The organism is Solimonas variicoloris DSM 15731 (genome assembly GCF_000382285.1).
GTDB classification, from domain to species: domain Bacteria; phylum Pseudomonadota; class Gammaproteobacteria; order Nevskiales; family Nevskiaceae; genus Solimonas; species Solimonas variicoloris.
The window spans coordinates 227,226-339,796 of record NZ_KB907926.1; the positions used below are offsets into that span (position 1 = coordinate 227,226).

The window sequence follows — 112,571 nt, forward strand, 5'->3', positions numbered from 1 at the left end:
ATCACCAGCGTCATCGACAGGATCACGCCCATCAGACCGGGGATGATGTTGTACTGCGTCACGCCCTCCGGGTTGTAGAGGCGGTGCACGCGGATCTCGAACGGCGGCGCGCCCGGCAGCAGCGCCGCCAGCGGCCCGCGCAGATCCTTGCTCGCGACCGAGGCGACGATCCGCTCGACGGCGCCGAGCGCCATGCCGGTCGCGGTCGGATCGGTGGCATCGGCCTCGAGCAGCACGGCCGGCTTCTCGCCGCGCAGCAGGCGCTTGCTGAAATCCGCCGGGATACTGAGCACGAACTGCACGCGGCCCTCGGCCAGCGCTTCGCGGCCGGCGGCCTCGTCCGGCAGTTCCTCGGTGATCGCGAAGTAGCGCGAATTGCGCAGCGCGGCGACCAGGCTGCGGCTGAACTCGCTTTGCTCGGCGCTGATCACCGCCGTCGGCAGGTGGCGCGGATCGGTGTTGATCGCGAAGCCGAACAGCGCCAGCTGCACGATCGGGATGCCGACGATCATCGCGAAGGTGACGCGGTCGCGGCGCAGCTGCAGGAACTCCTTGCGCACCACGCCCCACCAGCGCGCCGCCGAGAAGCCGCGGAAGTTGCCGAGCCAGGCGCTCACGGCCGCTCCCGGTAGTTGTCGGTCGCGCGGCTCATCAGATGGATGAAGACGTCCTCGAGACCGGTCGGCACCGTCTCGATGCGCAGACCGGCGCCGCCGGCGATGCGGCGCACGCTGGCTTCCAGCGTCGCGGCGTCGGCGCCGGTCACGTGCAGGACACTGCCGAAGACCACGGTCTGCTCGACGCCCGGCGCCTCGCGCAGGCGCTGCGACAGCTCGCCCAGGTGCTCGCCATGCACGGCCCAGGTCGTCAGCCGCTGCGCGGCGACGACCTCGGCGGCGGTGCCCTGCACCAGCAGCTGGCCGTAGGCCATGTAGGCGAGCTTGTGGCAGCGCTCGGCCTCGTCCATGTAGTGCGTGCTGACCAGCACCGAAATGCCCTGCGCGGCGAGGCCGTGCAGCTCTTCCCAGAAGTCGCGGCGCGCGGTCGGGTCGACGCCGGCGGTCGGCTCGTCGAGCAGCAGTAGCTGCGGCCGGTGCAGCATGCACGCCGCCAGCGCCAGGCGCTGCTTCCAGCCACCCGACAGCGCACCGGTCAGCTGCTGCGCGCGCGAGGTGAGGCCGAGCCGTTCGAGCGCCTCGTCGACGGCGGCGCGGCGGTTCGGCATTTCGTAAAGGCGCGCGACGAAATCGAGGTTCTCGCGAATCGTCAGGTCTTCCCAGTACGAGAAGCGCTGCGTCATGTAGCCGACCTGGCGCTTGATCGCGTCGGCCTCGCGCAGGATGTCGTGGCCGAGACAGCGGCCGCTGCCGGAATCCGGCGTCAGCAGGCCGCACATCATGCGGATCGACGTGGTCTTGCCGCTGCCGTTCGGGCCGAGAAAGCCGAAAATCTCGCCGCGCCGCACCTGCAGGCTGAGGTCGGCGACCACGTGCTTGTCGCCAAAAAACTTGTTCAGGCCGCGGACGTCGATCGCCAGCGCCTGGGCGCTCACGGCAGCGTCACCGTCAGCGGCTGGCCCGGATGCAGCACGCCGGCGTCGGCCGGCGTCGGCCAGGCCTCGACCATGAACACCAGCTTGTCGCGCGTCTCGTTGCTGTAGATCACCGGCGGCGTGTACTCCGCCTCGCCCGCCACGTAGCGGATCGTCGCCGGCAGCTCGCACGCGCAGCCATCGCACTGCAGGCGCACGCTCTGGCCGGGGTGCAGCCGCCCGACCGTGGTCTCCGGCACGAAGAAGCGGACCTTGACGTTGCCCGGCGGCAGCAGGCGCACGACCGGGCTGCCGGCCGGCACCCACTCGCCGAGGCGATACAGCGTGTCGTAGACCTGCGCGTCCTGCCCGGCCCGCAGCGTCTTCTCGTCGAGCCGCCACTGCGCCTGCGCCAGCTGCGCGCGCGCTGCCTCGACCTGCGCCGCCTGCGCGGCGATCTGCTGCTCGCGCCCCGGCAGCGCGGCGACGGCGAGCTGGTCGCGCAGTTCGCGCACGCGCTCGGCGGCGGCCTCGGCCGCGGCGCGGCTGGCGTCGAGCTGGGCCTGCGACACTGCGCCGCTGCCGGCCAGGGCCTGATCGCGGCGCCACTGCTCGGCAGCGTTGCGATCGGCGGCCATGGCCTGCGCCAGCTGCGCGCGCAGCACCGCGATCTCGGGTGCACGCTTGCCGGTCAGCAGATCCGCGTACTGCGCCTGCGCCGCAGACAGCTGCTGCGCCGCCTGGCGCTGTGCGGCCGCCTCCAGTGTCGCCTCGAGCGCGAACAGTGGCGCGCCGGCGCGGACCGCGTCGCCGCGCCGGACCGTGAGCCGCTCCAGCCGCCCGGCCTGCGAGGCGGCGACGTAGACGAACTCGCCTTCGACGTAGCCCTGGAAACGGTCGACAGCGGGATCCGAACAGGCCGCGAGCCCGGACACGCACAGCAGCACCGCGATCAGAGAGCCTCTAGGCATCGGCGCGCTCCAGGAGCTCGCGCTGCGCGCGCAGCGCGCCCAGCGAAAATTGCGCGATATGGGCGGAAAGGCGCGCAACCGCGCCGTCGTCATAGGTCTGCGGCGCCAGCGTCTGCACCAGCGGCCGCGCGAACAGGTAGAACATGCACTGGCTGACGAGGCTGAACGTGCAGCGCTGGATCGTGGCGGCGTCCGCACGGGGGCCGAGCAGCGCCGTCACGACGGCCGACAGCTGCCGGAACTGCGGCGCGATGACGTCCTGCACCATCGCCGGCAGCGCCGCGCTCGGCGCCAGCAGCTCGCGCATCAGCAGCTTCGGCACGAAGCCGCGCTGGTCGTCGGCGAGCAGGCGGCTCAGCAGCATGGTCAGCGCTGCCTGCAATGCGGCCTCGGGCGTCGCCGATTGGGCCGGGTCGGGCAGCGGATAGCGCTCGATGCGCTCGCTCGCCTGGCGGCGCAGCACCTCCAGATAGAGCGCTTCCTTGCTGCCGAAGTGATAGTTGATCGCGGCGACGTTGGCGCCGGCACGCTCGGCGATGTCGCGCACGCGTGCCTGCTCGTAGCCGGAGGCGACGAAGACCGCCGTCGCCGCCTGCAGCAGCGCGGCGCGCGTCGCCTCGGGCGAGCCGCCGACGGCGGTTTTCTTCGGACTTGCGGGGCGACGGCGGGGAAGCTTCATCGACGGAATCAAACAATTGTTTGAAACAGTCGATTTAATACGCCCGGCGCGGCAGCCGGTCAAGCGCCGGCGCGGTGTGTGCCGGCGCCGTACGCCAAAATGCGGACGACCAAAAGCCACGGCGGACCTTTGAAGGTCCGCCGTGGCGACATCACGGTCGGTGCCGGCCGCGCCGCGGCCGGACGGCGCGTCTTAGCCGAGTTTCTCGGCGATGCGCGCGGCCTTGCCCGACAGATTGCGCAGGTAGTACAGCTTGGCGCGACGGACTTCACCGCGACGCTTCACGCTGATCTCGGCGACCTGCGGGCTGTAGGTCTGGAACACGCGCTCGACACCCTCGCCGTGCGAGGTCTTGCGCACGGTGAACGCCGAGTTCAGGCCGCGGTTGCGCTTGGCGATGACGACGCCTTCGAACGACTGCAGACGCTCGCGATCGCCTTCCTTGACCTTGACCTTGACCTCGACCGTGTCACCCGGATTGAAAGCCGGAACCTGCTTGTTCATCTGTTCCGCTTCAACCGCGGCAATGATCTTGTTCGTACGCATGTCTGATACCTCTGTTGTGCCTACCGCTGCTGCGCGATGAAGTCGCGCAACAGCGCCCTTGAATCCTCGTCCAGCTCCAGCCCGTCGAGCAGCTCGGGCCGCTTCAACCATGTCTGCCCGAGCGACTGCTGACGACGCCAGCGCGCGATTTTCGCATGATCGCCGGACAACAGCACGTCCGGGACCGCGGCATCGCGCCAGACTTCCGGCCGCGTGTAGTGCGGATGGTCCAGAAGCCCCGCGGAGAACGAATCGTTCACCGCCGACTGCTCGTCGCCCAGCACGCCGGGCAACAGGCGGGCAATGGCATCAATCACCACCATCGCCGCCAGTTCGCCGCCGGACAACACGAAGTCGCCCAGCGACAGTTCAAAATCCACTTCGGCCGCGAGCACACGCTCGTCCAGGCCTTCGTACCGACCGCAGAGCAGGATCAAGCCCGGCTCCGCGCTCAGGCGCTCCGCCCATCGCTGATCGAAGCGGCTGCCCTGCGGCGACAGATAGACCACTTTCGTGGGAACCTTCGCCGCTCCGAGCGCCGCTCTGGCGTCGCTCACCGCCGCCGCGAGCGGCTCGGCTTCCATCACCATGCCGGGCCCGCCGCCGTACGGCCGGGCGTCGACCCGGCGCCACTTGTTCGTGCTGTAGTCGCGCGGATTGCGCGTCGACAGCGCGAGCTGGCCCTGCTCGACCGCGATCCGGGGCATCCCGAACCGCGTCACCTGCTCCACGAATTCCGGGAACAGCGTGATGACCTCGACCTTCATCACCAGTCCGGCTGCCACTCGCAGACGATGCGACCGCCGGCCAGATCGACCTCGCGGACGATCTGCGGACTGACGAACGGAATCAGCCGCGTCGTTGCGTCCGCGCCATCGCCGCTGCGATCGGTGATGACCAGCACGTCCTGCGGTCCGTTGCTGGTCATGTCGGTGACCGTGCCCAGCGGCAGCCCTTCGACGTTCTCGACGCGAAGGCCGATCAGCTCGGCCCAGTAGTACTGGCCGTCCGGCAGCTTCGGCATCTCGCTGCGCTCGACCTGGATCTCGGCGCCGATCAGTCCGGCGGCGATCTCGCGATCCTCGATCGGCGCGCCATTGGCGTCGCTGATCTGCGCGACCAGACTGCTACCGTGCACCTGACCGGCGAGCAGCTTGGCTTCGAAGCCTTCGCCGCGGGCGATCCACCAGCGGCGGTACTTCAGAATGTTCTGGGCCGGCCGGGTGTCGGAGTACACCTTGATCCAGCCCTTGACGCCGTAGACGCCGGCGACGCGGCCCAGCGTCACCCGGCGCGTTTCCACAGCTTAGGCGGCGGCCTTCGGCGCCGTCTTGACCAGGAACGCGACGCGATCCGACATCTGCGCGCCATTCTTGGTCCAGTGTTCGACGCGGGCGAGGTCGAGCACGAGCTTCTGCTCCTGACCCTTGGCGTTCGGGTTGTAGTGGCCGAGGCGCTCGATGAAGCGGCCGTCGCGGGCGCTGCTCTTCTCGGTGGCAACCACGTGGTAGAACGGGCGCTTCTTGGCGCCGGCGCGAGCCAGACGAATCGTAACCATGCTTGCAAATTCCTGTTTTCTAGACGACCTAGCAGGCCGCTAAGGCCGCTGAAAGGCCGCGTATTTTAGCGATTTCCACACAGAACTCCAGCGCTTCGGCCAGTCTGGTGGAAATTGCCGCTCAACGCCGCGCCAGCCAGGCCAGCAGTTGCTCGCGCCGCGCGCCGCCGAGCGCCTCGAAACGCTGCCGCGCGCGGGCCGCCTCGCCGTCGTGCCAGAGTACCGCCTGTTCCAGCGAAAGTGCCCTGCCGTCATGCAGATACGTCGGCACGCCGGTGCGCGGCACCAGGCCGACGGCCCACAGCGGTGCGGTCCGCCAGCGGCTCGTGACCACACGCCCGGCGACGTCGCGGTCGGTCAGGCCCGGCCCGAGATCGTGCAGCAGCAAATCGCTGTACGCGGCGATCGTCACGGAGCGGCCGTCGCCGAGACGTACGCTCGCCCGCGGCCGGTGGCACAGCGCGCAGCCGGCCGCTGCGAACAGCGCGGCGCCCGCTCGCTCTTCCTGATCCGAGCGGCGCGGCACGGCCGGCACCGCGAGTTTCTGCTGGAACGCCAGCACCGCCGCGAACAGGGCATCGTCGACTTCCGGAACGCCGCCGTCCGCCAGGCGGCAACGCGTCTGCGCCGGAGTGCAGTCGTCGGCCGGCAGCAGCCGCGTCGTCAGGCCCATCTCGCGCGAGAACGCGCGCGCCGTCTGCTCGGCGAGCGACACCGAGGCGCCCTGCCAGCCGAACCGTCCGGCCCGCTCGCCGCGGATGCCGTCGCGACGCGCTGCCGGATCGGCGGCCCAGCGCCGGCGCTGGGCATCGCTGATGCGCTCGAGCAGGCCAACGCCGTACAAGGCTGGCGCGATGCGCGGCCGCAGGATCGTGTCGGCCGCCAGCGCGCCGTCGCGCAAGGCCTCGACGCGATACGCCGGCACGCGCAGGGTCCAGAGCGCGCCGTCCGGATAGCGGCCGCGCCGCGCCCGGTAGTGCACTGACAGCGCGGCCTCGGCGTCGAGACCGTCGATCGCCGCCACGTTCAGTGTGTGGCCGTAGACCGGGTCCGGCCCGGCGTCGCGCTGCAGTTGCAGCACCAGCGAACCGGGCACCGGGCCGTCGCCTTCCGGACCGCGGCCGCGCGCGCCGTCGTTGTGGCAGCCGTCGCAGCTGCCGACGTTGAACAGCGGGCCGAGCCCGTCGATACGCATCGCGCGCGGCGTGCCGGCGACGACCCACTGTGTGTTGAACACCCGCAGACCGAGTTCGTAGCGGGCGCCCTCGTCGCCCGACAGCGGCGCATACGCCGGCGGCTCGCGCGAATCGGCGAGCGGCTGGCGCCCGAAATCGGCCGCCGCCGCGCTGCCGCAGACCAGCGCGGCGACGAACGCCAGCGCGCGCCTCACGGCGCCGCGGTCACCGACAGGCGCACGGTCTCGCCGGCATGGCCGCTCAGCTGCAGCCAGACCTCGCCGGCCGGCAGCGCGTAGACGACGATCTTGCGCGGCGCGCTGCAGGCCGGATCGCCGCTGAAATCCAGCGACGGCAGCGACTGGCCCGCTGCGAGCACGTCGATCCAGAACGGCACGTCGAGCGCGACGCGATAACGTCCGGCCTGCGCGATCCGCACGCGTGCCAGACCGGCCGAGGCGCCATCGGCGAGCGTCTTCTTGGCCGGCGGCGCGATCAGGCTCACCGCTTCCTGCGGCACCAGCTGCAGCGCGTAGAGCCGGCCGCTTTCGAGCCGCGGCGCGGCGTCGCGTGCGCGGCCCGCCGCCAGCGCCAGCGGCTCGCCGGCGAAGACGGCGCGGACATCGGCGACGTCCCACTTGATGCCCTCGCAGGGCGCCGCCGCCGGGGCGGCCGTGATCCAGGAAACCGCGAGCAGCGGCAGCAAAGCGCGAAGCAGCAGCGTGCGAAGAGCCATGGCGATCAGAAGCGGTAGTTCAGGTTGCTGAAGAAATTGCGCCCGGCCTCGGGAAAGCCCTCGGTGTAGGCGTAATGGCGATCGAACAGATTGTTGGCGCCGGCCTCGACGCTGAGTCCGCGGCCGAGTGCGGCCGACAGCTTGAGGTTGGCGACGGTGTAGCTGGGGACACCGCGCCGGCCGTCCGTCGTGTTCAGGCGATCGGCGTTGTACTCGGCGCTGGCCACCACACTGAGCACGGACGTGGCGTCCCACTGCCCGTAGACGAACAGCTTGTGCCTGGGCACGTCGGTCAGGCGGATTTTGCGAATCTCCGGATCGTCGCTGACATTGCGCCGGTCGAGCCAGGTGTAATTGCCGCCGAGTTCGAGACTCGCGAGCGGACGGCCGCGCAGGCCGAGGTCGGCGCCCTGACTCGATACGTCGCCGACGTTCTGTTTCTGCGTGCAGCTCGAACCGCTGTCGGTGCAACGCGACGGATCGATGGACACGGCCTGAATCAGGTCGCTGATATCGCTGTAGTAGAGCGCCGCATCAATCTGCACGCCGTGCCAGGCCTGCGCGATGCCGAGCTGGTAGTGCGTCGCGTATTCCGCCTTCAGATCGGGATTCGGCACTGACGTGCCGAAACTGTACGAATAGCGGTCCTTGATCGTCGGGAAGCGGCTCTTGCGCGCGATCGTGAAGTAGGCGTTGCCGTCGTCCGCGGACTTGTAGAACAGCCCGAGCTGAGGATTGAACGACGAGGCCTTGCCGAGCTCGAAGTCGGAAATGCCGGCGCTGCCGTAATCTTCGGCGCGCCTGCCGTCGCGGCGGTCGTAGCTGGCGCCGGCGACGACGTCGATGCGCGCGCCGATGCGCTGCGTGTCCTCGACGCCGATCGAGTAGGTCCGATCCTCGAAGTGCTGCACCGGATCGCTGTTGTCGTGTTCGCGATGGAAGTCGGCCTTGTAGTGCGCGGATGCCTTCAGCGTGTTGGCAGCGCCCAGCTGCGTGCCGGCTTCGAGGCTGCCGCCGTAGCTGTAGTCGTCGTACCAGCTCTTGAACGCATAACGCTTGGTCATCGTCGAGTACGTCGCGTCGTCGTAGCTGAACAGTGAATTCCGGAAGGTGTCGTAGTAGGCACGGACCTTGACGTAGGCATCACCGAACGCCGTCTTCGAGATGAAGTACAGGCTGTCCTTGTCCCAGCTCGGCCATTGCCAGTAGCGCACGCTGACGCCGGACGCGCTGCCGGCGTACGGCGGATTGCCCTTCTCGCCGCGCTGCACGACATAGTTCAGCGCGTACTCGTCGGTCGCGTTGGGCGTATACGCCAGCTTCAGGTTGAGCTTCTGGTCGGTGTTGTACGAGTTGCCGCGCACGCCGCCGTTCTCGGCAGCCGTCGGCGTGTAAGCGTCGGACAGCGAGAAATGCCGGCGATCCAGATACGAGCCGCCGAGCTGCGCGTACCACAGGCCCTGGTTGCTGCCGAGGTTGACGCTGGCACGATAGCCCTCGTCGTTCATGTCGCGGTCGTAGTACAGGCCGCCGCCGACATTGCCTTCGAGCTTCGCGCCGGGGCGGCGGCTGATCAGATTGACCGCGCCGCCGAGCGTGTTCGGACCGTACAGCACCGAGCTGAAGCCCTTGGCGACCTGGATCTCGGCGAGATCGAAGGTATTGAAGCGACCCATGTCGGCGTAGCCGTCGTACGAGACATAGACCGGAATGCCGTCGATGAACACCGGCACCTGGCGCAGGTCGAAGCCGCGCACGAAGAAGGCCTGCTCGTTGCGCGCGCCGACACCGCCGGTAACGACGCCCGGCATCAGGCTCAACGCCCGCCCGACCGTCTCGCGATTGAAGCGCTGCAGCTCGGCCTGATCGACCTCGCTGCCGCCCGCCTGCGGTGCGCCCTCGCCCGGCGCCGTGACCACGATCTCGCCGAGCGCGAACGGCGAAATTTCATCCTGCTGCGCTTGCGCCGCCGTCGACAGCGCGCACAGCGCCGCGCCGGCCATGACCATCCGTTTCATGTCGTTGCTCCCAAGGTTTTCGGTTCCGCAAGGACGCCGAGCCCGGGACGAAAAACGCCCGTCGGCCTTGCGCGATTGCGCCGGCGCGTCGTTGGACCGGTCATTATGTAGTCGACTATATAACGAAACGCGCAGGCCCGCGATGAGATGTTCGCCCGCATGTCAGAGCACCCGAACCGAAGGCGCGGCAGCGCAATGCCCGGGCAGCGGCAAGCCGCGCCCGCCCGGCGCGCGCCGCGAAGCATGGGTTCAGGAGGGGCTGTCGCTTAACGCGACGCGCCGAGCAGCGCGAGCACGCGGCTTTCGATGTCGCCGGCGAAACTGTCGCCGAAGCCGTAGTAGATCTGGTCGATCTCGCCGCTTGGCGTGATGATGAAGGTTGCCGGCAGGCGCCACAGATCGAAGAAGCGCGTGGCGATGCCGATCGGATCGACGATCACCGGATAGGAAACCGGATGCAGCTTGATGAAGCGCTGCGCCTTGTCGACTTCCTGGTCGATGCTGACCGACAGCACTTCGAAGCGCTCGCCGTAGCCCTGCTTTCTCAGGCGGCCGTGAAGCGCATCGATCTGCGGCATCGATTCGATGCACGGACCGCACCACGAGGCCCAGAAATCGAGGACCACGACCTTGCCCTTCAGCGCGCTGAGCTTGGTGCCCTGCGGCCCCTGCAGGACCACGCCGGCGGCTTCCGGCGCCTGCTGGCCGACCTTGATCGCATGGGCCGGCGTGCTGGCCAGCATGGCCAGCAGCAGCAGCAGCGCCCCGCCGACGCCCCGGCGCATCGGCTCAGCGCCGCGGAATCATGCCCGGCGGCAAGCGCCCGGCGAGGCCGCGCATCATCTTCGCCATGCCGCCGCTGGCGACCTTCTTCATCATGTCGCGCGTGGTCTCGAACTGACGCAGCAGCTGATTGACCTGCTGCACTTCGAGACCGGCGCCGGCGGCGATGCGGCGCTTGCGCGAGGCCTTGATGAGGTCCGGGAAGCGGCGCTCCTGCGGCGTCATCGAGTTGATGATCGCGATCGTGCGCCGCACCTGCTTCTCGGCGTCGACGTTCTTGAGCTGCGCCTGCAGCTGCGCGCCGCCCGGCAACTTCTCGATCAGCGACTGCATGCTGCCCATGTTCTGCATCTGCAGCATCTGCTCGCGGAAGTCCGCGAGGTCGAAGTTCTTCGACTTCTTCAGTTTTTCGGCGAGCTTCTGCGCCTTCTCGTGGTCGACCTTGCGCGCCGTTTCCTCGATCAGGCTGAGCACGTCGCCCTGGCCGAGGATGCGCGTGGCGATGCGGTCCGGATGGAAGACCTCGAGGCGGTCGGACTTTTCGCCGACGCCGAGGAACTTGATCGGCTTGCCGGTGACCTGGCGGACCGACAGCGCCGCGCCGCCGCGGGCATCGCCGTCGACCTTGGTCAGGATCACGCCGGTCAGCGGCAGCCGATCGGCGAACGCGCGCGCCGTCTGGGCGGCGTCCTGGCCGGTCATGCTGTCGACGACGAACAGCGTCTCGACCGGATCGAGCGCGGCGTGCAGCGCCGCGATCTCCTGCATCATGTCCTCGTCGACCGTGGTGCGGCCGGCGGTGTCGACGATCAGCACGTCGGCGTACTGCTTGCGCGCCTCGGCGAGCGCCGCCTTGGCGATGTCGACCGGATTCTGGCCGACCTGCGACGGGAAGAATTCGACGCCGACGTTGCCGGCGACGATGCGCAGCTGCTCGATGGCGGCCGGGCGGTAGACGTCGCACGAGACGACGACCACCTTCTTCTTCTGTTCCTTCAGCCACAGCGCCAGCTTGCCGGTGCTGGTGGTCTTGCCCGAACCCTGCAGACCGGCCATCAGGATGATCGCCGGCGGCTGCGCGCGCAGGTTCAGCGGCTCGGTAACGCCGCCGAGGGTCGCCGTCAGTTCCTGCTGGACGACGCGCAGGAACTCCTGGCCGGGCGTCAGCGACTGCGTGATCTCGACGCCCAGCGCGCGCGCCTTGACCTTGTCGACGAAGTCCTTGACGACCGGCAGCGCCACGTCGGCCTCGAGCAGCGCCATGCGCAGCTCGCGGCTGGCGGCATTGATCTGCTCTTCGGTCAGGCGGCCCTGGCCGCGGATGGAGTCGAGCACGCGCCCGAGGCGCGTCGTCAGATTTTCGAACATGAAGGGCTACGGATGTCGGATCGGTCTATTGTAGCGGCGCAGCGCCCGCGCCGGCGGCCGGCGCGCTCAGCTCAGCGAAATGCTGTCGCCGCGCTTGAGGTGTACGTATTCCCAGCCGCGCAGGGCGCGCCGGCACTCCTTCTCGATCTGCACCTCGGTCCCCGGCTTGTGATGCGTCAGGTACAGCTTCGGACGATGCACGAGCTTGCGCAGCTCGACGCCGAGCAGCTCCGGCGTGAAATGCTTCGAAGCATGGCTCAGCGCCGCTTCCTGGTCCGGGAACGCGATCTCGATCATCAGCTTGTCGAGTCGCGGCAGGCGGTTCAGGAACACCCACAGCGCGTCGTCGGCGTAGGTGTCGCCAGTGAATGCGAAGGTGCCGCTGCGCGTCTCGATCGCGTAGCCGTTGGCAGGCACCGTATGCAGGACGCGGAACGGAATCACCATGCGCCCGTCGCCGAGATCGATGCGCTCCTCCATCGCCACCTCGCTCCAGCGCAGCAGCGGGGTCGATTCGTCCGGCAGCGTCGAGAAGTCCGGCCAGATCCGCCAGTTGAAGATGTGCTCGCGCAACGCCTGCAGGGTATCGCGGCTGGCGTGCACGACGATCGGCTGCTCGATGCGGTCGAACAGATTGTCGGCCATGAACGCCAGGCCACAGACGTGATCGAGGTGGCAGTGCGTGAGGAACACGCGACGAATACGCTGCTGCTGGGTCAGGGTCAGATCGCCGACCCCGGTGCCGGCATCGATCAGGATTTCCTCGTCGAGCAACAGGCTGGTGGTCCGCAAGCCAGGACCGACGCCGCCACTGCAGCCGAGAATCTTGATACGCATAGCTTTCCGGAAAACCGATCGGACGATGCTAGCACGGCGGGCGCCAATGCTATGCTCGCCCCATGATCCTCACCGTACTCGCCGGCGCGCTCTACGTCGCCACCGCGCTGCTGATCTGGCGATGGCCGCAGCCGGCCCTCGAGCGCGTGCTGCCGCCGCTCGCGCTGCTGCTGCATGGCATCGCGCTGAGCGGCTACGTCTTTCATGGCGGCACCATCACCATCGGCTTCAACGAGGCGCTGTCGATGTTCAGCTGGCAGTCGTCGCTGTTGCTGTGGGCGCTGTGCTTCCGCGAGCCGCTGCGCGTGCTCGGCATGGCGGTCTACCCGCTGACCGCCGCCGCGGCACTGGCCGCGATCATCTGGCCTTCGCCGGTCAGCGATACCGTGGTCAGCGACTGGAAGGCCCGCATCCACATCGTGCTGTCGCTGTTCTCGGCCGGCCTGCTGACACTGGCCGCGGTGCAGTCGATCCTGCTGGCGGCACAGGACCGCCTGCTGCATCGCCGGCAGCTGACGCGGCTGGCGCGCGCGCTGCCGCCGGTGCAGACGATGGAGCGGCTGCTGTTCCAGCTGATCGGCATCGGCTTCGTGCTGCTGTCGCTGACGCTGCTGTCCGGCCTGTGGTTCATCCGCGACTGGCTGGCGCAGCATCTGGCCCACAAGACCATCCTGTCGGTCACCGCGTGGCTGATCTTCGGCGTGCTGCTGTGGGGCCGCGTCCGCCATGGCTGGCGCGGCCGCACGGCGATCCGCTGGGCGCTCGCCGGTTACGCGACCTTGATCCTGGCTTATTTCGGCAGCAAGTTGATTCTTGAAGAAATCCTAGGCCGGCATTGGACTTGAAGCGCTTTTCTCATGCGTGGCCGTTGACAGCGACCGACGCGCTTCGATAACTAGAAGCCGCTGACCCGGCCTCCCTCGACTCAATCCTACTTGGACGACATGCCCCTCGCCGCCCTGCTGGGCCTGCTGATCGCCCTGCTCGCGCTATCGGCGTTCTTCTCCGGCTCCGAAACCGGGCTGATGACGCTCAACCGCTACCGCCTGCGCACGCGTGCCCAGAACGGCGAGCGCGGCGCGCGCTACGCCAAGCGCCTGTTGCGGCGGCCCGACCGCCTGATCGGCACGATCCTGCTCGGCAATACCTTCGTCAACAATCTGGCCGCGGCGCTGGTGGCGATGATCACGGCGCGGCTGTTCTCGCACGATTCGGCGGTCCTGGTCGCCATCGGCGCGATGACCCTGATCATGCTGATCTTCGCCAAGGTCACGCCGAAGACGCTGGCCGCGCTGCACCCCGAGCGCGTCGCACTGCCGGCGGCCTACGTCTACTGGTTCCTGCGCCTGCCCCTGTTCCCGTTCGTCTGGGCGGTCAACCTGGCCAGCAACGGCCTGCTGCGCCTGTTCGGCATCACGCCGGAAGACGCCGCCCAGCACAGCCTCAGCTCCGAGGAACTGCGCACCGTGGTGCTGGAGGCCGGCGCGATGATCCCGCAGCGGCACCAGAAGATGCTGCTGTCGATCATCGACCTCGAGAAGGCGACCGTCGAGGACATCATGGTGCCGCGCAACGAGATCGTCGGCATCGATATCAGCGACTCCCGGGAAAGCATCCGCGACACCGTCATCGGCAGCCAGCACACGCGCCTGCCGGTGTTCGACGGCTCGATCGACAATCTGAAGGGCGTCGTCCACCTGCGCCGCGCCGTGCGCCTGGCCGCCGAGGACAAGCTCGACATCGACAGCCTGCTGGCGCTGGCCTCCGAGCCCTATTACGTGCCGGAAGGCACGCCACTGAACCAGCAGCTGCTGAACTTCCAGAATCAGAAGCGGCGCGTCGGCTTCGTCGTCGACGAGTACGGCGACATCCAGGGTCTGGTCACGCTCGAGGACATCCTCGAGGAAGTCGTCGGCGAATTCACTTCCGACCCGGCGACGCGGCTGAAGAACGTCTACGCCGATGCCGACGGCTCGTATCGCGTCTCCGGCTCGGTGACGGTGCGCAGCCTCAACCGCAACCTCGACTGGCACCTGCCCACGCAAGGGCCGAAGACGATCAACGGCCTGGTGCTCGAACACCTCGAGGCGCTGCCGCAGACCGGCAACCGCGTGGTGGTCGACGGCTACACGCTGGAGATCACCGAGGCGCGCGCCAACGTCATCAAGGCGACGCGCATCTGGCCGCCGAAGAACGGCGGCAACGGCAGTACGACCCGGCCGCGCGCCGCCTGAGCGCCGCGCCTCAGAGCTGCGCCAGCGCCTCGTCGAGGCGCGATACCGCGACCACTTCCAGATCGAGCTTGGTGCCGCGCCGCGGCCGGTTCGCCTCCGGCACGATCGCGCGCCGGAAGCCCTGCTTGGCGGCTTCGATCAGGCGTTCCTCGCCGCCGGCGACCGGGCGCACCTCGCCGGCCAGGCCGATCTCGCCGAAGACGATCCAGTCGCCGGGCACCGGCCGGCTGCGGAAGCTCGACAGCGCCGCCACCAGCAGCGGCAGGTCGGCCGCCGTTTCCTGGATGCGCATGCCGCCGACGACGTTGGCGAACACGTCCTGGTCGCCGAGCGAGATGCCGCCGTGGCGATGCAATACCGCCAGCAGCATGTTGAGACGGTTGCCTTCGAGGCCGAGCGTCACGCGCCGCGGATTGCCGATCGTCGACTGATCGACCAGCGCCTGTACCTCGACCAGCATCGGCCGGCTGCCCTGGCGCGTGACCGTGATGACGCTGCCCGGCACCGGTCCGCCGTGGCGCGACAGGAACAGCGCCGACGGGTTGCTGACCTCCTTGAGGCCACCGTCGGTCATCGCGAACACGCCGAGCTCGTTGACCGCGCCGAAGCGGTTCTTGACGGCGCGAATGATGCGAAAGCGCGAGCCCGGGTCGTGCTCGAAGTAGAGCACCGTGTCGACCATGTGCTCGAGCACGCGCGGGCCGGCGATCGCGCCCTCCTTGGTGACGTGGCCGACCAGCACGACCGCGGTCTGCGCCGACTTCGCGTAGCGCACCAGCTGCGCCGCGCATTCGCGCAGCTGCGACACCGAGCCCGGCGCCGAATCGAGCGTTTCGGTGTACAGGGTCTGGATCGAGTCGATGACGACCAGGCCGGGCCGCAGCGCCTGCAGCTGGGCGATGATCTGCTCGACGCCGGTCTCGGCGAGCACCGGCAGGTCGAGCCGCGTCAGGCCGAGGCGCTGTGCGCGCAGGTGCACCTGCGTCAGCGATTCCTCGCCGGTCACGTAAAGCGTCGGCAGGCGGCCGTGCACCTCGGCGAGCATCTGCAGCAGCAGCGTCGATTTGCCGATGCCCGGATCGCCGCCGATCAGGATCACCGCGCCGGGCACGATGCCGCCGCCGAGCACGCGGTCCATCTCGGCGAGCCCGGTATGCGCGCGCGGCTCTTCCTGCAGCTCGACTTCGTCAAGCTTCTGTACACGACCGCCGGCAAAGCCGGAGATGCCGCCGCCGCGCGCTTTCGGCGCCGCCGTCGCGACCGTCTCCGTCAGGCTGTTCCAGGCCCCACAATCCGGGCATTGCCCGACCCATTTCGGGCTGGTACCACCACAGTTCTGACAGACGTATTGGGTTTTGGCTTTGGCCATGCGAGTGCGACGCGTGTAGCGGACGGCGAAGTCCGGAACCGCTAGTATCGTCGCTCGTGTCGCCGCAGCACACGGGTCGGGGGGCTTGGTGGTGAAAGAAAAACTGTGGACCAGAGACTGGTTCGCGGCGCTCGCATTTGCAGTCGTGTTCGCCGTGCTCGCATACGGCGTGTTCGCCGAAAGCTTTCAGTCGCTCGAGCGTTACACCTATGACCTCGGCGTGCGCTCGCGCGAGCGCGCGCCGTCCGAGCGCATCGCCATCGTCGCCATCGACGACGCCTCGATCCGCAACCTCGGCCGCTGGCCGTGGCCGCGCACGCTGCAGGCCCAGCTGATCGACCGGCTGCGTGCCGGTGGCGCCAAGGTGATCGGCAATACCGCGCTCTATCTCGAAGCCGAGCGCAACGCCGGCAGCGACGGCCTGCAGGCCCTGGCCGACGAGCTGCGGCAGTCGCCGCTGAGCCAGCAGATTCCGGCCGAGATCGAGACCTTCGGCGTGATGCTCGACGACGGCGCACCACGCACCGCGACGCTCGCGGCGATCGCCAAGTCCTACCGCGAGTCGGCGCTGGCCCGCGACTACCGGCAGCTGATCGGCGCCCTCGCCGAGCGTATCGAGACGGCCGCCAGGGCCGGCGGCGGCGGTGACGACGCGCTCGCCGCGGCGCTGTCGGCGCAGGGCCGCACCGTGCTGCCGATGGTGTTCGAACTCGGCCGCCCGCAGGGGCGCCCGGATGCGCTGCTGCCCGACTACGTGCAACGCAATGCGCTGACCCGGATCGAGGACCGCGTCGGCGCGCGCGCCGACGGCGCGCTGCCGCTGCAGGCCCGCGCGCTGCAGGCGCCGATCGCCGAACTCGGTGCCGACGCCAGCGCAATCGGCCACCTGAACGTCACGCCGGACAGCGACGGCGCCGTGCGCTACGAGCCGCTGGTCGTGCAGTACTACGACGCGTTCTACCCCTCGCTGTCGCTGATGCTGGCGGCAACTGCCCTGAACCTGCAGCCGGCGGACATCGTCGTGCGCCTCGGCGAGGGCGTCGAACTCGGCGAGCTGTCGATCGCGACGACCCCGGCGCTGCGCATGTACACGCAGTTCTACGCCGATCGCGACGGCCGGCCGGCGTTTCCGGTCGACTCGGCCTACGATCTGCTGTCCGGCAAGCTGCCGCCGGAGCGCTACCGCGACAAGATCGTGCTGATCGGCACCACCGCCGCCGGTACCGGCGACAGCTTCGCGACACCGGTGGGCGCGGCGATGGCGCCGGTGCTGACGCTCGCGCACAGCGTCTCCAGCGTGCTGCAGCAGGACTTCCTGACGCGCCCGCTCTGGTCGCGCTGGGCCCAGCTCGCGGTCCTGCTGCTGCTCGCCGCCTACCTCGCGTTCGCGTTGCCGCGCCTGCGCGCGACCGCCGCGGCGCTGGCGACGCTGGCGCTGGTCGTCGCGCTGCTCGGCACGCAGCTCGGGCTGATGATCGGCCGTGGCCTCTGGCTGCCGCTGACACTGGCGGCGCTGTTCGTCGCCGTCGGCCATCTGTTCATGACCGTCAAGAAGTTCAACATCACCGAGCGCCTCAAGCAGAGCAGCGACATCGAAAGCGCCGAGTCGAACCGCATGCTCGGCCTCGCCTTCCAGGGCCAGGGCCAGCTCGACATGGCGTTCGAGAAGTTCCGCCGCGTGCAGCCGGTCGACGACAAGCTGCTCGACCTCGTCTACAACCTCGCGCTCGACTTCGAGCGCAAGCGCCAGTTCGGCAAGGCGGAGGTCGCCTACCAGTACATCGCCGGCTTCCAGCGTGAGTTCCGCGACGTGCAGCAGAAGTTGTCGCGCGCCAAGAAGCTGTCCGAGACCGTGATCCTCGGCAGCCATGCGGCGGCGGCGCCCGGCGGCACGCTGGTGCTCGACGCCACCGAGCAGCTCGAAAAACCGATGCTCGGCCGCTATCAGGTCGAACGCGAGCTCGGCAAGGGCGCGATGGGCGTCGTCTACGCCGGCCGCGATCCGAAGATCGGACGGCAGGTGGCGATCAAGACGCTGGCACTGTCGCAGGAGTTCGAGCCCGACGAGCTGGCCGGCGTCAAGGAACGCTTCTTCCGCGAGGCCGAGACCGCCGGGCGTCTCGCGCATCCGCACATCGTGTCTATCTACGACGCCGGCGAGGAACACGATCTCGCCTACATCGCGATGGAGTTCATCCGCGGCCACGACCTGACGCGACACACCAAGCCGAACAATCTGCTGCCGGTCGCCGAGGTGCTGCGCCTCGCCGCCGAGGCCGCCGATGCGCTCGACTACGCACACGCCAACGGCATCGTCCACCGCGACATCAAACCGGCCAACATGATGCTGCTCGAGAGCACACGGGCGCTGAAGCTGATGGACTTCGGCATCGCCCGCATCACCGACGCCAGCAAGACCAAGACCGGCCTGGTGCTCGGCACGCCGAGCTACATGTCGCCCGAACAGCTGTCGGGCAAGAAGGTCGACGGCCGCTCGGACCTTTTCTCTCTCGGCGTGACGCTGTATCAATTGCTGACCGGCGCCCTGCCGTTCCGGGCCGAATCGATGGCGACGCTGATGTTCAAGATCGCGAACGAACCGCATCTGCCGCCGCAGGCACTGCGCCCCGACCTGCCGGCCGAAGTCGATGCCATCCTCGCGCGCCTGCTCGACAAGGATCCGGCGCGCCGCCATGCGCGCGGCGCCGATCTCGCCCGCGAGCTGCGTGCCGCCGCCGGCGGCCTGTCGGGCTGAAGCGCGGATGGCGCTCAAGGACAAGGTCGCGACGGCGCTGCTCAGCGATGCGGGCCGCGTGCGCGGCAACAACGAGGACGCGGTCGCCGAGGACGAGGAGATCGGCCTGCTGGTGCTCGCCGACGGCATGGGCGGCTACAACGCTGGCGAGATCGCCAGCGGCATCGCCGTGACTACCGTGCTCGACGTGGTCAAGCGCAGCTGGCCTGCGCTCAGGCGCGGCGAAGTCGACGCGCAGAGCGGCTACAGCAGCGAAGCCATGCTGCTGAAGAACGCGCTGGAGAACGCGCACGCGACGATCCATCAGGTCGCACAGACCCAGCCGCAATGCGCCGGCATGGGCACGACGATCGTCGTCGCCCTGCTCCACGACGACCGCCTGGCGATCGCCTACGTCGGCGACTCGCGCCTCTACCGCCTGCGCAACGGCACGCTCGAACAGCTCACCCGCGATCATTCGCTGCTCGAGGAACTGGTCTCGCGCGGGCATTATTCGCGCGAGGACGCCACGCGGCTGGTGCGCAAGAACATCGTCACGCGCGCGCTCGGCGTCGAGAACGAGGTGCAGGTCGACCTGATCGAGGACACCGTCGAGGTCGGCGATCTCGTGCTGCTGTGCTCCGATGGCCTGACCGACATGATCGGCGACGAGACCATCCGCTTAACGCTGGAACGCTACACTGCCAACCTCGAAACGCGGCGCGCCGGCTCGTCGAGCTCGCCAACGATGCGGGAGGCAGGGACAATATTTCGGTCGTGCTGGCGAGGGCCGACGCGTCGTTCGCGCGCGGCCGGCGCTGGTACGAGCGCCTGATGGAATGGTTCTGATTTCAAGGCACGAAGGCATATGGGCAAGCTCATCGTCACCGACAGCAGCGGACAGTCGCAGGAATTCGTGCTGGACCGCGAACGCGTCAGCATCGGCCGCCACCCCGACAACGACGTCGCGCTCAACGACAAGGCGGTCTCCGGCCGCCACGCCGTCATCATCACCATCCTCAAGGATTCGTTCCTCGAGGATCTCGAGTCGACCAACGGCACGCTCGTCAACGGTCGCGCCATCAGCAAGCACCCGCTCACGCACGGCGACGAGATCATGATCGGCCGCAACCGCCTGCGTTACGAGGCGGACGACGGTGCCGAAGACGATTTCGAGAAGACCATGATCCTGCGCCCGGGCCAGCTCGGTGCGGCCTTCGAGTCGCAGCTGCAGGCACCAGCCGCCGCTGCACCGGCCGCCGCCAAGCCGCTGCTCGGCAAGCTGCGCGTCGCCAGCGGCCCGAATGCCGGCAAGGAACTGGAGCTGTCGAAGGCGCTCACCACGGTGGGCAAGCCCGGCGTACAGGTGGCGGCGATCACGCGCCGCGCCGACGGCTACTACATCGTCCACGTCGGCGGCGACAGCGGCGGCAAGCGCGCGCTCGTCAATGGCCAGGAAATCAACACGCAGGCGCGCAAGCTGCAGCCCGGCGACACGATCGAGCTGCTCGGCACGCAGATGAGCTTCTTCACCGCCTGATCGCGCCCGGCTGCGGACTCGCCGCGCCCTCGAACGAAGGCCGCGGCGCGGCCTCAGTGCGCAGCGGGCGCCGGCGCGTCCTCGGGCCCGTGCAGATGGCGGAAATGCACGCGCTGCGTGAGCCCGCAGAACAACTCGTACGACAGCGTGTCGGCGTGGGTGGCAACTTCATCGGCCGACAGCGCGGGACCCCAGAGCTGCACGGCGTCGCCGACCCGCGCCTGCGGCGCGGCGCGCAGGTCGACCGTGATCATGTCCATCGATATGCGTCCGGCGAGCGCCACGCGGCGACCGCTGACGATCAGCGGCGTGCCGTTGCGGAACGCGCGATGCAGACCGTCGGCATAGCCGATCGCGACGACGCCGATCGGCATCCGCTCGGGACAGACGTAGCGGCGGCTGTAGCCGATGCTTTCGCCGGCGGCGAAGGTGCGGATCGCGATCAGGCGGCTCTCCAGCGTCATCGCCGGGCGCAGGCCGAGCGTCGCGGCGCTGAGTTCCGGCAGCGGCGAACAACCGTACAGCGCCAGTCCGGGGCGGATCCAGTCGACGCGCGCCTGCGGCCAGGCGATGACGCCGGCCGAATTGGCGATCGAGCGCGGACCGGGCACGCCGGCCAGCGCCGCGCTGAAGCCCTCGATCTGCCGGCGCGTGAATTCGCTGCCCGGCTCGTCGGCACAGGCCAGATGGGTCAGCCAGCCTTCCAGCTTCCAGTTCGGATGGCGGCGCAGGACTTCGCGCAGCTGCGGCACGTCGGCGAGCGGAAAGCCGAGCCGATGCATGCCGCTGTCGAGCTTGAACCACAGCGACAGCTGGGCGCTGTCCGGCAGCGTCTCGAGCAACTGGATCTGCCAATGGTCGTGCACCACGACCTGCAGGCGCTCGTAGACCGCGAGCGCGGCTTCTTCCTGCGAGATCACGCCTTCGAGCAGCGCGATCGGCGCGATGATGTGCGCTTGGCGCAGCTCCATCGCCTCCTCGAGGCAGGCCACCGCCAGGGCATCGACGCCGGCCGTCTCCAGCGCCCGCGCCACCGGCACGGCGCCGTGCCCATAGGCATCCGCCTTGACCGGCGCCATGACGCGCGACTGCGGCGCCAGCGCACGCATGACGCGCAGATTGTGTTGGATCGCCGCGAGGTCGATCGTCGCCGTAACGCGCGGAATCATTCGCCCGGATCGAAGCCGCCGTAGCCGTGTGCCCCGTGCTGGGCCAGGTTCTCGAAGCGCGTGAACTCGCCGAAGAACGCCGTCCGCACCGTGCCGAGCGGGCCGTTACGCTGCTTGGCGATGATGATCTCGGCGGTGCCCTTGTCCGGCGATTCCTTGTTGTAGACCTCGTCGCGGTAGATGAACAGGCACAAGTCGGCGTCCTGTTCGATACCGCCGGATTCGCGCAGGTCGGCCATGCGCGGACGCTTGTTGTCGCGTTGCTCGACGCCGCGGTTGAGCTGCGACAGCGCGACCACCGGCACCTCGAGCTCCTTGCCGAGCGCCTTGAGGCTGCGCGAGATCTCGGAAATCTCGTTGGTGCGGTTTTCCTTGTTGCCGGGAATCTGCATCAGCTGGATGTAGTCGACGACGATCAGGCCGAGCCCGTGGCGCGCCTTGACGCGGCGGGCGCGGGCGCGCACGTCGAGCGGCGACATCGCGCCGGTCTCGTCGATGTACAGCGGCGCTTCGCGCAAAAAGCCGCTCTGCGAGACGAGGCGGTCCATGTCGCGATCATCGAGCTCGCCGCTGCGCAGCTTGCCCATCGGAATGCGCGCGAACGACGACAGCATACGCATGGCCAGCTGCTCGGCCGGCATTTCCATGCTGAATACCAGCGCCGGCTTCTTCTCGTAGAGCACGACGTGCTCGGCGATGTTGAGCGCGAACGTCGTCTTGCCCATCGACGGGCGGCCGGCGACGATGACCAGATCACCCGGATGAAAGCCGGTCGTGCTGCGATCGAGATCGGAAAAGCCGGTCGACAGGCCGGCGAGCTGGCCCTGGTTCGAGCGCAGCATGTCGATCTTCTTCTCGAGCGCGTCGATCAGACCCGGCATCGCGTAGTAGTCGTTCTTCGTGCGATCGGCCTTGGCGCGCAGCTTGAAGACTTTCTGCTCGGCCAGATCGAGCAGCTCCGCATACGAACGCCCGTCCGGGCGGTAGCCGAGCTCGGCGATCTCGCCGCCGGCGCTGGCCAGCGAGCGCAGTACGGCCCGCTCGCGGACGATCTCCGCATAGGCCATGACGTTGGCGGCGCTCGGCGTGTCGTTGGCGAGCGTGCCGAGGTAGGCCAGGCCACCGGCGGCCTCGAGCTGGCCGCGCGCCTTCAGATGCTCGGCGAGCGTGACGAAATCGCAGGGCTTCTGGCTGCCGGCGAGTTCGGCGATCGCGCGGAAGATCAGCTGGTGATCCTCGCGGTAGAAATCCTCGGCGTTGAGCTTGTCGGCGAGATCGTCCCAGTGCCGGTTCTCCAGCATCAGGCCGCCGAGCACGGACTGCTCGGCCTCGACCGAGTACGGCGGCGCCTTCGGCTGCTGCTGGAGTTTCAGAGGGGTGCTCATCGGGCTGAAGATTATGCAGCGAATGCGGCGGCGGCGGGGCCGTCGGGCGACGGAAACGAAACGGCCCGCGCGAGGCGGGCCGTTCCACGAAGCGTGCAGCGGGTCGCTGGCTAGCGGGCCTGCGGCCGGTCTTCGGTGACGACCACGGTCAGCGAGGTCTCGACTTCGGTATGCAGGCGCACCGCGATCTCGTAGCTGCCGATCGCGCGGATCGGGCCGGTGATCATGTCGATCTCGCTCTTCTTGAGGTCGAGGCCGGCAGCCTCGGCGGCTTCGACGATCTCGCCGGGGCCGACCGAGCCGTACAGCTTGCCTTCTTCCGAGGCCAGCACCTTGATCGTCAGCGTCTGGCCGGCCAGCTTCTCGGCGCGCGCCTTGGCGGCGTTGATGCTGTCGCCGGCCTTCTTCACCAGCTCAGCCTTGCGGGCCTCGAACACCTGGCGGTTGGCTTCCGTCGCCGGCAGCGCCTTGCCCTGCGGCAGCAGGTAGTTGCGGCCAAAACCGGGCTTGACCTTCACGGTCTCGCCGAGGTCGCCGAGCTTCTTGATCTTCTCGAGCAGAATGACTTCCATGGGCTCGCTCCCTTACACGTGCTTGTCGGTGTACGGCAGCAGCGCCAGGAAGCGCGCGCGCTTGATCGCCAGCGCCAGCTCGCGCTGGTAGCGCGTGCGCGTACCGGTGATGCGGGCCGGCACGATCTTGCCGTTCTCGCCGATGTAACCCTTGAGCAATGCAAGGTCCTTGTAGTCGATCTTCGGCGCGTTGTCCGAGCTGAACTTGCAGGACTTCTTGCGGCGGTAGAACTGCTGTGCCATGGCTTAGACTCCTTCCTCGGCGTTCGCTTCTTCGGTCGCGCCTTCGGCGTCGGTGCCGCGCGAGCGGAACTCGCCGGGCTTCTTTTCCTCTTCCGGCGCCTTGAACAGCGGCGACTGCTCGGTCGCGGCGGCTTCGGTGCGGATCACCAGCTTGCGGATGACCGCGTCGTTGAAGCGGAACGCGTTCTCCAGCTCGGCCAGGGTGGCGTCGTTGATCTCGACGTTCATCAGCACGTAGTGCGCCTTGTGCGCCTTGGCGATCGGGTACGCGAGCTGACGGCGACCCCAGTCCTCGAGGCGGTGAACCTGACCGCCACCGGTCTGGATCATGTTCTTGTAACGCTCGGTCATGGCCGGAACCTGTTCGCTCTGGTCCGGATGCACCATGACGACAATCTCATAGTGACGCATCGCATCTCCTTGTGGACGCATGCATTTCTGCGTGCGGCTCCCCGTTCCGGCCTTGCGGCGGCGTCACGGTGGAGCAAGTGAAACCTCGCGCCGGAATGGCACGAGGGGCGCGCATATTAGGGGAATCGCGCCGCTGGCGCAATGAAACGAGGCCCCGGCCCGACGCGCCGGCGGCCACGTTCGGGCGCTACTTGCGGCGCCGCGGCGCGGGCGGATGACGCTGGCGGTAAGCCTCGTAGAGGCAAACGGCGGTGGCGACCGAAACGTTGAGGCTCTCGGTCTTGCCCTGCATCGGGATCTTCACGAGCCGGTCGCAGGTCTCGCGCGTCAGGCGCCGCAGGCCCTCGCCTTCGGCGCCCATCACCAGCACGGTCGGGCCGGTCAGGTCGACCTCGTAGAGCGTTTCCGTCGCCTCGCCGGCCAGTCCGGTGGTCCAGTAGCCGAGCTCCTTCAGCCGCTCCAGCGTGCGCGCGAGGTTGGTCACCGCCACCAGCGGCACGCGCTCGGCACTGCCGGCGGCGGCGGCGCGCGCCGCCGCCGTCAGGCTGGCGCTGCGGTCCTTGGGAATGATGACGGCATTGACGCCGACGGCCTCGGCGGTGCGCAGGCAGGCGCCGAGGTTGTGCGGATCCTGGACACCGTCGAGGGCCAGGAACCAGCGGTCCTTCTCGGCCGGCTGATAGAGCGCGTCCTCGGCGTCGAAGGCCTTTTCCGGCACGTAGGCCAGTACGCCCTGATGGCGCAGCTCGGGCGCCTTGAGATCGAGGTCGGCGCGCGGCACCACGCGCAGCCGCACCTCGTGCTGCCGCGCTAGCGCCTGTACGCGGCGGGCGCGATCGTCGTTGCGGGTATCGGCGAGCAGGATCTCGAAGGGTTTGTCGTGCGCGTCTTCGAGCGCCGCCAGAACCGCATGAAAGCCGCCGATCAGAGTCGATTTCGCCACGTGCCGCTCTTCGTGTTGCCGATTGGGGCGGCATTGTCCCAGATTCGCGTGCCACGCTGCGACCGTCCGCCGACGCGCCCGGCGACAACGCCGGCCGCCACGACGAAGAAAGCCCCGCATCCGCGGGGCTTTCTTCACGACGCCGATGCCGGCTCAGCCGCCGAGATACGGCGGCGGCGTCCAGGCCTGCTGCTCCTGCCCCTCGATGACCGGCTTGATGACGATGTCGACGCGGCGGTTGCGCGGCTCGTTGACGTTGTCGGCGGTGCGTACCAGCGGCTCGCGCTCGCCGCGTCCCTCCTGGCGGATGCGCTGGCTCGGCACGCCCTGGCTCGACAGGTAGGTCGCCACCGAGCTCGCGCGGCTCGCCGACAGGCGCATGTTGTAGTCATCGCTGCCGGTCGTGTCGGTATGCCCGACGACGTGGATCACCGTCTTGTCGTAGGACTTCAGGATGTTGGCGATCTTCGCGTAGGTGTCGAGCGCCTCGGGCCGGAGCTGCGCGCTGTTGAGGTCGAAGCTGACGTCGCTGGCGATGCCGACCTTCAGCGAGCCGTCGGACAGCTTGGTGATCTGCAGCTCGTTGTTGCGCTGTTCCTCGGCGAGTTGCTGGTTCAGCTCGGCCTGCTGGCGGTCCATGTAATTGCCGACCGCACCGCCGGCGATCGCGCCGATCACGGCACCGACGATCGGCGCGCCGCGGGCATGGCTGACCTGGTTGCCGAGCACGCCGCCGGCGACCGCGCCGATCACGGCGCCGGTCTTGGCGCGGCGGTTCGGATCATCGGTCGCGCACGCGGCGAGCGTGACGGTCACCGCGGCGAGCACGGCGATACGGACGGTTTTCATCGACGTTTCCTCGGATTGGAATTCGGCTTCGAATGCGACTTCTCCGGCCGCGATTGTCTGGCCTGGGGCTGAAGCGAATCTGAACGCGGCCCGCGCCGGGCGGCCGGCGCCTTCGATATCTGACGGATCAGTTCGAGGTCGATCTTGCGCTCGTCGAGGTTGACCCGCACCAGCTTGACCCGCAGGCGATCACCGAGCCCGTGGCTCATGCCGCTGCGGCTGCCGCTGAGCCGGTGCGCACGATCGTCGAACTCGTAGTAGTCGTTCTTCAGCGTGGCGACGTGCACGAGCCCGTCGACATACAGACCCTCCAGCTCGACGAACAATCCGAACGGCGCGACACCGCTGACGATGCCGTCGAACTCCTCGCCGACACGGTGGCTCATGTATTCGCACTTGAGCCAGGTCACGACCTCGCGCGTCGCCTCGTCGGCGCGGCGTTCGGTCATCGAGCAGTGCGTGCCGAACGCTTCCATCTGCTCGGCGCCGTAGATGAAGTCGGGCTTGCGGCGCAGCAGGCGACGCTTGATCAGCGCGTGCTTGATGGCGCGATGCAGCAGCAAGTCCGGATAACGGCGGATCGGCGAGGTGAAATGCGCGTAGTGGGTCAGCGCCAGGCCGAAGTGCCCGACGTTGGCCGGGCTGTAGCGGGCCTGCATCAGCGTGCGCAGCAGCACGGTCTGGATCAGCGTCAGGTCCGGCCGGGTCTTGGCCTGCTCGAGCACGCGCGCGAAATCGCCGGCCTTCGGCTTGTCGCCGCCGCCGAGGCTCAGGCCCTTGAGGGCCAGGAATTCGCGCAGCGTGCCCACCTTCATCGCATCCGGATCTTCGTGAACGCGATAGAGGTTCGGCAGCTTGTGCTTCTCGACCAGCTTCGCCGACTCGACGTTGGCGGCGACCATGCATTCCTCGATCAGCCGGTGCGCGCGATTGCGCTTGACCGGCACGATACGGTCGATCTTGCGCTCGCCCGAGAACACGATGCGCGTCTCGGTCGACTCGAAGTCGATCGCGCCACGCCGCAACCGCGCCGCGAACAGCGCCGAGAACACTTCGTCGAGCACCTGCAGGTGCGGCACGATCGTCGCGCGCTTCTGCGCAAGCTCGCCGGCCGGCTCATCGAGCATGGCCGCGACGTCTTCGTAGATCAGTCGCGCGTGGCTGCGCATCACCGCTTCGTAGAAGCGCGACTTGGCGACCTCGCCGTCCGGCATCACGCGCATCTCGCAAACCATGCACAGGCGCTCGACCTCGGGGTTCAGCGAGCACAGGCCGTTCGACAGCTTCTCCGGCAGCATCGGAATCACGCGCTGCGGGAAGTAGACGGAATTGCCGCGGCGCAGCGCTTCCTTGTCGAGCGGCGATTCCGGCTTCACATACGCGGAGACGTCGGCGATCGCGACCCACAGCGTCCAGCCGCCGCGACGTTCGCGGCGCGCGTGGACCGCGTCGTCGAAGTCGCGGGCGTCGGCACCGTCGATCGTCATCAGCGGCAGCTGGCGCAGGTCCTCGCGGCCCTCGATCTGCTCCGGCTGCACCGTATCGGGAATCGCCGCGGCCTCGCGCTCGACGGCGTCCGGCCATTCGTTCGGCAGGCTGTGCGCGCGGATCGCCGCTTCGATCTCCATGCCCGGCGCCAGATGCTCGCCGAGGATTTCGATGACCTTGCCGACCGGCAGCGTGCGGTTGCCCGGCGGCTCGACGATCTCGGCGACGACCATCTGGCCGTGCCGTGCGCCGGCCAGATCATCGGCCGGGATCAGCAGGTCCTGCTGCACGCGCGGATTGTCGGGGATGACGTAGGCGACGCCGCGCTCGACGTGCAGGCGCCCGACGACGCTGCGGCTGACGCGCTCGATGACCTCGGCGACGACGCCCTCGGGGCGACCCTTGTAGTCGAGGCCGACGACGCGCACCAGCACGCGGTCGCCGTTCATCAGCGAACGCATCTGCCGCGGCGCCAGGAACACGTCCTTGCCGCCGGCATCCGGGATCAGGAAGCCGAAACCGTCGCGGTGCGCCTGCACCACGCCGGCGATCAGGTTCATCTGCGTCACCGGCCCGTAGGCGCCGCGCCGGTTGGCGACCAGCTGGCCCTCGCGGACCATCGCCACGAGCCGCTTCGACAGCGCCTCCTGCTGCGACAGCTTGCCGAGCCCGAACGCGCCGACCAGTTCGTCGAGGGTCAGCGGGCCCTCGTGCTGGGCGAGCGTTTCGAGAATCAAATTGCGGCTGGGAATGGGATCCGCGTAGCGCGCCTGTTCCTGCGCGTACTCGGCATCTTGTGTCTGCCAGGCAGTGCCGGGCTGGGCGGCGCGGGGCGCCGATTTGGAGTGGTCCTTAGACTTCGTTCTTTTCATTGACAAAGGTAGTTGGCATCGCCACAATGCGCGCCCTTGACGTCATCCGCAAGTCTGTAAACGCGGAGGCGCAGCCGCTCAAATGCCGAGATGGCGGAATTGGTAGACGCACCAGTTTCAGGTACTGGCGGGTAACACCGTGGAGGTTCGAGTCCTCTTCTCGGCACCATTGTAGCGTTCTGGGATGTTTCCGGAACGTACGCAAAGAACCGCGCTCCGGCGCGGTTTTTTGTTGTCCGTCGTTTTTTCGTGTACCCGGTGGCGGCCTCCCGTCCAAGCCCATCGGTGCGGCGCCGCGCAAAGAAAAAGCGGCGGCCCCGTTGCCGGGACCGCCGCTTTCGGCGTCGCTCGCGCGACTTCAGTCGAACGGATTGCGCAGCACCATGGTGTGCTCGCGGTCGGGGCCGGTCGAGATGATCGCGACTTCGGTTTCGGTCACTTCCTCGAGGCGCTTGAGATAGCGGCGCGCCTTCTCCGGCAGGTCCTCGTAGCGCGTCACGCCGTAGGTGTTCTCCTGCCAGCCCGGCATTTCCTCGTAGATCGGCTCGACCTTGGCGAAGCCCTCGGCGCCGATCGGCGGCACTTCGACCGGCTTGCCGTCGACCTTGTAGCCGGTGCAGATGCGGATCACGTCGAGCTCGTCGAGCACGTCGAGCTTGGTGACGCACAGGCCGGTGACGCTGTTGTTGAAGATCGAGCGGCGCGCGGCGACGGCGTCGAACCAGCCGCAGCGGCGCGGACGCTTGGTCACGGTGCCGTACTCGGCGCCCTTGTCGCGGATCTGCTGGCCGATGTCGTCAACCAGCTCGGTCGGGAACGGTCCCGAGCCGACGCGCGTCGCGTAGGCCTTGACGATGCCGAGCACGTAATCGAGCTCGCGCGGGCCGACGCCGGTGCCGGTCGCGGCGCCGCCGGCGGTGGTGTTCGACGAGGTCACGAACGGATAGGTGCCGTGGTCGACGTCGAGCAGCGCACCCTGCGCGCCCTCGAACAGCACGTTGTCGCCGCGGCGCAGATGCAGGCGCAGCAGCTCGGTGACGTCGGCAACCATCGGTCGCACGATATCGGCGTAGCCGAGCAGCGTCTCCAGCGTTTCCTGGAAGTCGACCGGCTCTTCCTTGTAGAAATTCTGCAGCACGAAGTTGTGGTAGCCGAGCAGCTCGCCGAGCTTGGCGGCCAGCAGCTCGCGCGAGAACAGATCTCCGACGCGCACCGCGCGCCGCGCCACCTTGTCCTCATAGGCCGGGCCGATGCCCTTGCCGGTGGTGCCGATCTTGTTCTCGCCGCGCGCGCGCTCGCGCGCCTGATCGAGCTTGACGTGCACCGGCAGCACCAGCGGCGTCGCCTCGGAGATGCGCAGGCGATCGCGCACCGACGCGCCGGTGGCCTCGACCTTCTCGATCTCCTTGACCAGGTCCGGCAGCGACAGCACCACGCCGTTGCCGATCAGGCAGGCGACGCCGGGGCGCATGATGCCGGACGGAATCAGGTTCAGCGCCGTCTTCACGCCATTGATGACGAGCGTGTGGCCGGCATTGTGGCCGCCCTGGAAGCGCACCACCGCCTGCACGCGGTCAGTCAGCAGGTCGACGACCTTGCCCTTGCCTTCGTCACCCCACTGCGCGCCGATCACGACGACTGTCTTACCCATAAAGCACCTTCATCACTCACTTGAACGGCGCGTCCAGCGCGCCAGGGGGGGTCACGCGCCGAGGCGCAGCAAATCGTTGAGGTCGGCCGAGAAGCCGGTCGCCGGCCGCGGCGCGCCGAACTCGTGGCCGACGCCGTCGTAACGGCCGCCGCGCGCGATCTCGCGGCCGTGGCCGGGCACGAACGCGGCGAACACCATGCCGGTCTGGTAGCGGTAGCCGCGCAGTTCGGCGAGATCGAGGTTGATCGGCAGCCGCGGCATCTCGTGGCGCAGTTCGGCGATCGTGTCGCCGAGCAGCGTCAGCGCCGCGACGACGTCGCCGCGCTCGCCCTTGAGCAGTTCGCCGGCGCGCGCCAGCACGTCCTCGGGCGCGCCGTTGAGATCGATCAGCGCGCCCATCGTGCGCGCCACGCGCGGCTTGAGCTGGCGCGCCTGCGCGAACTCGGCGAGGTCGGGATGCGACTTGCGCTGCACGATGTCGAACAGCGCTGCCTCGCTGTCGGCGTCGAGGCCGAGCTTGGCGACCACGGCGCGATAGATGCCGACGTGGCCGAGGTCGAGGTGCACGTTGCGCACGCCGGCCAGCTTCAGCGTCTTGAGCATGACGCGCAGGATCTCGAGATCCGCCGTCATGCCGGGCTCGCCGAAGATCTCGCAGCCGACCTGACGCGGCGAGCGCGGCCCGCCGAGGCTGTCGGGGCGCGAGCGCAGCACGGTGCCGAGATAGCAGAGGCGCACGATCGCTTGGTCGCGATAGTGCCGCGCGGCGATGCGCGCCGCCTGCGGCGTCATGTCGGCGCGCAGGCCGAGCAGCCGGCCGGTCGCCGGATCGGTCAGCTTGAAAGTCTGCTGCTGAAGATCCTGGGCGGTGCCGGTCAGCAGCGCGTCGAGATGCTCGATCAGCGGCGGATGCACCAGCTCGTAGCGGCTCTTGCGGTAGTAATCGAGCAGCTTGCGGCGCAGGTCTTCGAGCTGCCACGACACCGGCGGCAGCGCTTCCTCGACGCCGCTGGGCAGCATCCACTTCTTCATGTCGATTCTTGAAATCCTAGACGAACTGCAGGACGGCGAGGCCCGCGGCCATGCTGGCGAAGCCGATCATGCGCATGCTGCGGTTCTCGAGTTGCGCGATGGTGAACAGCGTGCGGCGCCACTGCGACGGCGCCGCGAACGGCATCAGCCCCTCGATCACCATCACCAGCGCCAGCGCGCGCAGCAGCTCCGTCCACTCGAAATTCACGGCACGCCGTTCTTGAAGTACTTGAAGAACGGGCTGTCCGGCTGCAGGACCATGACGTCGCCCTGCCCGCCGAGGCTGTCGCGATAGACGTTCAGCGTACGGTAGAAGCTGTAGAACTCCGGATCCTGGCCGTAGGCCTTGGCGTAGATCTCCGCGGCGCGCGCATCGCCCAGACCCTTGAGCTGCTCGGCCTGCTTGTAGGCGTTGGCGAGTGTCACCTGCGCTTCCTGATCGGCGGTCGCGCTGATCTTCTCGGCCTCCTCGGCACCCCGCGCGCGCAAGTCGGACGCCACGCGCGCGCGCTCGGCGCGCATGCGGTCGTAGACCGATTCGCTGACCGTCTGCGGCAGGTTGATCGACTTGATGCGCACGTCGATGACGCTGATGCCGAGATCCTTGACCTTGTCGACGACGCTCTCGCGCAGTGCCGAGGTGATCGCATTGCGCTCGTCGGACACCGCCTGCTGGATGGTGCGCGAGCCGAACTCGTCACGCAGGCCGCGGTTGACGATGCCGGCGAGGCGGTCCATCGCCACCAGTTCCTGGCCGCGCGTCGCGCGGTAGTAGGTCGCCGCATCGGAGATGCGCCACTTGACGTAGTAATCGACCTCGACGTTCTTCTTCTCGACCGTCAGGAAGTTCTCCGTCTGGTTGTCGAGCGTCAGCACGCGGCCGTCGAAGGTATCGACGCGCTGCACGAACGGCAGCTTCAGGTGCAGCCCGGGCTTGTAGCTTTCGCCCTTGAGCTCGCCGAACTGGAACAGCAGCGCGCGCTCGCGCTGGTCGACGATGAACACCGAGTTGGACACGGCCCACAGCACGAGGCCGGCGATCAGGATCGTCAGCAGAGTGGAGTTCTTCATTGGCGGCTCCGGTCGCGCGAACGCGAGCTGTCGCTGGAGGCACTGCCGCCATCGCTGCGCGGCACCGCCTGATAGGAACGCTGCGGAACTTCCGGCGCGGCCGCGGCGTTGCCCGGCGCATTCTTGAGGATCTGGTCGAGCGGCAGGTAGATCATCGGGCTGCCCTTGTCGACGTCGAGCAGCACCTTGCTCGAACCGCCGAGCACGCTCTGCATCATGTCGAGATAGAGACGCTCCTTGGTGACCTTCGGCGACTTCCGGTACTCGGCGACGAGCTGGTTGAAGCGCGCCGCATCACCCTCGGCCCTGGCGACCACCTGATCGCGATAGGCGGTGGCCTCGGCGATCTGACGCGCCGCGGCGCCACGTGCCTTCGGCAGGCGATCGTTGGCGTAGGCCTCGGCCTCGTTCTTGACGCGCTGCTGATCTTCGCGCGCCTTGATCGCGTCGGCGAAGGCGGCCTGCACGGGTTCCGGCGGCTGCGCCTGCTGCAGGTTGACTTCGGTCACCACCAGACCGGCCTGGTACGCCTCCAGCCGCTCCTGCAGCAGACGCTTGGTTTCGTCGGCCACTTCCTCGCGGCCCTCGGTCAGGATGAAGTCCATCTCACTCTGGCCAACGACTTCGCGCACCGCGGCCTTGAGCGCCTGCTTGAGCGTCAGGTCGGGTTCCGAGACCTGGAAGACGTAGTCGTCGACATTGGAGATGCGGTACTGCACCGACAGCTCGACGTCGATGATGTTCTCGTCCTTGGTCAGCATCGTCGCTTCCTCGCGCACCGAGCGCACGCCGGTGACGTTGACGATCTCGACGTCCTCGATCGGCCACGGCAGGTGCCAGTGCGGACCCGGCCCGGTCGTACCGACGTGCTGGCCGAAGCGCAGCACCACGGCGCGCTCCTGCTCGTCGACCACATAGATGCCGGAGCCCAGCCACAGCACCGCGATCAGCAGCGCGGCGACGCCGAACAGGCCGGACGGCATGCCCTTGCCGGCGCCCGGCGCGCCGGGGCCACCGCCTTTGCCGCCGAAGCGCTCCTTGAAACGCTTCAGCGCGTCGTCGAGCGGGTTCGGACTTTGGCCGCCGCGCTTCGGCCCCTGGTTCCACGGGTCGCGGCCGGGGCCGGGCTCATTCCAAGCCATTGACTGACTCCTACCTGGTATTCGTGCAGACGTCCGCAATGGATACGGCGGACGGGACTTGTCGGCATGCCCGACGGGATACCCGGCGGCCCTTGCCTGCTTTGCGATTGCGCAGTCTCCTGGCGAGCCGCAAATTTTAGGGAGATAGCTCCCATTCCTCAACGACATGCGGCGACGGCGGCGGCAAAACCCCGGCTGCCGCACACAATCCGCGCAGGCGTTCGTAGGGCATGGCCACGCGCAGATGGAAATTGCCCTGCTCGTCGACCGCCTCGGCGCGGATCGCGTGATGGGTGAACAGCTGCGCCCGCAGCCGCGCCGCCGACGGCGGCAGAACCAGCTCCTGCTCCTGCAGCGCCGGCTGCAGGCGCTCGGCGATCGCCTCGCGCAGCAGCTCGAGACCCAGCCCCTGGCGCGCCGACACGTAGACGCGCGACGGCCGGCCTTCCTCGTCGCGCTCGATGCGCGGTGTTTCGTCCTCGCGCAGGTCGATCTTGTTGAAAACCTGCAGGCGCGGCACCTCGTCGGCGCCGATCTCGCCCAACACTTCCTCGACCTGCCGGATGCGGCTCGTGCGCTCGGGGTCAGCGGCGTCGACCACGTGCAGCAGCAGCGAGGCGTCGCGCGCTTCCTCGAGCGTGGCGCGGAACGCCGCGATCAGATCGTGCGGCAGGTCGCGGATGAAGCCGACGGTGTCGGCGAGCAGCACGGTTTCGCCGGTCTTCACCGCCAGACGCCGCACCGTGGTGTCGAGCGTCGCGAACAGCTGGCTCGACGCAAACGTGGCGTCGCCGGTCAGGGCGTTGAACAGCGTCGACTTGCCGGCATTGGTGTAGCCGACCAGCGATACCGTCGGCACGTCGTTGCGCATGCGCGCGGCGCGGCTCTGCGCGCGGCGCCCGCGCACCGCCTCCAGATGCCGCTTGAGCGTGCCGATGCGCTCGCGGATCAGGCGGCGATCCATTTCGAGCTGGGTTTCGCCGGGGCCGCGCAGGCCGATGCCGCCGCCGCGCTGGCGCTCCAGATGCGTCCAGCCGCGCACGAGGCGCGTGGCAACGTGGTTGAGCTGCGCCAGTTCGACCTGCAGCTTGCCCTCGTGCGAGCGGGCGCGGGTCGCGAAGATATCGAGGATCAGGCCGGCGCGGTCGAGCACGCGGGCCTTGACGATCTTCTCGAGATTGCGCTCCTGGCTCGGCGACAGCGCGTGGTTGAAGATCACCAGCTCGGCGCCGCTCGCGGCGACCGCGTCGGCGATTTCCTGGGCCTTGCCGGAACCGACGAACAGGCCGGGATCGGGATCGCGGCGCGAGCCGCCGATGACGTCGATGATCTCGGCGCCGGCCGAACGCGCCAGCTCGATGAATTCCTGGCGGTCGGACTCGAAGTCGGCACCGGGGAACTCGAGATGCACCAGCAGGGCCTTCTGGCCTGCTTTCGGTCGCTCAAACATGGCGCCGGAATCTCAGTGCGCCAGCGGCGCGGCCGGGCCACGTCCGCTGCGGCGTGGCGCTGTGCGGGCCGGCAAGGGAGCCGTCACGGCATGCACCGTGACGCCGGCGCGACACGCGACCGCCGCCGGACAACCGGCGGCGGCGCTGGGGGAAGCGGAAGGTAATGCGGTCAAGCGGCGGGAGTCTCCGCGGCATCGCCGCCTTCGCCTTCCGCGTCGTAGATGCGCACGGCGCGCGCCGGCACGACGGTCGAGATAGCGTGCTTGTAGACCATCTGGCTGACGCTGTTGCGAAGCAGCACGACGAACGAGTCGAAGGATTCGATCTGGCCCTGCAGCTTGATGCCGTTGACGAGATAAATGGAAACCGGGATGCGTTCTTTGCGCAGGGCGTTCAGAAACGGTTCTTGTAGCGTATGACCTTTCGACATCGGATTTTCCCTATTGTGTACCCGGACTTACGTGGCCCGGCCGTGGTTATCGCAGGCCAGTGTAGCACTGCTCACGAGCCTGCGCTGTCGTCCGTGGCGGCGTGCAGCGCGAGTGCCTTCTCTATGAGGTCGGGTTGCGCCGGATCAAGCCAGACCAGCCCGGATTCGGAGCGCAGCCAGGTCAGCTGGCGCTTGGCGAACTGGCGGGTCGCGGCAATGCCGCGCCGGACCGCCTCGTCGAGCGGATAGTCGCCGGCCAGATGACCCCAGAGCTGCCGGTAACCGACCGCGCGGATCGACGGCAGTTCCGGATGCAGATCGCCGCGCCGGTACAGGGCCGCGACCTCGTCGAGAAAGCCGGCCGCCATCATGTCGTGGAAGCGCCGTTCGATTCGCGCGTGCAGTTCGGCGCGCGCCGGCGGATTCAGCGCCAGCTTGAGCCAGCGCTCGCCGCCGCCGTCCGGTTTGGACTGCGCGTAGAAGGCGCTCGGCGCCATGCCGCTCAGCTCGGCGATCTCCAGCGCCCGCTGGATGCGCTGCTGGTCGTTCGGATGCAAGCGCGCCGCGGTCGGCGGATCGAGCGCCGCCAGGCGCGCGTGCAGCGCCGGCCAGCCGAGCCGGGCCGCTTCGGCTTCGAGCCGGGCGCGCAGCTGCGGATCGGCGGACGGCAGCGCGCTGAGGCCCTGGGTCAGCGCCCGGAAGTAGAGCATCGTGCCGCCGACCAGCAGCGGCACGCGGCCGCGGCCGCGGATCTCGCCGATCAGGCGCCGCGCATCCTCGGCGAAGCGCGCCGCCGAGTACGGCTCGGCCGGGTCAAGAATGTCGATCAGGTGATGCGGCACGTCCGCCCGCATCGCCGCATCGGGCTTGGCCGAGCCGATGTCCAGGCCGCGATAGACGAGCGCCGAGTCGACCGAGACGATCTCGACCGGCAGGCGCTCGGCCAGCGCCAGCGCCAGCGCCGTCTTGCCCGACGCGGTCGGGCCCATCAGCAGGATGACGGGTGCGGAATCGTCGGGAGACGCCATAGGTGCGTAGTGTACGGGCGCGCTGTCCGGCTGCGGCAGCTACGGCTCGGCGCCGCCGCGCCCGGCGCCGCCCGGCGGCAGGCTCTCCAGCGCCCGCGCGCGTTCGAGCAGCGCTGGATGCGAATCGAGCAGCCCGTCGAGCGGATCGTCACCGCCCTGCCCGCGCCGCGCATCGAGCTTGCGCAGCAGCGCGCCGAGCCGCGCCGGCGCGATGCCGTTGCCGCGCATCAGCGCCGCCGCGTAGCGATCGGCTTCGGTCTCGAAGGCGCGCGAATAGCGCGCCTGCATCAGCACGGTCGGCGCCGTCGCCAGCACGGTGCTGACGTCGCCGAACCACCATGCCGCGAGCACGCCGATCGCCGAGTTCTGCGCGATCAGGCGCAGACCGTGGCGATGATGCACGTGCCCGAGCTCGTGCGCGATGACGCCGAGGATCTGTGCGTCGTCATCGGCCAGCGCCACCAGTTCGTCGAGCAGCACGACCGTGCCGTCCGGCAGCGCGAATGCGTTCGGGCCGAGATCGGGGGCGCTGCGAAACTCCAGCCGGTAGACCGGCTGCGAACCGTCGGGCGCGCGCAAGGCCTCGGCGGCGCCGGTCAGATCGGCGGCGCGCGTCGGATCGAGCGTCGATTTGTGCAGCAGATGGCGGTCGAGCAGGTCCAGGCTCTGTTCGGACAGGACCCGCGTCATGCGCTCCGGCATCGTGTCGGCGATCCACTGCGCACCGCGCGGCACGCCCCAGATCAGCGTCGCCGCGGCGACCAGCGCGATCGCGACGACCGCCAGCGCGACGATCTTCCCGTCGGCCTCGGCACGATGCAGCCAGCCGCGCCCCAGCGGCGTGCGCCGCAGCATCGCCTCCAGCGCCGCGTGGTCGCGCAGCTCGCAGGACGCGCCGTCGGCAAACGCGATCGTGCGCGGCGCGCGACCGACGCGCGCCGTCAGGCGCAGCGCGGCAAGCGGCTCGCGGCGCTCGATGCCGTCGCCGGAGACGCACAGGCGGTCGCCGTCGAGCGCGACGCGCACGGCATGGCCGCGCGCGCGGCGTCCGTCGAAGTAGACGGCGTCGAGCATGGCCCTTCAGAGCCCGATGTCGATATCGAAGATCTCGGCGGTTTCCTCGCCGAGCGCAGCAACCTCGGCACCGGCATCGGCGACGATGGCGTCGAGCGAGCCTTCGACCTGCAGGCTCGTGCAGCTCGCGCGATAGCGCGCGACACGCACCGCCGCCCACGGCATGAACAGACCGAGTGTCAGGGCGACGAGCACGACGTTGGTCACCGTGATCCAGAGCAGGCGCCAGCCGGAGACGCGGCTGACGAAACGATGCGGACCAAGCGCCGTGTGATTCCAGATCAGGTTCTGGATCGCCGCCTGAAACAGCGGGCCGAGCACCAGCGCGCCGACCATGAACACGGCGAGAAAGCCGAAGCCGGCGGCCGCCACCGCCTCCGGATCGGGCTTGCCGCCGGCCTTCGCACTGGCCGACAGGCCGATGATCGGCACGAACGCGAGCGCAAACAGCACCGTGAAGCCGACCATGAACGGCAGATAGGTCCGGTAAAAGCGCCCGACGCCGGCGCTGAACGAAAACGCGCTGCCGCCGAAATAGGCATTGCCGTGCTGATAGCGCTTGAGACGCTGGTGGAACAGCGGCGCGGCCAGATAGGCGGTGAAGAACATCAGCGCGCCGTAGCCGAGAAACACGCCGTAGGCGCCGACCAGCGAACCGCGGAAGCTGAAGCGCAGACCGCGATAGCTGCTGTAGTGCGCGCGAAAGCGAAAGGCGTTGCGCAACAGCCAGGGCAGCACCAGCGCGATCAGCCCCAGCGCGACCGCCGTCCACACCGATAGATAGGTGGTCGCGAAGTGATAGATCAATAGCAGGCCGAGCGCGACCAGTCGTCCTTTGAGGATCGACCAGGGTTTGCCGTGGTAGTCGAACGGCGCGCCGGCCAGTTCGGTGTTGCGATAGAAGTACTGCAGGCGCCGGACTTTCGCCCACGGCGAATAAAGCCCCAGCGTGAGCAGCGTCAACAGCAGGTTGACGATCCAGATGCCGAAGTATTCGCCACCGGAACCATTGAAACGGAACGGCTCGGGCTGCACCGGCGGCGCCGGCGTCGGTTCGCTGTCCATATCCCCCCCGGGATCGAAGTCATCGGAGTCGATGAATGCCTGCACGCCCGCGCGGCGCCCACGGCCACTTCGAGGATAAACAAACGGACGCTCAGCGTCCGCGCAGGAACAGCCGATCCAGCTCGGCGACTGTGATCTGCACCCAGGTCGGCCGGCCGTGATTGCACTGACCGGCGAGTTCCGTGCGCTCCATGTCGCGCAGCAGCGCGTCCATCTCGGCCAGCGTCAGGCGGCGGTGCGCCTTGATCGCCGCCTTGCAGGCGACGTCGGCGAGCACGCGGTGCTGCGCGTCGAGCGCCTCGCCGAAATGTGAAGCCGTCTCGCGGCGCGTCTCGTCGCCGGCGAGTTCGCGCAACAGCGCACCGACATCGCTACGTGCCAGCAGCGGCGGTACCGCGCGGACGAGGATACTGCCGGGCCCGCTGCGGTCGAAGTCGATGCCGTAGGTCTGCAGCTGCTCGCGTCGTGCTTCCAGCGCGTCGGCCTCGTCCTCGGCCAGCGTCACGACTTCCGGCACCAGCAGCGCCTGGGCCGGAATGCCGCCGTCGGCGAGCTGGCGCTTGAGGCGTTCGTAGAGCACGCGCTCGTGGCCGGCATGCGCATCGACCAGCACCAGGCCGTGATCGTTCTGCGCGAGGATGTAAATGCCGTGCACCTGCGCGAGCGGCGTGCCGAGCGGCCGATCGTCCACCGGCGCCGGCGCCGGCTCGATGCCGACCGCCGATGCCGCGGCAACCGGCGCGTAGGCCGGCGACGGCGGCTCGCGCAGATCGAGCCGTGCCGGCGGCCGCCAGGCCGGCGGCGACACGGCCTCGCGGGCGACGTAGCCGGGCAGCACGCCGGCAGCCGCCGCACTCGCCGCCGCCGCCGCCGCCGCCGCGGCAGCAGACGCTTCGGACCCGGCAAACGCGACCTGATGATGCCGCTCCGGCTCCGGCCGCAAGCGGCGCAGCAGCTGGTGCACCGCGCCGAACAGCAGGTCGTGCACGCGCGCGGCGTCGCGAAAGCGCACCTCGGTCTTCTGCGGGTGGACGTTGACGTCGACCGCCGCCGGATCGAGTTCGAGATAAACGACGTAGGCCGGATGGTGCGTCGAGTGCATGGCGTCGGCGAACGCGCGCTTGAGGGCGAACGCCATCAGACGGTCGCGCACGAGGCGGCCGTTGACGTAGACGTACTGCAGGTCGGCGCTCGGCCGCGCGAAGCTCGGCAGGCCGACCCAGCCGTGCAGGCGCATGCCGAGCCGTGCCTCGTCGATGGCCACGGAGGCGGCGACGAAATCGTCGCCGCAGATCGCGCGGATGCGCGCCAGCCGGCCTTCCTCGCCCGCGGCCGGCGTCAGGTCGAAGATGCGGCGGTTGTTGTGGCGCAGCGAGAAGCCGACATCGAAGCGCGACAAGGCGATGCGCGACAGCGCCTGCTGGATCTGGCGGAACTCGGTGGCTTCCGACTTCAGGAACTTGCGTCGCGCCGGCGTGTTGAAGAACAGGTCGCGGACTTCGATCGTCGTGCCGAACGGATGTGCGGCCGGCCGCGGCTGCAGGCCGTCGATGTGTCCGGCGCCGGCCAGCTCCCAGGCGTGATCGGCCTCGGCGGTGCGCGAGGCGAGCCGCAGCCGCGACACCGACAGAATGCTCGGCAGCGCCTCGCCGCGGAAGCCCAGCGTCGCCACGCGTTCGAGATCGTCGAAGCTCGCGATCTTGCTGGTCGCGTGCCGCGTCAGCGCCAGCGCCAGTTCGTCGCGGGCGATGCCTTTGCCGTCGTCGCGGATGCGGATCAGCCCCGCCCCGCCCTGCTCGATCTCGACCTCGACTGCGCGCGCGCCGGCATCGAGGCTGTTCTCGACCAGTTCCTTGACGACGGCGGCCGGGCGCTCGACGACTTCGCCGGCCGCGATCTGGTTGACGAGGGTGTCGGGAAGAACGCGGATCATCGCGGCAGTCTATCGTTCGACGTCATGGCGAGGCATGGCGCACCTCGCCATGACGGTCGGCATGCCTTACGGCCGCGCGATGCGCTCGATTCCGCCCATGTACGGCTTCAGCGCCTCGGGAATCGCGATCGAGCCGTCGGCCTGCTGGTAGTTCTCGATGATCGCCACCAGCGTGCGGCCGACCGCGAGGCCGGAACCGTTGAGCGTGTGGACCAGCTCGGTCTTCTTGGTCTCCGGATGGCGGTAGCGCGCCAGCATGCGCCGCGCCTGGAAGTCCTCGCAGTTCGAGCACGAGGAAATCTCGCGATAGCGGTTCTGGCTCGGCAGCCAGACTTCGAGGTCGTAGGTCTTGGCGGCGCCAAAGCCCATGTCGCCGGTGCACAGCGCCAGCACGCGGTAAGGCAGCCCGAGCTTCTTCAGGATCGTCTCGGCGTGGCCGGTCAGCTCTTCGAGCGCGGCGTACGACTGCGACGGCTCGACGACCTGCACCAGCTCGACCTTGTCGAACTGGTGCTGGCGGATCATGCCGCGCGTGTCGCGGCCGGCCGAACCGGCCTCCGAACGGAAACAAGGCGTGTGCGCGACCCATTTCTTCGGCAGCTCGTCGGCGGCGAGGATCTCGTCGCGGACGAGATTGGTCACCGGCACCTCGGCGGTCGGAATCAGGCGCCAGGGCTGCTCGCCCTTGAGCGCGAACAGATCCTCGCCGAACTTCGGCAGCTGGCCGGTGCCGCGCAGCGTGGTGTCGTTGACGATGTACGGCACGTACAGCTCTTCGTAGCCGTGCTCGCGCGTATGCACGTCGAGCATGAACTGCGCGAGCGCGCGATGCAGGCGCGACAGCCCGCCGCGCAGCACGGTGAAGCGCGCGCCGGTGAGCTTGGCGGCCGCGGCGAAATCCATCAGGCCGAGCGCTTCGCCGAGGTCGGCGTGGTCCTTGGCGCCTTCGGCCGGGCGCGGCGTGCCCCAGCGGCGCACTTCGACGTTGTCATTCTCGTCGCGGCCGTCCGGCACCGAGGCGTGCGGCAGGTTCGGCAGGCGCGCGAGGAAATCGTCGAACTCGGCCTGCAGCGCGGCGAGCTGGCTCTCGATCTCGGCGAGGCGCACCTTGATGCGATCCATGTCGGCGAGCACCGGCGAGGCATCCTCGCCCCTGGCCTTGGCCTGGCCGATGCGCTTGGAACCGGCGTTGCGCTCGGCCTGCAGCTGCTCGGTCTCGACCTGCAGCGTCTTGCGGCGCGATTCGAGCTCGTTGAAGCGCGAAAGATCGAAGACGAAGCCGCGGCGCGCGAGCTGCGCGGCGACCTGCTCGGGCTGGGCCCGGAGTGACTTGGGATCGAGCATCGGCAATCGGCGGCAAGGGATGGGGGGCGGCATTGTAGCCGCCCCCCGCTGCCCCGCGCTCAGCTGCGCAGAGCGTTGAAGCTCAGCAGGCCAAGCCAGGTCAGCAGCAGCGAGCCGCCCAGATGCAGGGCGACGACGGTCAAGGCGGCGCCGTACTGCTCGCGCGTGACGAGCGCAATCGTCTCGGCCGAAAACGTCGAAAACGTGGTCAGCCCGCCAAGAAAGCCGGTGGTGACCAGCAGGCGCCACTCCGGGCTCACGCCCTGCGCGTGGGCGATCCAGCCCATCGCCAGCCCCATCAGGTAGCCGCCACCCCAGTTCGCCGCGAGCGTGCCGAGCGGCAGCCACGGAACACGGGGATTGAACGCCAGGCTCAGCAGCCAGCGCAACCAGGCACCCAACGCGGCGCCAACGCCGACTGCCAGAAATCCGGAAAACGTCATGTCCTGCCTCTCCACGCGGTAAGGATGCCGAGGCGAAGCGGTCAGGACGGCCAAGGCCTACCCGCGCGCATCGCGGTGGGTAGGCATCATCAGCCCGGGCGCCAACGGCGGGGGCGGTTCGTGGAGGATGCCATCTCCGTGCGGCAACGATACCGTGCGCCCGCGCGCACCGACAAGGCGCTCAGCGCGTCTTGCGCGCCGCGCGCAACTGCGCGAGCCGTTCGCCGATCTTGATCTCGAGGCCGCGCGGCACCGGCGCGTACAGCTCGGTGCCGAGCAGGCGATCCGGCAGGAACTGCTGGCCCGCCGCCACGGCGCCCGCTTCGTCGTGATCGTAGCGATAGCCCTGGCCGTAGCCGAGGTCCTTCATCAGCCTGGTCGGCGCGTTGCGGATGTGCATCGGCACTTCCAGCGTGCCGGTCTGCTCGACCAGCGCCCGCGCCGCGTTGTAGCCGCTGTAGACCGCGTTGCTCTTCGGCGCGCAAGCGAGGTAGACGACGGCGATCGCCAGCGCCAGCTCGCCTTCCGGACTGCCGAGACGTTCGTAGGTGTCCCAGCCGTCGAGGCACAGGCGCTGCGCGCGCGGATCGGCGAGGCCGATGTCCTCGATCGCCATGCGCGTGATGCGGCGCGCCAGATAGGCGGCGTCGACGCCGCCGTCGAGCATGCGCGCGAACCAGTACAGCGCTGCGTCCGGATCGCTGCCGCGCACGCTCTTGTGCAGCGCCGAGATCTGGTCGTAGAAGTTCTCGCCGCCCTTGTCGAAGCGGCGCAGGCCGCGACCGATCAGCTTGTCGAGCACCTGATCGTCGCGGCCGGCTTCGGCGCGGCCGAGTTCGACCGCGGTTTCGAGCAGCACCAGGCTGCGCCGCGCGTCGCCGTCGGCGGCCTCGGCGATGCGATCGAGCCAGCGCGCCGGCAGCGCGTCGGCCGCCAGGCCCAGGCCGCGTTCGGCATCGCTCAGCGCCCGCACCAGCAGATCGCGGATCGCGGTCTCGTCGAGGCCGCGCAGCACGAACACGCGCAGCCGCGACAGCAAGGCCGCGTTGAGCTCGAACGACGGATTCTCGGTGGTCGCGCCGATCAGCGTGATCGTGCCGTCCTCGACGTACGGCAGCAGCGCGTCCTGCTGGCTCTTGTTGAAACGGTGGATTTCGTCGATGGACAGCACCGTGCGCCGCGGCGCGAGCCCCTGGCGCAGCGCCTGCGCATGGGCGACCGCCTCGCGGATGTCCTTGACGCCGGCGAGCACCGCCGACAGCGTCAGGAACTCGGCATCGCTGTACTGCGCGAGCAGGCGCGCCAGCGTGGTCTTGCCGACGCCCGGCGGCCCCCAGAACACCATCGACGGCACGCTGCCGGCTTCGAGCAGCACGCGCAGCGGGCCGCCGGCGCCGAGCAGATGGTCCTGACCGACGACCTCGTCGAGCGTGCGCGGCCGCATGCGCTCGGCCAGCGGTTGCGCCGGATCGGGCCGGCGTCCGCCGGACGTCGACCCCGGCGAACGCCCGGTCATGGAGGGCTGCGCCGGCGTGCGATCAGCCACGGGCAGCCTCGCCGGCAATGGCGTCGCGAAGGGCCGAAGGGCTTGCTCCGGAGAAGGTGCCAGCGTCGCTCACGGCGCCTTAACGCCCCGCCCCGTCATCGATCACTTCCGTGCCTTTCGGCGGCGTGAAGCGGAACAGCGCGGCATCGAGCTTGACGCCGGTCCTGATGTCGGAAAAGCGGATGTCGGTATTGCCGCCGAGCGCATCGAAGAACTGCATGCGCTGCGGCACGCCGTTCTTCAGCCACAGTTCGATCGACTGGAAGTCGCTGTTGACCTCGCCGCCCCTAGGCTTGAGGCGGACCACGTCGGCGCCTTCCTTCTGCCCGCCGGATTCGACGCTGAATGCGTCGCCGAGCAGCGAGCGCTGCGCCAGCAGCGCCGCCGGCGTGCCCTTGAGCACCTGATCGGCCGGGCGCACCGTCACCTGCGCGAGGTCCGGCTCGTAGTTCCAGATCTTGTTGCCGTCGCAGACCATCAGCTGCTCGTACGGCTGGTCGTAGCGCCAGCGGAAGCGGCCCGGACGCGACAGGTCGAAGCTGCCGCTGCGCTGCGCCAGCACCTCGCCGTGTTCGTCCTTCTGCGTCTGCTCGAAGCGCGCGCTGAGCGTCTGCGCGCCGTCGACGAAGCGCCGCAGCGCATCATCGGCCGGACCGGCATGCGCCTGCGCGCCGCACAGCGCGAGTACCGCGAACAACAGGGTCGACAGCTTCTTCATGGGTAAACCCGGTGAAAGGACGCGCCACTATCGGTGACGGCGCTGAATCGGATCTGACTTCCGCGGAAGATTCCGGACGGCGCGTCAATCGCGCCCGCCCGGGGCGAGAATCTCGCGATTGCCGCCGGGGCCGCTCGGCCCGACGATGCCCGCCGCTTCCATCTGCTCGACCATGCGCGCGGCGCGGTTGTAGCCGATCTTGAGCCGGCGCTGCACCCAGGACACCGAGGCCTTGCGCGTTTCCAGCACCATCGCCACCGCCTGGTCGTACAGCGGATCGGCCTCGGCATCGTCGCCGCCGCCTTCGGCCGGGCCGGACGGCGCCTCGTCGGCGCAGATTTCCTCGATGTAGCGCGGCTCGCCGACCTGCTTCAGATAGGCAACGACCTTGTGCACCTCGTGATCGTCGACGAACGCCCCGTGCACGCGGTCGAGCCGGCTGGCGCCGATCGGCCGGAACAGGCCGTCGCCGTGACCGAGCAGCGTCTCGGCGCCCTGCTCGTCGAGGATGGTGCGCGAATCGATGCGCGAGGCGACCTGGAACGCGAGGCGCGACGGAATGTTGGCCTTGATCAGGCCGGTGATGACGTCGACGCTCGGCCGCTGCGTGGCGACGATCAGGTGGATGCCGGCGGCGCGCGCCTTCTGCGCGATGCGCGCGATCAGCTCTTCGACCTTCTTGCCGACGACCATCATCATGTCGGCCAGCTCGTCGATGACGACGACGATGTGCGGCAGCGGCTGCAGCGGCTCGGCCAGCGGCGCGCCGGCCTCCGGGTCGAACAGGTCCTGGCTGCTGTCCTTCAGCGGATCGCGAATCGGCTCGCCGGCGGCGGCGGCTTCCTCGACCTTGCGGTTGAGGCCGGCGAGATTGCGCACGCCGAGCGCCGACATCAGGCGGTAGCGTCGTTCCATTTCGGCGACGCACCAGCGCAGCGCGTTGGCGGCGTCCTTCATGTCGGTGACGACCGGCGTCAGAAGGTGCGGAATGCCCTCGTAGACCGACAGCTCCAGCATCTTCGGATCGACGAAGATGAAGCGCACCTGATCGGCGGTCGCCTTGAACAGCATCGACAGGATCATGCCGTTGATCGCCACCGACTTGCCGGAGCCGGTGGTGCCGGCAACGAGCAGATGGGGCATCTTGGCGAGATCGCCCGCCATCGGATTGCCGGCGATGTCCTTGCCGAGCGCCAGCGTCAGCGGCGACGACGAATTGCGGTAGGCGGGCGAGTCGATGATCTCGCGCAGCATCACCATTTCGCGCTTCTGGTTCGGGATCTCCAGGCCGACCACCGACTTGCCTTCGATGACCTCGATGACACGCACGCTCGACACCGACAGCGAGCGCGCCAGATCGCGCGACAGATTGGTGATCTGCGAGCCCTTCACGCCGGGCGCCGGCTGGATTTCGAAGCGCGTGATGACCGGACCCGGGGTCGCGGCGACGACCTGCGCCTTAACGCCGAACGATTCGAGATGGCGCTCGACGTCGCGCGACAGGCGCTCGAGTTCCTCGGGCGTGTACTGGCGACCGGACGGACGTGGCGGATCGAGGATGGTCAGCGGCGGCAGCGGATCGCCGTCGAAGGCCGGTACCTCGACCGCCTCGGCCTTGCGCACCGGCGCCGGACGCGGTGCCGGTGCCGGCACCGGCGCAGCGGCAGCGACCGCCACCGTCGGCAGCGCCGGCGGCTCCGGCAGCAGACCGAGCTGCTCCTCCTCAGAGCCGAGCAGCGACGGCGCCTTGCGCTTGCGCTTCTCCTTGGCCGGCGGCGTCTCCTCGAAGACCGGCGCGCCGAACAGCGGCTCGATGCGCGCGGCGGGTTCATCCTTTTCCTTGCGGCGCTTGGCCGGGCGCTGTTCGGACTCGGCGACGATCGGCAGCTCGCCGTCCTCGCCTTCTGCGCCTTCGGCCAGCCGCACCGGCTTCTCGATGCGCCGCGCCGCCAGCGCGAACACCCAGCTGCCGACGCGATCGAGGATATCGAGCCACGAGAAGGTCAGCGCCAGCGGCGCGGCGACGATCACCAGCGTCAGCAGCAGTAGGCTGCTGCCGAAACCGCCGAGCACCGACACCAGGCCGCGCGCCACCGCCTGTCCGGCGATGCCGCCGCTGCCCTGCGGCGCCCAGCTCGCCGAGGCACCGATGTGCTGCGAAGCCAGCGCCGCCAACCCGACCAGCAGCACCGCCCAAGCCGCGACGCGCACGCCACGCGGCATGCGCGCGCCCGGCGGCGCCTCGCTGAAGATGCGGATGCCGATCAGCAGCACCGCCCACGGCAGCAGGAAAGCCACGTAGCCGCACAGCGACAGCAGCACGTCGGCGATCCACGCCCCGACCGGGCCCGCCAGATTGCGGACCGGCTCGCCGCTGCCGGACGAGGACCAGCCCGGATCGTTCGGATTGAAGCTGGCGAGGGTCACCAGCAGGAACAGCGACAGGCCGAGGCAGCCGAGCAGCGCTGCCTCGCGCGGCAGGCGCTCGAGCCAGCCTGGCCCGGCGGCTTCGTCGGTGGCGTGCGGTTTGGCTTTGAACATGCGTGAGATTTCGGGATGCGGCATGGCGCGGAACCCGCGCCGGCGGGCCTGCGGCGATCGCGGCAGTATACCGGTCATGCTCCCCAGCGGCCGAGACTTGAAAGCCGGCGCGAAACCTTCATATTGAAAGCGTGTCCAAAGTTTCACGAGCGCAAGCCGACATCAAAGCCATGAGCCAGATTCGCCATTTCGTCCTGACGCCGGAAGGCGGCATCCGCGAATTCACCGCCGACCAGGCGGCGCTGATCGCCGCCGGTTCCGATCGCCTGCCCGAATTCGCCGGGCGCGACCTGCGCTATCTGCAGCTGACGCTGCAGGACAATCGCAACAGCGGCGAGCTCAAGATCCAGACGGCCGGCGCGCGCATCCATTTCGACGCGGAAGGCCGCATGACCGAAGCCGGTCCGCCGACCGACGCCGAACCGATCACGCATTTCGAACACGACGCAGTCGTGCAGTGGGTGCTCAAGGACGTGCCGGCGGCCGCGCCGACTTTCCACTAGGGCCTGTTAACGCCAATAGCGTCGCTGTGGCCGAGTCCGTTTTGCCGCAGCGCAAGGAACGAGGAGCGCGATGTACTGGCCGTACATGAGCGACGAGAGACGTCGCGATGCGGCAAAACGGGCCGGTCCCTTCGGGATGCCGCCTGGCGAGCCGCCATGCGGCGTTGCGGTCCGCTTCTTGGGAATCACCCAAGTGCGCGGCCCGCGCCTAGCCTGGCGACTCGCCAGGCAGCACCACAGCGACGCTATTGGCGTTAACAGGCCCTAATCCGACCGCGTGCCGGCGCGCATTCCCGCCGGCACGCGGTCTGCGTATGCTAGCGGTGCACCGAAGGAGGCCCGCTTCGCGACGATGGAAAGCCCGATCCGCCTGCATTGGCTGGACCCGCGCAATCCGCACCAGCCGTTCCCGCCCGTGCACCTGGCGATGCGCGATCCGAACGGTTTGCTGGCCATCGGCGGCGATCTTTCGACGACCCGCCTGCTGCGCGCCTACCGGCAGGGCATTTTCCCCTGGTACAACCCCGACGAGCCGATCCTCTGGTGGTGCCCGGACCCGCGCACCGTGCTGCTGCCGTCGGGCCTGCATGTTTCGCGCAGCCTCGGCAAGACCGTACGCCGCGACGATTACGCGCTCAGCTTCGACCGCGCCTTCGGCGAGGTGCTGGCCGCCTGCGGCGGCGAGCGCGCCAAGAGCCGCGGCACCTGGCTCGGCCCGGACATGCGCGCCGCGTACGGCGACCTGTTCCGCAAGGGGCACGCGCACAGCGTCGAGGTCTGGCGCGACGGCCGGCTGATCGGCGGCCTCTACGGCGTCGCGATCGGACGCGTGTTCTTCGGCGAGTCGATGTTCTCGCATGCCACCGATGCTTCGAAGCTGGCCCTGTACTGGCTGTGCCGGCAGCTCGAGCGCTGGGGCTTCGAGCTGATCGATTGCCAGGTCAGCTCCTCGCACCTGCTGAGCCTCGGCGCCCGGGAAGTGCCGCGCGAACAGTTCCTGCGCCAGCTGGCGCAGGCGACCAATGGCGGCACGCTGTCGCCGGTATGGCGCTTCGACGACGCGCCGGCCGACCCGCGCCACGGACCGCCGCCATGACACAGTCCCTGCGCCTGTTCCTCAGCACCGAGCACGCCTGCGGCTACCTGCCCGGCCTGCTCGCGCGCAGCGCCTTCGTCGATCCGGAAGCCGGACTCGGTCCGGCGCACTACCAGCGCCTGCTCGAACTCGGCTTCCGCCGCAGCGGCGATCACACCTACCGTCCGCACTGCCGCGACTGCACACGCTGCGTGCCGGTGCGCATCGACGTGCGCCAGTTCGTCGCCGACCGCGGCCAGCGCCGCTGCTGGCGCGACAACGCCGACCTGCAGCTGACGGTCGAGCGGCGCCTCGGCGACGAGCACTACGAGCTGTATCGCCGCTACCTGCAGGCGCGGCATACCGGCGGCGGCATGGACCCGCTCGACCGCAAGGCTTTCCACGCCTTCCTCGAATGTTCGTGGCTGGACGTGCGCTACTGGTGCTTCCGTGAACGCGGCGAACTGCGCAGCGTCGCCGTCGTCGACCATCTGCCGCACGCCCTGTCGGCCGTCTACACCTTCTTCGCCCCGGAGCTGCGCCAACGCGGTCTCGGCACGCTTGCGGTCCTGGCGCAGATCGAACAGGCGCGCAGTTCGGGCCTGCCGCATGTCTATCTCGGCTACTGGGTCGAGCACAGCCCGAAGATGGATTACAAACGGCGCTTCCGACCGCTGGAGGCCCTGCTCGGCACCCAGTGGCGCGAACTGGCGCCGGCCGGATCGGGCGCCGCGGGTTGCTGTAGCGGGGTGCTTTCCCGATAATGCCGCCCTTCTAAGTAAATCGAAGGGCGTATGGCGAAGGAAGATCACATCGAGATGGCGGGCGTCATCCTGGAGACGCTGCCGAACACGACGTTTCGCGTGAAGCTGGAAAACGGCCACATCGTCGTCGCGCACATCTCGGGTCGCATGCGCAAGAACTACATCCGCATCCTGACCGGCGACAAGGTCAAGGTCGAACTGACCCCGTACGACCTCACCAAGGGTCGCATCACGTTCCGCGACAAGTAGTCGTCCGAACAGCGTGGAGGGCCCCAGCGTCGCTGGGATCCTGGCGTCGAGAGGACGACCGTCGTGCGCAGCACGACGAGACCGAGCGAACCACGCGTCCAACGAAAAGCCCGCCTTCCGGCGGGCTTTTCTCGTTTCAGCTCACCAAGCTCAGACCGGTTCGAGCTGCGTCGGCTTCTCGCGCGCCTCGATCTCGAAGGCGAGCTGGTCGCCCTCGCCGAGCAGCACGTGCACGCGACCGCCATTGACCAGCTTGCCGAACAACAGCTCCTCGGCGAGCGGCCGCTTGAGGTTCTCCTGGATCACGCGGGCCATCGGCCTGGCGCCCATCTTGACGTCGTAGCCGCGGTCGGCGACCCACAGCCGCGCCGACTCGTCGACGTCGAGCTGCACGTTCTTCGCCGCCAGCTGCTCCTCAAGCTGCAGGATGAACTTGTCGACCACGCGCAGGATCTCGCGCCGTTCCAGCGGCGCGAACTGCACGATCGCGTCGAGGCGGTTGCGGAATTCCGGCGTGAACATCCTGCGCATCACCTCCATCGCGTCTGTGGTGTGGTTCTGCTCGGCAAAACCCATCGAGCGACGCGACGATTCCTCGGCGCCGGCGTTGGTCGTCATCACCAGGATGACGTTGCGGAAATCCGCCTTGCGGCCGTTGTTGTCGGTCAGCGTGCCGTGGTCCATGACCTGCAGCAGCAGGTTGAAGACATCCGGATGCGCCTTCTCGATCTCGTCGAGCAGCACGACGCAGTGCGGGTGCTTGATGACCGCTTCGGTCAGCAGGCCGCCCTGGTCGAAGCCGACATAGCCCGGCGGCGCGCCGATCAGGCGCGACACGGTGTGGCGCTCCATGTACTCGGACATGTCGAAGCGGATTAGCTCGATGCCGAGCAGCTGCGCCAGCTGGCGCGTCACCTCGGTCTTGCCGACACCGGTCGGGCCGGCGAGCAGGAAGTTGCCGATCGGCTTGTCCGGATTGCCGAGGCCCGAGCGCGACAGCTTGATGCTGGCGGTCAGCTGCTGGATCGCGGCGTCCTGACCGAAGATCACCAGCTTCAAGTCGCGTTCCAGCGTCGCCAGCCTGTCGCGATCGTTGCTCGATACGCTCTTCGGCGGGATGCGCGCGATCTTGGCGACGGTCTCCTCGATGTCGCGGACCTGCACGGTCTTGCGCTTCTTGCTCTCCGGCAGCAGGCGCAGGCGCGCCGCCGCCTCGTCGATGACGTCGATCGCCTTGTCCGGCAGATGGCGGTCGGTGATGTGGCGGACCGACAGCTCGACCGCCGAGCGCAGCGCGCCGCGCGTGAACTGCACCTGATGGTGCTCCTCGAAGCGGGCACGCAGGCCCTCGAGAATCTTCACGGCGTCATCGACGCTCGGCTCGCCGACGTCGATCTTCTGGAAACGGCGCGCCAGCGCGCGGTCCTTCTCGAAGATGCCGCGGTATTCCTGATAGGTGGTCGAGCCCATGCAGCGCAGCTCGCCGGAGGCCAGCAGCGGCTTGAGCAGGTTCGAGGCATCCATCACGCCGCCGCTGGCAGCGCCGGCGCCGATGATCATGTGGATCTCGTCGATGAAGACGATCGAACCCGGCCGCTTCTGCAGCTCGTTGATGACGGCCTTGAAGCGCTTCTCGAAATCGCCGCGGTACTTGGTACCGGCGATCAGCGCGCCGAGGTCGAGGCTGTAGACGACCGCATTCTTCAGCAGGTCAGGCACCCGGCCCTCGACGACCAGCCAGGCGAGGCCCTCGGCGATCGCGGTCTTGCCGACGCCGGCCTCGCCGACCAGCAGCGGGTTGTTCTTGCGGCGACGGCACAGCGTCTGCATGACGCGCTCGATCTCGAGGTCACGACCGATCAGCGGATCGATGCGACCTTCGGCGGCGCGCTCGTTGAGATTGACGGCGTACTGCTCCAGCGCGCTCTGCGTCTGGCTCTTGTCGCCGCCGTCCTCGCCGTTCTCGGCGTCCGGCGCCTTGTCCGGCTGCGAGGAGCCGTTCTTGGCGATGCCGTGCGAGATGAAGTTGACGATGTCGAGGCGCGACACGCCCTGCTCGCCGAGCAGGTAGACCGCATGCGTGTCCTTCTCCGAGAAGATGGCGACGAGCACATTGAGCGTCGACACCTGCTTCTTGCCGGCCGCCTGGACGTGATAGATCGCCCGCTGCAGCACGCGCTGGAACGACAGCGTCGGCTGCACTTCGTGCTTCTCGACGTCCTTGATCGACTGGATGTGGTTGCGGATATAGTCCTTGAGCGCGACCTCGAGCTTCTCGGTGTCGGCGCCGCTCGAGCTGAGCGCTTCGGCGACGTGCGTGTCCGACAGCAGGGCGAGCAACAGGTGCTCGACCGTCAGCAGCTCATGGCCTTCCATCCGGGCCGAAACGAAAGCCGCATCCAGCGCCTTCTGCAGTTCTTCGCTAAGCATCCGCGACCTCCGCGCGCGAGCGCGATACCACGTTCGTGAAACCAAACATACCCTGACCGGCCAGGCCGCGCACGATCAGGCTCAGGCCTGCTCCATGACAGTCAGCAGCGGATGCTGATTCTTGCGCGCGTAGGCGTTGACCTGCGCCGTCTTCGTCTCAGCGATCTCCGCCGGAAACACCCCGGCGACACCGCGTCCCGCCGTATGAATCTCCAGCATGATCTGTACCGCCTTCTCCCGGGAGTGGCGGAAGAACTGCTGCAAAACCTGGACCACGAATTCCATCGGCGTGTAGTCATCGTTGATCATGATGACCTTGTACTGCGGCGGCGGGGCCAGCCGGGGCTTGGCCTCCTCGATCGCCAGGCCCTGACCGGAATCGCCGCGTTTGACCTCTTTGCTCATGGTGCCAGTTTACCGTCGTCGTCCCATTGTGGGGGCATCGCCAGGCAACTCAAGCAGCCGCCGGAAAGCCGCCGGCGACCGTCCGTCGCGACCGCCAGCGACAGGCGGCGCGGCTACTTGTGGTCGAAGGTGAAAGCGCCGTCCCAGCCTGGCCCCGGCGGGTGCCGGCGCAGCCAGGCGATGCGCTCGCGGAACAGTGCATAGACCGGCTGCGGGCGCTCGCCCTGCGCCAGCAGCGCGAACTCGTGTTCGGCGGCGTCCCACTGCTGGGCGCGGTAGAGCTTGAGCGCACCGCGGTGACGGGCCAGATCCTGGCGCAGCCCCGGATCGAGCGCGTCCTTGGGGCCGAACGGCTCGTAGATCGCGACCGGCTCCTGCTTGCCCTTGACGCGGACGTAGTCGAGTTCGCGGAACGCCCAGTCCCCCGGCGCCGCGTCGCGGGTCGATTGCGTGCAGAGGATCGACACCCCGTAGGCCTTGGTCAGACCCTCGACGCGCGACCCGAGGTTCACGGCGTCGCCCATCACGGTGTAGGCGCGCCGGAATGCCGAACCCATGTTGCCGACGCTCATCTTGCCGCTGTTGAGACCGACGCCGATCTCCAGCCGCGGCCAGCCGCGCGCCGCGAACTCGGCGTCGAGCTCGCGCACCGCGCGCAGCATCTCCAGGCCGGCCTCGAGCGCGTGCAGGCCGTGCCCGGGATCGGCGAGCGGCGCGCCCCAGAACGCCATCACCGCATCGCCCATGTACTTGTCGATGGTGCCGCGATGCTTCTGGATGACGGCGGTCTGCCGGGTCAGGAAGGCGTTCATCAGCGCCGCCAGTTCGCGCGCGTCGAGACGTTCGGAGATGCTGGTGAAGCCGCGCACGTCGGAGAACAGCACCGTCATCTCGCGGCTCTCGCCTTCCATCGAGATCTCGCCGCCGCGCTCGGCCATTTCGGCGACGATCTCCGGCGGCACGTACTCGCCGAAGGTCTTGGAAATGCTGCGCGCGCGGCGCGATTCGATGAAGTAGCCGTACAGCAGATGCGCCATGAACAGCGTCAGCGTGAACAGCACCGGCACGCCGAGCGGCACGATGAAATCGGCGCCCTGCCACAAGGCCAGCGCCAGCGCGATCAGCGCGCCGACCAGGCCGAAGCCGAGCAGCGAGCTCCAGGCCGCGCCCAGATGCGAGAACGCCCAGGCCAGGATCAGCGCCACCGCCAGCAGCAGCACGGCCTCGATGCCGTCGTAGTACGGCGCCTTCTGGCGGATGCCGCCGTTGAGCAGACCGTCGACCAGATTGGCGTGGACCTCGACGCCGGCAAAGACCTTGTTGACCGGCGTGGAGCGCAGGTCGAGGTAGCCGGCGGCGGTCGCGCCCATCAGCACGACGGCGTCGCGCAGCCGGTCCGGCTCGGCGACCGCGCCGCGGATCACGTCGGTCGCCGATACATAGCGAAACGTGCGGTTGTCGCCGCGATACGGCACGTAGGCGGCGGCCTGGGCATCGACCGGCACCGTACGGTCGCCGACGCGCAGTCGCTCCAGATGCAGCGAGGTACGAAGCTCGGGCGGATCGAACTCGAGGCTGACCGGCGCGTCGCCGAGCGCCCGCCGCGCGACCGCCAGCGCCAGCGACGGATAGACCGCCCCCTCGTAGGCCTGCAGCAGCGGCACGCGGCGGTAGACGCCGTCGAAATCGACGCTCGGATTGTCGAAGAAACCGCAGTCCGGCACCGCCTCCTGCAGCACCGGCACGTTGCCGCCGGCGCCGCGCGCGGCGATGAAGCGCACGTCATAGAGCCGCGCACTGGCGGCATCGAGCAGCGGCGCGCACAGGCGCCCGGTCAGCACCGGCTCGCCCGGATCGAGGCGCGGCTTGAAGAAGCTGCCGAGCACCACCGGACGGCCGTGCAGTGCGGCCGCGAAACGGGCGTCGTAATCGAGATCGGCGGCGATCGCCGCGCCGCGCTCGGCCAGCCCCGGCAGGTCGGCCAGCGCGCCGCCGGCCAGTTGCCGCCACAGCCGTTGCGCCTTGTCGTCGGCCTCGGCGAAGACGATGTCGAAACCGAGCACCCGCGCGTGGTAGCGGTCGAACAGCTGCTCGACCAGGATCGCCAGCTTGTCGCGCGTCCACGGCCACTGGCCCTCGGCGGCCAGACTCTTCTCGTCGAGATCGACGATCACGATCTTGGCGTCGGCCCGGTTCGGCATCGTCAGCATGACGCGGGCGTCATAGGTGAACGCCTCGACGACGTCGAGCAGGCGCAGCGGCAGCACGCGCGCGGTATGCAGCAGGAACAGCGCGAACACGACGGCGCTGATGCCGACGCGGATGCGCGTACGTGGCGACATGGTCTTCCCCCGAATCCGGCGCCGGCCGGCGGCGGGCGCGACGCAGGCTACTGAAAGCCGCCCCGGCCCCGCAAATGCGGCTGGCGCCGGGCCGCCCGGAATCGCGGCAACCGTGCAATCCCTTACCGAAATCGGCTATTTCCTTTCACGTGGCGCGGGTATCATCGGCCGTCATGACCCTCAGTCCCTCGCTGCAAACCCTCGGTCGCCTTTACGAACAGCACGGGCGCAAGCTGCCGCCGCTGGCGGTGCTGCTGCTCGTGGTGGCCGTCGCGTACCTGGCGGCGCAGCTGGTCTGGGCCCTGCTGCCGGTCCCCGAGGCGGCCCGCTGGCAGGCGCCGCCGCTGCCGCCGCCGACAGCGGCGGCACGCAGCGAGACCGACGTCCAGGCGCTCGCCGATGCCCACCTGTTCGGGGCCTACCAGCCCCTGCCGAGCGCGCAGAACGCCGCCGACGCGCCCGACACCCGCCTGTCGCTGACCCTGTTCGGCATCCTCTCGGCGACCGCCGAGAACGAGTCGCGCGCGCTGATCGGCAGCTCCGACGGCGACGAAAAACCCTATGCGATCGGCGACGACGTCGTCCGCGGCGTGAGCCTGCAGGCGATCTTCCCCGACCGCGTCGTGCTGTCGCGCAACGGTACGCTGGAGACGCTGCGACTCAGCAAGGACACGCCGAGCACGGCCGAGGCGCCGCCGCCGCCCCACGCCGCCGCGGCCGCCGACACCACGCAGATGCTCGGCCGCATCCGTGACGAGGTGATGAGCGATCCGAGCAAGGCCTCGCAGTACATCCGCGTGCAGCCGGCCAACGTCAACGGCCAGCTCAAGGGCTTCCGCATCTATCCCGGTCGCGACCGCGGCGCGTTCAACCAGCTGGGCCTGCGTCCGGGCGATCTGGTGACCTCGGTCAACGGCGTACAATTGGACGACAGCCAGAAGGCCCTGCAGATGCTGACCGATCTGTCCAAGGCCAACAGCGTATCGCTGACCGTCGAGCGCGGCGGCCAGTCTCAAACCCTCAACGTGACCCTCAATTGAATATGAAGCTCCGCAGACCTCTCGTTTGCGCGATGGCGGCGCTCGTCTGGCTGTCCGCCGGCCCCGCGCATGCGGACATCACCCTCAATCTGAAGGACGCGGACATCAATACGCTGATCGCGACCGTCAGCGACGTCACCGGCAAGAACTTCATCGTCGACAGCCGCGTGCGCGGCAAAGTGACGGTGATCTCGGCCTCGCCGATGAACTCCGACAGCCTCTACGAGACCTTCCTCGCGGTGCTGCAGGTCAACGGCTTCGCCGCGATTCCGTCGGGCGGTGCGATCAAGATCGTGCCCGACGCCAACGTCAAGTGGGAGGGCGGCGCCTACACCTCGGACGGCACGCGCCTGGCCCGCGACGAGGTCGTCACCCACGTCTTCCAGCTGCAGAACGTCAGCGCCTCGCAGCTGGTGCCGATCCTGCGTCCGCTGATGCCGCAGTGGGCGCATCTGGCCGCCTATCAGCCGAACAACACGCTGATCGTCGCCGACCGCGCCGCCAACGTCGCCCGCATCGGCAACCTGATCCGCCAGATGGATCAGGCCGGCGACCGCGACATCGAGAACATCAAGCTGCAGTTCGCCTCGGCCGCCGACGTCGTGCGCACGCTGACGACGATGACGCAGCAGGACAAGCAGGCCGATCCGGCGAGCAAGCCGGCAACCATCATCGCCGACGAGCGCAGCAACAGCATCCTGATCGGCGGCGACAAGGCCGACCGCGCGCGCCTGATCGCGATCGTCCGGCAGCTCGACGTCGAGTTGCCCGAAGGCGGTTCGACGCAAGTCGTCTATCTGCGCTACGCCAGCGCCGAAAACCTCGCGCCGATCCTCGAAGGCTACGCCCAGCAGGTCAAGCAACAGCAGCAGCGCAGCGCCGGCGCCACCGCCACGGCAGCGCCGGCGGCCACCAGCAGCGCATCCGGCGGCGGCAACGGCGACGCCCGCGTGCTCGCCGACAAGGACACCAACGCGCTGATCATCACCGCCCCACCGAAGGCGATGCGGCAGATCCGCGACGTCATCGCCCAGCTCGACATCCGTCGCGCGCAGGTCCTCGTCGAAGGCATCGTCGCCGAGGTCAGCGCCAACAAGCAGAAGGAGATCGGCGTCGACTGGGTGGCTTACGACCCGAATCACGTCGCTGCGGCCGGCATCCTCAACAGCAGCACGCAGAGCGCGCTGTCGCGTCTGAGCAGTGTGACGACCTCGACCAGCACCAGCACCGCCTCCTACGCGGCCGCGGCCGCGTCGCTGATCGGCTCCGGCGGCACCATGGTGGTCGGCGCCACGACCGGCTCCGGCGGCATCTACGGCGCGCTGATCCGCGCCCTGAAGAGCGACGGCGACACCAACGTGCTGTCGACGCCGTCGCTGGTCACGCTCGACAACGAGGAAGCGAAGTTCTCGGTCGGCCAGGAAGTGCCGTTCCTGTCTGGCAGCTATGCGAACACCGGCACCTCGTCGGTGTCCGGCGCGGTCAACCCGTTCCAGACGATCGACCGCAAGGACGTCGGCCTGACGCTGTCGGTGACGCCGCAGATCAGCGAGGGTGACACCGTCAAGCTGAAGATCAATCTGGAGATTTCGGGCATCGCCAGCGGCGCCGCCGGCTCGTCGAACCTGATCACCAACAAGCGCACGCTGAGCAATGTCGTCAGCGTCGAGGACGGCCAGATCCTCGTCATCGGCGGCCTGATCGACGATCAGATCCAGGCGTCGAAGAGCTCGGTCCCGCTGCTCGGCGATATCCCGCTGCTCGGCGGCCTGTTCCGCAGCAACTCGATCAAGAAGAGCAAGCAGAACCTGATGCTGTTCATCCGGCCGTCGATCCTGCGCCAGGACACGCAGATCGAGTACTACTCGCGCAAGAAGTACGACAACGTCCGGCAGTCGCTGATCGACGCCGCCAGCGGCACCGACTATCCGCTGCTGCGCAGCTTCGACACCTGGCGCGGCGACCGCCCGCCGCAGACCGCGCCGTCGGCGCCGGCGCCGGAATCGCCCGCCGCGAGCCCGACGATGCCGCCGATCGAAATCGCGCCGCCGGCGACGCCGGGCGCCGCCGCGCCGGCACCCGCCCCGCAGCAGGCGCCCGCCCAGGCGCCGGGCGCGATCCCGGCACCGACGACCGAGCCGTCGCCGACCCCATGATGGACACGCTGCGGCGCCCGCCGTTCACGTTCGCCAAGCGGCACGGCCTGATCGTCACCGAAGACCTTGGCGACCACGTCGTCGCCGTCGCGCGCCCCGGCGTCGCGCTCGACGCGGTGCAGGAAACACGCCGCTTCGTCGGCCGCCCGCTCAAGCTGCAGTCGGTGTCGGCCCAGGAGTTCGACGCGCTGCTGTCGCGCACCTACGAAGGCCAGACCGCGGCGACCGCGAGTCTGATGGACAGCCTGCAGGACGACGAGGCCGATCTCGACGCGCTCGCCCAGGCGCTGCAGGACAACCAGGATCTGCTCGAATCCGACGACGACGCGCCGGTCATCAAGTTCATCAACGGCCTGCTCGTCGAGGCGATCCGCGAGAACGCTTCCGACATCCACATCGAGAGCTTCGAGAGCCGCCTGCAGATCCGCTTCCGCGTCGACGGCGTGCTGCGCGAGGTGATGGCGCCGCCGCGCCAGCTCGCACCGCGTCTGGTCTCGCGCATCAAGGTCATGGCCAAGCTCGACATCGCCGAGAAGCGCCTGCCGCAGGACGGCCGCATCTCGCGCGCGTTCGGCGGCCGCAAGGTCGACGTGCGCGTGTCGACGATCCCGACCGGCGTCAATCAGGAACGCGTGGTGATGCGTATCCTCGACAAGCAGGCCGAGAAGCTCGACCTCGAACAGCTCGGCCTCGACGCGCATTCGATCGCCGCGCTCAAGCGCATCATCCACCACCCCTACGGCATCCTGCTGGTGACCGGTCCGACCGGCTCGGGCAAGACCACGACGCTGTATTCCGCGCTGTCGGTGCTCAACGACCGCTCGCGCAACATCATGACGGTCGAGGATCCGATCGAGTACTACATCGACGGCGTCGGCCAGACCCAGGTCAACACCAAGGTCGAGATGACCTTCGCGCGCGGCCTGCGCGCGATCCTGCGCCAGGACCCGGACGTGGTGATGATCGGCGAAATCCGCGACCTCGAAACCGCCGAGATCGCGGTGCAGGCCTCGCAGACCGGCCACCTCGTGCTGTCGACGCTGCACACCAACACCGCGGTCGGCGCCGTCACGCGCCTGCGCGACATGGGCGTCGAACCGTATCAGCTGTCGAGCTCGCTGATCGGGCTGATGGCGCAGCGTCTGGTGCGCCAGCTGTGCCGGCACTGCAAGGAACCGTACGAGGCCAGCGCCGCCGAGAAGGAGCAGCTCGACCGCGACCCGGCGCAGCCGCTGACGCTGTTCAAGCCGGTCGGCTGCCCGGCCTGCCGCCATACCGGCTACCTCGGCCGCACTGGCGTGCACGAAGTCATCGAGGTCGACCGCAAGCTCGAGGCGATGATTCACGACAACGCCTCGGAGCAGCAGCTCGAAGCCTACGCGCGCTCGCAGGGCCCCGGCATCCTGCAGTCGGGCCGCGACAAGGTGGTCGCCGGCCAGACCACGCTGCGCGAAGTCCTGCGCGTGACGATCGAGGATTGAAGATGCCTGCGTCGCCGCCTCGTCCCGATGCCGGCCGCACCGTCGCGTCGGCGCCCGCCACGATCGGGCGCGGCTGACGCATGGCCGCGTACGAATACAGCGCCCTCGACGCACAGGGCCGCCAGAAGAAGGGCCTGATCGAAGGCGATACGCCGCGCCACGCCCGCCAGCTGCTGCGCGAGCGGGGCCTGACGCCACTCGACGTCACCCAGGTTTCCGAACGCCGGGCCAGCGGCAGTGCGCCGTTCAGCCGCGGCGGTGGCAGCATCGGCAGCGCCGAGCTCGCCCTGTTCACGCGCCAACTGGCGATCCTCGTGCGCTCGGGCCTGCCGCTCGACGAAGCGCTGACCGCGGTGTCCGAGCAAAGCGAGAGCAAGCGCGTCAAGCGCGTCGCGCTCGGCGTGCGCGCCGGCGTCGTCGAAGGCAACTCCCTCGCCCATTCGCTGAACCAGTTCCCGAACGCCTTCCCGCCGCTGTTCCGTGCCACCGTCGAGGCCGGCGAGCAGTCGGGCAAGCTCGACTACATCCTCGAGCGCCTCGCCGACTACGTCGAGCGCCGCCAGGTGCTGAAGTCGCGCGTCAGCCTCGCGCTGATCTACCCGGTGATCCTGACGGTGGTCGCGATCGGCGTGGTCGTGGCGCTGCTGACCTACGTGGTGCCGCAGGTCGTCGGCGTGTTCGACAGCATCGGCGCGCAGCTGCCGCTGCTGACGCGCGCGCTGATCGCCGTTTCGAACTTCCTGCGCGAATGGGGCATCTACCTGCTGATCCTGATCGCCGCCGGCGCGTTCATGTTCGCGCGCATGATGCAGGCTGCGCCGTTCAAGCGGCGCGTGCACAACTTCCTGCTGCGGGTGCCACTGATCGGGCGCCTCACGCGCGGCGCCAACACTGGCCGTTTCACGCGCACGCTCGGCATCCTGTTCGGCTCCGGCGTACCGATCCTCGACGCCATGCGCATCGGCACGCAGGTCGTCACCAATCTGCCGATGCGCGAAGCGATCGACGAAGCGACGATCAAGGTCCGCGAGGGTGCTTCGCTGAGCCGTTCGCTGGCAGCCAGCAAGCTGTTCCCGCCGATCACCGTGCACCTGATCGCCTCTGGCGAGTCGTCCGGCCGTCTCGACGAGATGCTCGATCGCTCCGCCGAGAACCAGGAGCGCGAAGTCGAGATGCTGGTGCAGACCACGGTCAGCGTGTTCGAGCCGGCACTGATCGTCGTGATGGGCGGCATCGTGCTGCTGATCGTGCTCGCGATCCTCGTGCCGATCTTCGATCTGAACCAGCTGGTCAAGTAGAGCCGGGCGCCATCCCTGCGGCCGGCGCGCGCGGCGCACGCTCCGTTGCGGAGCGCCGCCCCGCCCCCGTCAGCCGCCGCGCCGTTCGTGCAGGCCCAGCGCGCAGGCAGCGGAGCCGAGCAGGCCGACGTGCGGATGCGTGATCGCCAGCGTCGGCACCCGTTGCAGCAGTGGCTCGAAGCGCCCCTTGCGTTCGAAGCGCGTACGGAACGCGCCCTGCTCCAGCCAGTGCACCAGTTTCTGCGTGATGCCGCCGGCGAGGTAAACGCCGTCCCAGGCGCCGTGCGCGAGCACGGTGTCGCCGGTGAAACTGCCGAACAGCCCGCAGAACAGCGCCACGGTGCGTCCGGCCAGACTGTCCGGATCGGCCTCCGCCTGCCCGGTGATCTGCGCCGGCGTCTCGGCGCCGGCGGCGACCCCTTCGATCTCGGCGACCACGCGATACAGATTCAGCAGGCCCGAACCGGACAGCAGACGTTCGGCCGACACGCGCGGATAGTGCCGCAGCATCAGCTCGAGAATCTTCAGCTCGTAGCCGTCCGCCGGCGCGAAGCCGACGTGCCCGCCCTCGGTCTCGATGACGATGGTCTCGCCCTTGCGCAACAGCAGACGGCCGACGCCGAGGCCGGTGCCGGGGCCCAGCACCGAGTAGTGGCCGTCGCTGTGATCACGCGCGAGGCGTTCGGGCATCGAGCCGATCGCGCGCACGTCGGCATGGCCGAGGTGCGGCACCGCATGGCCGACCGCCGCGAAGTCGTTGATCAGCTGCAGCGCCCGCAGGCCCAGCTCGGCGCGCAGCGCCTGTACCGAGAACGCCCAGGGATTGTTGGTGATCTTGATGTGGTCGCCGGTGACCGGCGAGGCGACGGCGAACACCGCGGTCTCGACCTGCGTCCCGCAAAGATCGAGATAGTGCCGGGCCGCCGCGCCGAGCGTCGGATAGTCGGCGGCCCTCAGCTCGCGAATCGCCGACAGCACCGGCCGCTGTTCGGCGTCGCCCGAAGCCAGCGCGAAGCGCGCATTGGTGCCGCCGATGTCGGCGACGAGGAACGGCAGTTCGGACGTGGCAGGCATGGTGCGGATCGGCTCCGGAGCTTGAGCCGATCATTCTAGGGGCGCGCGCCGGCGCCTGGCGAGGCGTCAGTGGCCGCCGCGCCAGCGGCGCACAGCCTTCTGGAAGAACATGCTGTTCGGGATCTGCACCTGGGCGCCGCCGCCTTCGCTGAGCGTGGTGTAGAGCAGGTTGATCGCGACCACGCGCCCCTTCAGGCCGGGCTTGTCGGCGGCATCGACCAGTTCGACCTCATCACCGAGCCGGAACGCGCCGACGGTGAAGATCAGGATCGCGCACAGCAGGTTCGACAGCACGCTCCAGATCGCGAAGAAAGCGATCGCGGCAACCGCCACGAAGCCGGATACGGCCGTCCACAGCACCGTCGCCGACACGCCGATCCGGCCGAGCACGGCGATCAGCGCCGCGATCCAGATCAGCGCGCGCAGACTGCCGCGCAGAACGAGCGCGAGCTCGGGCGCAAACAGATAGCGACGCGCAATACGCTTGAGCGCGCGCGCCACCAGGCGCTGCACGATCCAGGCGCCGAGCAGAATGACGACGACCTGCAGGGCAAGCAGCGCTGGCGCGCTCCACTGCTTCAGGGTTGCGTAGAGCGGATTCATGACGACGAGGCGCGACGGGCGGCGCGCCGGCGTCAGGCTTCGCCGGACGCGGCCTTCGGCAGCTGCGGCAGCGCAACCGCAAGCAGCCGCGAGATGCGCGCCGGCACGTCGTGCTGGACTTCGCGCACGGCGACGCGGATCGCCGAAGCGAAGGCCAGCGCGTCGGCGCTGCCATGCGACTTGATGACGATGCCGTTGAGGCCGACCAGGCTGGCGCCGTTGTAGTTGCGCGGATCCATGCGCTTGCCGAGCGCCTTGAGCGCCGGCATCGCCGCGAGTGCGGCGAGCTTGGTGAACGTCGAGCGCGTGAATTCCTGCTTGATGTAGTGGTAGATCAGCTTGGCGACGCCTTCGCCGGTCTTCAGCGCGATGTTGCCGGTGAAGCCGTCGCAGACGACGACGTCGATGTCGCGCAGGAATACACCGTCGCCTTCGACGAAGCCGATGTAATTCAGCTGCGAGGCCTGCAGCAGATGCGCGGTCTGCTTGATGACCTCGTTGCCCTTGATCTCTTCCTCGCCGATGTTGAGCAGCGCCACCCGCGGCCGGTCGATGCCGTAGATCGCCGTGACCAGCGCAGACCCCATGACGGCGAACTGGAACAGCTGCTCGGCACTGCATTCGGCGTTGGCGCCGAGATCGAGCATGTGCACGTGGCCGCTCATCGACGGAATCGGCGAGATGATGGCCGGCCGGTCGATGCCCGGCAGCGTCTTCAGCACGAACTTGGCGGTCGCCATCAGCGCGCCGGTGTTGCCGGCCGACACCACGGCCTGCGCACGGCCGTCGCGCACGAGGTTGATCGCCACGCGCAGCGACGAATCCTTCTTGTTGCGCAGCGCCTTGGACGGCGCCTCATCCATGCCGACCACTTCCGCGGCGTGCTGCACGGCGATACGCGCGCGCAGCGGCGCCGCCGGCTTGCGCGCCTTCAGCGCGGCTTCGACCAGCGACTCGTCGCCGACCAGGACCAGTTGCAGCCCCTCGTGCTCGGCCAACGCCAAAAGAGCGGCGTCCACGGTCGTTTGCAGACCGTGATCGCCGCCCATGGCGTCGATCGATAAAACGACGGGAGCCGTAGCGGGCATGCCCGACGGCACCGGCGCTTACTCGCCGGCGTCGGCCGCCGGAGCCGTGTCCACGACCTTCTTGCCGCGGTAGTAACCGTCGGCAGTCACGTGGTGACGGCGGTGCGTCTCGCCCGAGGTCGGGTCGGTCGACAGGGCCGGAGCCTGCACCTTGTTCTTCCAGTGCGCGTGGCGGTGGCCGCGTTTCGCACGGGACTTCTTGGAATCCTGAACTGCCATGTCTCTAACTCCGTCGGGCGGATGCCCTACTGCTGTTTACCTAAACGCTCTTTCAGCGCCGCGAATGGGTTCTGTTCCCGGCGGACCTCCCCGCTTTCGTCCGCAGGTGCGGCCGGCGAGGCTTGGATCGCATTTTCGCACGATTCACAACGCGGCAGCATCGGCAGTGCCAGCAGGAGTTCGTCTTCGACGATCTCGCGCAGCGGCAGGCTGTCGTCCTGCACCAGATACGGATCCGCCTCGTGCAAGACGGACTGCTCTTCCTCTTCGGTGTCGACCAGACGCAGGTCGACCTCGACGTGCATCGGCCAGGCGTACGGCTTTTCGCAGCGCTGGCAGCGCAGCGTCAGCGCTCCATCCAGCGTGCCGCGCAGCCGCGCTTGGCCCTGCGACTTCGACGCCTGCAGGCCGATCTGCACCTCGCCAGCGTCGTCGGCCAGCAAGGGACGCAGACGCTCGAAGCTGCGCACCGGCAATTCGCCGCGGTACGCTTGGCTCTGCGCGACGGCGGTCGATGCCCGGACGCTCTGCGGAATCGGCATGCTCGCTCCGGCCCCGAAAAAGGGCGCGAATCATAGTCACGCCCCCTTCAAAAGTCAAAGAATTCCAATGCTTAATATCGCTTCTCCGGCCCGCATCAGCGCCGACCGGCCGCTCGTCCTCGCATCCGGCTCGCGCTACCGGGCGGAACTGCTGGCGCGCCTGCGTCTGCCGTTCGTGGCAAAGGCCTCCGCGGTCGACGAAACACCGGCGCCCGGCGAAGCGGCCGAAGCGCTGGCGCAACGGCTGGCGCGCGCCAAGGCTGCAGCGCTCGCCAGCAGCCACCCGGGCCAGTGGATCCTCGGCTCGGATCAGGTCGCAAGCCTCGACGACGCGATCCTCGGCAAGCCCGGCAGCCTCGAACGCGCCCGCGCGCAGCTGTCGCGCTGCAGCGGTCGCGAAGTGCGCTTTCTGACGGCGGTCGCACTGACCGACGGCGAGCGCACGCTCGAAGCCCTGGATCTGACCGTCGTGCGCTTTCGCGCGCTGCACGCCGACGAGATCGAGCGCTACCTCGACGCCGAGCCGGCGCTCGACTGCGCCGGCAGCTTCAAGTGCGAGGCTTACGGCATCACGCTGTTCGAGGCGATCGAGAGCCGCGATCCGACCGCACTGATCGGCCTGCCGCTGATCGCCGTGCGGCGCCTGCTGTCCGAAGCCGGTGCGCCGCTGCCCTAGCGACTCGCGGTACGCGCCTGCGCGAGCCAGCCCGGCAGGTCGCCGACCCGTTCGAGCAGCGCACGCGCGCCGGCGCCGAGCAGGCGCTGCGGCGCGTGCACGCCGCAGGTCACGCCGATCGCCGGCATGCCGATCGCGCCCGCCATCGCCACGTCGAACTCGGTGTCGCCGACCATCAGCGCCTGTTCCGGCTGCAGCCCCTCGTCGATCAGCAATTCCCTCAGCATCAGGGGGTCGGGCTTCGAGGCTGTTTCGTCGGCCGTGCGCGAATTGACGATCAGCTCGCGAACGTCGACGTGGTGCGCCAGCGAACGATCGAGGCCGCGGCGGCTCTTGCCGGTCGCGATCGCCAGGCGCAAACCCTCGCCATGCAAGGCCCGCAGGGCATCAAGCCCCTGTGCGAACAGCGGCGCCTCGCCGCCGCCGTCGGCCAGCCAGTGCGCGCGGTAGCGGTCGAGCAGCTGGCGCAGATAGTCGACGTCCGCGTCCGGATACAGCCGCTGCAAGGCGTCGACCAGGCCGAGCCCGATCAGCTCGCGAATCGATTCGTCGGAGCGCGGCGGCAGCTCGAGCGCGGCGATCGCCCGCTGCATCGCACCGACGATCTGCGCGGCGGAATCGGCGAGCGTGCCGTCCCAGTCGAAAATGACAAGCCGGATGCGATCCATCGTGCAGCGCCCTCTTCAGCGCGCGCGCGGCAGGCGGTCGAGCACGTCGCGCAGTTCGTCCGGCAGCGCCGCGTTGAGGATCAGCTTCGGGAAGTCGCCCTCCGGCGCCAGCTTCAGGAAGTGCGAATGCAGGAACATGCGCTTGAGGCCCAGCTCGCGCAGCGGCTTGTTGTCCTCGCGCTCGCCGTACTTGGTATCGCCGGCGACCGGATGGCCGAGCGCCAGCGCGTGCACGCGAATCTGGTGCGTGCGGCCGGAGAAGATCTGCACCTCGCAGAGCGTCGCATCGCGATAGCGGCTCTTCGGCGAGAAGCGGGATTTCGACGGTTTGCCGTCGTCCTCGTCGATCTTCACGCGGCGCTCGCCCGACTGCAGACGACTCTTGACCAGCGCGGCGTCGACATCGCGATCCTCGCCGCGCCACTTGCCGATCAGCAGCGCGAAATAGCGCTTCTCCGCCTCGCCGTGCTTGAGCGCGCGCTGCGCGCGCAGCAGCGCCGGCCGCGACTTGGCCAGCAGCAGCACGCCGCTGGTATCGCGATCGAGACGGTGCGCGAGCTCGATGAAATCGTATTTGTTCCAGGCCCGGACGGCTTCGATGACGCCATACGGCACGCCGCTGCCGGCGTGCGCAGCCAGCCCCGCCGGCTTGGAGATCGCCAGGTAATGCTCGTCCTCGTGCACGATCGCCGCGCGCAGGCGGTTGAGGACCGCGTCCGGCGGACGCGCCACCTGTGCCTTGTCGGCGGCGCGGACCGGCGGAATGCGCACCTCGTCGCCGGACGACAGCTTTCTTTCTGCCTTGACGCGCCCGCCGTTGACCCGCACCTGGCCCGAGCGCAGGAGCTGGTAGACGTGCGACTTCGGCACGCCAGGCAATTGTTTCAGAAGGAAATTGTCGATCCGCTGCCCCTCATCTCGGGCACCGGCCGACACATATCTGACTTGTGGACGATCTTGTGTCAAAATAGGAATGTCCGTCGATTCAGGTCGAAATTCCGTTCCCGAATCGACGGTTACGGAAGAAAAATGAGATGCAGGGCTCGTTGCTATTGTATCAGCCCGACATCCGCTCCGAATTCCAGTCGCCGCGCCGCAACCGCTGCAGGTGGCTACAGGTTTAAATCAGAACGCGCGTGCACCGCGCCGGGGAGACTCCATGACGATTCGCGAAAACCGCGGAATCCGGGACGAGTCCACCGACGCCGGTCGCTGCGCCTTACAGGACTTTTCACATGAAGCGCATCTTGATCAATGCCACGCAGCGCGAGGAGCTGCGCGTGGCGATCGTCGACGGTCAGAAGCTGCAAGATCTCGACATTGAAACCGCTGCCCGCGAACAGAAGAAGGGCAACGTCTACAAAGGCCGCATCACCCGCGTCGAACCCTCGCTCGAAGCCTGCTTCATCGACTACGGCGCCGAGCGCCACGGCTTCCTGCCGGTCAAGGAAATTGCCAAGTCCTACTTCAAGGAAGGCAAGTCCGGCGGCAACCTGCGCGAGCAGCTCCAGGAAGGCCAGGAGATCATCGTCCAGGTCGAAAAGGAGGAGCGCGGCAACAAGGGCGCGGCGCTGACCACCTTCGTCTCGCTGGCCGGCCGCTACTTGGTGCTGATGCCGAACAACCCGAAGGCCGGCGGCGTGTCGCGCCGCGCCGAGGGCGACGAGCGCGAGGAAGCCAAGGAAGCGCTCGAAAAACTGCAGATCCCGGACGGCATGGGCGTCATCATCCGCAGCAACGGCGTCGGCCGCACGGTCGACGAGCTGCAGTGGGATGCCAACTACCTCGCCGAGATCTGGACCGCGATCGAAAAGGCCGCGGCCGAGCGTCAGGGCGCGTTCCTGATCTACCAGGAAAACAACATCATCCTGCGTGCGCTGCGCGACTACCTGCGCTCCGACATCGGTGAAGTCGTGATCGACAACACCGAGATCTTCGAGCAGGCGAAGACGCACATGGAGCATGTGATGCCGCAGAACCTGCCGCGTCTCAAGCTCTACAAGGACGAAATTCCGCTGTTCTCGCGCTTCCAGATCGAATCGCAGATCGAATCGGCGCATGAGCGCACCGTGCGCCTGCCGTCGGGCGGCTCGATCGTCATCGATCCGTCGGAAGCGCTGACCGCCATCGACATCAACTCGGCGAAGGCGACCGGCGGCGGCAGCATCGAGGACACGGCGTTCAACACCAACCTCGAAGCGGCCGACGAAATCGCCCGCCAGCTGCGCCTGCGCGACCTCGGCGGCCTGATCGTCATCGACTTCATCGACATGAACTCGACGAAGAACCAGCGCGAAGTCGAAAAGCGCCTGGAGCAGGCCGTCGAGATGGACCGCGCGCGCATCCAGCTCGGCAAGATCTCGCGCTTCGGCCTGCTCGAGCTGTCGCGCCAGCGCCTGCGCCCGAGCCTCGGCGAGCACACGCAGATCCCCTGCCCGCGCTGCTCGGGCCGTGGCCACATCCGCAGTGTCGAATCACTGGCGCTGTCGATCCTGCGCCTGATCGAAGAGGAATCGATGAAGGACCGCACCGGCCGCGTCATCGCGCAGGTGCCGGTCGACGTCGGCACCTTCCTGCTCAACGAAAAGCGCCTCGCCGTGCGCGAGATCGAGGCGCGCTACCGCACCTACATCACGCTGGTGCCGAACCCGACGCTGCATACGCCGAACTACGAGATCAAGCGCGTCCGCGCCGATCATCTGCAGCAGGACAACAACGACAGCACCAGCTATCAGCTCGTACAGGACTTCGACGCCAAGGCGCAGGAGGATCTCGGCAAGGGCGCGACCGTGCAGAAGACCCTGCCCGAACCCGCCGTCAAGCAGATCCTGCCGTCGACGCCGGCACCGACGCCGGTGGTCGTGCAGCAGCCGGCGCCGGTCGTCATGCAGCCGGTCGTCGCCACCTCCGGCGACGGCCTCTGGACGCGCCTGATGCGGCTGCTTGGTTTCGGTCCGCGTGCGGCCAAGCCGATCGCCGCGCCGGTGCCGCCGCCACGCCGCGAAGGTGGCCGTCGCGACGAGCGCCGTGATGAGCGTCGGGACGAGCGCCGCGGTGGCCCGCGCGACGCGCAGCGCCGCGATCGTGGCCGTGGTGACGGCCGCGGCCAGCCGCGCGACGGCCAGCCGCAGCGCGGCCAGCAGCAGCCGCAGCGCAATCCGCAACAGCAGCAGCCGCAGCGTCAGCCGCAGCCCCCGCGCCAGCCGCAGCCGCAGCAGGCCCAGCCGCAGCGCACCAGTCAGGGTGCGAGCCCGGCGCCGCAAGCGCCGCGCCCGAACCTGAACCCGGTCCCGGCCGCCCGCGCCGAAGCCGCGCCGGCACCGGCACCGGCCGAGCTGGAAACGGCCGCCATCCCGGTCGAGATCGGTGCCGAAGCCGGCGCCACCCCGAACACAGCACCGCGCACGGGTGAAGAGCGCAGCGCCGGTGGCGGACGCCGCCGCCGCCGCGGCGGTCGCGATCGCCGCGAGCGCGAGGCCGCGCGCACGCTTGAGGCCGGCGCCGCGGCCGAGGCTGTCGATGCAACGCTGAACGAGGCCGAAGCGCTCGCCTCCGAAGAAACGACGTCGCAGGCCGCCGAAACCGGCACCACCGTCGCCGCGAGCACGCCGGCGACCGTCGAACCCGCCCGGACGCCGGACGCCGAAGCGCCAGTCGCCGAAGCCGCGGCGAGCGCGCCGGCGCGGACCGAGCGTGTCGAGACGCAGCTGCCGCTGTTGCGCGAAGTGACACGGGATGAGGAGCCGATGGCGGCAGCGGTCGTCGCCGCCGAGCCGGCGCCCGAAGTGCAGGCCGCCGCGGAGCCGGCGCCAGTCGAGGCGCCCGTCGCCAGCGCCGCGAGCGAAGCGCCGGCGGCTGCACAAGCCGCGCCGGAGGCGATCGAAGCCGAAGCGCCGCAGGCACCCGCGGTCGTCGCCGGCGTCGAGCCGCAGGCCGCCGAGCCGGCAGCCGAAGAGCCGGCACCGCAGATCGCCGCGGCCCCGGTCGTGAGCGAGACGGTGGCCGACGCCGCCCCGCCGGCCGTCGCCGCCGCCGCGTCCGCGGAGACGACGACGGCCGCGACGCCGGAATCGGCGGCCAGTGGCGGCGCGCCGCAGTTCCGCGCGACGGCGCCCGCCGCCGACTACTTCAAGCTGTTCGAGAGCGCGACGCGTACGGCGCAGAACGCCGCGCCCGACGCCGACCAGGACAAGCCGGAAGACCAGAAGCCGGCCTGAAGACCCGAGCGGCAACGAAAAAGGCGACCCTCGGGTCGCCTTTTTCATGCCGGCTTCATGCCCGCGGCCGCACAGCCGCCCGAGCCTCTGCCCGCGCCGCGAATTCAGCCGGCCGCCGCCGACAGCAGGCGCTCGACCGCGCGCAGATCGTCCTCGGTATCGACGCCGCGCGGCGGCGGCGCGTCGGTGATGCCCATGCGGATGCGCAGGCCATGCGTCAGCGCGCGCAGCTGCTCGAGCGCCTCGCAATCCTCGAGCGGCGCCGGCGACAGACCGCTGAACTCGACCAGCGCCGCGACGCGATAGGCGTACAGGCCGATATGGCGGAAGGCGAGTCCGTTCGGCAGGCGCGGCGCCTCGCGCGTCGAGCCTTCGCGCCGCCAGGGAATCGGCGCGCGCGAGAAATACAGCGCGTAACCGCGGCGATCCATGACCAGCTTCACGACGTTCGGATTGAGCCACTCCTCCAGCGTGTGCAGCGGGTGGCACAGCGACGCGATGTGCGCCTGCGGATCGTCGGCCAGCAGATCGGCGGCCTGGCGCACCAGCGCCGGCGGCATCAGCGGCTCGTCGCCCTGCAGGTTGACGACGATCGTCGAGGCATCCCAGCCGGCCTGGCGCGCGATCTCGTTGGCGCGGTCGGTCCCGGAATTGTGAGTCGGCGCCGTCATCCGCACGTCGGCGCCGAACGCGGCACAGATCTTGAAGACCTCGTCGGAGTCGGTCGCGACGATGACTTCGTCGGCGCCGGCCTTGCGGGCGGCCTCCCAGACGTACTGCACGATCGGCTTGCCGGCGATCTCGCGCAGCACCTTGCGCGGCAGGCGCGTCGAACCGAGGCGCGCCGGGATGACGACTTTGAAACCCGGGCGCGTGGCGTCGGCGCTCATGCGCGCAGTTCCTCGTCGCTGAGCGTGCGCGCTTCGTCCTCGAGCATCACCGGCACGTCGTCGCGGACCGGGTACGCCAGCCGCGACGCACGGCACCACAGTTCCTGCACGTCGGGGTGCCATTCGAGCGGCGCCTTGGTGACCGGGCAGACCAGAATCTCGAGCAATCGCTTATCCATCATTCCTCCGGGCCTGCGCCGCGCGCAGGCGTTCGACGCATTGTCGCACACGCGCCGTGGCCGCTTCGTCGAGCTGCGCGTCGACCGGCACCGCCCACAGGCGCGCGTCGGCGAAGGCGCGGCACTTCACGGCATCCTTCTCGGTCATGACGACCGGCCAGTCGTCGCCGAACGCAAGATCGGCCGCCGCGAACGCGTGATGATCGGCGAACGAATGCTCGCGCAGCCGCAGTCCGGCCGCGGCCAGGCTCGCGAAGAAGCGCGACGGATCGCCGATGCCGGCCACGGCATGGACCGTCGCGCCGCGAAAATCGGCGAGCGCGCGCCGCTCTCCGTCGACGAGACGCCGCAGCGCGCCGGCACGCAGCTGCATGCGCAGCGCGCCAGCCGCCTGCCAGCCGTCGCCGTTGACGACGAGCAGGTCGATGTCAGCGAGCCGCGCCGCCGGCTCGCGCAGCGGGCCGGCCGGCAGCAGCGCACCGTTGCCGAGGCCGCGGCGGCCATCGACGAGGCAGATCTCGAGATCGCGACCGAGACGGTAGTGTTGCAGGCCGTCGTCGCTGACGATGATGTCGACCGCCCCGTCGGCGAGCAGCGCGCGCGCCGCCGCCACGCGATCCGGATCGACGACGACCGGACAGGCGCAGCGCTGCGCGATCAGCAGCGGCTCGTCGCCGCTGTGCCGCGGATCGCCGTCCGGCGCCACGCGATGCGGATAGCGCGGCGCATGACCGCCATAGCCGCGGCTGACGACGCCGGGTCGCCAGCCCCATTCGCGCAGGCGCTCGACCAGCCAGATCGTGAACGGCGTCTTGCCGGTGCCGCCGACGCTGATATTGCCGACCACGATCACCGGCACCGCAATGCGCACCGCCGCGGCGCGCAGGCGTCGCGCGCGTGCCGCGGCCAGTGCACCGTACAGCGCCGCGAACGGACGCAGCGGCAGCGGCGGCGGCAGCGGCGCGTACCAGCGGCGTTCGAGCCAGGCCTTCAAGCGCCGCTTTCCCCTTCGTCGAACTGCATGCGGTACAGCGCGGCGTAATAGCCGTCGGCCGCGAGCAGTGTCTCGTGCGTGCCGGTCTCGACGATGCGGCCATCCTGCATCACGGCGATCAGGTCGGCGCGCTGGATGGTCGACAGACGGTGCGCGATCACCAGCGTCGTGCGCCCCTCGACGAGCTTGTCGAGTGCCGCCTGGATCATGCGCTCGGACTCGGTATCGAGCGCCGAGGTCGCCTCGTCGAGGATCAGCAGCGGCGCGTTCTTCAGCAGCGCGCGTGCGATCGCCAGGCGCTGGCGCTGGCCGCCCGAGAGCTTGGCGCCGTTCTGGCCGATCGGCGTCTGCAGGCCCTGCGGCAGCTTTTCGATGAACTCCCAGGCATGGGCCAGCCGCGCCGCTTCGGCGATCGCGGCCTCGTCCGGCATGGTGCGCAGCCCGTAGGCGATGTTCTCGGCGACGCTGGTGTTGAACAGGCGCACCTGCTGGTCGACGATCGAGATCTGCTCACGCAGATCGTGCAGGCGGTATTCGCGCAGATCGCGCCCGTCGAGCAGGACCTGACCGCTGTCGCAGTCGTAGAAGCGCGGCAGCAGGGCGAGCAGCGTCGACTTGCCGCTGCCCGACTTGCCGACGAACGCCACGGTCTGTCCCGGCGCGATGCGCAGATTGATGCCGCGCAGCGCTTCCTGCTGCTGCGCGTCGTAGCGGAAGTGCACGTCGCGGAACTCGATCGCCCCGCTGGCGCGCGCCAGCGGCCGCGTCCCATCGGCCGGTTCGGCCGGCTCGTCGAGCAGCTTGAACAGCTCCGAACCGGCGGCGATGCCGCGCTGCAGTTTCTCGTTGACGCCGCCCATGCTCTTCAGCGGCTGGGTCAGCGACAGCATCGCCAGCATGAACGCCGCGAAGGTGCCGGGCGTCATCTGCTGCAGCATGTGCGGCTGAGTCGCGAAATAGACGATCGCCGCGACCGCCCAGGCCGCGATGAACTGGATCAAGGCCGAGCTGCCCGCCTTGGTGGCGACGATCTTCATGCTCAGCCAACGGTTGTTCTCGTTGACCTTGGCGAAGTACGTGCGCTCGAACTCCTGCGCATTGTGGATCTTGACGATGCGCTGGCCGAGCACCGCCTCGTCGACCGCCTCGGTGACGTTGGTGATGCTGTCCTGGATGCGCACGCTGATGCGGCGGAAGCGCTTGGTCACGTAACTGATGATCAGCGCGATGAACGGCAGCACGACGAACGCGAACAGGGTCAGACGCCAGTTCAGATAGAACATGTAGCCGATGTAGAACGTCACCGTCAGGCTGTCCTTCAGCGTGCTCGTCAGCACCGTCGTCGTCGCCTCGGCGATCTGGTCGACGAAGTACGTCAGGCGCGACACAAGCTGCGCCGAGTTGACGCGGTCGTAGAAGCGCGAGGGCAGCTGCAGCAGCTTGTTGAACACGCGCTCGCGCATGTCCTTGACGACGCGCCGCGCGACCCACGCCATGCCGTAGGTCGACGCGAACGACGACAGGCCGCGCAGCAGGAACAGGCCGATGATGTAGAACGGGATCAGGCGGATGTAATCCTGGTTCTGCTCGACGAACGCGCGATCGAGCAGCGGCTTGATCAGGGCCGCGAACGCGGTGTCGACACCGGCGAGCGCCGCCGTCGCCAGCGCGGCGAGCGCCATGATGCGCCAATGCGGCAGCGAGTAGCCGAGCAGTCTGCGGTAGGTCTTCCAGGCGTTCTTGTCGAGGGGGTCTTTTGCCATTTCGGTCGCTTTTATGGGCGGCGATATGCTATCAAGTCGGCCCCCACCGTACCCGTGCCGGACGTCGCCCATGAGCAAGACGCTGTTCGAGAAGATCTGCGACCGCGAGATTCCTGCCGAGATCGTCTACGAGGACGAGCTCTGCGTCGCGTTCAAGGACATCCATCCGCAGGCGCCGGTGCACATCCAGCTGGTGCCGCGCAAGCCGATCACCATGCTCAGCAACGCCGAGCCGTCCGATCAGTCCCTGCTCGGCCATCTGCTGCTGACCGCGCCGAAGATCGCCGCCGCGCAGGGCTATCCGGATGCCTTCCGTCTCGCCGTCAACAACGGTGCGGCGGTCGGACAGTCGGTGTTCCATCTGCATGTGCACATTCTCGCCGGCCGCCCGTTCAAGTGGCCGCCGGGCTAAGAGCGTCACCCGCCCGCCAGAATGTGCACGGCGTGCATCGCTTGAGGCGATCGCCTGCGCGATCGCGGCGGGCCGGCCGCCCGTTCAAGTGGCCGCCGGGCTGTCAGTACACGTCGCGCCGGTATCGTCCGCTCTCGACGAAGGCATCGTAGGCGTCGTCGCCGAGCGTCTCGCGCAGCACCGCGTCGACCGCCGGCGCCATGCCGTCAAGACTGCCGCAGACCAGCACCTCGGCGCCGTCGGCAAGCCATGCGCGCAGCCGCGGCTGCTGCTCGCGCAGGCGCTGCTGCACGTAGAGGCGCGCGTCCTGATCGCGCGAGAACGCGAGATCGAGATGCGCTAGCCGGCCGGCCTGCAGCCAGCCCTCGAGCTCCGCGCCGAAGAAGAAATCGCGTGCCCGCTGCCGTTCGCCGAACAGCAGCCAGTTCCGGTGCTGGCCGGCGGCCAGGCGCGCCTTCAGATGCGCGCGCAGCCCGGCGATGCCGGTGCCGTTGCCGATCAGGATCAGGGGCCGCGCCGAGACCGCGAGCCGGAAGCCCGGATTGGCGCGGATGCGCAGCGCGATCTCGCCGCCGAGCGGCGCGAACTCGGTCAGCCAGCCCGAGCCGTGGCCGAGGCGCCCCGACGCGTCGCGCATCTGCCGCACCAGCAGTTCGAGCTTGCCGTCCTGCGGCAGCGAGGCAATCGAGTATTCGCGATGCGGTAACGGCGGCAGCCGCGCGGCGAGCGCGTCGGCGTCGAGCCCGCGCAGCGCGCCGATTTCCTCCGGCGTCTGCGGCAGGCGCCGGTCAGCGAGGCGCGCCGCCAGCGACGGCGGATCGCCGCTGCAGCCGAGCGCGCCGAGCAGCTGCAGCACCGCCGCCGGCGCGTTGCGCGGCCCGATCTCGGCGATGTCGCCGGCCTGCCACGAGGCTTCGTCGTCGAGCGCCTGCAGCGCCAGGCGGAAGACCGCGCCACCGACGCTTTCCGGGTTGAGCCGTTCGCGTTCGACGAGTCGCCAGCGCGCGTATTGCGGCGGCTGCCAGTCGTCGAGTTCGGCATGCCCGGTGAGCGGACCCAGTTGCTGCTGCCAGTGCCGCAGCGCGCCCGGATCGCCGTCGTCGACCTCGACGAGATCGAACATCGCCTGCGCGCCGGCGCGGCGCAGCCAGTGGTCGAGCGCGTGGCCGAACGCGCAGAAGCTCGCGTAGCGGCGGTCGCCGAGCGCGAGCACGCCGTAGCGCAAGCCGCCGAGCGACGCGCCCGACCCGATGGCGCGGCGCACGAAGGCGTAGGCGCTGTCCGGCGCGTCGCCCTCGCCGGTGGTGCTGACGACGAACAGCGCCCGGCCGCCGGCCAGCACCGTCGGCTCGAGCTGGCCGAGCGGCAGCAGGCGCACGCCGCGTCCGGCAGCGCGCAGCGCGGCGGCCGTCTGCTGCGCGAGGCGCTCGGCCGTGCCGGTCTGGCTGGCGTGGACGACGAGGATCGCGTCGTCGTCCGTCGATAGCACCGGCGCCGGACGACGCGCGCGCAGCGCGCGCGCGGTCCAGGCCGCGTAGACGGACAGCGCCAGCGCCGCCAGCGCGAGCCGCGCCGGCGTCGGCCAGACCCAGAGCTGCGCGCCGGTCTGCCAGACGAGCGAAACCGCAGCCAGCGCCAGCGCGGCGACGCCGATCAGCACGCCGGCGATCCGCGGCGCACGCGAGCTCCTTGCTTCGCCGCTCATTCGAGCAGCGCCGCCAGCGCCGGACTGAGGCGTTCGCGCGCGTCGCCCGATGCCGTGCGTTCGACGAAGGCGGCGGCAATACCATGCTGTACCGCGAACGCGTATCCGGCCTGCGGCCCGAGCACCATCAGCGCCGTCGCCAGCGCGTCGGCCTGCAGGCAGCGCGAATGCACGACGCTGACGGCGGCGAGCCCGTGCGCGACCGGCCAGCCGCTGCGCGGGTCGATCGTGTGGCCGTAATGCCGTCCCGCGTGCGCGAAAGCGCGGCGGTAGTCGCCGGAGGTCGCCACGGCGAGCCCGTGCAGCGCGATCAGCGCGACCGGCAGCGCACCGGCCGGCGGCGGGCGCTCGAACTCGACCCACCACGGCGTGCCGTCCGGCTTGCAGCCCTGCCCGCGCAACTCGCCGCCGACTTCGACGAGGTGATGCACGAAGCCGGCCGCCTGCAGCGCGGCGCTGACGAGATCGACGCCGTGGCCTTTGGCGATCGACGACAGATCGAGGCGCACGCCGCCGGCCTGCCAGGCGCTGCGCGTCGCTGCGTCGAGGCGCACGCGCGCCCAGCCGGCGGCGGCCCGCGCGCGATCGATCTCGCCCGCATCCGGCGGCGTATCGCGGCGCGGCGCCGGGCCGAAGCCCCACAGATCGACCAGCGCGCCGCAGGCCGGATCGTAGGCGCCACCGGTGGCGGCGGCGAGCGCGAGGCCCGCCTGCAGCACGGTGAAGAAGTCGTCGGGCAGGCGCTGCCAGTTGCCGCCAGCGGCATTGAAGCGGCACAGATCGGAACCGGCTTTCCAGGTACTCATCTGCGCATCGACGCGATCCAGCTCGCGCTGCGCGAGCGCACGCACGGCATCGTCGTGGCGCGGCGACGACGCGACGTAGGCGACGCTCCAGCGCGTGCCCATCGTCTGTCCGTCGAGGCGGCGCACCGTGGCGCCGAGACCGGCCGGCTCCGGCAGCGAGGCCAGATCGAGCGGGATGAAGACCTGCCGCGCGGTGACCGGCGGCAGGTCCGGCAACGTTGCGCTTACGGCAGCACCTCGAGCGTTGCCGTGTACGAAGCGCGGCGCGGCAGCGGTTCGTCGCCGCCCTTCTTCTTCGCCTTCGGCGCCTTGGCGGCCGGCGGCGCGTCCTCGCCGGGTTCGCCGCCCGGACCACCCATGCGGCCGCCGCCGATCGCGGCGTTGAGCCAGTACATGCCGGCCTGCGGCCAGGTGATCGCGAACGCGCCGTCGGCGCCGGTCGTCACCGTGATCTCGTCCTGCTGGTCGCGATAGCGCGTGCCGCCGGGCACCACGCTGACCTTGAGACCGGCGGCCGGCTGGCCGTCGAGCAGCAGCTTGAAGCTCGCGGTCTCGCCGGCGACCAGATCGTTCGGATGCGTGACCGGCACGAGTTCCAGACCGCTGCCGGTCGGCGCCAGCACTTCGCTGCTCGGCTTGCCGACCGTGACGAAGGTTTCGAGCCGGTTATCGGCGAGCGTGACCTGCAGATCCCTGGCCTTGGCCGGGACTTCCTTCTTGAACGCTTCGGCGCTGCCGCGCCAACGCTTGGTCTGCCGGCTGTCGTCCTTCCAGCTCGCGAACATGCCGCTGCTGGCGTTGACGATCTTGTAGGTGCCGACCTGCGGCAGCGGCACGTCGAAGGTGCTGCGATAGTGGCCGGTGGCGACGTTCTCCGGCGTCAGGCGGCTGCCGTCGGGGGCGATGATCGCCAGGCTGTCGAGACGCACCGGATTGTGGTCGAAGTAGAACAGGTCGTTCGACACGGCGGCGTCGACCGTCACGTAATGGCCGACCTCCGAAAGCACCGTCGACGACGGCAGGAACCAGGACTTGTGCGCCTGCGCCGACAGCGGCAGGCCGAGGGCGAGCAGCAGGCTCAACGGCTTGAGGAGAGATTTCATGCGTACGGCTCCGGTTCGACGGTTGGGCGTGACGGGTCTTCTGGGTTTCAGGGCTTGAGCGCGAGCGTGACGCGGCCGAGCTCGGCCGAGCCCTGCGCACTGAGCTGCTCGGCCTTGGCGATCGGCCACTGGAACGGGATCTTCAGCAGCTCGCGGCCGCCGACTTCGCGCGCCGCCTCGACCATCAGCTGATACTGGCCCGGCGCCAGTTCCGGCAGCGGCGCCTTGCCGGCGCTGAAGTGCAGCGTGTGCTCGCCGACCACACGCGTCGCGCCGCTGACGCCGTCGACCGGCATCTGCAGCTCGCGACCGCTGCGCCGCCACCACTGGCGCAGATCCTTGAGCCACTTGGTGCCCTCGCCGTCCTTCTTCTTCAGCTCGTACCAGACCGCGAGGTTGGCGGCGACGCGCTGGTCGGCGCCCTCGATCCAGACGGCGACGTAGGGACGGTGATACTCGGCGACGTCGAGCTGCGGAATCTGCAGCGTGACGTCGAGTTCGGCAGCGGCGGCCGGCGCCGAGACGGCGCCGCAGAGCAGGACGGACAGCGAAGTGCGCATGCGCATGACCTTCAATGCAGGAACAGGAGGATGAACAGCAGCGGGATCAGCACGCCGAGCCCGACCATCGGCCAGGTCGCCGGGCGGCGGCCGGCATGCAGCTGCAGCAGGCACAGCCCGGTGACGCAGAACAGCACGCAGGCGACCGCGAACAGGTCGATGAACCAGGTCCACATCGCGCCGGTGTTGCGCCCCTTGTGCAGATCGTTGAGCCAGGCGATCCAGCCGCGGTCGGTGCGCTCGTACTGCCACGCGCCGTCCGGCAGCGCGATCGTCAGCCAGGCGTCTCCACCCGGCCGCGGCAGCGACAGATACAGCTCGTCGGCCGACCATTCACCTTCTTCGGCATGCACGCCCAGCTCGCGCGCCAGCCAGTCGCGCAGCGCCTCGGGCAAGGGCGCCCGGCCGTCGCGCGCGGCGGCGTCGAGTCCGGCGCGCAGATCATGCGGCACCTGACCGTCACGTTTCGTCACGATCGGTTTCGTCTTGATCTGCGCGGCGTGGTTCAGCGTGATGCCGGTGACCGCGAACAGCAGCATCGCGACCAGACAGACCGCCGAGCTGATCCAGTGCCACTGGCGCAGCGTCTTCAGCCACCAGGCGCGGCGCTGCACGGCGGCCAGGGCGGGTTCGGCGGCGGTCACGGGCGCTGCCGGCTCAGGGCGCCGCCGGCGCAGCCGGCGGGTCGGTGACGAAACCGATTTTGCTCAGGCCCGCCTTGCCGGCTTCGCTCATCACGTCGGCGATCACTTCGTAGCGCGTGTTGCGATCGGCGTGCAGATGCAGCTCCGGCGTCGGCGACTTGGCGGCCGCGTCATGGAAGCGCTGCAGCATCGCGGCGCGGTCGAGCGCCTCGCCGTTCCAGAACAGCTTGCCGTCGGCGTCGATCGCCAGCTGGATCACCTCGGCCTTGCTCACGTTCTGCTCGCTCGACGCCTTCGGCAGATCGATCTTCACCGCGTTCGTCAGCAGCGGCGCGGTGATGATGAAGATGACGAGCAGCACCAGCATGATGTCGACCAGCGGGATCACGTTGATCTCCGCCATCGGCGCGGCGCTGCGATTGCCGCTGAAGCTTCCGAAAGCCATCGCTTACGTCCTCGCGGCGCTCTTCAGCGGCGTGATGTGCCCCGCGGCCTGCGGCTCGATCTTGGCGCCGGTGGCGAGGAAGGTGAACAGGTCGTGCGCGAAGGCATCGAGCTGCGCCAGCGTCACGCGATTGGCGCGCACGATGAAGTTGTAGCCGAGCACCGCCGGGATCGCGACGGCCAGACCGATCGCGGTCATGATCAGCGCCTCGCCGACCGGACCGGCGACCTTGTCGAGCGTGCCGGCACCGGACAGGCCGATCGCCATCAGTGCGTGGTAGATGCCCCAGACCGTGCCGAACAGCCCCAGGAACGGCGCCGTCGAACCGACCGACGCCAGGATCGTCAGCCCGGATTCCATCTTCGCGGTTTCCTCGTCGATGGTCTTGCGCAGCGTGCGCGTGACGAAGTCGCTGGAGCTGCCGGCCTCGTTGAGCCGGTTGACGCCGTGCCGTTCGTGATGACGGCTGGCAGCGATGCCGTGATAGGCCAGATGCGAGAACGGCTCATCCGGATGCTCGTGTTCGAGGTGCGCCGCGACCTTGTCGAGCGAAGGCGCGTTCCAGAAGAAATCGAGGAAGCGCTCGCTGCGCCGGCGCGTGCGCGCGTTGGCGATCGCCTTGGTGATGATCAGGTACCAGCTCGTGATCGAGGCGAGCAGCATGATGACGAGAATGGTCTTGGCGACGATGTCGGCCTGACCGAGGAAGTGGCCGAAGCCGAGACCTTGCGTTGCGTCCATGTTCAGTGCTTCTTGCTGAGTTCGAATGTGACGGGAACCTTCACCCAGGCCGACACCGGCTGGCCGCCCTGCTTGGCCGGCACGAAGCGCCAGCGCTTGCGCACGACGTCGGCCGCGGCTTCGTCGAGCCGCGCGTAGCCGCTGCTCTTGTCGACCGTGACCTTGTCGGCGCGGCCGTCGGCATTCACCAGCACCAGCAGCAGCACGGTGCCCTGCTCGCGCAGGCGGATCGACGTCGACGGATAACTCGGCCCCGGATTGTTCAGATAAGCCGCGACGAAATCCGGCGGCACCACTTCGGGCGCCGCTGGCGCGGCGGCGGCCGGCGGCGCGGGCGGCGACGGCGGCGCTTCGTCGACCGGCTCGGCGTCGGCCGGCGCTTCGTCGAGCGGCGGCGCCTGCAGCGGCGACGGCGTCGGCTTGGGCGTCGCCACCATCTTCGGCTGCGGCTTGGGCGGCACCGGCTTGGGCGGCGGCGGAGTCGGCGCCGCCGGCGGCGGCGTCTCCTGGATGAAGCTCACCATCAGCGCCTGCGGCGCCGGCGGCGGCGGCAGCGGCGCGTCGCGCACGACGAACAGGGCGGCGACGGCGGCGCCGTGCAGGACCGCAATCAGCGCCAGAACCGCGAGCCGGTGCGGCTGCCAGCGCCGACGAGGGCGCCAGGAGAGCGGCGGCAGGGTCGCAGTCGCGGTCATGCTCAGACCTCGGCCCAGCGCCGCAGCAGATTGTGGTAGACGCCGGTCAGCTGCAGCACCGAAGGATGATCCGGCGCCTCGCCGGCGAGGCGCTGGATCGCCTGATCGAGCTCGAACAGCAGGGTGCGCTCGCCGTCGTCGCGCACCATGCTCTGGATCCAGAAGAACGACGCCAGACGCGCGCCGCGCGTCACCGGCGTGACGCGGTGCAGGCTGCTCGATGGGTACAGCACCAGATGTCCGGCCGGCAGCTTGACGCTGTGCGCGCCATAGGTGTCCTCGACGATGAGCTCGCCGCCGTCGTACTCGTCCGGCGCGGCGAGGAACAGCGTCGCGGAAAGATCGGTGCGCACGCGCAGTCCGCTGTTGCGATGCTGGCGCACGGCGTTGTCGACGTGCAGGCCGAAGGTCTGGCCGACGCCGTAGCGGTTGAACAGCGGCGGAAACACGTGCTGCGGCAAGGCGCCGGCGATGAAGCGCGGGTCGCGCGACAGCGCCTGCAGGATCATCGCGCCCATCTCGCGGGCGGCCGGATGCTCCTCGGGAATCTGCTCGTTGCTCTTGGCGCGCGCCGACTGGTGTCCGGACGTGACATTGCCGTCGACCCACTCGGCCGCGTCGAGCAGCTGGCGGCAGCGCGCCACTTGTTCAGGTGTCAGGACATCGGGAATGCGCAGCAGCATGGAATGTTCTTTTGCGGCCGGTCCCGCCCGTCGCCGGGCGGGACAGCCAGCAACAAGCCTCAGAAGCTCATGTTGACGGACAGCAGGTACTGCCGGCCTGGGCCCAGCGCCGCGTAGTGATTCGCGTAGGCCTTCGTGTAGTAGACCTCGTCGGTGAGGTTCTGCACGTTGAGCTGCACGGAGACGCCGGGGTTGATCTGGTACGAAGCGTTTGCGTCGAAGCGCCAGTAGTCCGGAACGAAGCGAACCTTGGCCGGCGTCGAGGTGGTCGTCGTTCCCCAGCTGCCGTAGACCTTGTCGACGTAGTACGCGCCGCCGCCGATCTTGAGCTTCGGTAGCAGCTCGTAGGTCGTGAACAGGCTGAAGCTGCTCTCCGGCGTGTTCGGCAGTTCCTTGCCGACGCCGAGGCTGTTGTAGGCGCCCTTCACCAGCTCGCTGTCGAGATAGGAGTAGCCGCCGAACACCTGCCAGGCGTCGGTGATGTTGCCGGTGAAGCTGAACTCGGCGCCGCGCACGCGCGTCTTGCCGACCTTTTCGTAGGTGCTGGCATCGACGAGCAGGTAAGCATCCTTGCGCTCGGTATCGAACAGCGCCAGCGTCAGCAGCAGGCGGTCGTCGAAGAACTCCCACTTGGTGCCGATTTCGACCGTCGCCGAACGTTCCGGATCCCAATCGAGGTTGGTCGACGAAACCGCATCCTCGTCGGCCGCACCGAGCGGCGCCGGCGTGGTCGCCGTCGCGTACGACACATAGACGCTGCCGGACTCGACCGGCTTGTAGACGACGCCGGCCTGGTAGTTGATGAAGTCGTCCTGCTGCGAGGCCGAAATCGCCGCCATCGTATCGCCGTAGTCGGTCGTGCCGGCGCTGCGCTTGGCCTGCGTGTCGTAGCTGTCCCAGCGCAGGCCCAGATTGAGCTGCCACTGCTCGGACAGCGCCAGCGTGTCGAAAGCGTAGACGCCGATGCTCGTCGTTTCATACTGGGTCGGCGTGTGATTGCGCATCACCTTGCCGCCCCAGGCGTCGTCCGGATTCGGGTGATAAAGGTCCGTGCACTCGAATGCAGTTTCGTAAGCATCCGTGCAGGTCGTCGCCGCAACCTTGGTACCGTCGGCGCGCACGACGGTATAGCCGTCCTGCTCGCGCTTTTCGCGGCTGAACTCGGCGCCGATATTGAAGCGATGCTCGATGAAGGCCGTCTCGAACTTGCCGCTCAGGTCGGTGGTATTGGCCAGCGTATCGGTCTGCGCCCAGCGATTCTTCGTCGAACGATAGACGAGGCCGCTCGGCACATTGTTGCGGCTGTCGTCCGGATTAGTGACCACGTAGTCGTTCAGCGAGCGGCCGAGACGCGTGGTGTTGCGCAGCGTCATGCCGCCGTCGAGATCGCGCTCGACCTTGACGGTGCCGATGTCGGCATCGCTGTTGCGGAAATCGCGATCGGCGAGACCGTAGAAATTCTCGCTGTCGACGCCCATCGTCTCGGTCACCGGCTGACCGGTCGCCGGATCGTACGGAATGCTGTAGTCCGGCATGCCGTCATCGGTGAGATGGTAGTAGTCGAGCAGCACGCGCGTCGGCGTGCCGAGGCCGAAGGCCAGCGCGCCGGCGACGCCCCACTTGTCGTAATCGACGGCGTCGTCGCGGCCCGGCACGTTGCCGCTGTTGCCCATGACGTTGAGGCGCAGCGCGCTCGAGTCGCCAAGCTTCCAGTTCTTGTCGACGCTGCCGCGGATCGTGCTCGAAGTGCCGAGCATCAGCGTCGCGTTGGCGAAGTCCTCGGCGCGGGCCTGCTTGGTGACGAGATTGACGCTGCCACCACCCGAAGCGCGGCCGCCGTACGCTGAATCGGCGCCCTTGATGACCTCGATCGATTCGAGCGCGAACACGTCGCGCGTCTGCGTGCCGATGTCGCGCACGCCGTCGACGTACATGTCGGCCGACGAATTCAGGCCGCGGATCACCGGACGGTCGGAAATCGCCTGGCCGCCCTCGCCGGCGAGGAAGGTGATGCCGGGCACCGTGCGCAGCGCGTCCTGCAGCGAGGTCGCGGCATTGTCCTGCAGCAGCTGCGAGGGAATCACCGTCACCGACTTCGGCGTGTCGCGCAGCGGCGCCGTGAACTTCGGCGACGAGGCCTCGTCGGTCTTGTACTCGCTCGGCGCTTCGGCCTGGACTTTCACTTCGCGCAGCTGCGTCGCCTTTTCGGCCGGCGGCTCCGCGGCCGGCGGGGTCGCCGTCTGGGCGGCGGCGGGCCAGGCATGGGCCGCGAACACGGCGGCGGCGACGGGACTCAAGCGGAACTTCATTGCGTCTGTTCTCCCTGAAACTGGTCTCGAGCAAAGCGGCTTGCGCCGCGTGTCGTCTCCGCACGCGTCCACCTGGCGTGCGCGTGGGTCTGGACGGACAACTACTGGAGACAATGCGATTCTATCTGAGAATCATTTTCAACAGAAGTCCTGTTGAATCTTTTTACAGAAAGAATTTCGCGTCAGGCAACAGGAGAACGGGCGCGAAACGTCGGCCACCGATCGCTGGGCGACGGGCAGCGAGCAACGAACAGCAGGCAACGGGCGGCGGCCAGCGGCCAGCGGCCAGCGGCCAGCGGCCAGCGGCCAGCGGCCAGCGAGACTGGCACAAGCGACGGGGGACGCAACCGGGCTTCGACCCGGCCGGTCATGGCAAGCGGCTACGGCGCCGGCTGCGGCACCGGGGCCGAGACCGGCATCGCCGGCGCGAGCTTCTGCGCGTCGATGCGCGCGTCGTACCAGTTCATGCGCCAGTCCAGATGCGGCCCGGTGGCACGGCCGGTCATGCCCGACAGCGCGATGACCTCGCCCTGCCGGACACGCTGGCCGTCCTCGACCAGCAGCTTCGACAGGTGCAGGAACGCGGACTGCAGGCCGTAGCCGTGATCGACGATCAGCGTGCCGCCGGTGAAATACATGTCCGGATGGGCCAGCACCACGGTGCCGTCGGCCGGCGCCCGCACCTCGGTGCCGGTCGGCACCGCGACGTCGACGCCGTAGTGCGGCTGCTTCGGCTCGCCGTTGAGGATGCGCTGGCTGCCGAACACGCCGGAGATGCGGCCGGTGCACGGCCATTCGAAAGGCTGCAGAAAGCCGAGGCCGCCGCTGTCGCGCTGGCGCGCGGCCGCGACCTGGCGCTGGTCGTCCTTGATGCGCGCCAGCACTTCCGGCGGCGGCGTCACCATCTTCGGCGGCAGACCGTCGATGCGCTGGATCGCGTACTCGCGCTTGGCAACCGGATAGCGATAGGTGCGCGCCGCTTCGCCGGCAAGCTGCACTTTCAGCTCGGCCTCGGCCGGCGCGTCGCGGTCGAGGCCGAGCACGAAGTCACCGGCCGGCGTCTGCTTCAGCGCGCGGCCGTTGAACCACAGCTTCGTGCCCGCCGGCGCGTGGCCGAACAGCACCGCGCCCTGCTCCCACTCGCCGCGCAGTTCGACGCCGGGCACCGTCGCCGGCGCGCCGGCGCGGGCCGGCAGGCCGGCGATCAGGATCAGGACGGCCAGCAGGCGGCGATAGCGACGCATCGGAAGCACTCCGTGAAGACGGCCGGGCGGATTCGTTCAGCGCAGCGCGCGCAGGCGCTGCACGGCTTCGTCGAGGCTCAGGGTTTCCTGCTGCTCCTCGCCGCGGAAGCGCAGCGTCAGCTTGCGCTCCTCGGCTTCCTTGCGGCCGACGACGACGATGACCGGGATCTTCTGCAGCGCGTGCTCGCGGATCTTGTAGTTGATCTTCTCGTTGCGCAGGTCGGTCTCGGCGCGCAGGCCGGCGTCCTTGAGCAGTTCGCCGATTTCGCGCGCGTAGCCGTCGACGTCGGAGACGATCGGCGCGACCACGACCTGCACCGGCGACAGCCAGAACGGCAGGCTGCCGGCGTGGTGCTCGAGCAGGATGCCGATGAAGCGCTCCATCGAACCGACGATCGCGCGATGCAGCATGATCGGTCGCTGGCGCTGCGAGTTCTCGTCGATATACGAGGCGTCGAGGCGCTCCGGCATCATCGGATCGAACTGCATCGTGCCGACCTGCCAGGCACGGCCGATCGAGTCCTTGAGGTGGTATTCGATCTTCGGGCCGTAGAACGCACCCTCGCCCGGCAGCTCGGTCCACTCGACACCGGCCGCGCGCAGCGCCGCGCGCAGCGCGTTCTCGGCGCGATCCCAGGCCTCGTCGGTGCCCAGACGCTTGTCCGGACGCAGCGCGAGCTTGACGTCGATCTTGTCGAAGCCGAAGTCGGCATAGACCGCCATGGCCTGCTGGTGGAAGGCGGTGACTTCGCCTTCGACCTGCTCGGGCGTGCAGAAGATGTGGCCGTCGTCCTGCGTGAACGCACGCACGCGCATGATGCCGTGCAACGCGCCGCTCGGCTCGTTGCGATGGCAGCCGCCGAACTCGGCGTAGCGGATCGGCAGGTCGCGGTACGAATGCAGGCCGGCGTTGAAGATCTGCACGTGGCCCGGGCAGTTCATCGGCTTCACCGCGTAGGTCCGCTTCTCGGACTCGGTGAAGAACATGTTCTCGTGGTAGTTGTCCCAGTGGCCGGAACGCTTCCACAGGCTGACGTCCATGATCTGCGGACCGCGCACTTCCCGGTAGCCGCTCTTCTTGTAGACGCCGCGCACGTACTGCTCGACCGCCTGCCAGATCGCCCAGCCCTTCGGATGCCAGAACACCATGCCCGGCGCTTCTTCCTGCTGGTGGAAGAGGTCGAGCTGCTTGGCGAGCTTGCGATGATCGCGCTTCTCCGCTTCCTCGACCTGCTTCAGGTACGCCTTGAGCTCGTCGTCGGTCGCGAAGGCGACGCCGTAGACGCGCTGCAGCTGGGCGTTGTTGGCATCGCCGCGCCAGTAGACGCCGCCGACGCGCGTCAGCTTGAACGCGCTGCCGAGCTTGCCGGTCGACGGCAGATGCGGACCCAGGCACATGTCGAGCCAGTCCGGGCCCTGCCTGTAGATGGTGATTTCCTCGTCCACCGCGATGCCTTCCTTGACCCACTCGGACTTGAAGGCCTCGCCGTGCTCGTCGAAGTAGGCGATGACCTGCTCACGCGGCCAGACCTCGCGCGTGATCGGCAGATCGCGCTTGACGATCTCGCGCATCTTCGCCTCGATCGTTTCGAGATCGGCATCGGTGAACGGCACTTCGCGCGCGAAGTCGTAATAGAAGCCGGTCTCGGTCGCCGGACCGAAGGTGATCTGCGTGCCCGGAAACAGCTCCTGCACCGCCTGCGCCAGTATGTGCGCGGCATCGTGGCGGATGACTTCGAGCGCTTCCGGCTTGTCGCGGGTGACGATGCTGATCTTCGCGTCGCGGTCGATCGGCCGCGTCAGGTCCCACAGCTCGCCGTTGACGGCGATGACCGCCGCCTTCTTGGCGAGGCCCGGCGAGATGCCTTGCGCAATGGCCAGGCCGGTGACCGGCGCGTCGAACGACTTGACGTTGCCGTCCGGAAAAGTGATCTGAATGGACATGGGTTCTGCTCGGAAATAAGGATCAGGATTTGCTGTGAACGTAGCGCACGGCGGCCTTCAGCCGCGCGAGCGTTCGCTCCCGTCCGAGCAGGAACAGCGTCTGGTCGATCGGCGGCGACACCGCCATGCCGCAGCAGGCGACGCGCAGCGGCTGCGCGACCTTGCCCAGACCGAGGCCACGGCCTTCGGCGAAGCCGTTGACCGCGACGTGCAACGCCTCGGCCGTCCAGTCCGGCAGCGCCTCCAGCAGCGCGGCGAGCGCGTCGAGCAGCGCAGCACCGTCCGCGTTCAGATGCTTGGCGGCGTCCTTTTCGTTGTAGCCGTCGAGCTCGGCGTAGAAGAACTTCGACTTCTCGGCCATCTCGACCAGTGAGCGGCAACGCTCGCGCTGCTGCTCGATCACCCGCTTCAGATCCGGACCGTTCGCCGGATCGACGCCGAGGCGGCGCAGATGCCAGTCGAACTCCGGCGCGACGATGGCCGGGTCGGCGATCTTCAGGTACTGGTGGTTGACCCACCAGGCCTTTTCCATGTCGAAACGCGCCGGGCTCGCCGAGACATGATCGAAGTCGAACTTCTCGATCATCTCCTCGCGCGTGAACAGTTCCTGGTCGCCGTGGCTCCAGCCGAGGCGCACGAGGTAGTTCAGCAGCGCTTCCGGCATGAAGCCCATCGCGCGGTATTCCGTCACCGACAAGGCGCCATGGCGCTTCGACAGCTTGGCGCCGTCGCTGCCGAGGATCATCGACACGTGCGCGTACGCCGGCGGCGTCGCGCCGAGGGCCTTGAGGATGTTGATCTGGCGCGGCGTGTTGTTGACGTGGTCGTCGCCGCGGATCACGTGCGTGATGCCCATGTCCCAGTCATCGACGACGACGCAGAAGTTGTACGTCGGCACGCCGTCGGCGCGGGCGATGATGAGATCGTCGAGTTCCTTGTTGTCGAACACGATCTCGCCCTTGATCAGGTCCTTGATGACGACCTGACCGTCGAGCGGATTCCTGAAACGCACGACCGGCTGCACGCCTTCCGGCGGGTTCGGCAGGACCTTGCCCGGTTCCGGGCGCCAGCGGCCGTCGTAGCGCGGCTTCTCCTTGCGCGCCATCTGCTCGGCGCGCATCGCGTCAAGCTCTTCCTTCGACGCGTAGCAGTAATAAGCCGTGCCGGCCGCCAGCATTTGCTGCACGACTTGCCGGTAGCGATCGAAGCGCTGGGTCTGGTAGATCTCGGCGAAGTCCGACTTGAGATTCAGCCAGGCCATGCCTTCGAAGATCGCGTCGACGGCTTCCTGCGTCGAGCGCTCGCGGTCGGTGTCCTCGATGCGCAGCAGGAACTTGCCGCCGTGGCGCTTGGCGTACAGGTACGAGAACAGCGCGGTGCGCGCGCCGCCGATGTGCAAATAGCCGGTCGGGCTGGGGGCGAAACGGGTAACGACGGTCATGTCGGGAGAAGCCGGTGGATAAGCCACGGAAAGCCCGAGATTTTAAACCACGCGCCCGCCCGCGTCCCGCGCCACGCGCGCCGGCGCGATTGACGGGGCGCCGGCGATGTGTACCCTGCCGCCGCCGTACACTGATCCGCCGCCGGCTTCCCGCCATGTCCTGCCTCTTCGTCGAACAGCTGACCGTCATCGACTGCGCCTACCTGGACGCGGTGCGCGGCCTCGTCGGCGAAAGCTGGATCGTCGACGTCGAACTCGACGGCGCGCTCGACGGCCAGTCGATGGTGCTCGACTTCGGCGAGGTCAAGAAGCGGCTCAAGCGCGCGATCGACGCCAGCCTCGACCACAGCCTGCTGGTGCCGCGCCGCGCGCCGGGCCTGCAGCTGAACGCGGACGGCGAGCGCCTGAGGCTGCGCTTCGAAGCGGCGCCCGGTCTCTACGAGCACGTCTCGCCGACCGCCGCCGTCAGCCTGGTCGACGCTGCGGCGATCACGCCCGACGCCGTCGCCGCCCACCTGCGGCCGATACTCGCCGCGCATCTGCCCGCCAACGTCGCCCGGCTCGGGCTGCACCTGCGCAGCGAGCACATCGACGGGGCGTACTACCACTACGTGCACGGCCTCAAGAAGCACGCGGGCCTGTGCCAGCGCATCGCCCATGGCCACCGCTCGCGCATCGAGGTGCGCGTCGACGGCGCGCGCGATGGGGCGCTGGAGCGCGACGTCGCCGAGCGCTGGCGCGACATCTATCTCGGCACGCGCGAGGATATCGTCGCCCGCGGCGACGGCCGCATCCGCTTCGCCTACACCGCGCGCGAGGGGCGTTACGAGCTGGCGCTGCCGGAAGCCCGCTGCGACCTGCTCGACACCGACAGCACCGTCGAACAGATCGCCGCGCATCTGGCCGCCCGTCTGGCACCGTCGCGGCCCGGCCGCGCGCTCGCGGTGCGCGCCTACGAAGGCGTGATGAAAGGCGCGATCGCGCGGACCGGCGGTCATCCCGAGCCGCAGTCCGGGCCGCGGGATTAATTCCGGATTCAGACCGCGGCGCTACAGTAGCGGCCATGAGCAAACGTCCGTCCGCATTCCGCATCGCCGCGCTGGCCCTCGCCGCCGCCGGCTCCCTGGCCCTCGGCGGCTGCGTCGTCGACGCGCCGGCGCGACCGGGCGTGTCGTACGGCTACGTCGTCGGCAGCGTCGGCAGCGCGCCGCCGCCGGCCTACGTCGACGACGACCCGTACGACTACGGCAACGCGTATTACGGCGGGACCTATTACGGTCCGTCCTACTACGGCCCAGCCTATCCGCCGTACTACTACGGCGGATCGAGCGCGACCTACGTCTACACCCGCGATCGCTATTACCCGGTCTATCGCGACCCGCCGCGCGGTCACGACCACGATCATGACGACGACCACCACCACGGCGGCGACGATCACGGTCACGGCGGCGGCCACGGCCAGCCGCCACCGCCGAGTGCTTCGGATCGCGGCGGGCGCGCGCCGTGACAGAACGCCTGGACCCGGGACCGCAGCGCCGGCCCGCAACAGGCCGCCGCCGACCGGCCAGCGCGTCCGCCGCAGCAGGCGCCGGCGCGGCCGGATGGCGGCGGCTTCGGTTCGCGCCCGGTGCGCGACGCGCCCCGGGCCGAAGGCCGCGCGCCGTTCTCGCGCCCGACGCCGAACGCGGCACCGGCACCGCGCAACGAGCGGCCGGGGCGTCTGCAGGCGCCGGAGCCGGTTCGCAACCGCCGCGCCACCGTGCAGTAAGCGCCGGCGCGACGCCGCACCGGCGACCCCGGCCGGTTGTGATATAAAGGCCGCCCTTCACGGGCGGCCTGTCGCAAGGCCGTACGCATTCCGCCACGATTTGCCGAGCATCATGGGTACCGACATTCACTTCTTTCCGCGCGTCACCGTCGAACAGGTCGAAGAGGGCAAGGAACTCGCGCCCAAGTTCGACGAGCACGGCCTGCTGCCCTGCGTGACGACGGCCGCCGCCAGCGGCGAAGTGCTGATGCTCGGCTACATGAATGCCGAAGCGCTGAAGCAGACGATTCTCACCGGCGAGGCGCACTACTACTCGCGCTCGCGCAAGACCATCTGGCACAAGGGCGCGACCTCGGGCCTGATCCAGAAGGTCGTTGACCTGCGCATCGACGACGACCAGGACGCCGTCTGGCTGAAGGTCGAGGTCGTCGGCGAGGCCAGCTGCCACGTCGGCTACCGCTCCTGCTTCTACCGCTCCGTGCCGACCGGCGAAGGCCCCGAAGTGCGCGAGCTGCACTATCAGGAATCCGAAAAAGCCTTCGATCCGAAGGCCGTCTACGGCGACGCGCCGAACCCGACGCAGCTGTAGGCCGGCGCCGCACGCCGCGCGACAGGACCCCTGCCCCGGCAGGGGTCTTTTGCGTTGCGCGCCCGTACTGCGGAGCGTCCTCCTGATACACGCCCCCGTCCTGCGGTGCGTCTTTTGCGCGCCCGCCTCAGCCGCCGCAGGGCTGCGCCGGCAGCGCCTCGCCGGCCGCTCGCCAGTAGGGCTGCGCCACCGGCGGCGCGTTCCAGTAGTGCGCCGCGCGCTCGCGCCAGCGCTCGACGCGCAGCGTATCGCCGGCGCGGAAGATCGTGATCGCCCCCGCCTCGCCGCTCATCGACAGGCGCGCGCCGCAGTCGAGGTAGCGGCGCACGACCTCCGCGCGCGGATGGCCGAAGCGGTTGTGCCAGCCGCTCGCGAAGATCACCTCGCGCGCACCGACGGCGGCGACGAAGGCCGGACTCGAGGAGCTGCGGCTGCCGTGATGCGGCGCCAGCAGCACGTCGGCGCGCAGCGCCGCCGGATGGGCGTCGAGCAGCCGCGCCTCGGCGCGCCGCTCGATGTCGCCTGGCAGCAGCAGCGAGAACGGCCCGTCGATCTTCAACACGCAGGAGCGGTCATTGTCGGCGCGCGCGTCGTCCGCGCCGGCCGCGGCCGGCGGATGCAGCAGCGCGAAGCGCACGCCGTCCCACTCCCAGCGCTCGCCGTCGCGGCACGGTTCGCCGCCTTCGGTGCCGATCTCGCGCATCGGTCGCAGCAGGCGCCGCAGCGCCGGCACGCCGCCGGCGTGATCGCGATCGCCGTGCGACAGCACCAGCAGATCGACGCCGCGCAGTCCGCGCGTCAGCACGTACGGCGCGACCACCGCGGCACCGGCGTCGAAGCCGTCTTCGTAGGCGGGCCCTGCATCGAACAGCAGGCTGTGGCGCGCGGTGCGCACCAGCACCGAAAGCCCCTGCCCGACGTCGAGCACCTGCAGCTCCAGACCACCGCGCACCGGCTGCTGCGGCGGCCACAGCAGCGGCAGCAGGCACAGGACGCCGAGCGGCCGCAGCGGCAGTCCGGCCGGCGCAAACAGCAGCAGGCTGCCGAGCAGCGCCAGGGCCAGCGCCGCCAGCGGCGGCGCCGACGGCAGCCAGGCCAGCGGCCAGTGCGCGGCGAGCGCCTGCAGCGCCGCGAGCACCCATTCGAGCAGCGTCGCCGTCGGCGGCAGCCATGCGCCGGCCAGCGCCGGCGACAGCGAAGCGGCCAGCGCGACCAGCAGCAGCGCCGGCGTCAGCAGCGCGAACAGCGGCACCGCGAGCAGGTTGACGAACGGCGCCGCCCAGGCCAGGCCGTGAAAATAGAACAGCGTCAACGGCGCCAGCACGAAGCTCAGGAACAGCTGCACGCGCACCGCGGCGCGCCAGGCCGGCTGCGGCCGCCAGCGACCGACGACCAGATAGAAGATCGCGCCGACGGCGGCGAACGACAGCCACAGGCCCGGCGCCAGCACGGCGCAAGGATCGGCGGCGACGATCGCCAGCCAGGCCAGCGCCAGCGCCCGGCTCGGTTGCGTGAAGCGGTACAGCGCCGCCGCAGCGACCAGCACCAGCAGCATGAACAGGGCGCGGGCAACCGGCGGTTCGAAGCCGGCGAGCAGCGCGTAGACGGTGGCGACGCCGGCCGAACCGAACAGCGCGGCGCGCTGCGCCGGCAGGCGCAGGCACAGCCACGCCGACAGCGACCAGGCCCAGCGCAGCACGAAGTACGCGAAACCCGACACCAGCGCCAGATTGAAGCCGGAGATCGCGATCAGGTGCGTGGTGCCGGTCAGCCGGAAGGCGTCCCAGTCGGCGTCGCCCAGTTCGGCAGTGGCGCCGATCGTCAGCGCCTTGAGCAGTGCGGCGCCCGGGCGCGCGCCGAGCGTGGCGTCGACGCGATCGCTCCAGGCCTGGCGCAGGCGCAGCACCGGCCAGGCGCCGGCCGCCGCGCAAGACTCCGCCTCGCGCACCGTTGCCGTCGCGCCGAGATGCTGACGGAACAGCCAGGCCTCGTAGTCGAAGCCGCCGGGATTCAGCGAACCGTGCGGCGCGCGCAGGCGCAGTTTCAGGCGCCAGCACTGGCCGCCGGCCGGTGCCGCGTCGGTGCGGTACCACGACACGCGGATGCGCGACGGCAGGTCCGCGCCCGGTTCCGGCACGAAGGTGAAGCGCCAGGTGCGGCGCGGGGCGCCGTCCTCGCCGGCCGGCTCGTCGGCGCGTTCCGGCAGCGAGGCGATCGTGCCGCGCACCCAGCGTTCCTCGTTGTAGCGCGCGTCGAGCCAGCGCGCGTCCAGCTGGCGCTGCGCGTGCCAGCCCGTCAGCAGCGCGCCGAGCAGCGCCGCGAGCAGCAGCGCGCGACCGCGCCACGGCCACAGCGCCGGCGGCAGCAGCGCGGCGTACCAGTACGGCGACAACAGGGACGGCAGGGCGTGCACGAACAGCACGCCCGCCGTGAAGGCGATCGCTACGGCACGGAGGTCTGCACCAGGCGCCCGCTGTCGAGCGTCCATATGCGGTCCATGCGGGCAGCCAGATGCAGGTCGTGGGTGACGACGACCAGGCTGGTGCCGAGTTCGCGGTTGAGCTCCAGCATCAGATCGAACACGCGTTCGGCGGTCTTGGTGTCGAGATTGCCGGTCGGCTCGTCGGCGAGCACGCAGGCCGGCCGCGTCACCAGCGCCCGCGCGACCGCCGCGCGCTGGCGCTCGCCGCCGGACAGCTCGCCCGGCTTGTGCTGCTGGCGCGCGCCGAGGCCGACGCGTTCGAGCAGTTCACCCGCACGCTTGAAGGCTTCGCGATCCGGCGTGCGCCGGATCAGCAGCGGCATCGCCACGTTCTCGAGCGCCGTGAACTCCGGCAGCAGATGATGGAATTGGTAGACGAAGCCGAGCGCGCGATTGCGCAGCCGCCCGCGCGCCGCGTCCGACAGCGCCGACATGTTCTCGCCATCGACCCAGACTTCGCCGGACGTCGGCGCGTCGAGGCCGCCGAGGCAGTGCAGCAGCGTCGACTTGCCGCTGCCGCTGGCGCCGACGATCGCGACACGCTCGCCGCGGCCGATCGCCAGATCGATGCCCTGGAGCACGTCGAGATGCAGACGGCCGTCGTCGAAAGTCTTGCCGAGGTTCTTGGCCTCGATGATGGTCGGGTTCATGCCTGCAACAACACTCTCTCGCGACGCCAGATCCCCGCGCTCCGCGTGGGTCCCCGCCATGCCGTTCGTGCCTTTACTCATAGCGCAGCGCCTCCGCCGGCTGCACGCGCGACGCGCGCCAGGCGGGATAGAGCGTCGACAGCAGGCCGAGCGCGAGCGACAGCGAGCCGATGCGGACGACGTCGGACAGCTTCAGCTCCGACGGCAGATCGCTGATGTAGTAGACATCCGGCGCCAGGAACTGGTGATTGGTGAGCCGCTCGAGCAGCGGCACCAGCGTCTCGACGTTGAGCGCCAGCAGCACGCCGCCGGCCACGCCGAGCGCGGTGCCGACGAAGCCGATGATCGAGCCCTGCACCATGAAGATCGCCATGATCGAACGCGGCGTCGCGCCGAGCGTGCGCAGGATGGCGATGTCGGCCTGCTTGTCCTGCACGACCATCACCAGCGTCGAGACGATGTTGAAAGCGGCGACGCCGACGATCAGCGACAGAATGATGAACATCACCATCTTCTCGGTCGCCACGGCGCGGAAGAAGTTGGCGTGGCTGCGCGTCCAGTCGGAGATGTAGTAGATGCCCGGCAGCTGGTTGGCGAGATCGCGCGCGACGCGCGGCGCCGCGAACAGATCGTGCAGCTTCAGGCGCACGCCGGTGACGGTGTCGTCCATGCGCAGCAGCGCCTGCGCGTCCTGCAGATTGATCAGCACCAGACCGCGGTCGAACTCGTACATGCCGACGCGGAAGATGCCGCTGACCGTGAAGCGGCGGAAGCGCGGCAGCACGCCGGCCGGCGTCACCGAGGCCTGCGGGATCATCAGGTCGACCTTGTCGCCGATCGTCGCGCCGAGCGATTCGGCCAGTTCCGAGCCGAGCACGATGTTGTAGGAGCCGGGCGTCAGCGACTCGAAGGTGCCGGCCTTGATGTGCTGGCCGATTTCGGAGACCCGGTTCTCCTCGGCCGGAATCACGCCGCGCAGCATCGTGCCGGACAGGTCGGAGCCGACCTTGACCATGCCCTCGCCCTCGACGTAAGGCGCGACGGCGGCGATGTCCTGGTTCTGCGCGGCCATCTTGGCGACGCCCTGCCAGTCCTCGAGCCCGCCGCGGTAGGCCGCGATCGTCGCGTGCGAGGCCATGCCGAGGATGCGCGTGCGCAGTTCGCGCTCGAAGCCGTTCATCACCGACAGCACCGTGATCAGCGCCGTGACGCCGATCGCGATGCCGAGCATCGAGGCCAGCGAGATGAACGAGATGAAGTGATTGCGCCGTTTCGCCCGCGTGTAGCGCAGGCCGGCAAACAGCTCATATGGATTACGCATAAGCGACGGATTGGAGCACACGGCCGCCGGCGCGCGCCACTCGCCCGCCGGCGGCAATGCTGACGGTCGACTGTCACATAGCGGTCACAGCATCGCAACCATGCTCGGCTAGGGTTCGCGCGTCTCGACCGGCAGGCCACCGCCCGCCACAGGCAGCAATCCCCAACTTGCGACCCAGGGAGTCATCCATGCAGCACTCGCCCTCGCGCCGTCACGGCGCCGGCATCGCCACCGCTTGCGCCATCGTCGGCGCCTTCGCGCTCGCCGCTTGCAGCAACGACGACAACAAGCGTCCGAAAGCCGAACTCAGCGCCGCCAGCCTGAGCTTCCCGGCCACCCTCGCCGGCAAGACCAGCGCCGCGCAGACCCTGACCCTGAGCAACCAGGGTGACGGCGAACTGACGATCGCCGGCATCACGGCTGACGACGGCTTTACGCAGACCAATGACTGCGGCGCGAGCCTGGCCGCCCACGCGAGCTGCGAGATCAGCGTCGCCTTCGCGCCGACCGCCGCCGGCGCCGTCACCGGCAAGCTCAGCGTCGCCGCCAACAGCGAAACCAGTGCCTCGCTGTCGGGCACCGGCCTCGACACCACCGCCGCGTTCGCGCCGATCGACGCCGCCGCCAGCGATGCCGCCAAGCGCCAGGTCATCGCTTCCGACTACGCGACGATCGACGGCACGACGCGCGAGACCGGCTTCGTGACGATCCTGCGCTCGGGCGAGCAGCGTGGCAGCAGCAGCGAGCTGAACGTCTACGGCCAGATCGTCGACAACGCCCGCAAGCCGATCCTCAAGGCCGACGGCTCGACCACGATCGCCGATTCGAACGACTTCTCGTCGATCCTCAAGGTCGGCGGCAAGCTCTACACCGTCTCGCAGTTCGAGAGCCAGCCGGGCGCGATGTATCTGACCGAGCTGTCGCAGGACGGCGAGACCGGCAAGCTGTCGGCGCTCGGCACCACCGCGCTCGACCTGTCGGGCATCAACGGCATCTGGAACCCGTGCGCGGGCTCGGTGACGCCGTGGAACACGCACCTGAGCTCGGAAGAGTACGAACCGGACGCCAAGAAGGGTACGGCCAGCGCCAAGGCGATGGCCGGCTTCTTCGGCGGCGGCTCGACGGTCGGCGGCGACGCCAGCAAGGTCAATCCGTACTTCTGGGGCTATCCGGTCGAAGTCGCGGTCGGCGACACCGGCGCCGCGACAGTCGCCAAGCACTACTCGATGGGCCGCTTCGCGCACGAGCTGTCGTACGTGATGCCGGACAAGAAGACGGTCTACCAGACCGACGACGGCACCAACGTCGGCTTCTTCCGCTATGTGGCGACCGCCGCCGGCGACCTCAGCGAAGGCACGCTGTACGCGATGAAGTGGTCGCAGACCAGCGCCGCCGGCGCCTCGGAACTCGGCACCGCCGACATCTCGTGGGTCGAGCTGGGCACCGCCAAGGACACCGACGTCAAGGCCCTGATCGATGCCGGCAAGACCTTCGCCGACATCTTCGACACGGCGAGCCCCGCCGGCGGCGTCTGCCCGGACGGCTACAAGTCGATCAACGCCAATGGCGTCGGCCAGGAATGCCTGAAGCTGAAGGCCGGACAGGAGAAGGCCGCGGCCTTCCTCGAAACGCGCCGCTACGCCGCCTATCTCGGCGCCACCACCGAGCTGCGCAAGGAAGAAGGCGTGACCTTCGACCCGAAGGCCATGAAGCTCTATGTCGCCTACAGCGAAATCAACAACGGCATGGAGGACAACAAGAAGGCCGGCGTCGCCAACACGGCGAGCGACATCGGTGGTCCGAACCACATCAAGCTGATGTACAACCAGTGCGGCGCGATCTACGCCTATGACGTCGATGCCAGCTACACGGCGACCAAGGTGACCGGCATCCTGACCGGCCGCATGACGACCAAGCGCGATCCGAACAAGCTCAATCCGACGACGATCGACGCGTATGCGGCCGAAAGCCCGTTCGTCAACAACAGCTGCGACGTCAACGCAATCGCCAATCCGGACAACATCAGCTTCATGGCCGACCAGGACACGCTGCTGATCGGCGAGGACTCGGGCGACGAGCACCAGAACGACGCGGTCTGGGCCTACAACGTCAAGTCGAAGGAGCTGACCCGCATCGGCTCGACCCCGTACGGCGCCGAGACGACCTCGCTGTACTACTACCCGGACGTCAACGACTTCGGCTACATCATGTTCGTGGTCCAGCACCCGTACGGCGAAAGCGACGGCGACAAGGTGGCCAGCAACAGCGCCGAACGTCGTTCGTACCTCGGCTATGTCGGCTCGCTGCCGGCGCACAAGTAAGCAGCCCTTGCGGCACCACGGTTCCGGCGCGTTCCACGCGCCGGAACCTTTTTCTTTGTCGACGGATTTTTCTTCATGCTGAAAAGAACGCTCCTGTGCACCGGCCTCGGCCTCGCCGCACTGCTGCTCGGCGCCTGCGCACAGCGCGACGACGGCGGCACCGATCTGCGCCGCCCGGTTCGCAACGACATCGCCAACATTCCGCCGCAGTGCTTCACGCGCACCCGCGACGCCGACGGCCGCGTGCAGAATCCCTGCTACGTCTGCCACGCCGACGCCGACGAGCCGAACTACCAGAGCCAGCCGGAAAGCCAGCTGTCGTACGCCTTCCCGTTGCTGCGCTCGGCGGACAAGGTCCGCAACGACTGGACCAACCTCTTCGTCGACCGCCGCGATGCCGTCGCGGCCGTTCATGACGACGAGATCCTGCGCTATGTGCGCACCGACAACTATCGCGCCGCCGACGGCGGCATCCTGCTCGCCCGCCGCCTGGCGCGGCTGCCGGCGCGCTGGGACGTCGACGGCGACGGCCGCTGGGGCGGCTATGTGCCGGACGCCGCATTCCGCTTCGACGCCGAAGGCTTCGACCGCGACGGCGACGGACGCCCGACCGGCTGGCGCGCGTTCGCGTACTTCCCGTTCCCGGGCAGCTTCATGCCGACCAACGGCGCGTTCGACGACGTGCTGATCCGCCTGCCAGACGCCTTCCGCACTGCCGAGAACGGCCACGCCGACGACATCGTCTACAAGACCAACCTCGCCATCGTCGAGGCGCTGGTGCGCCGCGCCGACGTCGCCATCGAGCCCACCGCCGAGCGCGCGCTCGGCGTCGACCTCGACCACGACGGCCAGCTCGGCAGCGCCTCCCGCGTCGTCTACGACTGGGCGCCGACGCAGGGCCGCACGATGTCCTACGTCGGCCGCGCGCGCCTCGATCAGCAGGCCGGCCGCGTGCATGCGGCCGCCGGGCTGTTCCCCGAAGGCACCGAGTTTTTGCACAGCGTGCGCTACCTCGACGTCGCCGCCGACGGCCGCGTGCAGCCGGCGCCGCGCATGAAGGAGCTGCGCTACAGCCGCAAGCGCCTGTGGCTCAACTACTCGGATCTGCGTCAGCAGGCGGTGCTCGAGGACAAGGAGGCGACGCTGTCGCCCGATCGTCCGGAGCAGTACCTCGGCGATCCCGAGCAGGGACTCGAAAGCAAGCTTGGCTGGATCTACCAGGGCTTCATCGAGGACGCGCGCGGCAACCTGCGTCCGCAGACGCGCGAGGAGTCGCAGTTCTGCGTCGGCTGCCATGGCGGCCTGTCGGCGACCGACGACGGCATCTTCTCGTTCTCGCGCAAGCTCGCCTCGGGCCCCGCGCACGGCTGGTATCACTGGGGCGATCGCCCGTTCGAGGGCTTGCCCGATCCGCTGCGCCGCGACGGCCAGCCGGAGTTCGCGACCTATCTGATGAACAACGCCGCCGGCGACGAATACCGCGCCAACGACGAAGTGCGCGCGCGCTTCTTCACCGCCGACGGCAAGCCCAAGCCGGAAGCCTTCGCGCGGCTGCGCGGCGATCTGTCGGTTCTGATGCTGCCGACGCCGGCGCGCGCACTGACGCTCGACAAGGCCTACCGCCTGCTGGTGCGCGAGCAGTCGTTCGAACACGGTCGCGACGCCGTGCTGGCGCCGGCGACCCACGTCTGGCCGGCGATCGAGCAGGACGCGCCGACCGGCATCGAGACGCCGCTGCCGGCGCCGCGTCTCGCCGTCCCCTAGGAAGGAACGCCCGGAAAATTGCGCGCCTCGCGCCGGGGAATGTCCCGCAGCCTTGGGTGAATTCCCGAATGGCTGCCCCCCGGCACGCAGCGGAGAATCGGTCGCCGACAGCGCACGTCACCCGGGCCCCGCGCGGGCCCGGGTGATTCAGGGAGACGACGTGCGGACAACGACAACGATTCAGGACCGCGCGTGATCCATTCCGATCCTGCGGCGACGCGCGTCGCCCGCTTCCAGGTCTTCCTCACGCAGTTTCTCGATGCGGAAGGACAGGTGCGGGCGCCGCTGCCGGACTTCGCGCGCCAGCCGGATACCTTGCGCGCGTTCTACCGGGCGATGGTCGAGGCGCGCAGCTTCGACAAGAAGGCCGTCGCCCTGCAGCGCGCCGGGCTGCTGCGCCACGATCGGAACGGACTCGGCCGCGAGGCGATCGGCACCGCCATCGGCCACGCGCTGCGCGCCGACGACATGCTCGTGCCGCCGCACCGCGAATGCGCGGCGCTGCTGATCCGCGGCATGGCGATGCCCGCGCTGCTGCGCCGCTGGGCCAGCGCCACCGACGACGACGCTGCGGCGCTGCCGCAAGCGTTCGCCGCGGCGCGCGCCGCTCGCGACGAACGCAGCGCCCGCATCGTGCTGCTGTCCTGCGACGACGCGGTCGTCGACGCGCCCTTCATCGCCGCCGCGACCGCCGCGACGCAGGCCAATCTGCCGATCGTGCTCGTGGTCACCAGCCCGCAATGGCCGGTGCCGGCGGCCAGCGCGACGCTCGCGCACCGCGCCCTCGCCGCCGGCGTGCATGCCGAGCTGGTCGACGGCAACGACATCGTCGCCACGCATTTCACCTTCGTCCGCGCCGTCGAGCGCGCGCGCCGCGGCGGCGGCCCGACGCTGATCGAGGCCTTGAGCCCGCGCCTGCGCGACGGACACGGCGACGACGCCGCACGCCGGCGCTCGGCCGACGAGCTGCGCGCCGCCTGGGAGCGCTGTCCGATCCGGCGCCTGAAGCGCTACATCGAGAGCCAGAACCTGTGGTCGATCGAACAGGAAGAAGCGCTGCTGATCGACGCCGGCGAGAAGGTCGAAGCCGCGGCGCGCGCCTTCATCGCGCAGACGGACGTCGCCGGCACCGGCTAGGGCCCGGCACGACGCCCCGTCCGGGCTTCGAAAACGACGCCGGCCGATGCTATAGTCCGCTCAAGCTTTGGGGGCCAAGTCTTTTTATGCGCAAGACTTTTTGTGGGGCGCTCGCATTCGCCGCGAGCCTGGCGGCTGGTTTGGCCGCACCGCTCGCCGGCGCCGGACAGCTGGACCTGCCGGCCGCCGAGACGGCGCCGGAAAGCAAGCCGATCGTGCTGCCGCAGCGCGGCCAGGCCCAGGCCAGCGTGCTGCGCGAATTCGGCGAGCCGCGTGCGCGCCATGCGCCGGCCGGCGGCGGCAGCGCGCAGCATCCGCCGATCACGCGCTGGGACTACGACGGCTACTCGGTGTTCTTCGAGCGCACGACGGTGATCGACGTGGTCACCAAGGGCGACCCGCCGCCGCTGTCGCATGTCGACGAACTCGCGCCGGCGCAATAGCGAGCGGACGTCGTCGCACGGTAAAATCGGTTTCGCATGATCCGGGGCGCGCAAGCGCCCCGGATCGTTTTGCGCGCCATCCTCCCCTCGCCCCGACCGCTCCGCGCCGATGACCGCCCCGTCCCCGATCGTCACCGCCACCGTCCTGCCCGCCGAATGGGCCCCGCAACGCGCCGTGCAGCTGACCTGGCCGCGTCCCGAGGGCGACTTCGCGCGCCACTTCGATACCGTCGAGGACACCTTCCTGTCGATCGCCGTGGCGATCACCTACTTCGAAGACCTCATCATCGCCGCCGGCCCCGATCTGGAGACGCTGCGCAGGCGTCTGGTCGAAGGCGGCGCCAAGGCCGAGCGCCTGCATCTGTACACGGTGCCGGCCAACGACGTCTGGGCGCGCGACCACGGTCCGATCACGGTGTTCCGCAACGGCCGGCCGGTGCATCTCGATTTCGTCTTCAACGGCTGGGGCGGCAAGTTCGACGCCACGCTCGACAACCTCGTCACGCGCGAACTCGCGGCACAGCAGGTCTGGCAGGCGCCGGTCGAATCGCTCGACTTCGTGCTCGAAGGCGGCGGCATCGAATCGGACGGCGCTGGCACGCTGCTGACCACCGAGCGCTGCCTGCTGGCCGAGACGCGCAACCCGCAATTCGACCGCGCGCAGATCGAGGAGCGGCTGCAGCAGTGGTTCGGCGTCGAGCGCGTGCTGTGGCTCAAGCACGGCGACCTGATCGGCGACGACACCGACGGCCACATCGACACCATCGCGCGCTTCTGCGACGCGCGCACGATCGCCTACCAGGCTTGCGACGACGAACAGGACGCGCACTACGAAGACCTCAAGGCGATGGAGGCGGAGCTGCGGGCGCTGCGCACGCGCGACGGCGAGCCCTACCGGCTGGTGCCGCTGCCCCTGCCGCTGCCGGTCTTCGACGAGGATGGCCGGCGCCTGCCGGCCGGCTATCCGAACTTCCTGATCCTGAACGGCGCCGTGCTGGTGCCGACCTACGGCGATCCGAACGACGCGGTCGCGCTCGAGCGCTTGCGCCCCTGCTTCCCCGGGCGCAAGGTGATCGGCATCGATTGCCGCGCGCTGATCCAGCAGTACGGCAGCCTGCACTGCGTCACCATGCAGATTCCCAGCGTCTCCGCCAGCGAGTAGTGAAGCGATGAGCCAGAACAAGACCCTGCGCGTCGGCATCGTGCAGCAGCCGTGCACGCCGGAGCGCGAGATCAATCTGAAGATGTCGGAAGAAGGCATCCGCGCGGCGGCGGCCGGCGGCGCCAAGCTCGTGCTGCTGCAGGAGCTGCACACCTCGCTGTACTTCTGCCAGCACGAGTCGACCGAGCTGTTCGACCTCGCCGAAGCGATCCCGGGACCGTCCACCGCATGGCTCGGCGATCTCGCCAAGGAGCTGGGCGTCGTCATCGTCGGCTCGCTGTTCGAGCGCCGCGCGCCGGGCCTCTACCACAACACCGCGGTGGTGCTCGAAAGCGACGGCCGCCTCGCCGGCATCTACCGCAAGATGCACATCCCGGACGATCCGGGCTACTACGAGAAGTTCTATTTCACGCCCGGCGACCTCGGCTTCACGCCGATCGACACCAGCGTCGGCCGCCTCGGCGTGCTGGTCTGCTGGGACCAGTGGTATCCGGAAGGCGCGCGCCTGATGGCGCTGGCCGGCGCCGACCTGCTGCTGTACCCGACCGCGATCGGCTGGAACCCGCAGGACGACGACGCCGAGAAGGCGCGCCAGCGCGACGCCTGGGTGACGATCCAGCGCGCGCACGCCGTCGCCAACGGCCTGCCGGTGCTGGTCGCCAACCGCGTCGGTTTCGAGCCCGATCCGACCGGCCAGTGGCCGGGCGCACAGTTCTGGGGGCACAGCTTCGTCGCCGGACCGCAGGGCGAGTTCATCGCCAAGGCCGGCGAGAAAGCCGACGTCCTGCTCGCCGACATCGATCTGCAGCGCAGCGAGAACGTGCGCCGCTGGTGGCCGTTCCTGCGCGACCGCCGCATCGACGCCTACGGCGAACTGACGCAGCGCTTCCGCCGCTGAACCCGCGCATGACGATGCCGGCTGGCCTGCGCAGCGCCGCCGCGATGCCCGCGGTGGCGGCTGCGCACGGCCGCCTCGCCGCAGAGCGATGGGCTCGATAGAAGTCGCCCTGTTCATGCTGCTCGCCGTGCTGGCGAGCGGCTATGTGGTGCGCGTGCTGCCGTTCTCGCTGCCGCTGCCGCTGGTGCAGATCGGGCTCGGCGCGATCATCGCCGGCAGCTTCAACCGCGGCGTCGGCCTCGATCCGGACATCTTCTTCCTGTTGTTCCTGCCGCCGCTGCTGTTCCTCGACGGCTGGCGCATTCCCAAGGACGGTCTGTTCCGCGATCTGCCGGTCGTGCTCGAACTGGCGCTCGGCCTGGTGCTGTTCACCGTGGTCGGCGCCGGCTTTCTGATCCACTGGCTGATTCCGGCGATCCCGCTGCCGGTCGCCTTCGCGCTCGCCGCGATCCTCTCGCCGACCGACCCGATCGCGGTCTCGTCGATCGCCGCGCGCGCGCCGATCCCGAAGCGGCTGATGCACATCCTCGAAGGCGAATCGCTGCTCAACGACGCGTCCGGCCTGGTCTGTTTCCGCTTCGCCGTCGCCGCGGCGATGACCGGCGGCTTCTCGCTGGCCTCGGCTTCGCTGACCTTCCTGTGGCTGGCGGCGGCCGGCATCGCCGTCGGCTTCGGCTTCACGCTCGGCGCGACGCGCGCCCAGCAATGGCTGTCGCGGCACTTCGGCGAGGAGAGCGGCGCGTCGATCCTGCTGAGCCTGCTGATTCCGTTCGGCGCCTACCTGATCGCCGAGCACATCGGCGCGTCCGGCATCCTCGCTGCGGTCGCCGCCGGCATCACGATGAGCTACGTCGAGCTCAGCGGCACCGCGCTGGCCACCACGCGCGTGCAGCGCACGGCGGTATGGGACACCGTGCAGTTCGCGCTCAACGGCATCATGTTCGTGCTGCTCGGCGAGCAGCTGCCGCGCATCCTGCGTGACGCCGTGACCTCGGTCGAACAGAGCGGCCACGTCAATCCGTGGTGGCTGGCGGTCTACGTGCTGGCCATTACCTTCGGCCTGTTCGCGCTGCGCCTGCTGTGGGTCTGGGGCTCGCTGCGCGTCAGCCTGTTCAAGACGCGGCACCGGCCGCGCACCGAGCGGCGTCCGCACTGGCGGCTGATCGTCGCGACCTCGCTGGCCGGCGTGCGCGGCGCCGTGACCCTGGCCGGCGTGCTGACGCTGCCGCTGGCCCTGCCCGACGGCAGCGCCTTCCCGGCCCGCGACCTGGCGATCTTCCTCGCCACCTCGGTGATTCTGGTATCGCTGCTGCTGGCCAGCGTCGGCCTGCCGCGCCTGCTGACCGGCCTCGAACTGCCGGCCGAGCCGGAAACGCATCGCGAGGAAGACCACGCTCGGCGCAGCGCTGCGCGCGCCGCGGTCGCCGCCATCCGCCAGGCGCAGAGCGCGCATGCGCGCTCGCCGACCGACGTCGAGCTCTACACCAGTGCCGCCGCGCGCGTCATCGCGCTCTACCAGCGCCGCCTCGGCGAAAGCTCGTCGGCCGGCGTCGCCGCCGGCCAGCTGCGTCGCGCCGACGAAGCCGAACGCGAGCTGCGTCTGGCCGGCCTCTCCGCCGAACGCGAGGCGATCTTCGCGCTGGCCCGCCACGGCCGCATCTCCGACGAGGTGTCGCGCAAGCTGGTGCGCGAGATCGACCTGATCGAGGCGCGCTACCGCTAGCCGCGGCCTCGGCGCGGCGCGGCCGTCCGCTGCCGGTGCGCTCCCGTATCATGCGCGCACCCACTTTCCGGAGATTGACCTTGAACAACGAACTGGAGCTGTTCCGCGACACGGTGAAGCGCTTCTTCGCCGATCACGTCGAGCCGCACTACGAGCAGTGGGAGAAGGCCGGCATCTTCCCGAAGGAACTCTATCTGCAGATGGGCGCGGCCGGCCTGCTCTGCGTCGACCAGCCCGAGGAATACGGCGGCATCGGCGCGCCGTTCGAGTTCTCCTGCGTGGTCGTCGAGGAGGCGGCGCGCATGGGTTTCCTGGCGCTGGCCTCGAACCTGACGGTGCACTCCGACATCGTCGCGCCGTACATCCTGCATCTCGGCAGCGAGGCGCAGAAGCAGAAGTATCTGCCGAAGATGGCGAGCGGCGAGTGCATCGGCGCGGTCGGCATGACCGAGCCGGGCGCCGGCTCCGATCTGCAGGGCATGAAGACCAGCGCCCTGCCCGACGGCGACGATTACATCATCAACGGCTCGAAGACCTTCATCACCAACGGCCAGCATGCCGGCGTCGTCGTGCTGGCGACCAAGACCGATCCGAAGGCCGGCGCCAAGGGCACCACGCTGTTCACCGTCGACACCTCGCTGCCCGGCTTCAAGCGCGGCCGCAACCTCGACAAGATCGGCCTGCACTCGGCGGACACCTCGGAACTGTTCTTCGACAACCTGCGTGTGTCCAAGGACGACGTGCTCGGCCGCCTCGGCGGCGGCTTCGGCCACCTGATCGATGAGCTGCCGCGCGAGCGCCTGGTGCTCGCCGTCTCGGCCGTCGCCCACGCCCAGGGCGCACTCGAGAAGACCATCGAATACGTGACCACGCGCAAGGCCTTCGGCCAGCCGATCGCCGCGTTCCAGAACACGCGCTTCGAGCTGGCCAAGATCAAGACCGACATCGAAGTGCACCGCGCCTACATGGAGAAGTGCACGGCGCTGTACGCCGAAGGCAAGATGGACGTGCCGACCGCGGCGATGATCAAGCTGGCGACGACCGAGATGGAAGGCCGCGTCACCGACGCCTGCCTGCAGCTGTTCGGCGGCTACGGCTACATGACCGAGTATCCGATCTCGCGCTACTTCGTCGACGCGCGCATCCAGCGCATCTACGGCGGCACCAGCGAAATCATGAAAGAGGTCATCGCCCGCTCGCTCGTCGGCCGCTGAAGTCCGCTGCGCCGCTGCGCGTGGCCTTGCGGCCGCGCGCAGCGGCGACGGCGGCGCCATGCCCGTCCGAGCGTCGGCGCCCGTCCACGACGGACGCCGGCCGCACGACGCCAGGGGTGTGCTCCGGCCGCACGCGCGCACGCTGCCCGGCGGGATCGCCCGCCGCGCGACCGACCACAGGCCGCCATCGCCGCCGGCCCTGCTACTGCGATCCGGGGATGCCGCGCGACCCGTTCTGCGCGAAAATCGGCGGCGCACGCCCCTTTCTCCCCTTTCCTCTTTCCATCTACCTGCCATGACTGCCGCCGAACCGCTTGCCGCCGAACTCTCCGACTGGCGCGACACCGTCCGCCGCTTCCTCGCCGACGAGGTCGAGCCGCATTACGAGAAGTGGGAAAAGGACGGCATCGTGCCGAAGTCGCTGTACCTCAAGCTCGGCGCCGCCGGCCTGCTCTGCGTCGACATGCCAGACGAGTACGGCGGCAGCGGCGCACCGCTGGAATTCGCCTTCGCGATCCACGAGGAGGCGGCGCGGCTCGGCTACATGTCGCTGTGCTCGAACATGATGATGCACTCCGACATCGTCGCGCCGTACATCCTGCACCTCGGCAGCGAGGCACAGAAGCAGAAATACCTGCCGAAGATGGCCAGCGGCGAATGCTTCGGCGCGCTGGCGATGACCGAGCCGGGCGCCGGCTCCGACCTGCAGGCGATCAAGACCTCGGCGACGCCGCACGGTGACGGCTGGCGCCTCAACGGCTCGAAGACCTTCATCACCAACGGCCAGCACGCCGGCGTCGTCATCGTCGCCGCCAAGACCGATCCGAAGGCCGGCGCCAAGGGCACCACGCTGTTCCTCGTCGATACCGATCTGCCGGGCTTCCGCCGCGGCCGCAACCTCGACAAGATCGGCATGCACGCGGCCGACACCTCGGAGCTGTTCTTCGACGACGTGCCGCTCGGCCCCGACGCCGTGCTCGGCCGCGTCGGCAACGGCTTCGGCCACCTGATCGACGAGCTGCCGCGCGAGCGCCTGATGCTCGCGGTCGCCGCCGTCGCTCACGCCGAGGGCGCGCTGGAGCGCACGATCGCCTACGTGCGCGAGCGCAAGGCCTTCGGCCAGCCGGTGTCGAGCTTCCAGAACACGCGCTTCGAGCTGGCCAAGATCAAGACCGACGTCGAAGTGCACCGCGCCTACTACGAGAAGTGCCGCCGGCTCTACGCGGAAGGCCGGCTCGATGTGCCGACCGCGGCGATGATCAAGCTCGCGACCAGCGAGATGGAAGGCCGCGTCGTCGACGCCTGTCTGCAGCTGTTCGGCGGCTACGGCTACATGACCGAGTATCCGATCTCGCGCTACTGGACCGATGCGCGCATCCAGCGCATCTACGGCGGCACCAACGAGATCATGAAGGAAGTCATCGCGCGCGCGCTGGTCGGGCGCTGACGGCACCGGCTGCCGGCCGGGACCGCGTGCGCCTCACGCGTCCCGGCCGCCCGGCCCTTCGTTCACCATGCAGCGACCGGTTTTCTGCAGCCAGTAGACCGTATTGCCGACCACCACGACCGATCCCGACACCACGGCCGAGAGCGGCAGCATCAGATAGGCAGCGATGATGCGAGTCCGGCACGAATACTCGGAAGTGCAGCCGCCGATCAGCGAGATCTGCTCCGCGGTGAGCGTCATCTTCTTGAACTGGATCTCGCACTCGGCATCGTAGAACAGCTCGGTCTTCGGCTTGATGACGTACGCGCAGCCGCTCGTCACACACACCGCCAGGCACAGCAGCAAGGCTTTCATCGGTCTCATCACTCCTGACTGCGACACTCGAATCGCCGGTTCGCGCCGCATCCTGGCGCCGCCTGGCATGTCGAGACGTGACGCCGCGCGCCTTGCGGCCGGCGCGCGAGACGGCACGGCGAGCTGTCCGGCACCACCCTCGGCGCGCACCGCTCAGCGCACCGGCCGCAGCAGCGCCGGCGTCAGGCGGTTCGCGCAATCGCGACCCTGCTCGACGTCGTCGATGTTGGCGAGCGTGGTCGCGGCGATCGCGGCGAGCGCCTCGCGCGTGAAGAAGGCCTGGTGGCCGGTGATGACGACGTTCGGGAAGGTCAGCAGGCGCTGGAACACGTCGTCGGCGACGACCGTCGACGACAGATCCTCGAAGAACAGATCGCCTTCCTGCTCGTAGACGTCGAGGCCCAGCGCGCCGAGCTGGCCGCTCTTCAGCGCGCGAATCACCGCCTCGGTGTCGAGCAGGCCGCCGCGGCTGGTGTTGATCAGCATCGCGCCGCGCTTCATGCGCGCCAGCGCGGCCTCGTCGATCAGATGATGCGAATCCGGCGTCAGCGGGCAATGCAGCGAGACCATGTCGGACTCGCGCAGCAGCTCGGCCAGCTCGACGTAGCGCACGCCCGCGTCGAGCAGCGCCGGCGCCGGATCCGGATCGCTGGCGAGGATGCGGCAGCCGAAGCCGCGCAGGATGTGCGCGAAGACGCGGCCGATGCGGCCGGTGCCGACCACGCCGACCGTCTTGCCGTGCATGTCGAAGCCTTCGAGACCGTCGAGCAGGAAGTTGTTCTCGCGCACGCGGTTGTAGGCGCGGTGGAACTTGCGGTTGAGCGTCAGGATCAGGCCGACGGCGTGCTCGGCGACCGCATGCGGCGAGTATTCGGGCACGCGCACGAGGGTCAGTCCGCAATCCTCGGCGGCGCGCAGATCGACCTGATTGAAGCCGGCGCAGCGCAGCGCGATCAGCCGCACGCCGCGTCGCGCCAGCTCGCGCAGCGCCCGCGCGTCGAGCGCGTCGTTGACGAAGGTGCACAGCGCCGGAAAGCCGTCGGCCAGCGCCCAGGTCTCCGGCGCCAGCCGCGCCTCGACGAAGCGCAGCTCGTGGCGGCCGCCGTTGGCGGCCTCGAAGGCCCGGCGGTCATATTCGCGGGCGCTGAAGAACAGGATGCGCATGCCTGGATGAGCAGAGATCGGGAAAGCGGGATCGGCGGCGCCACCGTGCCGTGCGCGCCGCGCGCGGTCAAGGCGGCGCCGATTGGACAGCTGCGCGACCTCGGCGTACGGTGCGCGCCGCCTTTGCCTGGAGCCTGTTCCGGATGGACCGCCGTCGCGTCGCCGTCTGTCTGTGCGGTGCCGCCGCCTTCGTGCCGCTGTACGCGCCGCAGTCGCTGCTGCCGCTGCTGCGGCACTTCGTCGGCCAGAACGCGGCGATGGCCGGCGCCATCGTCTCGGCCGGCACCGCCGGCGTCGCCCTCGCCGCGCCGTTCATGGGCCAGCTCGCCGATCGCCTCGGCCGCCGCCGCGTGATCGTGCTCGCCGCCTTCCTCGCGGTGATCCCGAGCCTGCTGTCGGCGCTGGCGCCGACGCCGGCGCTGCTGGTCGCCGCGCGCCTGCTCGAAGGCCTGGCGCTGCCCGGCATCTTCGCGGTGACGGTCGCCTACACCGCCGACGAGTGGCCGCCGCTGGAAGCGCGGCCGATCACTGCGCTGTACGTCGCCGGCACGATCGGCGGCGGCTTCAGCGGGCGCCTGCTGTCGGGACTGGTCGCCGAATTCGCCGGCTGGCGCTGGGGCTTCGTCGCGCTGGCCGTGCTGCAGCTGGCGCTGGCCGCGCTGATCTACGCCTGGCTCACGCCGGAGCGCGCGCGGCCACGTGTCGGCCGGGAAACGCGGCCGCGGCTCACCGAGCTGCTCGCGACGCCGGCGCTGCGCAGCGTCTACGCCGCCGGCTTCGCGCTGCTGTTCGCGCTAGTCGCCGGCTTCACCTACGTCTCGCTGCGCCTCGCCGAGCCGCCGTTCGGACTCGGCCCGGGCGGACTGTCGGCGATCTTCACGGTCTATCTGGTCGGCATGCTGACGACGCCGTGGTCCGGGCGCCTGCTGAACCGCTACGGCCACGCCACCGTGCTGGCCTGGGCCTGGGCGACGGCGATCGCCGGCCTGTGCGTGACGCTGCTGCCGTCGCTGGCGGCGGTGATCGCCGGGCTGATCCTGTTCTCGGCCGGGCTGTTCTTCGCGCAGACGGCGGCGACGACTTTCGTCGGCGAGGCGATGCCAGCGGCGCGCGGCGCCGCCGTCGGCCTGTACGTGACCAGCTATTACCTCGGCGGCAGCGTCGGCGGCGTGCTGCCGGCGCCGCTGTGGAGCGCCGCCGGCTGGCCCGGCGTGGTCGCGCTGATCGCCGCCGCGGGCCTGCTGTCGGTCATGCTCGGCCGCCGCGGCTTTCGTCGTCACGCGGCGGCGGCACGCTAGCGTCCGCCGCAGCGTCCGGCGCGGCCGCCGGCGCCGCGTCGTCGGCGGCGCGGCGCGGCGCGCTCGGGCGCAGATGGGCGGTGGCGATCGACTTCAGCTCAGGCGGCAGCATCCACTCCGAAATCTCGTAGCCGGCCTGGTTCATCGCCCGCACCAGCGCTTCGACGTACTTGCCGTGGCCGCGCGTGCTGACCATGCTGCCCGGCCGCGACACCAGCGTGCCGATCTGCTCGAACAGGCGGCCGCGGTCGCTGACCATGTTGCCGGTCGCCGGTTTCGCCGCGGCCCATTTCTGCGCCTGATGGAACTCCTGCGTGAAGGTCACGAAGGCGCCGCCGCCGTCGATGACGACCTGCACGATGTCGCCCTGGCGGATGACGCGGGCGCGGCTGACGGCGGATTCGAACAGGCTGAGCGTACGTTTCATTCGGGCATCCAGGCGCAAGCGGCGCGCCGCGGGCGGTGCGCCTCGCCGACAGCGTAGCGCAGCCGCCGTGCCGGCTCCCCTGCCCGTCGTCAACGCGCTACTCGAACTCCATGCCGCCGGCGCCCTTGCGCACCGAGAAGCCGGCGCCGGCGAGATCGTCGAAGATCTGCCGCGCGTGCGCCTCGTCCTGAGCCTCGACCATCACCTCGAGCGTGGCGTCCTTGGCATGGCCGCGGTGCAGGCGCTCGTGGTGGACCTGGATGATGTTGCCGCCCGACTCGCCGATGCGGCCGGCGACGCGGGCGAGAAAGCCCGGCCGGTCCTCGATGACGATCGACAGCGAGATCAGCCGCGACTCGTTGACGAGCTGGCGCAGCAACACCGACGCGAGCAGGCGCGTGTCGACATTGCCGCCGGAGACGACGAGGCCGACGTGGCGGCCGGCGAAGCGCGCCGGATCGGTCAACAGCGCGGCCAGGCCGACGGCGCCGGCGCCTTCGGCGATGACCTTCTCGATCGAGGCGAGCAGGCCGATCGCGCGCTCGATCGCCTGCTCATCGACGCGCATCAGCTCGGCGACGTGCTCGCGGATGATCGCCAGCGTCAGGTGGCCGATGTTCTTGACGGCGATGCCCTCGGCGATCGTCTGGCCGCCCTTGACCAGCGACAGGTCGCCCTGCAGCGCCGCGTACGCGGAAGGATAGGCCGCCGACTCGACGCCGACGACGCGGATCGCCGGATCGATGCCGTGCGCGGCGATCGCCATGCCGGAGATCAGGCCACCGCCGCCGACCGGCACGATCAGCGTGTCCAGTTCCGGCGCCTGCTCGAGCATTTCCAGCGCGACCGTGCCCTGGCCGGCGATCACGTACGGATCGTCGTAAGGGTGGACCAGCGTCATGCCGCGCTTGCCGATCAGCTCGGTCTCGAGGAAAGCCTGGGCATCGGCCAGGGTCTCGCCGTGCAGGATCACTTCGCCGCCGAGTTCGCGCGTATTGCGGACCTTGGTGAACGGCGTGTTGCCCGGCATGACGATGACGCTTTTGATGCCGAGCCGCGTGGCGTGGTAGGCGACGCCCTGCGCGTGATTGCCGGCCGACATCGCAGCGACCCCGGCGGCGCGCTCGGCTTCGCTGAGACTGGCCAGCTTGTTGAGCGCACCGCGTTCCTTGAACGAGGCGGTGAACTGGAAGTTCTCGAACTTGATCCAGACCTCGGCGCCGGTGATCTTCGACAGCACGCGCGAGCGCGTGCACGGCGTGCGCACGATCTGGCCGGCGATCACCTGCGCGGCGCGGCGCACATCGTCAAAGCTCACGGGGGACTGCGAAGCGTTCATTTTCTGCGTGTTTCCTCATTTCCTGCGGCTGCGGCGCACGTCGCTGACGACGCCGTCGCGCAGCGTCACCGTCACCCGGCCGGCGCCGCTGTCGGCATAGCTCCAGCGCTCGCGCAGACCCCGGGCGTCGCGATCGCTGTCGATCTTCGTCGGCGTGCCGAGCAGACGGCGCACGTCGGCGGCGCTCATGCCGCGCACCACCTCGCCGCGGACGCGGGCGGCGCGCAGGCGCTCGGCTTCGGCCGTGCGCGCCTCGTGATCCTGGCGCCAGGCGGCGTCTTCGGCGTCGCGCGCCTCGCGCCCGGCCTGCACACGGCGGTCGTGCTGCTCGGCGAGCGGCGCCGCGGCGCGGTCGGCCGGCATGACGTTGGCCTGCGGCACCGCCAGCGGCGCGTCGCCGGCCTGGCAGGGCCGGTCGCTGAACTGCGTGACGCCGCCGACAACGCAGCGGTACACCTCGGCCGGCGCCGGCGGCGCCGCGGCAGCGGCGAACACCGCCAGCAGCACCCGCAAAACGCCGGATCCGGCTTTCATGTCGCGATTATGGTCTTGCATGGTCTTGTCCGCCTGAGGGGCTGCCCCCATATCGATCCGCTACAATCCCCACCCTTTTTCGCACTCCTTCCCCGAGATATCCGCGCCTTATGTCCCAGTACGTCTACACGATGAATCGCGTCGGCAAGATCGTGCCGCCGAAGAAAGAAATCCTGCGCGATATCTCGCTGTCGTTCTTCCCGGGCGCCAAGATCGGCGTGCTCGGCTACAACGGCGCCGGCAAGTCGACGCTGCTGCGCATCATGGCCGGCGTCGACAAGGACTACGTCGGCGAGGCGCGGCCGATGCCGGGCCTGAAGGTCGGCTACCTGCCGCAGGAGCCCAAGCTCGACCCGAACAAGACCGTGCGCGGCAACGTCGAGGAAGCACTCGGCGAGGTGCTGAAGCTCAAGGAGGAACTCGACGCGGTCTACGCCGCCTACGCCGAGGAAGGCGCCGACTTCGACAAGCTCGCCGCCAAGCAGGCCGACCTCGAAGCCAAGATCGCCGCCGCCGACGCCGAGAACATCGACGTCATCCTCGACAAGGCCGCCGAGGCGCTGAACCTGCCGCCGTGGGACGCCGACGTCACCAAGCTGTCCGGCGGCGAACGCCGTCGCGTCGCGCTGTGCCGGCTGCTGCTGAGCAAGCCGGACATGATCCTGCTC

Annotated in this window: 104 protein-coding genes, 1 tRNA gene and 1 riboswitch (2 of these 106 cut by a window edge); of the genes, 31 read left to right on the top strand and 74 right to left on the bottom strand. The window is 69.1% G+C overall.

The features are described 5' to 3' along the window. The 14 genes from H149_RS0103605 to H149_RS0103670 all read right to left on the bottom strand — a co-directional run. Positions 1-617, bottom strand: the 5' portion of a protein-coding gene (locus tag H149_RS0103605) for an ABC transporter permease (protein WP_020648371.1). The gene continues 538 nt to the left of window position 1, outside the view; the window shows 617 of its 1,155 coding nt (coding positions 1-617); it begins with the start codon at positions 615-617; its stop codon lies off the left edge, out of view. Further along, on the bottom strand, positions 614-1,552 hold the full coding sequence (locus H149_RS0103610) for an ABC transporter ATP-binding protein (RefSeq protein ID WP_020648372.1): 939 nt from the start codon (positions 1,550-1,552) through the stop codon (positions 614-616). Before H149_RS0103610 ends, H149_RS0103605 begins: the two co-directional genes overlap by 4 nt. Then, the gene (locus H149_RS0103615; protein WP_083930791.1) at positions 1,549-2,502 is read right to left on the bottom strand and encodes an HlyD family secretion protein; all 954 of its coding nucleotides are present in this window, start codon (positions 2,500-2,502) and stop codon (positions 1,549-1,551) included. The genes H149_RS0103610 and H149_RS0103615 overlap by 4 nt, the downstream gene beginning before the upstream one ends. Next, complete coding sequence (locus H149_RS19565) at positions 2,495-3,181, bottom strand: CerR family C-terminal domain-containing protein (protein WP_020648374.1); 687 nt, start codon at positions 3,179-3,181, stop codon at positions 2,495-2,497. Before H149_RS19565 ends, H149_RS0103615 begins: the two co-directional genes overlap by 8 nt. A gap of 192 nt (positions 3,182-3,373) precedes the next feature. Further along, positions 3,374-3,727 carry a 50S ribosomal protein L19 gene (rplS, locus tag H149_RS0103625; RefSeq protein ID WP_020648375.1) on the bottom strand — a complete coding sequence of 118 codons (354 nt, stop codon included), beginning with the start codon at positions 3,725-3,727 and terminating at the stop codon, positions 3,374-3,376. Between the two features lie 20 nt (positions 3,728-3,747). Beyond that, positions 3,748-4,494: a tRNA (guanosine(37)-N1)-methyltransferase TrmD gene (trmD, locus tag H149_RS0103630; RefSeq protein ID WP_020648376.1), complete on the bottom strand. Its 747-nt coding sequence runs from the start codon at positions 4,492-4,494 to the stop codon at positions 3,748-3,750. Next, a complete protein-coding gene (rimM, locus tag H149_RS0103635; RefSeq protein ID WP_169518303.1) occupies positions 4,494-5,015 on the bottom strand; it encodes a ribosome maturation factor RimM in 522 nt (173 codons plus the stop codon). The genes trmD and rimM overlap by 1 nt, the downstream gene beginning before the upstream one ends. A gap of 18 nt (positions 5,016-5,033) precedes the next feature. Further along, positions 5,034-5,285 carry a 30S ribosomal protein S16 gene (rpsP, locus tag H149_RS0103640; protein ID WP_020648378.1) on the bottom strand — a complete coding sequence of 84 codons (252 nt, stop codon included), beginning with the start codon at positions 5,283-5,285 and terminating at the stop codon, positions 5,034-5,036. A 121-nt stretch (positions 5,286-5,406) separates the two neighbouring features. Next, entirely contained in the window at positions 5,407-6,675 is a 1,269-nt protein-coding gene (locus tag H149_RS0103645) for a di-heme oxidoredictase family protein (RefSeq protein WP_020648379.1), read from the bottom strand. After that, positions 6,672-7,196, bottom strand: a complete 525-nt coding sequence (locus tag H149_RS0103650; protein ID WP_020648380.1) for a hypothetical protein — start codon at positions 7,194-7,196, stop codon at positions 6,672-6,674. The genes H149_RS0103645 and H149_RS0103650 overlap by 4 nt, the downstream gene beginning before the upstream one ends. Before the next feature lie 5 nt (positions 7,197-7,201). Next, entirely contained in the window at positions 7,202-9,214 is a 2,013-nt protein-coding gene (locus H149_RS0103655) for a TonB-dependent receptor plug domain-containing protein (protein ID WP_039747857.1), read from the bottom strand. Between the two features lie 266 nt (positions 9,215-9,480). Then, positions 9,481-9,999 carry a TlpA family protein disulfide reductase gene (locus H149_RS0103660; RefSeq protein WP_020648382.1) on the bottom strand — a complete coding sequence of 173 codons (519 nt, stop codon included), beginning with the start codon at positions 9,997-9,999 and terminating at the stop codon, positions 9,481-9,483. 4 nt (positions 10,000-10,003) lie between these two features. Beyond that, positions 10,004-11,365, bottom strand: coding sequence for a signal recognition particle protein (gene ffh, locus H149_RS0103665; RefSeq protein ID WP_020648383.1), 1,362 nt, complete (start codon positions 11,363-11,365; stop codon positions 10,004-10,006). 66 nt (positions 11,366-11,431) lie between these two features. Beyond that, entirely contained in the window at positions 11,432-12,202 is a 771-nt protein-coding gene (locus H149_RS0103670) for a 3',5'-cyclic-nucleotide phosphodiesterase (protein WP_020648384.1), read from the bottom strand. 62 nt (positions 12,203-12,264) lie between these two features. Here H149_RS0103670 and H149_RS0103675 point away from each other — a divergent pair, with 62 nt between their 5' ends. Beyond that, on the top strand, positions 12,265-13,047 hold the full coding sequence (locus tag H149_RS0103675) for a cytochrome C assembly family protein (RefSeq protein ID WP_020648385.1): 783 nt from the start codon (positions 12,265-12,267) through the stop codon (positions 13,045-13,047). A 99-nt stretch (positions 13,048-13,146) separates the two neighbouring features. Then, a complete protein-coding gene (locus H149_RS19570) occupies positions 13,147-14,436 on the top strand; it encodes an HlyC/CorC family transporter (protein WP_020648386.1) in 1,290 nt (429 codons plus the stop codon). A 10-nt stretch (positions 14,437-14,446) separates the two neighbouring features. On the opposite strand, the gene radA is transcribed toward H149_RS19570, so the two are convergent. After that, entirely contained in the window at positions 14,447-15,805 is a 1,359-nt protein-coding gene (gene radA, locus H149_RS0103685; protein WP_020648387.1) for a DNA repair protein RadA, read from the bottom strand. Positions 15,806-15,896: 91 nt separating this feature from the next. On the opposite strand from radA, the gene H149_RS0103690 reads away from it, so the two are divergent. From H149_RS0103690 to H149_RS0103700, 3 genes are read left to right on the top strand one after another with little or no spacing between them, the layout of a single operon-like run. Further along, positions 15,897-18,560 carry a CHASE2 domain-containing serine/threonine-protein kinase gene (locus H149_RS0103690; RefSeq protein ID WP_026352821.1) on the top strand — a complete coding sequence of 888 codons (2,664 nt, stop codon included), beginning with the start codon at positions 15,897-15,899 and terminating at the stop codon, positions 18,558-18,560. 7 nt (positions 18,561-18,567) lie between these two features. Beyond that, positions 18,568-19,374, top strand: a complete 807-nt coding sequence (locus H149_RS19575; protein ID WP_211213528.1) for a PP2C family protein-serine/threonine phosphatase — start codon at positions 18,568-18,570, stop codon at positions 19,372-19,374. A gap of 33 nt (positions 19,375-19,407) precedes the next feature. Further along, on the top strand, positions 19,408-20,079 hold the full coding sequence (locus H149_RS0103700; RefSeq protein ID WP_020648389.1) for an FHA domain-containing protein: 672 nt from the start codon (positions 19,408-19,410) through the stop codon (positions 20,077-20,079). 53 nt (positions 20,080-20,132) lie between these two features. Here H149_RS0103700 and alr read toward each other — a convergent pair whose 3' ends face one another. The 8 genes from alr to rnr form a co-directional block, all read right to left on the bottom strand. Further along, a complete protein-coding gene (alr, locus tag H149_RS0103705) occupies positions 20,133-21,248 on the bottom strand; it encodes an alanine racemase (RefSeq protein ID WP_020648390.1) in 1,116 nt (371 codons plus the stop codon). Then, complete coding sequence (gene dnaB / locus H149_RS0103710; protein WP_020648391.1) at positions 21,245-22,633, bottom strand: replicative DNA helicase; 1,389 nt, start codon at positions 22,631-22,633, stop codon at positions 21,245-21,247. Before dnaB ends, alr begins: the two co-directional genes overlap by 4 nt. A gap of 110 nt (positions 22,634-22,743) precedes the next feature. Continuing rightward, a complete protein-coding gene (rplI, locus tag H149_RS0103715; RefSeq protein WP_020648392.1) occupies positions 22,744-23,205 on the bottom strand; it encodes a 50S ribosomal protein L9 in 462 nt (153 codons plus the stop codon). A 12-nt stretch (positions 23,206-23,217) separates the two neighbouring features. Beyond that, positions 23,218-23,448, bottom strand: coding sequence for a 30S ribosomal protein S18 (gene rpsR / locus H149_RS0103720; RefSeq protein WP_020648393.1), 231 nt, complete (start codon positions 23,446-23,448; stop codon positions 23,218-23,220). A 3-nt stretch (positions 23,449-23,451) separates the two neighbouring features. After that, a complete protein-coding gene (rpsF, locus tag H149_RS0103725) occupies positions 23,452-23,859 on the bottom strand; it encodes a 30S ribosomal protein S6 (protein WP_020648394.1) in 408 nt (135 codons plus the stop codon). A gap of 187 nt (positions 23,860-24,046) precedes the next feature. After that, a complete protein-coding gene (rlmB, locus tag H149_RS0103730) occupies positions 24,047-24,802 on the bottom strand; it encodes a 23S rRNA (guanosine(2251)-2'-O)-methyltransferase RlmB (RefSeq protein WP_020648395.1) in 756 nt (251 codons plus the stop codon). Positions 24,803-24,955: 153 nt separating this feature from the next. After that, positions 24,956-25,651, bottom strand: coding sequence for a YiaD family glycine zipper/OmpA-like lipoprotein (locus H149_RS0103735; protein WP_020648396.1), 696 nt, complete (start codon positions 25,649-25,651; stop codon positions 24,956-24,958). Then, complete coding sequence (gene rnr, locus H149_RS19580) at positions 25,648-28,011, bottom strand: ribonuclease R (RefSeq protein WP_051101784.1); 2,364 nt, start codon at positions 28,009-28,011, stop codon at positions 25,648-25,650. The genes H149_RS0103735 and rnr overlap by 4 nt, the downstream gene beginning before the upstream one ends. An 84-nt stretch (positions 28,012-28,095) precedes the next feature. Here rnr and H149_RS0103745 point away from each other — a divergent pair. Beyond that, positions 28,096-28,180 (top strand) — tRNA-Leu (locus H149_RS0103745). Between the two features lie 189 nt (positions 28,181-28,369). On the opposite strand, the gene H149_RS0103750 is transcribed toward H149_RS0103745, so the two are convergent. From H149_RS0103750 to H149_RS0103825, 16 genes are all read right to left on the bottom strand, one after another. After that, positions 28,370-29,662 (bottom strand): adenylosuccinate synthase, encoded by a 1,293-nt coding sequence (locus H149_RS0103750; RefSeq protein WP_020648398.1) that lies wholly within the window; start codon positions 29,660-29,662, stop codon positions 28,370-28,372. A gap of 51 nt (positions 29,663-29,713) precedes the next feature. Beyond that, positions 29,714-30,694, bottom strand: a complete 981-nt coding sequence (locus H149_RS0103755; RefSeq protein ID WP_020648399.1) for an ATP phosphoribosyltransferase regulatory subunit — start codon at positions 30,692-30,694, stop codon at positions 29,714-29,716. A 16-nt stretch (positions 30,695-30,710) separates the two neighbouring features. Then, positions 30,711-30,902 (bottom strand): DUF2065 domain-containing protein, encoded by a 192-nt coding sequence (locus tag H149_RS0103760; protein ID WP_020648400.1) that lies wholly within the window; start codon positions 30,900-30,902, stop codon positions 30,711-30,713. Then, positions 30,899-31,765, bottom strand: a complete 867-nt coding sequence (gene hflC / locus H149_RS0103765) for a protease modulator HflC (protein WP_020648401.1) — start codon at positions 31,763-31,765, stop codon at positions 30,899-30,901. Before hflC ends, H149_RS0103760 begins: the two co-directional genes overlap by 4 nt. Next, positions 31,762-32,907 (bottom strand): FtsH protease activity modulator HflK, encoded by a 1,146-nt coding sequence (hflK, locus tag H149_RS0103770; protein WP_020648402.1) that lies wholly within the window; start codon positions 32,905-32,907, stop codon positions 31,762-31,764. The genes hflC and hflK overlap by 4 nt, the downstream gene beginning before the upstream one ends. A gap of 136 nt (positions 32,908-33,043) precedes the next feature. Further along, positions 33,044-34,357 (bottom strand): ribosome rescue GTPase HflX, encoded by a 1,314-nt coding sequence (hflX, locus tag H149_RS0103775; RefSeq protein ID WP_020648403.1) that lies wholly within the window; start codon positions 34,355-34,357, stop codon positions 33,044-33,046. Positions 34,358-34,527: 170 nt separating this feature from the next. After that, the gene (gene hfq / locus H149_RS0103780) at positions 34,528-34,788 is read right to left on the bottom strand and encodes an RNA chaperone Hfq (protein WP_020648404.1); all 261 of its coding nucleotides are present in this window, start codon (positions 34,786-34,788) and stop codon (positions 34,528-34,530) included. A gap of 71 nt (positions 34,789-34,859) precedes the next feature. Continuing rightward, positions 34,860-35,816, bottom strand: coding sequence for a tRNA (adenosine(37)-N6)-dimethylallyltransferase MiaA (gene miaA, locus H149_RS0103785; protein ID WP_026352823.1), 957 nt, complete (start codon positions 35,814-35,816; stop codon positions 34,860-34,862). 39 nt (positions 35,817-35,855) lie between these two features. After that, the gene (locus tag H149_RS19585) at positions 35,856-36,890 is read right to left on the bottom strand and encodes a M48 family metallopeptidase (protein WP_020648406.1); all 1,035 of its coding nucleotides are present in this window, start codon (positions 36,888-36,890) and stop codon (positions 35,856-35,858) included. Positions 36,891-36,896: 6 nt separating this feature from the next. Next, positions 36,897-37,955: a YjgN family protein gene (locus H149_RS0103795; protein ID WP_020648407.1), complete on the bottom strand. Its 1,059-nt coding sequence runs from the start codon at positions 37,953-37,955 to the stop codon at positions 36,897-36,899. 91 nt (positions 37,956-38,046) lie between these two features. After that, complete coding sequence (gene mutL, locus H149_RS0103800) at positions 38,047-39,888, bottom strand: DNA mismatch repair endonuclease MutL (RefSeq protein WP_020648408.1); 1,842 nt, start codon at positions 39,886-39,888, stop codon at positions 38,047-38,049. Positions 39,889-39,954: 66 nt separating this feature from the next. Next, complete coding sequence (gene serS / locus H149_RS0103805; protein WP_020648409.1) at positions 39,955-41,232, bottom strand: serine--tRNA ligase; 1,278 nt, start codon at positions 41,230-41,232, stop codon at positions 39,955-39,957. A gap of 59 nt (positions 41,233-41,291) precedes the next feature. Then, on the bottom strand, positions 41,292-41,675 hold the full coding sequence (gene crcB / locus H149_RS0103810; protein WP_026352824.1) for a fluoride efflux transporter CrcB: 384 nt from the start codon (positions 41,673-41,675) through the stop codon (positions 41,292-41,294). Between the two features lie 73 nt (positions 41,676-41,748). Continuing rightward, a riboswitch (Fluoride riboswitch) is annotated at positions 41,749-41,822 on the bottom strand. A 34-nt stretch (positions 41,823-41,856) separates the two neighbouring features. Next, positions 41,857-43,191 carry a replication-associated recombination protein A gene (locus H149_RS0103815; protein WP_020648411.1) on the bottom strand — a complete coding sequence of 445 codons (1,335 nt, stop codon included), beginning with the start codon at positions 43,189-43,191 and terminating at the stop codon, positions 41,857-41,859. A 109-nt stretch (positions 43,192-43,300) separates the two neighbouring features. Beyond that, entirely contained in the window at positions 43,301-43,939 is a 639-nt protein-coding gene (gene lolA, locus H149_RS0103820; RefSeq protein ID WP_020648412.1) for an outer membrane lipoprotein periplasmic chaperone LolA, read from the bottom strand. Positions 43,940-44,023: 84 nt separating this feature from the next. After that, entirely contained in the window at positions 44,024-46,480 is a 2,457-nt protein-coding gene (locus tag H149_RS0103825) for a DNA translocase FtsK (RefSeq protein WP_039747994.1), read from the bottom strand. 170 nt (positions 46,481-46,650) lie between these two features. Between H149_RS0103825 and H149_RS0103830 the strand changes: the two genes are divergently transcribed. The 4 genes from H149_RS0103830 to infA all read left to right on the top strand — a co-directional run bounded on the left by H149_RS0103830 (position 46,651) and on the right by infA (position 49,071). Next, positions 46,651-46,983 (top strand): hypothetical protein, encoded by a 333-nt coding sequence (locus tag H149_RS0103830; protein ID WP_020648414.1) that lies wholly within the window; start codon positions 46,651-46,653, stop codon positions 46,981-46,983. 352 nt (positions 46,984-47,335) lie between these two features. Next, positions 47,336-48,079: a leucyl/phenylalanyl-tRNA--protein transferase gene (gene aat, locus H149_RS0103835; RefSeq protein ID WP_020648415.1), complete on the top strand. Its 744-nt coding sequence runs from the start codon at positions 47,336-47,338 to the stop codon at positions 48,077-48,079. Next, positions 48,076-48,822 (top strand): arginyltransferase, encoded by a 747-nt coding sequence (locus H149_RS0103840; RefSeq protein WP_020648416.1) that lies wholly within the window; start codon positions 48,076-48,078, stop codon positions 48,820-48,822. The genes aat and H149_RS0103840 overlap by 4 nt, the downstream gene beginning before the upstream one ends. A gap of 30 nt (positions 48,823-48,852) precedes the next feature. Beyond that, entirely contained in the window at positions 48,853-49,071 is a 219-nt protein-coding gene (gene infA / locus H149_RS0103845) for a translation initiation factor IF-1 (RefSeq protein ID WP_020648417.1), read from the top strand. A 150-nt stretch (positions 49,072-49,221) separates the two neighbouring features. Here the strand turns inward: infA and clpA are convergent, their stop codons facing one another. The 3 genes from clpA to H149_RS0103860 form a co-directional block, all read right to left on the bottom strand. After that, positions 49,222-51,501, bottom strand: coding sequence for an ATP-dependent Clp protease ATP-binding subunit ClpA (clpA, locus tag H149_RS0103850; protein ID WP_026352826.1), 2,280 nt, complete (start codon positions 51,499-51,501; stop codon positions 49,222-49,224). Between the two features lie 81 nt (positions 51,502-51,582). Then, positions 51,583-51,906: an ATP-dependent Clp protease adapter ClpS gene (gene clpS, locus H149_RS0103855; RefSeq protein WP_020648419.1), complete on the bottom strand. Its 324-nt coding sequence runs from the start codon at positions 51,904-51,906 to the stop codon at positions 51,583-51,585. A gap of 113 nt (positions 51,907-52,019) precedes the next feature. Continuing rightward, complete coding sequence (locus tag H149_RS0103860) at positions 52,020-54,248, bottom strand: CHASE2 domain-containing protein (protein ID WP_020648420.1); 2,229 nt, start codon at positions 54,246-54,248, stop codon at positions 52,020-52,022. 173 nt (positions 54,249-54,421) lie between these two features. Here H149_RS0103860 and gspC point away from each other — a divergent pair, with 173 nt between their 5' ends. The 4 genes from gspC to gspF all read left to right on the top strand — a co-directional run bounded on the left by gspC (position 54,422) and on the right by gspF (position 60,223). After that, on the top strand, positions 54,422-55,288 hold the full coding sequence (gene gspC / locus H149_RS21935; protein WP_020648421.1) for a type II secretion system protein GspC: 867 nt from the start codon (positions 54,422-54,424) through the stop codon (positions 55,286-55,288). Between the two features lie 32 nt (positions 55,289-55,320). Beyond that, positions 55,321-57,444 (top strand): type II secretion system secretin GspD, encoded by a 2,124-nt coding sequence (gene gspD, locus H149_RS19595; protein WP_020648422.1) that lies wholly within the window; start codon positions 55,321-55,323, stop codon positions 57,442-57,444. Beyond that, the gene (gene gspE, locus H149_RS0103875) at positions 57,444-58,925 is read left to right on the top strand and encodes a type II secretion system ATPase GspE (RefSeq protein ID WP_020648423.1); all 1,482 of its coding nucleotides are present in this window, start codon (positions 57,444-57,446) and stop codon (positions 58,923-58,925) included. Before gspD ends, gspE begins: the two co-directional genes overlap by 1 nt. Positions 58,926-59,005: 80 nt before the next feature. Further along, positions 59,006-60,223, top strand: coding sequence for a type II secretion system inner membrane protein GspF (gspF, locus tag H149_RS0103880; protein ID WP_020648424.1), 1,218 nt, complete (start codon positions 59,006-59,008; stop codon positions 60,221-60,223). Positions 60,224-60,292: 69 nt separating this feature from the next. Here the strand turns inward: gspF and glk are convergent, their stop codons facing one another. From glk to H149_RS0103905, 5 genes are all read right to left on the bottom strand, one after another. After that, positions 60,293-61,297, bottom strand: coding sequence for a glucokinase (gene glk / locus H149_RS0103885; protein WP_020648425.1), 1,005 nt, complete (start codon positions 61,295-61,297; stop codon positions 60,293-60,295). 66 nt (positions 61,298-61,363) lie between these two features. Then, on the bottom strand, positions 61,364-61,900 hold the full coding sequence (locus H149_RS0103890; RefSeq protein WP_020648426.1) for a mechanosensitive ion channel family protein: 537 nt from the start codon (positions 61,898-61,900) through the stop codon (positions 61,364-61,366). 32 nt (positions 61,901-61,932) lie between these two features. Beyond that, the gene (plsX, locus tag H149_RS0103895) at positions 61,933-62,988 is read right to left on the bottom strand and encodes a phosphate acyltransferase PlsX (RefSeq protein ID WP_039747867.1); all 1,056 of its coding nucleotides are present in this window, start codon (positions 62,986-62,988) and stop codon (positions 61,933-61,935) included. 18 nt (positions 62,989-63,006) lie between these two features. Continuing rightward, positions 63,007-63,207: a 50S ribosomal protein L32 gene (gene rpmF / locus H149_RS0103900; protein ID WP_020648428.1), complete on the bottom strand. Its 201-nt coding sequence runs from the start codon at positions 63,205-63,207 to the stop codon at positions 63,007-63,009. A 26-nt stretch (positions 63,208-63,233) separates the two neighbouring features. Further along, complete coding sequence (locus tag H149_RS0103905) at positions 63,234-63,749, bottom strand: YceD family protein (RefSeq protein ID WP_020648429.1); 516 nt, start codon at positions 63,747-63,749, stop codon at positions 63,234-63,236. 67 nt (positions 63,750-63,816) lie between these two features. Between H149_RS0103905 and H149_RS0103910 the strand changes: the two genes are divergently transcribed. After that, complete coding sequence (locus H149_RS0103910) at positions 63,817-64,425, top strand: Maf family protein (RefSeq protein WP_020648430.1); 609 nt, start codon at positions 63,817-63,819, stop codon at positions 64,423-64,425. On the opposite strand, the gene H149_RS0103915 is transcribed toward H149_RS0103910, so the two are convergent. Both H149_RS0103915 and H149_RS0103920 read right to left on the bottom strand, forming a co-directional pair. After that, a complete protein-coding gene (locus H149_RS0103915) occupies positions 64,422-65,093 on the bottom strand; it encodes an HAD family hydrolase (RefSeq protein ID WP_020648431.1) in 672 nt (223 codons plus the stop codon). The two genes, H149_RS0103910 and H149_RS0103915, sit on opposite strands and share 4 nt — an antisense overlap. 15 nt (positions 65,094-65,108) lie before the next feature. After that, positions 65,109-66,029 (bottom strand): RluA family pseudouridine synthase, encoded by a 921-nt coding sequence (locus H149_RS0103920; RefSeq protein WP_026352828.1) that lies wholly within the window; start codon positions 66,027-66,029, stop codon positions 65,109-65,111. A gap of 299 nt (positions 66,030-66,328) precedes the next feature. On the opposite strand from H149_RS0103920, the gene H149_RS0103925 reads away from it, so the two are divergent. Further along, a complete protein-coding gene (locus tag H149_RS0103925; RefSeq protein WP_020648433.1) occupies positions 66,329-69,310 on the top strand; it encodes an Rne/Rng family ribonuclease in 2,982 nt (993 codons plus the stop codon). 104 nt (positions 69,311-69,414) lie between these two features. Here the strand turns inward: H149_RS0103925 and kdsB are convergent, their stop codons facing one another. From kdsB to msbA, 4 genes are read right to left on the bottom strand one after another with little or no spacing between them, the layout of a single operon-like run. Then, positions 69,415-70,200: a 3-deoxy-manno-octulosonate cytidylyltransferase gene (gene kdsB / locus H149_RS0103930; protein WP_020648434.1), complete on the bottom strand. Its 786-nt coding sequence runs from the start codon at positions 70,198-70,200 to the stop codon at positions 69,415-69,417. Next, entirely contained in the window at positions 70,197-70,379 is a 183-nt protein-coding gene (locus H149_RS0103935; protein ID WP_026352829.1) for a Trm112 family protein, read from the bottom strand. The genes kdsB and H149_RS0103935 overlap by 4 nt, the downstream gene beginning before the upstream one ends. Next, positions 70,372-71,373, bottom strand: a complete 1,002-nt coding sequence (lpxK, locus tag H149_RS0103940) for a tetraacyldisaccharide 4'-kinase (RefSeq protein ID WP_020648436.1) — start codon at positions 71,371-71,373, stop codon at positions 70,372-70,374. The genes H149_RS0103935 and lpxK overlap by 8 nt, the downstream gene beginning before the upstream one ends. Further along, a complete protein-coding gene (msbA, locus tag H149_RS0103945) occupies positions 71,370-73,136 on the bottom strand; it encodes a lipid A export permease/ATP-binding protein MsbA (RefSeq protein ID WP_020648437.1) in 1,767 nt (588 codons plus the stop codon). Before msbA ends, lpxK begins: the two co-directional genes overlap by 4 nt. 70 nt (positions 73,137-73,206) lie before the next feature. Here msbA and H149_RS0103950 point away from each other — a divergent pair, with 70 nt between their 5' ends. Further along, positions 73,207-73,548, top strand: a complete 342-nt coding sequence (locus H149_RS0103950; protein WP_020648438.1) for a histidine triad nucleotide-binding protein — start codon at positions 73,207-73,209, stop codon at positions 73,546-73,548. A 103-nt stretch (positions 73,549-73,651) separates the two neighbouring features. Here H149_RS0103950 and H149_RS0103955 read toward each other — a convergent pair whose 3' ends face one another. The 13 genes from H149_RS0103955 to gltX all read right to left on the bottom strand — a co-directional run bounded on the left by H149_RS0103955 (position 73,652) and on the right by gltX (position 87,868). Further along, positions 73,652-75,253, bottom strand: coding sequence for a sulfite reductase subunit alpha (locus H149_RS0103955; protein ID WP_020648439.1), 1,602 nt, complete (start codon positions 75,251-75,253; stop codon positions 73,652-73,654). Continuing rightward, a complete protein-coding gene (locus tag H149_RS0103960; RefSeq protein WP_020648440.1) occupies positions 75,250-76,275 on the bottom strand; it encodes an FAD:protein FMN transferase in 1,026 nt (341 codons plus the stop codon). Before H149_RS0103960 ends, H149_RS0103955 begins: the two co-directional genes overlap by 4 nt. Before the next feature lie 8 nt (positions 76,276-76,283). Next, entirely contained in the window at positions 76,284-77,162 is an 879-nt protein-coding gene (locus H149_RS0103965) for a DUF4198 domain-containing protein (RefSeq protein ID WP_026352830.1), read from the bottom strand. 47 nt (positions 77,163-77,209) lie between these two features. Further along, complete coding sequence (locus H149_RS0103970) at positions 77,210-77,722, bottom strand: DUF2271 domain-containing protein (protein WP_245540455.1); 513 nt, start codon at positions 77,720-77,722, stop codon at positions 77,210-77,212. An 11-nt stretch (positions 77,723-77,733) separates the two neighbouring features. Next, positions 77,734-78,366 (bottom strand): PepSY-associated TM helix domain-containing protein, encoded by a 633-nt coding sequence (locus tag H149_RS0103975; protein ID WP_020648443.1) that lies wholly within the window; start codon positions 78,364-78,366, stop codon positions 77,734-77,736. A gap of 13 nt (positions 78,367-78,379) precedes the next feature. Continuing rightward, positions 78,380-78,811, bottom strand: a complete 432-nt coding sequence (locus H149_RS0103980; protein ID WP_020648444.1) for an ExbD/TolR family protein — start codon at positions 78,809-78,811, stop codon at positions 78,380-78,382. 3 nt (positions 78,812-78,814) lie between these two features. After that, entirely contained in the window at positions 78,815-79,552 is a 738-nt protein-coding gene (locus H149_RS0103985) for a MotA/TolQ/ExbB proton channel family protein (protein WP_020648445.1), read from the bottom strand. A gap of 2 nt (positions 79,553-79,554) precedes the next feature. Next, positions 79,555-80,247: an energy transducer TonB gene (locus H149_RS19600; RefSeq protein WP_020648446.1), complete on the bottom strand. Its 693-nt coding sequence runs from the start codon at positions 80,245-80,247 to the stop codon at positions 79,555-79,557. 2 nt (positions 80,248-80,249) lie between these two features. Then, entirely contained in the window at positions 80,250-80,930 is a 681-nt protein-coding gene (locus tag H149_RS0103995; RefSeq protein WP_026352832.1) for a Fe2+-dependent dioxygenase, read from the bottom strand. A gap of 59 nt (positions 80,931-80,989) precedes the next feature. After that, positions 80,990-83,239 carry a TonB-dependent receptor gene (locus H149_RS0104000; RefSeq protein ID WP_020648448.1) on the bottom strand — a complete coding sequence of 750 codons (2,250 nt, stop codon included), beginning with the start codon at positions 83,237-83,239 and terminating at the stop codon, positions 80,990-80,992. Between the two features lie 380 nt (positions 83,240-83,619). Continuing rightward, positions 83,620-84,483 carry a M23 family metallopeptidase gene (locus tag H149_RS0104005; protein ID WP_020648449.1) on the bottom strand — a complete coding sequence of 288 codons (864 nt, stop codon included), beginning with the start codon at positions 84,481-84,483 and terminating at the stop codon, positions 83,620-83,622. Between the two features lie 36 nt (positions 84,484-84,519). Further along, a complete protein-coding gene (gene thrS, locus H149_RS0104010) occupies positions 84,520-86,427 on the bottom strand; it encodes a threonine--tRNA ligase (protein WP_020648450.1) in 1,908 nt (635 codons plus the stop codon). A 22-nt stretch (positions 86,428-86,449) separates the two neighbouring features. Then, positions 86,450-87,868 carry a glutamate--tRNA ligase gene (gltX, locus tag H149_RS0104015; RefSeq protein ID WP_026352833.1) on the bottom strand — a complete coding sequence of 473 codons (1,419 nt, stop codon included), beginning with the start codon at positions 87,866-87,868 and terminating at the stop codon, positions 86,450-86,452. A 155-nt stretch (positions 87,869-88,023) separates the two neighbouring features. Here gltX and H149_RS19605 point away from each other — a divergent pair, with 155 nt between their 5' ends. The 3 genes from H149_RS19605 to hisI all read left to right on the top strand — a co-directional run bounded on the left by H149_RS19605 (position 88,024) and on the right by hisI (position 90,225). Further along, a complete protein-coding gene (locus tag H149_RS19605) occupies positions 88,024-88,896 on the top strand; it encodes a 6-carboxytetrahydropterin synthase (RefSeq protein WP_020648452.1) in 873 nt (290 codons plus the stop codon). A gap of 35 nt (positions 88,897-88,931) precedes the next feature. After that, positions 88,932-89,375, top strand: coding sequence for a hypothetical protein (locus H149_RS23745; RefSeq protein ID WP_020648453.1), 444 nt, complete (start codon positions 88,932-88,934; stop codon positions 89,373-89,375). A gap of 373 nt (positions 89,376-89,748) precedes the next feature. Further along, positions 89,749-90,225, top strand: a complete 477-nt coding sequence (gene hisI, locus H149_RS0104035; protein ID WP_020648455.1) for a phosphoribosyl-AMP cyclohydrolase — start codon at positions 89,749-89,751, stop codon at positions 90,223-90,225. A 127-nt stretch (positions 90,226-90,352) separates the two neighbouring features. Here the strand turns inward: hisI and H149_RS19615 are convergent, their stop codons facing one another. From H149_RS19615 to H149_RS0104050, 3 genes are all read right to left on the bottom strand, one after another. Next, a complete protein-coding gene (locus H149_RS19615; protein WP_169518304.1) occupies positions 90,353-92,638 on the bottom strand; it encodes a DNA internalization-related competence protein ComEC/Rec2 in 2,286 nt (761 codons plus the stop codon). Between the two features lie 29 nt (positions 92,639-92,667). Then, the gene (gene lolD, locus H149_RS0104045; RefSeq protein ID WP_020648457.1) at positions 92,668-93,357 is read right to left on the bottom strand and encodes a lipoprotein-releasing ABC transporter ATP-binding protein LolD; all 690 of its coding nucleotides are present in this window, start codon (positions 93,355-93,357) and stop codon (positions 92,668-92,670) included. 73 nt (positions 93,358-93,430) lie between these two features. Further along, entirely contained in the window at positions 93,431-94,678 is a 1,248-nt protein-coding gene (locus tag H149_RS0104050; RefSeq protein ID WP_020648458.1) for a lipoprotein-releasing ABC transporter permease subunit, read from the bottom strand. A 188-nt stretch (positions 94,679-94,866) separates the two neighbouring features. Between H149_RS0104050 and H149_RS19620 the strand changes: the two genes are divergently transcribed. The 9 genes from H149_RS19620 (at position 94,867) to H149_RS0104095 (ending at position 106,787) form a co-directional block, all read left to right on the top strand. Next, positions 94,867-96,999, top strand: a complete 2,133-nt coding sequence (locus H149_RS19620) for an alkaline phosphatase PhoX (protein WP_020648459.1) — start codon at positions 94,867-94,869, stop codon at positions 96,997-96,999. A 75-nt stretch (positions 97,000-97,074) separates the two neighbouring features. Then, positions 97,075-98,763 (top strand): Aq_1262 family (lipo)protein, encoded by a 1,689-nt coding sequence (locus H149_RS19625; protein WP_020648460.1) that lies wholly within the window; start codon positions 97,075-97,077, stop codon positions 98,761-98,763. 192 nt (positions 98,764-98,955) lie between these two features. Then, a complete protein-coding gene (locus H149_RS19630; RefSeq protein WP_020648461.1) occupies positions 98,956-99,900 on the top strand; it encodes a thiamine pyrophosphate-dependent enzyme in 945 nt (314 codons plus the stop codon). A 140-nt stretch (positions 99,901-100,040) separates the two neighbouring features. Then, on the top strand, positions 100,041-100,343 hold the full coding sequence (locus H149_RS21940) for a hypothetical protein (RefSeq protein ID WP_020648462.1): 303 nt from the start codon (positions 100,041-100,043) through the stop codon (positions 100,341-100,343). Between the two features lie 109 nt (positions 100,344-100,452). Next, positions 100,453-101,505 carry an agmatine deiminase family protein gene (locus tag H149_RS0104075; protein WP_020648463.1) on the top strand — a complete coding sequence of 351 codons (1,053 nt, stop codon included), beginning with the start codon at positions 100,453-100,455 and terminating at the stop codon, positions 101,503-101,505. 7 nt (positions 101,506-101,512) lie between these two features. Beyond that, complete coding sequence (locus H149_RS0104080; RefSeq protein WP_020648464.1) at positions 101,513-102,403, top strand: carbon-nitrogen hydrolase; 891 nt, start codon at positions 101,513-101,515, stop codon at positions 102,401-102,403. Between the two features lie 88 nt (positions 102,404-102,491). Beyond that, entirely contained in the window at positions 102,492-104,126 is a 1,635-nt protein-coding gene (locus H149_RS0104085) for a Na+/H+ antiporter (RefSeq protein ID WP_020648465.1), read from the top strand. Between the two features lie 50 nt (positions 104,127-104,176). Next, positions 104,177-105,340, top strand: a complete 1,164-nt coding sequence (locus H149_RS0104090) for an acyl-CoA dehydrogenase family protein (RefSeq protein ID WP_051101785.1) — start codon at positions 104,177-104,179, stop codon at positions 105,338-105,340. A gap of 295 nt (positions 105,341-105,635) precedes the next feature. Continuing rightward, positions 105,636-106,787, top strand: a complete 1,152-nt coding sequence (locus tag H149_RS0104095; RefSeq protein ID WP_020648467.1) for an acyl-CoA dehydrogenase family protein — start codon at positions 105,636-105,638, stop codon at positions 106,785-106,787. A gap of 33 nt (positions 106,788-106,820) precedes the next feature. Here H149_RS0104095 and H149_RS0104100 read toward each other — a convergent pair whose 3' ends face one another. Beyond that, positions 106,821-107,141: a hypothetical protein gene (locus H149_RS0104100; RefSeq protein ID WP_020648468.1), complete on the bottom strand. Its 321-nt coding sequence runs from the start codon at positions 107,139-107,141 to the stop codon at positions 106,821-106,823. Between the two features lie 153 nt (positions 107,142-107,294). Continuing rightward, complete coding sequence (locus H149_RS0104105) at positions 107,295-108,305, bottom strand: 2-hydroxyacid dehydrogenase (protein ID WP_020648469.1); 1,011 nt, start codon at positions 108,303-108,305, stop codon at positions 107,295-107,297. 143 nt (positions 108,306-108,448) lie between these two features. On the opposite strand from H149_RS0104105, the gene H149_RS0104110 reads away from it, so the two are divergent. Next, positions 108,449-109,603, top strand: coding sequence for an MFS transporter (locus H149_RS0104110; RefSeq protein WP_020648470.1), 1,155 nt, complete (start codon positions 108,449-108,451; stop codon positions 109,601-109,603). On the opposite strand, the gene H149_RS0104115 is transcribed toward H149_RS0104110, so the two are convergent. The 3 genes from H149_RS0104115 to H149_RS0104125 all read right to left on the bottom strand — a co-directional run bounded on the left by H149_RS0104115 (position 109,554) and on the right by H149_RS0104125 (position 111,903). Next, positions 109,554-110,030: a hypothetical protein gene (locus H149_RS0104115; RefSeq protein WP_020648471.1), complete on the bottom strand. Its 477-nt coding sequence runs from the start codon at positions 110,028-110,030 to the stop codon at positions 109,554-109,556. The two genes, H149_RS0104110 and H149_RS0104115, sit on opposite strands and share 50 nt — an antisense overlap. Positions 110,031-110,127: 97 nt before the next feature. Further along, the gene (locus tag H149_RS0104120; protein WP_026352837.1) at positions 110,128-111,369 is read right to left on the bottom strand and encodes a threonine ammonia-lyase; all 1,242 of its coding nucleotides are present in this window, start codon (positions 111,367-111,369) and stop codon (positions 110,128-110,130) included. A gap of 15 nt (positions 111,370-111,384) precedes the next feature. After that, the gene (locus tag H149_RS0104125; protein WP_169518305.1) at positions 111,385-111,903 is read right to left on the bottom strand and encodes a DUF4124 domain-containing protein; all 519 of its coding nucleotides are present in this window, start codon (positions 111,901-111,903) and stop codon (positions 111,385-111,387) included. 110 nt (positions 111,904-112,013) lie between these two features. Here H149_RS0104125 and ettA point away from each other — a divergent pair, with 110 nt between their 5' ends. Continuing rightward, positions 112,014-112,571, top strand: partial view of an energy-dependent translational throttle protein EttA gene (gene ettA, locus H149_RS0104130; RefSeq protein ID WP_020648473.1) — the beginning only. 1,107 nt of this gene lie beyond the right edge of the window; only the first 558 of its 1,665 coding nucleotides appear in the window; its start codon is at positions 112,014-112,016; the stop codon falls past the right edge of the window.

What these genes read in the sequence shown, in the direction of transcription:
- gltX (WP_026352833.1), bottom strand. Translation starts at nt 87,868, where the DNA reads ATGACCGTCGTTACCCGTTTCGCCCCCAGCCCGACCGGCTATTTGCAC.
- H149_RS0103970 (WP_245540455.1), bottom strand. Translation starts at nt 77,722, where the DNA reads ATGCGCACTTCGCTGTCCGTCCTGCTCTGCGGCGCCGTCTCGGCGCCG.
- thrS (WP_020648450.1), bottom strand. Translation starts at nt 86,427, where the DNA reads ATGTCCATTCAGATCACTTTTCCGGACGGCAACGTCAAGTCGTTCGAC.
- H149_RS0103700 (WP_020648389.1), top strand. Translation starts at nt 19,408, where the DNA reads ATGGGCAAGCTCATCGTCACCGACAGCAGCGGACAGTCGCAGGAATTC.
- H149_RS19565 (WP_020648374.1), bottom strand. Translation starts at nt 3,181, where the DNA reads ATGAAGCTTCCCCGCCGTCGCCCCGCAAGTCCGAAGAAAACCGCCGTC.
- H149_RS0103660 (WP_020648382.1), bottom strand. Translation starts at nt 9,999, where the DNA reads ATGCGCCGGGGCGTCGGCGGGGCGCTGCTGCTGCTGCTGGCCATGCTG.
- H149_RS0103670 (WP_020648384.1), bottom strand. Translation starts at nt 12,202, where the DNA reads ATGCGTATCAAGATTCTCGGCTGCAGTGGCGGCGTCGGTCCTGGCTTG.
- H149_RS19585 (WP_020648406.1), bottom strand. Translation starts at nt 36,890, where the DNA reads ATGCTCGACGCCGTCTACTTCGACGGACGCCGCGCGCGCGGCCATGCC.
- H149_RS19575 (WP_211213528.1), top strand. Translation starts at nt 18,568, where the DNA reads ATGGCGCTCAAGGACAAGGTCGCGACGGCGCTGCTCAGCGATGCGGGC.
- hflC (WP_020648401.1), bottom strand. Translation starts at nt 31,765, where the DNA reads ATGAAGAACTCCACTCTGCTGACGATCCTGATCGCCGGCCTCGTGCTG.
- hflK (WP_020648402.1), bottom strand. Translation starts at nt 32,907, where the DNA reads ATGGCTTGGAATGAGCCCGGCCCCGGCCGCGACCCGTGGAACCAGGGG.
- H149_RS0103910 (WP_020648430.1), top strand. Translation starts at nt 63,817, where the DNA reads ATGCTTAATATCGCTTCTCCGGCCCGCATCAGCGCCGACCGGCCGCTC.
- rpsF (WP_020648394.1), bottom strand. Translation starts at nt 23,859, where the DNA reads ATGCGTCACTATGAGATTGTCGTCATGGTGCATCCGGACCAGAGCGAA.
- H149_RS0104000 (WP_020648448.1), bottom strand. Translation starts at nt 83,239, where the DNA reads ATGAAGTTCCGCTTGAGTCCCGTCGCCGCCGCCGTGTTCGCGGCCCAT.
- H149_RS0103955 (WP_020648439.1), bottom strand. Translation starts at nt 75,253, where the DNA reads ATGAGCGGCGAAGCAAGGAGCTCGCGTGCGCCGCGGATCGCCGGCGTG.
- H149_RS0103860 (WP_020648420.1), bottom strand. Translation starts at nt 54,248, where the DNA reads ATGTCGCCACGTACGCGCATCCGCGTCGGCATCAGCGCCGTCGTGTTC.
- gspE (WP_020648423.1), top strand. Translation starts at nt 57,444, where the DNA reads ATGGACACGCTGCGGCGCCCGCCGTTCACGTTCGCCAAGCGGCACGGC.
- rpsP (WP_020648378.1), bottom strand. Translation starts at nt 5,285, where the DNA reads ATGGTTACGATTCGTCTGGCTCGCGCCGGCGCCAAGAAGCGCCCGTTC.
- H149_RS0104080 (WP_020648464.1), top strand. Translation starts at nt 101,513, where the DNA reads ATGAGCCAGAACAAGACCCTGCGCGTCGGCATCGTGCAGCAGCCGTGC.
- H149_RS0103675 (WP_020648385.1), top strand. Translation starts at nt 12,265, where the DNA reads ATGATCCTCACCGTACTCGCCGGCGCGCTCTACGTCGCCACCGCGCTG.
- H149_RS0104095 (WP_020648467.1), top strand. Translation starts at nt 105,636, where the DNA reads ATGACTGCCGCCGAACCGCTTGCCGCCGAACTCTCCGACTGGCGCGAC.
- H149_RS19600 (WP_020648446.1), bottom strand. Translation starts at nt 80,247, where the DNA reads ATGACCGCGACTGCGACCCTGCCGCCGCTCTCCTGGCGCCCTCGTCGG.
- H149_RS0103905 (WP_020648429.1), bottom strand. Translation starts at nt 63,749, where the DNA reads ATGCCGATTCCGCAGAGCGTCCGGGCATCGACCGCCGTCGCGCAGAGC.
- hflX (WP_020648403.1), bottom strand. Translation starts at nt 34,357, where the DNA reads ATGTTTGAGCGACCGAAAGCAGGCCAGAAGGCCCTGCTGGTGCATCTC.
- clpA (WP_026352826.1), bottom strand. Translation starts at nt 51,501, where the DNA reads ATGCTTAGCGAAGAACTGCAGAAGGCGCTGGATGCGGCTTTCGTTTCG.
- H149_RS0103995 (WP_026352832.1), bottom strand. Translation starts at nt 80,930, where the DNA reads ATGCTGCTGCGCATTCCCGATGTCCTGACACCTGAACAAGTGGCGCGC.
- H149_RS0104125 (WP_169518305.1), bottom strand. Translation starts at nt 111,903, where the DNA reads ATGAAAGCCGGATCCGGCGTTTTGCGGGTGCTGCTGGCGGTGTTCGCC.
- H149_RS0103735 (WP_020648396.1), bottom strand. Translation starts at nt 25,651, where the DNA reads ATGAAAACCGTCCGTATCGCCGTGCTCGCCGCGGTGACCGTCACGCTC.
- gspD (WP_020648422.1), top strand. Translation starts at nt 55,321, where the DNA reads ATGGCGGCGCTCGTCTGGCTGTCCGCCGGCCCCGCGCATGCGGACATC.
- H149_RS19625 (WP_020648460.1), top strand. Translation starts at nt 97,075, where the DNA reads ATGCTGAAAAGAACGCTCCTGTGCACCGGCCTCGGCCTCGCCGCACTG.
- ffh (WP_020648383.1), bottom strand. Translation starts at nt 11,365, where the DNA reads ATGTTCGAAAATCTGACGACGCGCCTCGGGCGCGTGCTCGACTCCATC.
- rpmF (WP_020648428.1), bottom strand. Translation starts at nt 63,207, where the DNA reads ATGGCAGTTCAGGATTCCAAGAAGTCCCGTGCGAAACGCGGCCACCGC.
- gspF (WP_020648424.1), top strand. Translation starts at nt 59,006, where the DNA reads ATGGCCGCGTACGAATACAGCGCCCTCGACGCACAGGGCCGCCAGAAG.
- H149_RS0103980 (WP_020648444.1), bottom strand. Translation starts at nt 78,811, where the DNA reads ATGGCTTTCGGAAGCTTCAGCGGCAATCGCAGCGCCGCGCCGATGGCG.
- H149_RS0104120 (WP_026352837.1), bottom strand. Translation starts at nt 111,369, where the DNA reads ATGAACGCTTCGCAGTCCCCCGTGAGCTTTGACGATGTGCGCCGCGCC.
- H149_RS0103655 (WP_039747857.1), bottom strand. Translation starts at nt 9,214, where the DNA reads ATGAAACGGATGGTCATGGCCGGCGCGGCGCTGTGCGCGCTGTCGACG.
- H149_RS0104075 (WP_020648463.1), top strand. Translation starts at nt 100,453, where the DNA reads ATGACCGCCCCGTCCCCGATCGTCACCGCCACCGTCCTGCCCGCCGAA.
- H149_RS0104100 (WP_020648468.1), bottom strand. Translation starts at nt 107,141, where the DNA reads ATGAAAGCCTTGCTGCTGTGCCTGGCGGTGTGTGTGACGAGCGGCTGC.
- H149_RS0104050 (WP_020648458.1), bottom strand. Translation starts at nt 94,678, where the DNA reads ATGCGTAATCCATATGAGCTGTTTGCCGGCCTGCGCTACACGCGGGCG.
- crcB (WP_026352824.1), bottom strand. Translation starts at nt 41,675, where the DNA reads ATGACGTTTTCCGGATTTCTGGCAGTCGGCGTTGGCGCCGCGTTGGGT.
- rpsR (WP_020648393.1), bottom strand. Translation starts at nt 23,448, where the DNA reads ATGGCACAGCAGTTCTACCGCCGCAAGAAGTCCTGCAAGTTCAGCTCG.
- alr (WP_020648390.1), bottom strand. Translation starts at nt 21,248, where the DNA reads ATGATTCCGCGCGTTACGGCGACGATCGACCTCGCGGCGATCCAACAC.
- H149_RS0103965 (WP_026352830.1), bottom strand. Translation starts at nt 77,162, where the DNA reads ATGAAATCTCTCCTCAAGCCGTTGAGCCTGCTGCTCGCCCTCGGCCTG.
- H149_RS0103985 (WP_020648445.1), bottom strand. Translation starts at nt 79,552, where the DNA reads ATGGACGCAACGCAAGGTCTCGGCTTCGGCCACTTCCTCGGTCAGGCC.
- H149_RS19570 (WP_020648386.1), top strand. Translation starts at nt 13,147, where the DNA reads ATGCCCCTCGCCGCCCTGCTGGGCCTGCTGATCGCCCTGCTCGCGCTA.
- H149_RS0103950 (WP_020648438.1), top strand. Translation starts at nt 73,207, where the DNA reads ATGAGCAAGACGCTGTTCGAGAAGATCTGCGACCGCGAGATTCCTGCC.
- H149_RS0104090 (WP_051101785.1), top strand. Translation starts at nt 104,177, where the DNA reads ATGCGCGCACCCACTTTCCGGAGATTGACCTTGAACAACGAACTGGAG.
- lolA (WP_020648412.1), bottom strand. Translation starts at nt 43,939, where the DNA reads ATGAAGAAGCTGTCGACCCTGTTGTTCGCGGTACTCGCGCTGTGCGGC.
- H149_RS0103915 (WP_020648431.1), bottom strand. Translation starts at nt 65,093, where the DNA reads ATGGATCGCATCCGGCTTGTCATTTTCGACTGGGACGGCACGCTCGCC.
- H149_RS0103925 (WP_020648433.1), top strand. Translation starts at nt 66,329, where the DNA reads ATGAAGCGCATCTTGATCAATGCCACGCAGCGCGAGGAGCTGCGCGTG.
- H149_RS0104105 (WP_020648469.1), bottom strand. Translation starts at nt 108,305, where the DNA reads ATGCGCATCCTGTTCTTCAGCGCCCGCGAATATGACCGCCGGGCCTTC.
- miaA (WP_026352823.1), bottom strand. Translation starts at nt 35,816, where the DNA reads ATGGCGTCTCCCGACGATTCCGCACCCGTCATCCTGCTGATGGGCCCG.
- H149_RS0104115 (WP_020648471.1), bottom strand. Translation starts at nt 110,030, where the DNA reads ATGAAACGTACGCTCAGCCTGTTCGAATCCGCCGTCAGCCGCGCCCGC.
- H149_RS0103825 (WP_039747994.1), bottom strand. Translation starts at nt 46,480, where the DNA reads ATGTTCAAAGCCAAACCGCACGCCACCGACGAAGCCGCCGGGCCAGGC.
- radA (WP_020648387.1), bottom strand. Translation starts at nt 15,805, where the DNA reads ATGGCCAAAGCCAAAACCCAATACGTCTGTCAGAACTGTGGTGGTACC.
- rplS (WP_020648375.1), bottom strand. Translation starts at nt 3,727, where the DNA reads ATGCGTACGAACAAGATCATTGCCGCGGTTGAAGCGGAACAGATGAAC.
- hisI (WP_020648455.1), top strand. Translation starts at nt 89,749, where the DNA reads ATGGGTACCGACATTCACTTCTTTCCGCGCGTCACCGTCGAACAGGTC.
- H149_RS0103650 (WP_020648380.1), bottom strand. Translation starts at nt 7,196, where the DNA reads ATGGCTCTTCGCACGCTGCTGCTTCGCGCTTTGCTGCCGCTGCTCGCG.
- rplI (WP_020648392.1), bottom strand. Translation starts at nt 23,205, where the DNA reads ATGGAAGTCATTCTGCTCGAGAAGATCAAGAAGCTCGGCGACCTCGGC.
- infA (WP_020648417.1), top strand. Translation starts at nt 48,853, where the DNA reads ATGGCGAAGGAAGATCACATCGAGATGGCGGGCGTCATCCTGGAGACG.
- H149_RS0103795 (WP_020648407.1), bottom strand. Translation starts at nt 37,955, where the DNA reads ATGGACAGCGAACCGACGCCGGCGCCGCCGGTGCAGCCCGAGCCGTTC.
- H149_RS0103830 (WP_020648414.1), top strand. Translation starts at nt 46,651, where the DNA reads ATGAGCCAGATTCGCCATTTCGTCCTGACGCCGGAAGGCGGCATCCGC.
- H149_RS0104005 (WP_020648449.1), bottom strand. Translation starts at nt 84,483, where the DNA reads ATGCGTCGCTATCGCCGCCTGCTGGCCGTCCTGATCCTGATCGCCGGC.
- clpS (WP_020648419.1), bottom strand. Translation starts at nt 51,906, where the DNA reads ATGAGCAAAGAGGTCAAACGCGGCGATTCCGGTCAGGGCCTGGCGATC.
- H149_RS23745 (WP_020648453.1), top strand. Translation starts at nt 88,932, where the DNA reads ATGAGCAAACGTCCGTCCGCATTCCGCATCGCCGCGCTGGCCCTCGCC.
- H149_RS0103890 (WP_020648426.1), bottom strand. Translation starts at nt 61,900, where the DNA reads ATGAATCCGCTCTACGCAACCCTGAAGCAGTGGAGCGCGCCAGCGCTG.
- aat (WP_020648415.1), top strand. Translation starts at nt 47,336, where the DNA reads ATGGAAAGCCCGATCCGCCTGCATTGGCTGGACCCGCGCAATCCGCAC.
- msbA (WP_020648437.1), bottom strand. Translation starts at nt 73,136, where the DNA reads ATGGCAAAAGACCCCCTCGACAAGAACGCCTGGAAGACCTACCGCAGA.
- H149_RS0103615 (WP_083930791.1), bottom strand. Translation starts at nt 2,502, where the DNA reads ATGCCTAGAGGCTCTCTGATCGCGGTGCTGCTGTGCGTGTCCGGGCTC.
- rnr (WP_051101784.1), bottom strand. Translation starts at nt 28,011, where the DNA reads ATGAAAAGAACGAAGTCTAAGGACCACTCCAAATCGGCGCCCCGCGCC.
- glk (WP_020648425.1), bottom strand. Translation starts at nt 61,297, where the DNA reads ATGCCTGCCACGTCCGAACTGCCGTTCCTCGTCGCCGACATCGGCGGC.
- hfq (WP_020648404.1), bottom strand. Translation starts at nt 34,788, where the DNA reads ATGTCGAAAGGTCATACGCTACAAGAACCGTTTCTGAACGCCCTGCGC.
- gspC (WP_020648421.1), top strand. Translation starts at nt 54,422, where the DNA reads ATGACCCTCAGTCCCTCGCTGCAAACCCTCGGTCGCCTTTACGAACAG.
- lolD (WP_020648457.1), bottom strand. Translation starts at nt 93,357, where the DNA reads ATGAACCCGACCATCATCGAGGCCAAGAACCTCGGCAAGACTTTCGAC.
- plsX (WP_039747867.1), bottom strand. Translation starts at nt 62,988, where the DNA reads ATGCCCGCTACGGCTCCCGTCGTTTTATCGATCGACGCCATGGGCGGC.
- mutL (WP_020648408.1), bottom strand. Translation starts at nt 39,888, where the DNA reads ATGATCCGCGTTCTTCCCGACACCCTCGTCAACCAGATCGCGGCCGGC.
- H149_RS0103840 (WP_020648416.1), top strand. Translation starts at nt 48,076, where the DNA reads ATGACACAGTCCCTGCGCCTGTTCCTCAGCACCGAGCACGCCTGCGGC.
- H149_RS0103750 (WP_020648398.1), bottom strand. Translation starts at nt 29,662, where the DNA reads ATGGGTAAGACAGTCGTCGTGATCGGCGCGCAGTGGGGTGACGAAGGC.
- H149_RS19605 (WP_020648452.1), top strand. Translation starts at nt 88,024, where the DNA reads ATGTCCTGCCTCTTCGTCGAACAGCTGACCGTCATCGACTGCGCCTAC.
- H149_RS0103755 (WP_020648399.1), bottom strand. Translation starts at nt 30,694, where the DNA reads ATGAAGAAGTGGATGCTGCCCAGCGGCGTCGAGGAAGCGCTGCCGCCG.
- H149_RS0104110 (WP_020648470.1), top strand. Translation starts at nt 108,449, where the DNA reads ATGGACCGCCGTCGCGTCGCCGTCTGTCTGTGCGGTGCCGCCGCCTTC.
- H149_RS0104085 (WP_020648465.1), top strand. Translation starts at nt 102,492, where the DNA reads ATGGGCTCGATAGAAGTCGCCCTGTTCATGCTGCTCGCCGTGCTGGCG.
- H149_RS0103935 (WP_026352829.1), bottom strand. Translation starts at nt 70,379, where the DNA reads ATGGATAAGCGATTGCTCGAGATTCTGGTCTGCCCGGTCACCAAGGCG.
- dnaB (WP_020648391.1), bottom strand. Translation starts at nt 22,633, where the DNA reads ATGAGCACCCCTCTGAAACTCCAGCAGCAGCCGAAGGCGCCGCCGTAC.
- serS (WP_020648409.1), bottom strand. Translation starts at nt 41,232, where the DNA reads ATGCTCGATCCCAAGTCACTCCGGGCCCAGCCCGAGCAGGTCGCCGCG.
- trmD (WP_020648376.1), bottom strand. Translation starts at nt 4,494, where the DNA reads ATGAAGGTCGAGGTCATCACGCTGTTCCCGGAATTCGTGGAGCAGGTG.
- H149_RS19620 (WP_020648459.1), top strand. Translation starts at nt 94,867, where the DNA reads ATGCAGCACTCGCCCTCGCGCCGTCACGGCGCCGGCATCGCCACCGCT.
- H149_RS0103815 (WP_020648411.1), bottom strand. Translation starts at nt 43,191, where the DNA reads ATGACCGGGCGTTCGCCGGGGTCGACGTCCGGCGGACGCCGGCCCGAT.
- kdsB (WP_020648434.1), bottom strand. Translation starts at nt 70,200, where the DNA reads ATGAGCGCCGACGCCACGCGCCCGGGTTTCAAAGTCGTCATCCCGGCG.